At 35.6% G+C, this 112,465-nt stretch carries 98 protein-coding genes and 1 pseudogene (1 of these 99 running past the window's edge); 41 read left to right on the plus strand and 58 right to left on the minus strand.

Features of this window, described 5'->3' with window-relative positions; translation table 11 throughout:
- Window positions 1-390 carry the start of a hypothetical protein gene (locus VB248_RS12595; protein WP_323297141.1) on the minus strand. The gene continues 462 nt to the left of window position 1, outside the view, so the window shows 390 of its 852 coding nt (coding positions 1-390); the start codon lies at window positions 388-390; its stop codon lies off the left edge, out of view.
- A 188-nt stretch (window positions 391-578) separates the two neighbouring features.
- On the opposite strand from VB248_RS12595, the gene VB248_RS12600 reads away from it, so the two are divergent.
- Together VB248_RS12600 and cysM are read left to right on the plus strand one after the other, a co-directional pair.
- Window positions 579-1,376 (plus strand): serine O-acetyltransferase, encoded by a 798-nt coding sequence (locus tag VB248_RS12600; RefSeq protein ID WP_407652908.1) that lies wholly within the window; start codon window positions 579-581, stop codon window positions 1,374-1,376.
- A gap of 9 nt (window positions 1,377-1,385) precedes the next feature.
- Window positions 1,386-2,270, plus strand: a complete 885-nt coding sequence (gene cysM / locus VB248_RS12605) for a cysteine synthase CysM (protein ID WP_323297143.1) — start codon at window positions 1,386-1,388, stop codon at window positions 2,268-2,270.
- Window positions 2,271-2,340: 70 nt separating this feature from the next.
- On the opposite strand, the gene VB248_RS12610 is transcribed toward cysM, so the two are convergent.
- Complete coding sequence (locus VB248_RS12610; RefSeq protein WP_323297144.1) at window positions 2,341-2,706, minus strand: hypothetical protein; 366 nt, start codon at window positions 2,704-2,706, stop codon at window positions 2,341-2,343.
- A gap of 415 nt (window positions 2,707-3,121) precedes the next feature.
- Between VB248_RS12610 and VB248_RS12615 the strand changes: the two genes are divergently transcribed.
- A complete protein-coding gene (locus VB248_RS12615; RefSeq protein WP_323297145.1) occupies window positions 3,122-4,363 on the plus strand; it encodes an RsmB/NOP family class I SAM-dependent RNA methyltransferase in 1,242 nt (413 codons plus the stop codon).
- Window positions 4,364-4,591: 228 nt separating this feature from the next.
- Window positions 4,592-5,809, plus strand: a complete 1,218-nt coding sequence (locus VB248_RS12620) for a peroxiredoxin family protein (RefSeq protein WP_323297146.1) — start codon at window positions 4,592-4,594, stop codon at window positions 5,807-5,809.
- Between the two features lie 338 nt (window positions 5,810-6,147).
- Here VB248_RS12620 and nhaD read toward each other — a convergent pair whose 3' ends face one another.
- The gene (gene nhaD, locus VB248_RS12625; RefSeq protein ID WP_323297147.1) at window positions 6,148-7,443 is read right to left on the minus strand and encodes a sodium:proton antiporter NhaD; all 1,296 of its coding nucleotides are present in this window, start codon (window positions 7,441-7,443) and stop codon (window positions 6,148-6,150) included.
- 270 nt (window positions 7,444-7,713) lie between these two features.
- On the opposite strand from nhaD, the gene VB248_RS12630 reads away from it, so the two are divergent.
- The 8 genes from VB248_RS12630 (at window position 7,714) to VB248_RS12665 (ending at window position 16,289) form a co-directional block, all read left to right on the plus strand.
- Window positions 7,714-8,919, plus strand: a complete 1,206-nt coding sequence (locus VB248_RS12630; protein WP_323297148.1) for a pyridoxal phosphate-dependent aminotransferase — start codon at window positions 7,714-7,716, stop codon at window positions 8,917-8,919.
- A gap of 317 nt (window positions 8,920-9,236) precedes the next feature.
- The gene (locus VB248_RS12635) at window positions 9,237-10,283 is read left to right on the plus strand and encodes a sensor histidine kinase (protein WP_323297149.1); all 1,047 of its coding nucleotides are present in this window, start codon (window positions 9,237-9,239) and stop codon (window positions 10,281-10,283) included.
- Between the two features lie 288 nt (window positions 10,284-10,571).
- Window positions 10,572-11,306, plus strand: a complete 735-nt coding sequence (locus VB248_RS12640; protein WP_323297150.1) for a LytR/AlgR family response regulator transcription factor — start codon at window positions 10,572-10,574, stop codon at window positions 11,304-11,306.
- A 342-nt stretch (window positions 11,307-11,648) separates the two neighbouring features.
- Complete coding sequence (locus VB248_RS12645; protein ID WP_323297151.1) at window positions 11,649-12,380, plus strand: lysophospholipid acyltransferase family protein; 732 nt, start codon at window positions 11,649-11,651, stop codon at window positions 12,378-12,380.
- Between the two features lie 119 nt (window positions 12,381-12,499).
- The gene (locus tag VB248_RS12650; RefSeq protein ID WP_323297152.1) at window positions 12,500-13,279 is read left to right on the plus strand and encodes a TIGR00266 family protein; all 780 of its coding nucleotides are present in this window, start codon (window positions 12,500-12,502) and stop codon (window positions 13,277-13,279) included.
- 52 nt (window positions 13,280-13,331) lie between these two features.
- Window positions 13,332-13,955: a gliding motility lipoprotein GldD gene (gene gldD, locus VB248_RS12655; protein ID WP_323297153.1), complete on the plus strand. Its 624-nt coding sequence runs from the start codon at window positions 13,332-13,334 to the stop codon at window positions 13,953-13,955.
- 107 nt (window positions 13,956-14,062) lie between these two features.
- Entirely contained in the window at window positions 14,063-14,788 is a 726-nt protein-coding gene (locus tag VB248_RS12660; RefSeq protein ID WP_323297154.1) for a nitroreductase family protein, read from the plus strand.
- A 37-nt stretch (window positions 14,789-14,825) separates the two neighbouring features.
- Window positions 14,826-16,289, plus strand: a complete 1,464-nt coding sequence (locus tag VB248_RS12665; protein ID WP_323297155.1) for an amidohydrolase — start codon at window positions 14,826-14,828, stop codon at window positions 16,287-16,289.
- Between the two features lie 107 nt (window positions 16,290-16,396).
- On the opposite strand, the gene ffh is transcribed toward VB248_RS12665, so the two are convergent.
- Window positions 16,397-17,731 (minus strand): signal recognition particle protein, encoded by a 1,335-nt coding sequence (gene ffh / locus VB248_RS12670; protein ID WP_323297156.1) that lies wholly within the window; start codon window positions 17,729-17,731, stop codon window positions 16,397-16,399.
- The gene (locus tag VB248_RS12675; RefSeq protein ID WP_323297157.1) at window positions 17,724-18,248 is read right to left on the minus strand and encodes a hypothetical protein; all 525 of its coding nucleotides are present in this window, start codon (window positions 18,246-18,248) and stop codon (window positions 17,724-17,726) included. The genes ffh and VB248_RS12675 overlap by 8 nt, the downstream gene beginning before the upstream one ends.
- 459 nt (window positions 18,249-18,707) lie before the next feature.
- Between VB248_RS12675 and VB248_RS12680 the strand changes: the two are divergent.
- Both VB248_RS12680 and VB248_RS12685 read left to right on the plus strand, forming a co-directional pair.
- Window positions 18,708-19,700: pseudogene (locus tag VB248_RS12680) on the plus strand (DNA polymerase beta superfamily protein); the annotation flags it as partial.
- A 7-nt stretch (window positions 19,701-19,707) separates the two neighbouring features.
- Window positions 19,708-20,637: a phosphatase domain-containing protein gene (locus VB248_RS12685; RefSeq protein WP_323297158.1), complete on the plus strand. Its 930-nt coding sequence runs from the start codon at window positions 19,708-19,710 to the stop codon at window positions 20,635-20,637.
- 67 nt (window positions 20,638-20,704) lie between these two features.
- Here the strand turns inward: VB248_RS12685 and pheT are convergent, their stop codons facing one another.
- The 7 genes from pheT to VB248_RS12720 form a co-directional block, all read right to left on the minus strand.
- A complete protein-coding gene (pheT, locus tag VB248_RS12690; RefSeq protein WP_323297234.1) occupies window positions 20,705-23,131 on the minus strand; it encodes a phenylalanine--tRNA ligase subunit beta in 2,427 nt (808 codons plus the stop codon).
- A gap of 153 nt (window positions 23,132-23,284) precedes the next feature.
- On the minus strand, window positions 23,285-24,640 hold the full coding sequence (locus VB248_RS12695) for a S41 family peptidase (protein ID WP_323297159.1): 1,356 nt from the start codon (window positions 24,638-24,640) through the stop codon (window positions 23,285-23,287).
- A 356-nt stretch (window positions 24,641-24,996) separates the two neighbouring features.
- Window positions 24,997-27,075: a DUF3857 domain-containing protein gene (locus tag VB248_RS12700; protein ID WP_323297160.1), complete on the minus strand. Its 2,079-nt coding sequence runs from the start codon at window positions 27,073-27,075 to the stop codon at window positions 24,997-24,999.
- A 3-nt stretch (window positions 27,076-27,078) separates the two neighbouring features.
- Complete coding sequence (locus tag VB248_RS12705; RefSeq protein ID WP_323297161.1) at window positions 27,079-29,073, minus strand: DUF3857 domain-containing protein; 1,995 nt, start codon at window positions 29,071-29,073, stop codon at window positions 27,079-27,081.
- A gap of 19 nt (window positions 29,074-29,092) precedes the next feature.
- Window positions 29,093-31,090 (minus strand): DUF3857 domain-containing protein, encoded by a 1,998-nt coding sequence (locus VB248_RS12710; RefSeq protein WP_323297162.1) that lies wholly within the window; start codon window positions 31,088-31,090, stop codon window positions 29,093-29,095.
- A gap of 23 nt (window positions 31,091-31,113) precedes the next feature.
- Window positions 31,114-33,078, minus strand: a complete 1,965-nt coding sequence (locus VB248_RS12715) for a DUF3857 domain-containing protein (RefSeq protein WP_323297163.1) — start codon at window positions 33,076-33,078, stop codon at window positions 31,114-31,116.
- A 122-nt stretch (window positions 33,079-33,200) separates the two neighbouring features.
- Window positions 33,201-33,866: a LysE family translocator gene (locus VB248_RS12720; protein ID WP_323297164.1), complete on the minus strand. Its 666-nt coding sequence runs from the start codon at window positions 33,864-33,866 to the stop codon at window positions 33,201-33,203.
- A 189-nt stretch (window positions 33,867-34,055) separates the two neighbouring features.
- Between VB248_RS12720 and priA the strand changes: the two genes are divergently transcribed.
- Entirely contained in the window at window positions 34,056-36,566 is a 2,511-nt protein-coding gene (priA, locus tag VB248_RS12725; protein WP_323297165.1) for a replication restart helicase PriA, read from the plus strand.
- Between the two features lie 21 nt (window positions 36,567-36,587).
- Here priA and VB248_RS12730 read toward each other — a convergent pair whose 3' ends face one another.
- The 3 genes from VB248_RS12730 to VB248_RS12740 form a co-directional block, all read right to left on the minus strand.
- Entirely contained in the window at window positions 36,588-36,926 is a 339-nt protein-coding gene (locus tag VB248_RS12730) for a hypothetical protein (protein ID WP_323297166.1), read from the minus strand.
- Window positions 36,927-37,020: 94 nt separating this feature from the next.
- Window positions 37,021-37,380 (minus strand): hypothetical protein, encoded by a 360-nt coding sequence (locus tag VB248_RS12735; RefSeq protein WP_323297167.1) that lies wholly within the window; start codon window positions 37,378-37,380, stop codon window positions 37,021-37,023.
- Entirely contained in the window at window positions 37,370-37,894 is a 525-nt protein-coding gene (locus tag VB248_RS12740) for an ADP-ribosyltransferase (RefSeq protein ID WP_323297168.1), read from the minus strand. Before VB248_RS12740 ends, VB248_RS12735 begins: the two co-directional genes overlap by 11 nt.
- 96 nt (window positions 37,895-37,990) lie before the next feature.
- On the opposite strand from VB248_RS12740, the gene VB248_RS12745 reads away from it, so the two are divergent.
- On the plus strand, window positions 37,991-38,497 hold the full coding sequence (locus tag VB248_RS12745; protein ID WP_323297169.1) for a hypothetical protein: 507 nt from the start codon (window positions 37,991-37,993) through the stop codon (window positions 38,495-38,497).
- Window positions 38,498-38,561: 64 nt separating this feature from the next.
- Here the strand turns inward: VB248_RS12745 and VB248_RS12750 are convergent, their stop codons facing one another.
- The 3 genes from VB248_RS12750 to VB248_RS12760 form a co-directional block, all read right to left on the minus strand.
- The gene (locus tag VB248_RS12750; RefSeq protein ID WP_323297170.1) at window positions 38,562-39,032 is read right to left on the minus strand and encodes a hypothetical protein; all 471 of its coding nucleotides are present in this window, start codon (window positions 39,030-39,032) and stop codon (window positions 38,562-38,564) included.
- Window positions 39,033-39,043: 11 nt separating this feature from the next.
- Window positions 39,044-39,961 carry a hypothetical protein gene (locus VB248_RS12755; RefSeq protein WP_323297171.1) on the minus strand — a complete coding sequence of 306 codons (918 nt, stop codon included), beginning with the start codon at window positions 39,959-39,961 and terminating at the stop codon, window positions 39,044-39,046.
- 240 nt (window positions 39,962-40,201) lie between these two features.
- Window positions 40,202-40,978 carry a LuxR C-terminal-related transcriptional regulator gene (locus VB248_RS12760; RefSeq protein ID WP_323297172.1) on the minus strand — a complete coding sequence of 259 codons (777 nt, stop codon included), beginning with the start codon at window positions 40,976-40,978 and terminating at the stop codon, window positions 40,202-40,204.
- A gap of 484 nt (window positions 40,979-41,462) precedes the next feature.
- Between VB248_RS12760 and VB248_RS12765 the strand changes: the two genes are divergently transcribed.
- The gene (locus VB248_RS12765) at window positions 41,463-42,065 is read left to right on the plus strand and encodes an HPP family protein (RefSeq protein ID WP_323297173.1); all 603 of its coding nucleotides are present in this window, start codon (window positions 41,463-41,465) and stop codon (window positions 42,063-42,065) included.
- On the opposite strand, the gene VB248_RS22595 is transcribed toward VB248_RS12765, so the two are convergent.
- The 23 genes from VB248_RS22595 to VB248_RS12875 all read right to left on the minus strand — a co-directional run bounded on the left by VB248_RS22595 (window position 42,062) and on the right by VB248_RS12875 (window position 73,405).
- Window positions 42,062-42,253 (minus strand): ATP-binding protein, encoded by a 192-nt coding sequence (locus VB248_RS22595; RefSeq protein ID WP_407652909.1) that lies wholly within the window; start codon window positions 42,251-42,253, stop codon window positions 42,062-42,064. The genes VB248_RS12765 and VB248_RS22595 overlap by 4 nt on opposite strands.
- A 137-nt stretch (window positions 42,254-42,390) precedes the next feature.
- On the minus strand, window positions 42,391-44,256 hold the full coding sequence (locus VB248_RS12770) for a gamma-glutamyltransferase family protein (RefSeq protein ID WP_323297174.1): 1,866 nt from the start codon (window positions 44,254-44,256) through the stop codon (window positions 42,391-42,393).
- A gap of 127 nt (window positions 44,257-44,383) precedes the next feature.
- Window positions 44,384-45,592: a sensor histidine kinase gene (locus tag VB248_RS12775; protein WP_323297175.1), complete on the minus strand. Its 1,209-nt coding sequence runs from the start codon at window positions 45,590-45,592 to the stop codon at window positions 44,384-44,386.
- A 221-nt stretch (window positions 45,593-45,813) separates the two neighbouring features.
- The gene (locus tag VB248_RS12780; RefSeq protein ID WP_323297176.1) at window positions 45,814-47,187 is read right to left on the minus strand and encodes a sigma-54-dependent transcriptional regulator; all 1,374 of its coding nucleotides are present in this window, start codon (window positions 47,185-47,187) and stop codon (window positions 45,814-45,816) included.
- 104 nt (window positions 47,188-47,291) lie between these two features.
- Window positions 47,292-48,443, minus strand: a complete 1,152-nt coding sequence (locus tag VB248_RS12785) for an ABC transporter permease (RefSeq protein WP_323297177.1) — start codon at window positions 48,441-48,443, stop codon at window positions 47,292-47,294.
- A gap of 204 nt (window positions 48,444-48,647) precedes the next feature.
- Complete coding sequence (locus VB248_RS12790) at window positions 48,648-49,892, minus strand: ABC transporter permease (RefSeq protein ID WP_323297178.1); 1,245 nt, start codon at window positions 49,890-49,892, stop codon at window positions 48,648-48,650.
- Between the two features lie 24 nt (window positions 49,893-49,916).
- Entirely contained in the window at window positions 49,917-50,579 is a 663-nt protein-coding gene (locus VB248_RS12795; protein WP_323255990.1) for an ABC transporter ATP-binding protein, read from the minus strand.
- 2 nt (window positions 50,580-50,581) lie between these two features.
- The gene (locus VB248_RS12800) at window positions 50,582-52,027 is read right to left on the minus strand and encodes a TolC family protein (RefSeq protein ID WP_323297179.1); all 1,446 of its coding nucleotides are present in this window, start codon (window positions 52,025-52,027) and stop codon (window positions 50,582-50,584) included.
- Window positions 52,024-53,274 (minus strand): efflux RND transporter periplasmic adaptor subunit, encoded by a 1,251-nt coding sequence (locus tag VB248_RS12805; RefSeq protein ID WP_323297180.1) that lies wholly within the window; start codon window positions 53,272-53,274, stop codon window positions 52,024-52,026. Before VB248_RS12805 ends, VB248_RS12800 begins: the two co-directional genes overlap by 4 nt.
- Window positions 53,275-53,969: 695 nt before the next feature.
- Window positions 53,970-55,523, minus strand: coding sequence for an ATP-binding protein (locus VB248_RS12810; RefSeq protein ID WP_323297181.1), 1,554 nt, complete (start codon window positions 55,521-55,523; stop codon window positions 53,970-53,972).
- A 4-nt stretch (window positions 55,524-55,527) separates the two neighbouring features.
- Window positions 55,528-56,397, minus strand: coding sequence for a hypothetical protein (locus VB248_RS12815; RefSeq protein WP_323297182.1), 870 nt, complete (start codon window positions 56,395-56,397; stop codon window positions 55,528-55,530).
- 13 nt (window positions 56,398-56,410) lie between these two features.
- Window positions 56,411-57,403: a site-specific DNA-methyltransferase gene (locus VB248_RS12820; RefSeq protein WP_323297183.1), complete on the minus strand. Its 993-nt coding sequence runs from the start codon at window positions 57,401-57,403 to the stop codon at window positions 56,411-56,413.
- Between the two features lie 1,266 nt (window positions 57,404-58,669).
- Window positions 58,670-59,296 carry a DUF3137 domain-containing protein gene (locus tag VB248_RS12825; protein ID WP_323297184.1) on the minus strand — a complete coding sequence of 209 codons (627 nt, stop codon included), beginning with the start codon at window positions 59,294-59,296 and terminating at the stop codon, window positions 58,670-58,672.
- 356 nt (window positions 59,297-59,652) lie between these two features.
- Window positions 59,653-60,657 carry a Gfo/Idh/MocA family protein gene (locus tag VB248_RS12830; RefSeq protein ID WP_323297185.1) on the minus strand — a complete coding sequence of 335 codons (1,005 nt, stop codon included), beginning with the start codon at window positions 60,655-60,657 and terminating at the stop codon, window positions 59,653-59,655.
- 208 nt (window positions 60,658-60,865) lie between these two features.
- Window positions 60,866-61,945 carry an aminotransferase class V-fold PLP-dependent enzyme gene (locus tag VB248_RS12835; protein ID WP_323297186.1) on the minus strand — a complete coding sequence of 360 codons (1,080 nt, stop codon included), beginning with the start codon at window positions 61,943-61,945 and terminating at the stop codon, window positions 60,866-60,868.
- A complete protein-coding gene (locus VB248_RS12840) occupies window positions 61,938-62,591 on the minus strand; it encodes a DUF4276 family protein (RefSeq protein ID WP_323297187.1) in 654 nt (217 codons plus the stop codon). Before VB248_RS12840 ends, VB248_RS12835 begins: the two co-directional genes overlap by 8 nt.
- Window positions 62,585-63,688 carry an AAA family ATPase gene (locus VB248_RS12845; RefSeq protein ID WP_323297188.1) on the minus strand — a complete coding sequence of 368 codons (1,104 nt, stop codon included), beginning with the start codon at window positions 63,686-63,688 and terminating at the stop codon, window positions 62,585-62,587. Before VB248_RS12845 ends, VB248_RS12840 begins: the two co-directional genes overlap by 7 nt.
- Before the next feature lie 68 nt (window positions 63,689-63,756).
- Window positions 63,757-65,670, minus strand: coding sequence for a phosphoglycerate dehydrogenase (serA, locus tag VB248_RS12850; protein ID WP_323297189.1), 1,914 nt, complete (start codon window positions 65,668-65,670; stop codon window positions 63,757-63,759).
- A 49-nt stretch (window positions 65,671-65,719) separates the two neighbouring features.
- Window positions 65,720-66,691 (minus strand): YheT family hydrolase, encoded by a 972-nt coding sequence (locus tag VB248_RS12855; RefSeq protein ID WP_323297190.1) that lies wholly within the window; start codon window positions 66,689-66,691, stop codon window positions 65,720-65,722.
- A gap of 76 nt (window positions 66,692-66,767) precedes the next feature.
- The gene (locus tag VB248_RS12860) at window positions 66,768-67,883 is read right to left on the minus strand and encodes a pyridoxal phosphate-dependent aminotransferase (protein WP_323297191.1); all 1,116 of its coding nucleotides are present in this window, start codon (window positions 67,881-67,883) and stop codon (window positions 66,768-66,770) included.
- Between the two features lie 12 nt (window positions 67,884-67,895).
- A complete protein-coding gene (locus VB248_RS12865) occupies window positions 67,896-69,242 on the minus strand; it encodes a M28 family metallopeptidase (protein ID WP_323297192.1) in 1,347 nt (448 codons plus the stop codon).
- A gap of 386 nt (window positions 69,243-69,628) precedes the next feature.
- Complete coding sequence (locus VB248_RS12870) at window positions 69,629-70,378, minus strand: ABC transporter ATP-binding protein (protein WP_323297193.1); 750 nt, start codon at window positions 70,376-70,378, stop codon at window positions 69,629-69,631.
- 174 nt (window positions 70,379-70,552) lie between these two features.
- A complete protein-coding gene (locus tag VB248_RS12875; RefSeq protein ID WP_323297194.1) occupies window positions 70,553-73,405 on the minus strand; it encodes a T9SS type B sorting domain-containing protein in 2,853 nt (950 codons plus the stop codon).
- A 391-nt stretch (window positions 73,406-73,796) separates the two neighbouring features.
- On the opposite strand from VB248_RS12875, the gene VB248_RS12880 reads away from it, so the two are divergent.
- The 8 genes from VB248_RS12880 to VB248_RS12915 all read left to right on the plus strand — a co-directional run bounded on the left by VB248_RS12880 (window position 73,797) and on the right by VB248_RS12915 (window position 80,906).
- A complete protein-coding gene (locus tag VB248_RS12880) occupies window positions 73,797-74,468 on the plus strand; it encodes a succinate dehydrogenase cytochrome b subunit (RefSeq protein WP_323297195.1) in 672 nt (223 codons plus the stop codon).
- 102 nt (window positions 74,469-74,570) lie between these two features.
- Window positions 74,571-76,553 carry a fumarate reductase/succinate dehydrogenase flavoprotein subunit gene (locus VB248_RS12885; protein ID WP_323297196.1) on the plus strand — a complete coding sequence of 661 codons (1,983 nt, stop codon included), beginning with the start codon at window positions 74,571-74,573 and terminating at the stop codon, window positions 76,551-76,553.
- Window positions 76,554-76,721: 168 nt separating this feature from the next.
- Complete coding sequence (locus VB248_RS12890) at window positions 76,722-77,111, plus strand: four helix bundle protein (RefSeq protein ID WP_323297197.1); 390 nt, start codon at window positions 76,722-76,724, stop codon at window positions 77,109-77,111.
- Window positions 77,112-77,184: 73 nt separating this feature from the next.
- Window positions 77,185-77,931 (plus strand): succinate dehydrogenase/fumarate reductase iron-sulfur subunit, encoded by a 747-nt coding sequence (locus VB248_RS12895; protein WP_323297235.1) that lies wholly within the window; start codon window positions 77,185-77,187, stop codon window positions 77,929-77,931.
- Window positions 77,932-78,106: 175 nt separating this feature from the next.
- Complete coding sequence (locus VB248_RS12900; RefSeq protein ID WP_323297198.1) at window positions 78,107-78,484, plus strand: PH domain-containing protein; 378 nt, start codon at window positions 78,107-78,109, stop codon at window positions 78,482-78,484.
- Between the two features lie 127 nt (window positions 78,485-78,611).
- The gene (locus VB248_RS12905; protein ID WP_323297199.1) at window positions 78,612-79,154 is read left to right on the plus strand and encodes a DUF1599 domain-containing protein; all 543 of its coding nucleotides are present in this window, start codon (window positions 78,612-78,614) and stop codon (window positions 79,152-79,154) included.
- Window positions 79,155-79,246: 92 nt separating this feature from the next.
- Window positions 79,247-80,347, plus strand: coding sequence for a BT_3928 family protein (locus VB248_RS12910; RefSeq protein WP_323297200.1), 1,101 nt, complete (start codon window positions 79,247-79,249; stop codon window positions 80,345-80,347).
- Window positions 80,348-80,387: 40 nt separating this feature from the next.
- Window positions 80,388-80,906 carry a shikimate kinase gene (locus VB248_RS12915; protein ID WP_323297201.1) on the plus strand — a complete coding sequence of 173 codons (519 nt, stop codon included), beginning with the start codon at window positions 80,388-80,390 and terminating at the stop codon, window positions 80,904-80,906.
- A gap of 158 nt (window positions 80,907-81,064) precedes the next feature.
- Here VB248_RS12915 and VB248_RS12920 read toward each other — a convergent pair whose 3' ends face one another.
- From VB248_RS12920 to aat, 3 genes are all read right to left on the minus strand, one after another.
- Entirely contained in the window at window positions 81,065-81,469 is a 405-nt protein-coding gene (locus tag VB248_RS12920; protein ID WP_323297202.1) for a hypothetical protein, read from the minus strand.
- A 791-nt stretch (window positions 81,470-82,260) separates the two neighbouring features.
- A complete protein-coding gene (gene proB / locus VB248_RS12925; protein WP_323297203.1) occupies window positions 82,261-83,295 on the minus strand; it encodes a glutamate 5-kinase in 1,035 nt (344 codons plus the stop codon).
- Window positions 83,296-83,429: 134 nt separating this feature from the next.
- Window positions 83,430-84,071 carry a leucyl/phenylalanyl-tRNA--protein transferase gene (aat, locus tag VB248_RS12930; protein ID WP_323297204.1) on the minus strand — a complete coding sequence of 214 codons (642 nt, stop codon included), beginning with the start codon at window positions 84,069-84,071 and terminating at the stop codon, window positions 83,430-83,432.
- 602 nt (window positions 84,072-84,673) lie between these two features.
- Between aat and VB248_RS12935 the strand changes: the two genes are divergently transcribed.
- From VB248_RS12935 to VB248_RS12985, 11 genes are all read left to right on the plus strand, one after another.
- Window positions 84,674-85,429, plus strand: a complete 756-nt coding sequence (locus VB248_RS12935; protein WP_323297205.1) for a GNAT family N-acetyltransferase — start codon at window positions 84,674-84,676, stop codon at window positions 85,427-85,429.
- A 71-nt stretch (window positions 85,430-85,500) separates the two neighbouring features.
- Window positions 85,501-85,737, plus strand: a complete 237-nt coding sequence (locus VB248_RS12940; protein ID WP_323297206.1) for a hypothetical protein — start codon at window positions 85,501-85,503, stop codon at window positions 85,735-85,737.
- Entirely contained in the window at window positions 85,722-86,105 is a 384-nt protein-coding gene (locus VB248_RS12945) for a type II toxin-antitoxin system VapC family toxin (RefSeq protein ID WP_323297207.1), read from the plus strand. The genes VB248_RS12940 and VB248_RS12945 overlap by 16 nt, the downstream gene beginning before the upstream one ends.
- 47 nt (window positions 86,106-86,152) lie before the next feature.
- Window positions 86,153-87,349 carry an argininosuccinate synthase gene (gene argG, locus VB248_RS12950; protein WP_323297208.1) on the plus strand — a complete coding sequence of 399 codons (1,197 nt, stop codon included), beginning with the start codon at window positions 86,153-86,155 and terminating at the stop codon, window positions 87,347-87,349.
- A 237-nt stretch (window positions 87,350-87,586) separates the two neighbouring features.
- Complete coding sequence (locus VB248_RS12955) at window positions 87,587-87,805, plus strand: DUF2281 domain-containing protein (protein WP_323297209.1); 219 nt, start codon at window positions 87,587-87,589, stop codon at window positions 87,803-87,805.
- The gene (locus VB248_RS12960) at window positions 87,805-88,203 is read left to right on the plus strand and encodes a type II toxin-antitoxin system VapC family toxin (protein WP_323297210.1); all 399 of its coding nucleotides are present in this window, start codon (window positions 87,805-87,807) and stop codon (window positions 88,201-88,203) included. Before VB248_RS12955 ends, VB248_RS12960 begins: the two co-directional genes overlap by 1 nt.
- Before the next feature lie 13 nt (window positions 88,204-88,216).
- Entirely contained in the window at window positions 88,217-89,173 is a 957-nt protein-coding gene (gene argC, locus VB248_RS12965) for an N-acetyl-gamma-glutamyl-phosphate reductase (RefSeq protein ID WP_323297211.1), read from the plus strand.
- A gap of 45 nt (window positions 89,174-89,218) precedes the next feature.
- Window positions 89,219-90,094: a hypothetical protein gene (locus tag VB248_RS12970; protein WP_323297212.1), complete on the plus strand. Its 876-nt coding sequence runs from the start codon at window positions 89,219-89,221 to the stop codon at window positions 90,092-90,094.
- Between the two features lie 50 nt (window positions 90,095-90,144).
- Window positions 90,145-90,321 (plus strand): hypothetical protein, encoded by a 177-nt coding sequence (locus VB248_RS12975; RefSeq protein ID WP_323297213.1) that lies wholly within the window; start codon window positions 90,145-90,147, stop codon window positions 90,319-90,321.
- Between the two features lie 2 nt (window positions 90,322-90,323).
- Window positions 90,324-90,578 carry a type II toxin-antitoxin system RelE family toxin gene (locus VB248_RS12980; RefSeq protein WP_323297214.1) on the plus strand — a complete coding sequence of 85 codons (255 nt, stop codon included), beginning with the start codon at window positions 90,324-90,326 and terminating at the stop codon, window positions 90,576-90,578.
- A 26-nt stretch (window positions 90,579-90,604) separates the two neighbouring features.
- Window positions 90,605-91,735, plus strand: a complete 1,131-nt coding sequence (locus tag VB248_RS12985) for an aspartate aminotransferase family protein (RefSeq protein ID WP_323297215.1) — start codon at window positions 90,605-90,607, stop codon at window positions 91,733-91,735.
- A 76-nt stretch (window positions 91,736-91,811) separates the two neighbouring features.
- Here VB248_RS12985 and VB248_RS12990 read toward each other — a convergent pair whose 3' ends face one another.
- Both VB248_RS12990 and VB248_RS12995 read right to left on the minus strand, forming a co-directional pair.
- Window positions 91,812-93,998: a S9 family peptidase gene (locus VB248_RS12990; RefSeq protein WP_323297216.1), complete on the minus strand. Its 2,187-nt coding sequence runs from the start codon at window positions 93,996-93,998 to the stop codon at window positions 91,812-91,814.
- A gap of 201 nt (window positions 93,999-94,199) precedes the next feature.
- The gene (locus tag VB248_RS12995; protein ID WP_323297217.1) at window positions 94,200-94,742 is read right to left on the minus strand and encodes a hypothetical protein; all 543 of its coding nucleotides are present in this window, start codon (window positions 94,740-94,742) and stop codon (window positions 94,200-94,202) included.
- A 131-nt stretch (window positions 94,743-94,873) separates the two neighbouring features.
- On the opposite strand from VB248_RS12995, the gene VB248_RS13000 reads away from it, so the two are divergent.
- A complete protein-coding gene (locus VB248_RS13000; RefSeq protein WP_323297218.1) occupies window positions 94,874-95,884 on the plus strand; it encodes an acyl transferase in 1,011 nt (336 codons plus the stop codon).
- Here the strand turns inward: VB248_RS13000 and VB248_RS13005 are convergent, their stop codons facing one another.
- The 4 genes from VB248_RS13005 to VB248_RS13020 all read right to left on the minus strand — a co-directional run bounded on the left by VB248_RS13005 (window position 95,885) and on the right by VB248_RS13020 (window position 98,340).
- On the minus strand, window positions 95,885-96,295 hold the full coding sequence (locus VB248_RS13005) for a molybdenum cofactor biosynthesis protein MoaE (RefSeq protein WP_323297219.1): 411 nt from the start codon (window positions 96,293-96,295) through the stop codon (window positions 95,885-95,887).
- Window positions 96,296-96,399: 104 nt separating this feature from the next.
- Window positions 96,400-96,888, minus strand: coding sequence for a dihydrofolate reductase (locus tag VB248_RS13010; RefSeq protein ID WP_323297220.1), 489 nt, complete (start codon window positions 96,886-96,888; stop codon window positions 96,400-96,402).
- Between the two features lie 173 nt (window positions 96,889-97,061).
- Window positions 97,062-97,898 (minus strand): formyltetrahydrofolate deformylase, encoded by an 837-nt coding sequence (gene purU, locus VB248_RS13015; protein WP_323297221.1) that lies wholly within the window; start codon window positions 97,896-97,898, stop codon window positions 97,062-97,064.
- Between the two features lie 31 nt (window positions 97,899-97,929).
- Window positions 97,930-98,340, minus strand: a complete 411-nt coding sequence (locus tag VB248_RS13020; protein ID WP_323297222.1) for a GNAT family N-acetyltransferase — start codon at window positions 98,338-98,340, stop codon at window positions 97,930-97,932.
- A gap of 423 nt (window positions 98,341-98,763) precedes the next feature.
- On the opposite strand from VB248_RS13020, the gene VB248_RS13025 reads away from it, so the two are divergent.
- Window positions 98,764-99,996, plus strand: coding sequence for an isocitrate dehydrogenase (NADP(+)) (locus VB248_RS13025; protein WP_323297223.1), 1,233 nt, complete (start codon window positions 98,764-98,766; stop codon window positions 99,994-99,996).
- Between the two features lie 79 nt (window positions 99,997-100,075).
- Here the strand turns inward: VB248_RS13025 and VB248_RS13030 are convergent, their stop codons facing one another.
- Together VB248_RS13030 and VB248_RS13035 are read right to left on the minus strand one after the other, a co-directional pair.
- Window positions 100,076-101,743: a hypothetical protein gene (locus VB248_RS13030; protein ID WP_323297224.1), complete on the minus strand. Its 1,668-nt coding sequence runs from the start codon at window positions 101,741-101,743 to the stop codon at window positions 100,076-100,078.
- A 197-nt stretch (window positions 101,744-101,940) separates the two neighbouring features.
- Entirely contained in the window at window positions 101,941-103,041 is a 1,101-nt protein-coding gene (locus VB248_RS13035; RefSeq protein WP_323297225.1) for a hypothetical protein, read from the minus strand.
- Between the two features lie 321 nt (window positions 103,042-103,362).
- Between VB248_RS13035 and proS the strand changes: the two genes are divergently transcribed.
- Window positions 103,363-104,841, plus strand: coding sequence for a proline--tRNA ligase (proS, locus tag VB248_RS13040; RefSeq protein ID WP_323297226.1), 1,479 nt, complete (start codon window positions 103,363-103,365; stop codon window positions 104,839-104,841).
- Window positions 104,842-105,319: 478 nt separating this feature from the next.
- Here proS and VB248_RS13045 read toward each other — a convergent pair whose 3' ends face one another.
- A complete protein-coding gene (locus VB248_RS13045) occupies window positions 105,320-106,561 on the minus strand; it encodes a helix-turn-helix domain-containing protein (RefSeq protein ID WP_323297227.1) in 1,242 nt (413 codons plus the stop codon).
- Window positions 106,562-106,782: 221 nt separating this feature from the next.
- Between VB248_RS13045 and folP the strand changes: the two genes are divergently transcribed.
- Complete coding sequence (folP, locus tag VB248_RS13050) at window positions 106,783-107,604, plus strand: dihydropteroate synthase (protein ID WP_323297228.1); 822 nt, start codon at window positions 106,783-106,785, stop codon at window positions 107,602-107,604.
- Window positions 107,605-107,633: 29 nt separating this feature from the next.
- On the opposite strand, the gene VB248_RS13055 is transcribed toward folP, so the two are convergent.
- Window positions 107,634-108,368, minus strand: a complete 735-nt coding sequence (locus VB248_RS13055) for an MlaE family ABC transporter permease (protein ID WP_323297236.1) — start codon at window positions 108,366-108,368, stop codon at window positions 107,634-107,636.
- Between the two features lie 109 nt (window positions 108,369-108,477).
- On the opposite strand from VB248_RS13055, the gene VB248_RS13060 reads away from it, so the two are divergent.
- A complete protein-coding gene (locus VB248_RS13060; protein ID WP_323297229.1) occupies window positions 108,478-109,152 on the plus strand; it encodes an SDR family oxidoreductase in 675 nt (224 codons plus the stop codon).
- Between the two features lie 118 nt (window positions 109,153-109,270).
- Here VB248_RS13060 and VB248_RS13065 read toward each other — a convergent pair whose 3' ends face one another.
- The 4 genes from VB248_RS13065 to VB248_RS13080 all read right to left on the minus strand — a co-directional run bounded on the left by VB248_RS13065 (window position 109,271) and on the right by VB248_RS13080 (window position 112,326).
- Window positions 109,271-109,735 (minus strand): hypothetical protein, encoded by a 465-nt coding sequence (locus VB248_RS13065; RefSeq protein ID WP_323297230.1) that lies wholly within the window; start codon window positions 109,733-109,735, stop codon window positions 109,271-109,273.
- Between the two features lie 76 nt (window positions 109,736-109,811).
- Window positions 109,812-110,234, minus strand: a complete 423-nt coding sequence (locus tag VB248_RS13070) for a GNAT family N-acetyltransferase (protein WP_323297231.1) — start codon at window positions 110,232-110,234, stop codon at window positions 109,812-109,814.
- 149 nt (window positions 110,235-110,383) lie between these two features.
- Complete coding sequence (locus VB248_RS13075) at window positions 110,384-111,778, minus strand: hypothetical protein (protein WP_323297232.1); 1,395 nt, start codon at window positions 111,776-111,778, stop codon at window positions 110,384-110,386.
- Between the two features lie 35 nt (window positions 111,779-111,813).
- A complete protein-coding gene (locus VB248_RS13080; protein WP_323297233.1) occupies window positions 111,814-112,326 on the minus strand; it encodes a hypothetical protein in 513 nt (170 codons plus the stop codon).
- Window positions 112,327-112,465: the final 139 nt, after the last annotated feature.

A 112,465-nucleotide genomic window follows, 5' to 3' on the forward strand; every position in this document is an offset into this window, starting at 1 on the left:
ATTTACTTTCTGAATAATTAATTCTCTTCTTGTATTTTGATTATTTCCAAAATCGCCAATGTACAAATAGCCGTCTTTATCTCTGGTAATTTCTTCCCAATCTTCATTTTTGATTGTCGGAAATCGTAGTACCGACAGCAATTGTCCTGTCTTATCAACTTCATAAATTTCAGCTTTTCCCCCGCTATCATTGTGCGTCCAGAAAGTAGTATCTTTTGCCGTAGCTACCAAGCCCGAACTTTCATTTACTACTGGAGGCATCTGTGCAATTTTAGTGATTTTATAAAACTGCTTTCCTTTGACGAAGTTACTCTCTTTGATTTCAGAGTGACAGCCACAAATGATAAATTGCAAATTAAAAAACCACCAAAACAATTTTGAATGAATCATATAAATAGCGGATATTATTAGGCATTTTTTAACAAAAGTAGAATCAATTCAGGACATTTATCGTTATCATTGCGTGAAAAAACGATGAACTATTAATTCTTCAAGCTGAAATTTAAGCAGAATTCCTAACTTTCCAACGTTTGTAATCGTTTTTCAATAACCAAAAATTGATAAAATATAACGAAATGCTGCCCAATAGTTTTTTAGAAGCTCTTTCCCAAAAGCACTCAAAACCCAATACTTTTCCCTCGACAACTGCGGTGAAAGAATTGTTTATCGACATTTCGTTGGCATTATTTCCCGAACAAACACAACGTCACTTCGGCTGTGTGGATGAATTGCAAGAAGCTTTCGACCAAATCCAATTAAGACTTACCCGATTACTCCGTTCAATGCAACAACATCTTGAAGAAGATGCACGTACTTTGGCGGCTGAATATATTCAAAAACTTCCAGAAATTTACCGTGTTTTATTAACAGATGTACAGGCAATTATGATGGGTGACCCAGCCGCTCAGAGTGAATACGAAGTAATCAGAGCTTATCCCGGTTTTTATGCCATCACTTTTTATCGTCTGGCTCATGCTTTATTTGAAATGAATGTACCAATCGTTCCGAGAATCCTGACCGAGTACGCTCATTCAAAAACAGGCATTGACATTCACCCAGGAGCTTCTATTGACGAATACTTTATGATTGACCACGGTACTGGCGTAGTAATTGGCGAAACTACCAATATCGGCAAACACGTAAAAATTTATCAAGGCGTTACGCTCGGAGCATTATCAGTAAGTAAAGAAATGGCTTCATTAAAACGCCACCCGACGATTGAAGACCACGTAGTAATTTATGCAGGAGCAACAATTTTGGGCGGTGAAACAGTCGTTGGTGCGAACTCTATTATCGGAGGAAATGTTTGGCTCACTCGTAGCATTCCTTCTTTCACAAAAATATATCACCAAGAGCAGGTAAAAATATTGCAGTAATATAATTGAATGGCAACACTCTTAGACTTAGTTGGCAACACGCCAATTGTTGAATTAAACAGAATCAACCCGAATCCAAACGTAAAAATTTACGGAAAATTAGAAGGACACAATCCAGGTGGCTCGGTAAAAGACCGTGCAGCTTACGGAATGATTCGTGGGGCGGTAGAACGTGGAGAAATACAACCCGGCATGAAGCTCATCGAAGCTACTTCTGGTAATACAGGTATTGCTTTAGCGATGATTGCTCGTTTGTACGGACTTGATATTGAATTAGTAATGCCCGAAAACTCTACTCGTGAACGAGTATTGACGATGGAGGCTTTCGGTGCTACGGTTACGCTTACGCCAGCCAGCGTTGGCATCGAAGGTTCAAGAGATTATGCAGAAGCAAAGGTAAAAGAAGGAGGTTTCTTTATGTTAGACCAATTCTCGAACCCCGACAATTACATGGCTCATTATTACTCTACTGGTCCTGAAATTTGGAGAGATACCGACCAAAAAGTAACGCACTTCGTTAGCTCGATGGGAACTACTGGGACGATTATGGGTACTTCTAAATTTTTGAAAGAAGTAAATCCTGCTATTCAAATTGTAGGTTGTCAACCGACTGAGGGTTCAAAAATTCCGGGTATTCGTCGTTGGGAACAAGAATATTTACCCAAAATTTTTGATGCTTCAAGAGTAGATAGAATTATGGATATTTCAGAAAAAGAAGCTCGTGAAATGGCGAATACTTTAGCAAAAGTAGAAGGTGTTTTTGGTGGAATGAGTAGCGGTGGTGCGGCTTCGGCAGCGGTGCGTTTGGCTCAGGAGTTAGAATCAGGCGTAATTGTATGTATCATTTGCGACCGTGGTGATCGTTACCTTTCAAGTGATTTATTTGGAAGTTGATATAAGAACTGTAAAATCATTCAAATCCTGTTAGTATTGTAAGTCAAGACTAACAGGATTTGAACATACTTTACAGCTTATATTTCCAAATAATCATATCCTTCTTTAAACTATTTATGAAATTTTGATTTTCATCAAAATTCTTAAATTTCACATAACTTCCATCACATTCCCTCACTTGGCACAAAACACAATTGTCTGGAAAGTTTTCTACAATAAGAACATCTTTTGAATTATAGCTTTCTAAATACATTATACATTTGCTACAATCTCCATATTCTCCTTGCTGCATTTTCTCAGTAAACTCTTTTAACCAAGGAAGGTTAGCAGTAGGATTGCTAACTCCACATACACTTCTTTCTATCATTTCTTGCTTTGAGCATCCCAAAAGCAACAATATTAATAAGCTTAACGCTATTAACCCCTTAAATTTCATGGCTTGGCTTAGTTATTTTTGAACGAAAAATTTCCGAGTGTTCATCAATCATTGTTGGCATTCGAGTACCTCATAACACCTTTAAGTATTACTTGTAAATAGTGTAGAATGGTATTGGCTGAATCAGGTAATTAATCAAATCTATTGGATTTAATTACTATCAAAAAAGCATAAAAAAAGCCTTGCTGAGAAGCAGGACTTTTTTGTTTTATTTGCGATATGTAGGTAAAACGCCCGACAATATGGTTTTGTTTCACCATTGAAAAATTATTAAACTATTTTTCAAAATATCATCAAATATTTTCAAAATGCCGAATTATATGAGCCGATGCCACAAAAAAGAGTAAGTCTCAACAAATTTTCGGAACTTTGCATTAATTAGTATTTATTCAAAATTTGAAAATCCAAGATTAGAATGCGTCTTCATCGTCCATTAGTGATAGCAACCGTAAAGGCTCTGCAAGAAATATTTTTTGTAAAAAATCCTCGCCAAGCCGATAAAGTAATCGAGCAAACATTGAAATCAAACAAACAATGGGGAAGCCGTGACCGTGCCTTTATTGCTGAAACTACTTATGAAATTGTTCGCTATTGGCGATTGATTCTTTTCTCGAACAATCTTTATGAAGATAAATTAAAAGCTCCGTACTTCTGGCAAATTGTGGGTTCATGGTTGATTATCAAAAAACGCCTTTACCCGAATGCCGACAATATTGATTTATTACCCAAATGGGATGAATTTTCGCACATTCAGCCATCTAAGATTTTAGACCGCTTTGAAGAAGGAATGTTGATTCGCAAAATCCGTGAATCTGTTCCAGATTGGCTCGACCAATTATGTGCATCCGAATTGGGCGAAGAAAAATGGGGCGAAGAAATTATGGCGATGAACGAGCAAGCTCCAGTCGTGTTAAGAGCCAATACTCTAAAAACGAATCAAGATAAATTACAAGATTTATTGGATGCTATCGACATCGAAACCATCGTTCCTGAAGGTTTGCCTGATGCTTTGATTTTAAAACAACGTCAGAGTATTTTCAGAACTGATTATTTCAGACAAGGTTTTTTTGAAGTACAAGATGCAGGTTCGCAATTAATTGCTCCATTTTTGGATGTTCAACCGGGCATGAGAGTCATTGATGCTTGTGCGGGTGCAGGCGGAAAATCTTTGCACTTGGCAGCTTTGATGCAAAACAAAGGCAAAATTATTTCAATGGACATCGAAGAGTACAAATTGGTAGAATTGATGAAAAGAGCCAAAAGAAACGGAGTAGATAATATTGAAGTAAAGCTCATCGACCAAAATGTGCTAAAAAAACTTGAAAACAGTGCTGATAGATTGTTGCTGGATGTACCCTGTTCGGGCTTAGGTGTAATTCGTAGAAATCCTGATTCAAAATGGAAACTTACGCCTGCATTTATTGATAATTTAAAAGAAACCCAGTGGAAAATTCTTACTGAGTATTCGGCAATGTTGAAAAAAGGCGGCAAAATGGTTTTCGCTACTTGCAGTCTTTTACCTTCAGAAAGCGAAAATCATATCAGACGCTTCATGGCTGAATTTGGCGACCAATGGGAGTTTCTGGGCGAACGTCGTACTTCAATCGCTCAAGAAGGTTATGACGGTTTTTATATGGCTTGTTTACAGAAGAAATAATTATCAATTTGAAGATTTGATAATTTGAAAGGTTTTGGAATTTGAAGATTTGAAAAATTTGAGAATTTGAAGGTTTTGGAATTTGAAAGTTTGAAGATTTAGCCATTTTGAAATTTGTAGATTATCCTATGGAACAAATATATTAAGGCATTTTGTTTGAATTTCAAAGAATATACTCCATTTTCAAATCTTCAAATTAACCCATTGTCAAATTCTTTCTTTATCAACATGAAAAAAATACTCATATTACTACTATTTACACTGGTTTGGCAAAATGTAGAAGCACAAGTGGCTACTCGTTGGCGAGCAACTGTTCAAACCGATGGCGGTGCTTTACCTTTTGGACTTGAGATAAAATCGACCAAAAACAAAAATAAATTTGACGTTTTTGTGCTAAATGCTTCTGAAAGATTTAAAACTGATGAGGCTACATTAGTTGGAGATTCTTTAATTATACCGATTGCTTTATTTGATGCTGAAATTGTAGCAAAGAAAAATGCACAAACCTTAGTTGGTTTTTATCGTAAAAATAAAGGACGTGCTTCTTACGCTCAGTCACCATTCCAAGCTACTTTAGGTTATACGTTCAGATTCAGAACCAATAAAATGGCGATTTTGGGCAATACTTCTGGTAAATGGTCGGTGAATTTTATCAATGCCGAAACACAAAAAGCCAGTTTTGCCGTTGGTACTTTCCAACAAAAAGGAACAGTAGTAACGGGGTCGTTCCTAACAACCACAGGCGATTATCGCTACATGGACGGAAATATCGTGGGCGACAGTTTATTTCTTTCTACTTTCGACGGCTCGCACGCATTTTTGTTGAAAGCAAAAGTAGAAGGCGATAAAATCACAGGGAAATTTTACGGCGGAATCAAAGGCTTTAGAAATTTTGAGGCTAAACGTGATGAGAATGCAAGCTTGCCAGATTTAAGTAAAATCACTTATTTAAAAGATGGTTTCGACCGTTTTGATTTTACTTTTTTCAATGAAAAAGGCGAAAAAATTTCTCTTTCAGATGATGCTTACAAAGGCAAAGTAGTAGTTGTTCAAATTTTAGGTTCTTGGTGTCCAAACTGTATGGACGAAACGAATTATTTAGCTCCATTTTACCAGAAAAATAAAGCTCGTGGTTTTGAAGTCATTGGTTTAGCCTATGAAAAATCAACTGATACAGAATTTTTCAAACAAAAAATGGCTTTACTTCGCAAACGTTTTGCTATTGAATATCAATTACTCAATGCTGGTACAAACAGTTCAGAAAGTGCTTCAAAAAGTTTGCCTTCATTGAATCAAGTAATTGGTTTTCCGACGACGATTGTATTAGACAAAAAAGGTGAAATTCGTTTGACACACGCAGGATTTTCAGGGCCTGGTACTGGTAAATATTATACAGACTGGGTTCATGAATTTGAAAGTAAAATTGATGAATTGATTAAAGAGTAGAGATTCGTAAATAGTGATTGGTGATTAGACTTTCTAATTATCAGTTATTTACGACAAATAGAGGTATTAATTAAAGAACACTAAGTACTTAAACGTGGGTACTCCCGAAATTTCTTTTGAAAAAGTAAATTTTAAAAGATTTCAATGTTTTTTGGATTTGTTCTCGTCCTTACTTTTTGCCTTGATGCAAAAAGTAACAAAAAAATCAAGAATTCCTAAACTCGCTTCGCTCAAACAGTAGGAATTCATTGCCCTTCAATCATAAAAAAGCGGTCGAAAGTAGATTTTCGACCGCTTTTTTATGATTTTAAAATTCGGGATGACTCATGTTTGAATTTTTAATGTAATAAAGCAAAAATGGCTAAATAAGCCGCTACGCCAGCAAAATAGCCCAATAAAGCCGTAAAACTGATTTTTCGCATATACCAAATAAAATCTATTTTTTCCATTCCCATTACTGCTACGCCAGCAGCCGAACCGATAATTAATACACTTCCGCCCGTTCCTGCACAGTATGCCATAAATTCCCAAATTTTCGAGTCGGTCGGGAAAGATGATAAATCGTACATTCCCATCGAAGCCGCTACTAAAGGCACATTATCAATCACCGCCGAAGCCAAGCCTATCACAACCACAATAATATCCTGATTTCCAATAGATTTATCCATCCAAACCGCTAAATCCGACAGTAAGTGCGTAGATTCTAAAGCCGCAATCGCAATTAAAATCCCTAAGAAAAATAAAATACTTGAAGTATCAATTTTACTCAAAGCATGAGCTACCGTAAAAGGTTTCTTTTCTTCCTCATCTTTGCCCGAATGAAGTATTTCTGACACAATCCAAACAATGCCTAACCCAAGCAAAATTCCCATGTAAGGCGGTAAATGCGTAACAGTTTTAAAAATTGGAACAAACAATAAAGTACTTATACCCGTAAAAAACATAATGACAGAATTTTGAGCTTGAATAACAACTTGGCTTACATCCAAAGAAGCATCACTTCCCTCCTCTTTAGGCTTTTTTACAGAACCCTTTATTTTATACGTCATATAAATCAAAGGAATAATCAAAGAAATCAAACTTGGAATGAGTAACATTTTCATAATGTTTACAGGCGTAATTTGTCCGCCAATCCAAAGCATCGTAGTGGTTACGTCACCAATCGGCGACCAAGCACCGCCAGCATTGGCTGCGATAATTACAATTCCTGCAAAGAGTTTTCGAGATTCTGAATCTTTTATCAATTTCCGAATTACCGAAACCATCACAATTGCCGTAGTGAGGTTATCTAAAACCGCAGACAAAAAGAAAGTAATAAAAGCTACAATCCACAACAAAGTAACTTTGTTTTTACTGGTAATACGGTCGGTAATGAGTTTGAAACCCTGATGAGCATCCACCAATTCCACAATCGTCATTGCTCCCAGCAAAAAGAAAAGTATTTCAGAAACTGAACCTAAATGATGTGAAAGTTCCTCCAGTACAGTTTCTTTTTGTTCTGTAAAAACCACGTAGGTAGTCCAACATAAAACACCTGTTAATAAAGCCGTAGCGGTTTTATTGATTTTTATCGGATGTTCAAAAGCAATGGCCAAGTAACCAACAACGAATATTAGAATTAAGAGTATTTGCATATTTTAAATTGTTATGTGCGAGTAAAGATAAGGCAAAAAGCACTTGGAATAAAAAAATGGAAATCGGGAAAAGTAGAAAAAAGGCTCAAGATTTAGTAGAAAAAAAGCAATTTTGTCCACAACTACCAAAATAGTGCTTAAAAACCTCAATAAATTCCTTTTTTTCTTTCGCATCCCATAATACTCATCTAACTTTGTGGGATTTAATTTTTTCTTAGTGGAAAGCCATACAATCTAACTTTCCAATTTACATAAATAAATTTAGCAAAAATGAGTTCAATAGTATCGCTCGCAGACCGCATTAATGCACTGGAAGAGTCAGCAACGCTCGGGATGACAAAAAAAGCCCGTGAACTTGCCGCTCAGGGACACAAAGTAATCAGCCTTTCGGTAGGTGAACCAGATTTCAAAACCCCAAAGCATATTTGCGATGCCGCTAAAAAAGCCATTGATGATGGTTTTCATGGTTATTCGCCAGTAGCTGGTTATCCTGACCTTCGCAAAGCAATTGCTGATAAGCTTAAGCGTGATAATAATATTGATTGGAAACCTGAGAATATCGTGGTTTCAACAGGTGCTAAGCATTCTTTGGCCAATGTAATTTCTACTTTGATTAATCCGGGTGATGAAGTAATTATTTTTGCTCCTTACTGGGTTTCATATTCTGAAATGGTGAAATTGGCAGAAGGTACTTCTGTAATTGTTGACGGTGCTTTTGAAAATAATTTCAAAGTAACACCAGAACAATTTGAAGCGGCAATCACTCCGAAAACGAAATTAGTAATGTTTGCTTCGCCAAACAATCCTACTGGTTCTGTTTATACAGAAGCTGAATTAAGAGCTATCGGAGCTATCGTAGCGAAACATCCAAACATTTTTGTGATGGCTGATGAAATTTACGAATACATCAACTTTACTGAAGCTGGACATTTCTCTATCGGTTCAATTCCTGAAATCAAAGACCAAGTAATCACTGTAAACGGTGTTGCGAAAGGTCATGCAATGACAGGTTGGAGAATTGGTTTCATCGCTGCGGCAAAATGGATTGCTGATGGTGTTGAAAAATTACAAGGACAAGTAACTTCTGGAACGAACTCAATCGCACAGAAAGCAGCAACGGTTGCTTTCAACGGGCCTTTGGACGAAGCTTACAAAATGAAAGAAGCGTATCTTCGTCGTCGTGATTTAGTAGTTGGTCTTTTGCGTGAAATCGAAGGTTTCAAAGTAAATATGCCAGACGGAGCATTCTATGCTTTCCCAGATGTAAGTTACTATTTCGGAAAATCAGACGGAACTACTACTATCAAAGATTCTGATGATTTCTCGATGTGGCTTTTAGCCGAAGCATTTGTTGCTACGGTTGCAGGAACAAGTTTTGGAGCTCCTGATTGTGTTCGTATTTCAACGGCTGCTGCCGACGAGCAATTAGTTGAAGCTTGTGCAAGAATCAAAGCTGCTGTGGCAAAACTTAAATAATATTACTCTTCATAAAAGATACTCTGAACTAAATGCTTTAGAGTATCTTTTATGATACTTTATATCATCGTCATTCTTAGTTTTGTCTAAACTTCTACTCATTTTTTTTCTTTTTCTAAGATTTGCCTATATCTCTTCATTCTCAAGTAATTTAAAATTTTATTGATTTTTCGGCATAATATTTGGTAGTTTTATAAAAAAATCCATTAATTTCTTTTATAAACTAAATTTTGCACTTGAGGAATAGTATCTTAAAATATTTATTCTTTTGGTTACGAATTGATTAAATTGTATCAAGAATACTAAGACAGTTCAGAATGACCAGTAATAAATTATATTGGCCCATACAAATATCATGTTGGGGAATTTACATCACATACACAACATTTGAGCTAATTTATTTCAGATTAGAACCCAGCCATGCGTTGGCTTTGGGTTTCAGTAATTTTATTATTCTGATACTTGGCACTCATTTGTACCGTTGGTTTATCCTCAAAAACAAAATTGATACTTTAGAAGGAAGCCGCTTTTATATTTATCCAATCGCAGGGAATTTGATTATTGCACTCATTACCGAATTAATCAATATCAATATTTTTCACGCACACCTACCCTATTCAGACATTAAAGATGTGAGTATATACAATTACATTTTTAATTTTATAAAGACATTTAGATTCATTTTACCATGGTTTATTTGCTTTCATGGTATAAAATTTGCTAACAAAGCTAAACGAGAAGAAAGAGCCAAAACGGAGGCTGAAATTCATATCAAAGAGGCAGAGTTAATCAGTCTGAGAAGTCAGTTAAATCCTCATTTTCTTTTCAACTCACTCAATAGTATTCAAGCTCTTACACTTTCTGACCCCAAAATTGCCAGAGATGCCACCATCAAGCTTTCTGATTTATTAAGGGTTTCACTTTCTTATAATGACTTGAAAGACATTTCATTTCAAGAAGAATTAAATTTAGTAATCAACTATCTCGACCTTGAAAAAATTCGTTTTGATAGCCGTTTAAACTACAAGGTTGAAGTACCCAAAAGTGTTTTAGCTGCCAGAATTCCACCAATGTCTTTACAATTACTGGCCGAAAATGCCGTAAAACATGGTATTGGTAAGCTAAAAAAAGGAGGAGAAATTGTGGTTTTTGCCAGCAAAAAAGGAAATGTATTAACCTTTGGAATCAAAAATACAGGTACTCTAACGAGTAATCCGACAGAACCTAAAACCCGCAAGGGCATTGGAATAGAGAACCTCAACAAAAGGTTATTAATCAATTATGGCATTACCAATGGGTTTTCTATTACATCCGAGGATAATATTGTTACAGCTCAGGTAACTATCCCTTTTAAGATACAGTAAAAACAATGCCTCATTTTTTCCCCATATCTAAATAAAATTTCAACGTTAAACATAAAGTTTAATCGAAAAAATTGGAAAATAGACTTTAGAAAGTGTTTTAAAATAATTCAGAAACCACTATATTAGCGGAAAATAAGTAGATACGTCATATTACTACTACCTGAAAGGTTCACAGGAGTTGACCTATATAAATCAATAGAAAAATTAGTATGCGAGATGGCCAATAGAAAACCTTACTCCCCAAGAGCTGTTAACCGCCATGATCAAGACTTGTCAAATATAAAGCCCATGAGTAAGAAAATTAAGACTATCTTGGTGGATGACGAGAGATTATCTCGCCAAGAACTAAAGTACTTGTTGCAAGACTATCCAGATATTCAAATCATTGATGAAGCTGAAAATGTTGATGAGGCTATCGAAAAGATTCATCGTCTTCAACCTGATTTAATTTTTTTGGATATTGAAATGCCAGAAAAAAATGGCTTCGATTTATTAGATGAATTAGAGTTTATTCCGAAAATTGTTTTCGTTACAGCTTATAACCAATATGCTATTCAGGCTTTCGAATCTGAGGCAATGGATTATTTACTGAAACCAATGAAAGCTGAAAGACTTTCAAGAACAATTGAAAAACTTCGTGCAGAAATTCAACAAACCAGAATTTCTGAAGCTGTTTCAGAAGGAAGACTCCCTCCTGATAAAAGAATTTTCTTGAAAGATGGCGACAAGTGTTACTTTGTTAGATTAACCGAAATCTACATGATTGAGTCGGTTGGTAATTACTGTCGTTTCCATTTTGGCAATAACCGCCCAATGATTCACCGTTCTTTGAATAAAATTCAAGAACGCCTTGACCCAAATATCTTTTTCAGAGCAAACCGTCAACAAATTATCAATACTGAATACATTGCTGATATTGATTCTTATTACAAAGGCGGAATGAAAGTTGTGTTAAACAACGGTATCGAATTAGAAATATCAACCAGAAACTCGGTTGCATTTAAAGAGATGATGGGTATATAATCTGAATGATTTTACTTATACAAAAAAGTTCTCGGAAACATCTGAGAACTTTTTTGCTTTCTGCACTAAAGGGAATTTTCATCGTTTTTACACAGAAATTTCTTCTATTTAAAGCCAATATCCGTTTGTCAAATCTGATAAACGCTATTTATCATCACATTTCATCGAAGGTGTACTTTCTCTTGTAAAATTACTTATCTCAAAGTATTTTTAATCTATATTTTTACTTAGATGTAGAGCAAAAAAAGGTTTAACAGTGGCGGCTGATAAACCTTTTTTGTTTTTAAGCTACCATAACTTTTATCATTGAATGAGTGGCTGGTTTTTCCTATCTTTGCCATTATGTATATTCTAAGATTCTTTTACTCTGTCTGGGCTCTTTTCTGGTTTATTTTTCTTTTTTTATTACTATTTCCCTTCTTTTGGATTTTTTTACAAAAAGAAGAATGGAAACCTAAAGCACATTTTCTGAATAGATTATGGGGAAAATTATACTTTCCTATTATAGGAATGCCCGTGCGAATCCGATACGAAAGTACTTTAGATACTAACAAAACTTATGTGTTTTGTGCCAATCACTTTTCATATTTAGATATTGCCGTAATGGGCGTTGTGGTAAAAAACTATTTCGCTTTTGTTGGGAAAGCAGAAATCAAAAAAGTACCTCTTTTTGGTTATATGTTTCGCAAGCTTCATATCCAAGTAGATAGAAATGATAAAAATAGCCGTTCAAAGTCTTTAAATCGTTCTATCAAGGCTTTACAGAATGGCAGAAGCATTTGTATTTTCCCAGAAGGCGGTATCAAGTCTAAAAAATTACCACAAATGCACCTTCCTTTCAAAGATGGATGTTTTGTAATGGCGATTAAACAACAAGTACCAATAGTTCCTATTACTTTTTTGAATAATTATCAAGTAATGGAAGATAACCAATGGCTTCTTCGTCCTGCTCCACTTCAAGTAGTGGTACATCAACCTATCGAAACTTCGTCGATGACGCAAGATGATATTGAAGCTTTGAAAAAAAAATTTTATGACGTTGTACAAACAACCCTCAACAATCATTTAAACTAACCTTGAAACAGTCCAGTTAAAAGAAATACTTACCAGTTATAATAAATATTATAGCAATTAAACATCATAAGATTTACTTTGACGAACAATTATCAATCAAAATCTAAACGATATAACAAATGAAGGCTCACGAAATAGATTACAAAATCATAGGCGAAGACATCCAATTAGTAGAAGTAGAACTTGACCCCAACGAAACCGTTGTTGCAGAGGCTGGCTCGATGTGCTATATGGAAGATGGAATTGTATTTGAAACCAGAATGGGTGACGGCTCAAGTGCTGATAACTCATTGTTAGGTAAAATATTTCAGGCGGGTTCTCGTTTACTCACAGGTGAATCTTTGTTTATGACACACTTCACCAACCGTGGTTATGGCAAACGCAAAGTAGCTTTTGCTGCTCCTCATCCGGGAACAATTATTCCGATTAATTTATCCACTTTACCCGGCAATACTTTGATTGCCCAAAAAGACAGTTTCTTGTGTGCGGCTTTGGGTACTCAGATTTCAATTACTTTCAACCAGAAAATTGGTGCTGGTTTGTTTGGTGGCGAAGGTTTTATTTTAGAAAAACTACAAGGTGATGGTTTGGCTTTTGTTCACGCAGGTGGAACAATTGTAGAAAAATACTTAAATAACGAAACCTTGAGAATTGATACAGGTTGTATTGTGGCTTTTGAACAAACCCTCAGCTATGATATTCAAAAAGCAGGAAACCTAAAATCTATGATTTTTGGTGGTGAAGGAATGTTTTTAGCAACCATGCGTGGTACTGGTAGAGTTTGGATTCAATCAATGCCTTTATCAAAACTTATCCGCACGCTGTCGCCTTATGGCAATAATACAAACAAAGAAAATGGCTCAGTTTTGGGCGGATTAGGGTCATTATTTGAAGATTAGCAGACTTTTTTTCGTCATGTTATCGCTAATTGCTTCGCTTAATTTTTTATAGATGAATCATCAAAAAAAATATTTTTTTCAATTTAGTGCAAGTCTTCTGGCTTGCACTTTTCTTGTTTTGGGACTAAGTGCTTGTAGAAAAAGCAATGACGAAAATGATTATGTACCTAAACCCAAAGGGTACAACCGAATCGACTTACCAAAAGTAAAATATACACAATTACTTGAAAATCACCCTTATACTTTTCAGTATTCTACACAGGCAATTATCAAAAATGATACAGTACCTTGGGCAGAACCACATTGGATATATGTGTATTACCCTGCTTATGAAGCGATGATTCAGCTTACTTATAAGCCTTTGAATAACGACCCCACCAAGTTATCAAAACTTATCAACGATGCTTATAAATTGGCAGCCAAACACAATCAGAAAGCATATTCGATTCAAGACTTGGTGATGAAAACGCCTTCTGGTAAAACCGCCATGCTGATGGAACTTGAAGGAGAAGTACCTACTTATTTACAATTTTATACCACCGACTCTACCAAACATTACTTGCGTGGGGCTTTGTATTTCAATACTGCTCTAAAAAGTGATTCACTCGCTCCAGTGATTGATTACCTCAAAAAAGATGTTATTAAGATGATAAATACCCTTCAGTGGAAACCATAAAAGATATTGAGATACTATTTTCAGCAGGCCATTACGCAAGTAATGGCTTTTTATTTTGGGTATTTTCGAGTAAATTACGCTTATAAAACCAAACTAACCACTACCAAATGTACAATCAAATCTTTGAGAATATTATCCAAAAACGTCGTTCTGTAAGAATTTATGATACCAATGCCCCTTTTGATGAATCTGTTGTAAAAAGAGCTTTAGACCGTGCTGTACTTTCGCCTAATAGCAGTAATATGCAACTTTGGGAGTTTTATTGGGTGAAAAGCAAAGAAACAAAAGAAGCACTTGAAATGGCTTGTATGGGGCAATCTGCTGCCAAAACGGCTAATCAATTAGTTGTTTTTGTCACTCGTCAGGACAAATGGAAAGAAAGAGTACAATGGAATTTGGCTAATTTAAACAAGCAATTTGCAGGAAAAGAGCTTACAAAAAAAGACAAAAGGGCTTTGGAGTATTATCAGAAACTCATGCCTTTGGTGTATCGCAACGACCCTTTCGGTTTGAATACCATTCTTCGCAATATTATCGTTTTTTTTATGGGCTTCAACAAACCATTTCTTAGAATCAGTAACCATGCCGACCAAAGAGTAATGTGCCACAAATCCTGTGCTTTGGCGGCTCAGACTTTTATGTTGAGCCTTGCTGCCGAAGGTTATGATACTTGCCCCATGGAAGGCTTCGACAGTAATTTAGTAAAAAAGATTTTAAAACTTCCTGCGGCTGCCGAAATCAATATGATTGTGGCTTGTGGGATTGGTACTCCCGAAGGCATTTATTCTGAAAGGCTAAGAGTACCCAATGAAGAAGTAATTTTTGAAGTATAATATTTATCAATCAACAAACCAAAACAATTTATCCATTATGAAAAAAACATTCTTACTTGCTCTTACTTTGGTGAGTTTTTTGGGAAATGCCCAAAAGAAAAAAGCAACCGCTACACCAGTAGATACTGATAAACAGACAGTTATCAGCAATATTGATAAAAGATTCGACGAATACGCAGGTATTTCAAAGAAAATCTGGGATTTTGCTGAACTGGGATATATGGAAGAAAAAAGTTCTTTATTGTTACAAGAACAACTCAAGAAAGAAGGCTTTCAAGTACAAGCGGGTATAGCGGGAATTCCTACTGCATTTGTAGCTACTTATGGAGAAGGCAAACCTGTTATTGGAATTTTGGGCGAATACGACGCTCTGCCCGGTTTAGCACAAAAAGCTGTTCCAGAAGTAAGTCCAATTCCGAACCAAAAAGGCGGACATGGTTGCGGTCATAATTTATTTGGTACAGCTTCGGTAGCAGCGGCGGTTGAAGTAAAAAATTGGTTAGTTAAAACTGGTCAAAAAGGTACTATCAAAATTTATGGTTGCCCAGCAGAAGAAGGTGGTTCGGGTAAAGTGTATATGGTTCGTGAAGGATATTTCAATGATGTTGATGTAGTACTTCACTGGCATCCGGGAGCTCAGAACTCTGCTGATGCTGGTACTTCATTAGCCAACAAAAATGCAAAATTCCGTTTTAGAGGTATCGCTTCACACGCTGCGGCTTCTCCTGAACGTGGACGCTCGGCATTAGATGGCGTAGAAGCGATGGATATGATGGTAAATATGATGCGTGAACACATTCCACAAGATACTCGTATTCACTATGTGATTACAAAAGGCGGAGAAGCTCCTAACGTTGTACCAGCTTATGCAGAAGTATATTATTACGCTCGCCACAAAGACCGTGAAATTTTACAAAGTGTTTGGAAAAGAATTGAAAATGCAGCACAAGGTGCGGCTTTAGGAACAGGAACAAAAGTAGAATGGGAAATTTTAGGAGGCGTTTATAATTTACTTCCCAATGTTACACTCGCAACGGCTATGCACAACAATTTGGCAAAAGTAGGCGGTGTGGTATATAATGAAGAAGAAAAGAAATTTGCCATTACTTTAAGCGAAACATTGGGCGAACAAAAACAACCTATTGAAAATGCAGCTTTGGTAAAAGATTTCCGTGATGGTTCTGAAAGTGCTACCAGTGGTGGTTCGACAGATGTTGGAGATGTAAGTTGGACAGTGCCAACGGTTGGTTTACAAACTGCTACTTGGGTTCCTGGTTCGTCGGCACATAGTTGGCAATCTACTGCGGCGAGTGGTATGGGAATCGGACAAAAAGGAATGATTGTAGCCGCCAAAACTTTGGCTTGCACAGCTTTGGATTTATTCAAAGACCAAGCCTTAATCGACAAAGCTAAAGAAGAATGGTTGCAAAAACGTGGTGCGAACTTTAAATACGAAGCCCTTTTAGGCGATAGAAAACCAGCTTTAGATTATAGAAAATAAGTAAGTTGTATTGATTACTTATTTTTGAGTCTTTCATAAATTTTCAAAAACAAAAGAGGGTTAAATTTATCATTTAACCCTCTTTTGTTTTTGAAAAGCTAATACTTTTATCTACGCATCAAGTTTGCCATGTTAGGCATTTTCATTTTTCCGTCTTGAACATTGTTCATCATACGCATCATTTTACGCATTCCTTCAAATTGTTTCAAAAGGTTATTAATTTCAGTAACAGAAGTACCCGAACCAGCTGCAATACGTTTCTTGCGAGACATATCTAATAATTCTGGTTTTTGGCGTTCTTTCGGAGTCATAGACTGAATAATGGCTTCAATTGATTTGAAAGCATCGTCTGGAATATCAACATCTTTCACCGCTTGCGACATTCCCGGCACCATTCCCATCAAATCTTTCAAATTACCCATTTTCTTGATTTGCTGTAACTGCGAATAGAAATCTTCAAAACTAAACTGGTTTTGACGAATTTTCTTATTAATACGCTCAGATTCTTCTTCGTCAAATGCTTGTTGAGCTCTTTCTACCAACGAAAGTACGTCACCCATGCCCAAAATACGGCTTGCCATACGGTCGGGATAGAATTGGTCGAGTGCATCCATTTTCTCGCCTGTTGAGATAAACTTAATTGGTTTATCTACAATATGACGAATAGAAAGTGCAGCACCACCACGAGCATCACCATCCAATTTGGTTAATACAACGCCATCAAAATTCAAACGTTCGTTGAAAGTTTTAGCAGTATTTACAGCATCTTGCCCCGTCATCGAATCCACTACAAAAAGCGTTTCTGAAGGTTTAATGGCATTTTTAACCGCTGCAATTTCGTTCATCATTGCCTCATCTACTGCCAAACGACCAGCAGTATCGACAATGATTACTCTTTTACCCATTTTACGTCCGTAAGAAATCGCATTTTGTGCAATCTCAACAGCGTTTTTATTTTCAGGTTCAGCATAAACATCTACGCCTACTTGTTCACCCAAAACTTTCAATTGGTCGATAGCCGCAGGACGATAAATATCACAAGCAACCAACAACACATTTCTACCACTTTTTTTGAGGTATTGAGCTAATTTTCCAGAGAAAGTAGTTTTACCAGAACCTTGCAAACCTGCAATCAAAATAATCGCTGGGTCTGGTTTAAGGTTGATAGCTTGTACAGAAGAACCCATCAATTTTACAAGTTCTTCATGGACAATCTTCACCAACATTTGACCAGGGTCAACTGCAATAAGGATTTTTTGTCCCATTGCTTCTTCCTTGATGCGGTCAGTGATTTCTTTGGCAACTTTATAGTTTACGTCGGCATCCATCAAAGCCTTACGGATTTCCTTGACAGTACTTGCTACATTGACATCCGTGATACGTCCCTTACCTTTCAGGGTACGCATTGCGGTGGTTATTTTACTGCTTAAATTCTCAAACATTTTTATCTATTGCTTCTAATTTTTCTTGAATAATTTTTAATATTTCTGGACGATACTCAAATGAAATAAATTCATCACTTATCCATGTAAACCTATTGGGATTAAACTGCTCTTTGTTAGAAATAAAAAGCAGTTTTTTCACTTCTCCCACATAAACTGATGAGCCAACCTGACTCTTATACTTAATATCAGCTTTCAAAGACTGAATGGAAATAACTTCAAAATACTGTCTTTTTATTCTGGCAATTCCGCCCAAAGTATTTACCTCATTCCATTTTATCACTACTTCTCTAATCCAAGACTTATACTCAATACCTTCGTGAGTCAATTTTATTTCGGCAAAAACTAAATTTAATTGCCAAAAGAGTATTACCAATAAAGGAATTACCACAAACCAAGGAATATGAAAAATAAAAAATGCCGATACAAACCAGAATAAAATAAATACCAATCCAACAACTAACTCCCAATCTTTTATAATATTAACTTTAAAAGTAATGGGAAAATTTGTTTCCATCTCCTTAGTTTTAACAGTAAAATGATATTTAAAAAGCTATTCTCTCGAACAAATTTCTATAATTCAAAGCTTATCGCACAAAGGTACAAAATTCTTAATAAAACAGGAGGGATTGATTTATGTATGTTGAGTTTGCATTAGGTCTATCAAAAAGAAAATTTATTCATTTTTTGAAATTAATTACATCTACGTAAATACCTTGCGTAGGAATTAATCAACTTTGTACTGTTAAGAACTTGCAGTTAGGTAAAATCTTTTCCTCACAAAGGATAACAATTTATAGTAAAGCCAAAATTTCACCTATGACACTTTAATTCATTCAGTAATGTTACTTATTTTCCATGTGTGAAAATATTAGATCAATTAAAACAAATGTTTATTTCTGGGAAGAAATAAATACTTTATAGCCAATGAACACGACTACACTCTTCAAAACCATAGTCGGTAGCCAAAGCCTATGGTACTAATACTGTAAACTCTGATATTGATTATAAAGGTGTTTATGCCCAATCGACCAAAGACTTAATTGGGTTTAATTACCTTGAACAAATTGAGCTTAGTAAGGATGAATGTTATTATGAAGTTAGGCGATATTTACAATTACTCCAATCTGCCAACCCTACGATGTTAGAGTTATTGTTTATGCCCGAAGACTGTATCATTGAAAAACATCCTGCTTTCGATTTAATCATTCGTCAAAGACATAAATTCCTGACCAAAAAATGTTTACACTCTTTTGGTGGATACGCTATTGCCCAAATCAAAAAAGCTAAAGGACTACAAAAGAAGATGAATTGGGAACATGAGAAAGTAAAAAGAAAGTCTCCTTACGATTTTTGTTATGTGTATGAAAATGGAAAAACTATTCCACTCTTAACGTATTTGGCTATCAATCAACTTGATGAAAACCAATGTGGGTTGGTGGCTTTAAACCATTTTAAAGATTGTTTTTCATTGTATTATGATGCACTGAACTGTTTGGGCTATCATGGAATTGTGGCAGAAAAAAGCAATGCTTTGAAGCTTTCGAATATCCCGAAAGGAGAAAACCCATTGACTATTTTATATTACAATCAGGAAGGGTATTCAGCACATTGCCGAGAATACAAACAATATAACGAATGGTTGACTAAACGAAATACGCAAAGGTATGTTGATATAAATAATCATGGACAACAAATAGATGGCAAGAACCTATTGCATTGCCGAAGATTGTTGGACATTGCCCTTGAGATTGCTACGGAAGGAACTATTCATGTACGACGACCAAATGCTAAAGAACTTTTGAAAATAAGACATGGAGAAATTGATTTGGAGGCTTTTATAGAAAAGGCGGAGTATGAAATTGAGCAGCTGCACCAACTTTTCGATACCTGTACTTTGCCAAATGACATTGAAACACCATTTGTTAATTCGCTATTATTAGAAGTAAGAGAAGCAGTAAATTTATAGAGATTTTATGAAGGAAATATTAATATTAAGAGGCTTACCAGCCAGTGGAAAATCGACTTTTGCAAGAAAGTTGATTCAAGACAAAAAAGGTTCTTGGAAAAGACTTAATAAAGATGAGTTGAGAGAGATGTTAGACTGCTCTGAGTATTCACTGGAAAACGAAAAATTTGTCGATACTGTTCGCAATCTAATGCTAATGGAAGCCTTGAAAGAAGGCAAAAATGTGGTAATAGACGACACAAACCTTTCGGAAAAACCCATTGAGAGGATTCGTGAAGTAGCACAAAAATATGTAAAAGAAACTGGCAAAAAAGTAACCATAACATTTAAAGAATTTGATACTTCTTTAGAAGAATGTATTATTCGAGACGAAAGACGGGAGAAGAAAGTAGGTCGAGAAGTAATAATGAAATTCTATCATCAGTATATGTTGAAAAAAACTGATACAACTTCTGATACTATTAAGCCATCAAAATCAAGGACTAAAGAACGTGGACCATTTTATGAAGTACAAGACGAAACTTTACCGCCCGCTATTATTTGTGATTTAGATGGTACTTTAGCTATCATTCATGATAGAAGTCCTTATGATTCTAAAAGCTGTGAAACAGATTTACTGAATGAACCTATTGCTGCAATATTGAAAACCTATCATCAAAAAGGGTCAAAAATCATCTTGATTTCGGGTAGAGAAGATAACGCCAAAAGCCAAACGATTAATTGGCTACATTATAATCGCATTCAATATGATGCCCTATACATGCGAAAAACGGGTGATAGTCGTAAAGATGTTGAAATAAAGAAAGAGTTTTATGAGCAGTATATTAAAGATGTATTTTTCGTAGAATTCATTTTGGACGACCGTAATCAAATAGTTGACTTATGGAGAAACGAACTGGGTTTAGCTTGTTTGCAAGTAAATTACGGAAACTTTTAAGGGCTAAAAATTAAAGGTCACAAGAACAGTAATTCTTGTGACCTTTAATTTTTTTAATCAGATAAATCTATTTTCTAATCACCGCTCCGATTTCTTTTTCAAAAGCTGCCATTAGTTTTTCCATTGTTTTGTCGATTACTTTGTCCGTTAAGGTTTGTTCGTAATCTTGAAGAATGAAACTTACTGAGTAAGATTTTTTATCTGCTCCTAAGTTTTCACCTTGATACACATCAAAAACATTGATTTGACGCAACAAGTTTTTCTCATAATTACGTGCCAATTTCTGAATTTGGTCGAAAGTAACGGTTTTGTCAATCACCAAAGAAAGGTCACGACGTACTTCTGGGAATTTTGGTAATTCTACAAAAGTAGCTTTGTCGTTATATTGTTTGAACAAGTAATCCCAATCAAAATCAGCAAAGAAAACGTGCTGTTTTACTTCTGCTTTTTTCGCCACATTTGGTTTTACTAAACCTACTTTGGCTACTTCTTTTTTGTTTAAGACGTAGCTCAAACCGTATTCAAAAGTTGCCGTTCCTTCTAAAGGTTTTGTATCAAGATTTTTGAAACCTAAACTTCCCAATACTTTATTTACAGCACTTGCCAACGTATGGAAAGCTACTTTTTGTGATTTCAATTGCCACGTTTCATTTTCCGTATTTCCCGTAACATACAATGCTAAATGGCGTTTTTCAACGTATTTATCATTGATTTTGTGATAGGTTTTTCCGAAATCAAACATTTTCAAATCTTTCTGACGACGGTTGATATTGTGTGCCAATACTTCTAAACCAGAAAATACCATCGACTGACGCATTACGCCTAAATCTTCTGATAATTTATTTAAAATCTCAACGTCGTCGTTCGGCAAATCTGCTTTAATCAAAGCAGAATAAGCTGGTTTTGTTAGAGAATTGGTAATGATTTCATTGAAACCATTCGCCGCCAATACTTGCGAAATTCTTAATTGTAATTGTTCTCTGTCTTTTTGTGGGAAACCAGATAAAAATTCCGTTCCAAGATTTTCAGACAATTCTACATTTTCAAAACCATAAATTCTAAGTACTTCTTCAATTACATCGGCTTCACGAGTAACGTCCACACGGTAAGGCGGAACGATTGCTGTAAAACCATTTTCATCTTCGTTTTGAACCGTAATGTCTAAAGATTCAAGAATTGATTTTACTAAAGCCTTATCCAAAGTTTTACCAATCAAACGATTTACGTTTTTGTATAAAACTGGAATGCTGAAATCTGCTATCGGATTCGGATAAAAATCTGATACTTCCGAAGCAATTACGCCACCTGCTAATTCTTGAATCAACAAAGCTGCATATTTCAAAGCGTATAATTTCGCATTTGGGTCTGTTCCACGCTCAAAACGGAAAGAAGCATCCGTTTTCAAGCCATGACGTTGAGCCGTTTTTCTTACAGAAGCAGGGTCGAAATAGGCTACTTCTAAATAGACACGAGTCGTTTCTGGCTTGATTCCTGATTTAGTTCCACCAAAAATCCCAGCGATTCCCATCGGTTCTTCGCCATTACAAACCATCAAATCTGTTTCGCCTAAAGTACGTTCTACTTCGTCGAGCGTGGTAAATTTCGTACCTGCTGGTAAAGTTTTTACAATTACTTTTTGTCCTGAAATGGCATTCCAGTCGTAAGCGTGCATCGGTTGCCCTAAGCCATGACAGATATAATTGGTAATGTCAACAATATTATTAATTGAACGCAAACCAATGGTTTCCAAAGATTTACGTAACCATTCTGGCGATTCTTTCACTGTTACGCCGTCAACAGTTACACCACAGAAACGTGGACAAGCCGTAGCGTCTTCAACGATTAATTCAATCGGGAAGTTATTATTATCAACTTTGAAAGCTTCAACCGAAGGCAACGTAATAGCACGACCTGTTTTTGCCTTAACATCACGGGCTACTCCCCAATGCGAAGCAGCGTCTGCACGGTTGGGTGTTAATCCGATTTCGATTAATAAATCTGCCTCTAAATTAAAGTACTGAGCCGCAGGCGTTCCGTTTGGTAAATCGGTATCCAACACCATAATACCAGCGTGTGAAGTACCAATACCGATTTCATCTTCGGCACAAATCATTCCTTCCGAAAGATGTCCGTAAGTTTTTTTACTGGTGATTTTAAAAATCTCAACACCTTTTGCATGGTCGTAAAGCGTAGTTCCGACAGTAGCAACAATTACTTTTTGTCCGGCTTCAACGTTGGCAGCACCACAAACAATTTGTGAAGGCGTTTCTCCGCCCACATCAACAGTAGTTAAGCTCAACTGTTTTTCCTTGACCATAAATCGCTCACAAGTAAGTACTTCACCTACTACAAAACCTTGTAAACCGCCCAAAATTGCTTCGTGACGCTCGATGGATTCTACTTCTAAGCCCGTTCCAGTTAAGAGATGGTCTAATTCTTGAGCCGACTCTGTTATTTCTACAAATTGTTTAAGCCAATTAAGGGAGATTTTCATTCTAAATGCAATGTAAGATTTCGTGATTGAGAAATTCATTCTTTTTGAAATTTCTCGGAAATACAAAGTTAATCAAAAAAAAGAAGACAAAAATAAACCCCACAAGATTGCTTGCTTCTTGTAGGGTAAAGATTTTCATAAATCGTCTATTTATTAATTTTTTGGCAAATTATTTACCGTGATTTTCAAACGGTCTTTGCTGATTTTTGTATTATAATTTTCAATTTCAGCACTTACTCTGGCTGATTGAGTACCTCCTTGTAAAATGCCTGTGCTAAAATAGTTTAAGGCTGTGCTTAAACAGGCTTCGTTGGCATCGCCCAAATCGTGTGTTACGTCATCGGTTTGTACTCTATCAGGTGTAAATCCTTCGTAAAAATCGCCTGTTCCGTTGGCATTTACATTTCTAAATGCCACGGGGAAAGCATAATAATTCATGGTTGGCATGGCATAATAGCCCACAGGTTTACCGTGTGTGGTATTTCCGATGAGTTTTACATTCATGACAGCTTTCAAACCATTGATGAGTTCTTCACTTGCAGAAGCCGTTCCTTTGTTCACAATAATTACTACTCTACTTAAATTCAGTCCGTTAGCATTTTTCTGGAAATAATTGGTAGAGTTATATCTTGAATACAAGGAATTGTGTTCTGTTTTTGCAAATACTTTTCCGATAGCTGATGTCGGAGCAATTAAATTAGCTAAATAATTGGCTACCAAGCCATAACCTCCGCCATTATAACGTAAATCCAATACTAAATCTGTGACATTATTGGTTTTGAATTGAGCGAATACTTGGTCCAAAACATTCAAAGTGGACTGGGCAGTTTGTCCGTTGATAGATTCCCCTAAAAATGAATCGAAAGCAAAATAGCCAACGTTGTTGCCATTGACAGTAAATACTTTTGGATTCATTACATAGTCGGCAGTGTAGGCAGCGGGTGTGAGAACACTGGTTTGTTGCGTTCCGTCAGGTTTAGCAAAAACAATGGTTTGTGAAGTTTTGTTGAGTTCGGTATTCAATTGGTCGATATTGGCGACTGTGCCATCAACACCATTGATTTTCAATACTTTCCAACCTCTTTTGATACCTAACAAACCTGCTGGTGAAGCAGAATAAACCAGTTTTACTCTTAAATCAGTGCTACTGGCAAAGCTATATTCTATACCTGCATCTTGGCTACTTCCGTTTACGTAATTTTCCCAAGTGGTTTTGTCAATGGCAAAACTCCAACGGTCTTGGTATTTTCCGTTTACATAAGGGCTATAAGTTCTTACAACTCGCATAACAGAGTCGGCTGTTGGGTATGAAGTAGCTTTAAAATTGGCCGCACTTGGCAAGTTCGTATTCCAAAAGTACAATGACTGAGCGATGATATAAACACTGTCACGAACATCTGGAGTCGTACTTGTTGGTGTAAGGTTTTCTTCTGTTTTTTTGCAAGAAACAAACCAAACAAAAGTGAACAACAAACTAAAAATAGCAGTGTGTTTGATTTTTTTAAGCATAGTAATAATTGTTTTGGTTAGGTAATTTTAACGATTTACAAGTCAATATATTGAACATAGTCGCAACAAAGCTCTGTATTTCATCATAATTTAATAAAAAAAGCTCAAAGCTGATAGCTATGAGCTTTAAGCGATGAGCTTTGAGCTGCGAGTGATGAGCTTTGACTTTAAATAAAAACTCAAAGCTGATGGCTATGAGCTTTAAGCGATGAGCTTTGAGCTGCGAGTGATGAGCTGCGAGTGATGAGCTTTGACTTTAAATAAAAACTCAAAGCTGATGGCTCATTGCTCAAAGCTTATAATATAATAAAAACTCAAAGCTCATTGCTCAAGGCTCAAAGCTCATCGCTAATCAATTACAGCTTCAACACTACTTGTGTTCTATCTGCTTTACTGACTTTTTTATAAAAATCTATTAACTCTGAATAACTTTCGGCTGGAAAAGTACCGTGATTTCGGACAAACTTTCTGGTATAAAGTAAACTTCCGTCTTTTATCTGAAACTCTGACTGATAAGTACCAAACTTATTTTCAAACTTAATGTTTTCAGGTTTGAATTCTAAACTTGCATTTTTGGGTAGTTGGTACTCTACTACATCGCTTTCGATATAAGCTTTTTTCAGCACTACTTCTGTTTGTCGTGGTTTATCCAAAGCAGGAGGAATTACATTTATAGCCGACATCAAGTTAGGATTCAAAAACATTCTTGTTCCACTTCTTGAAGCACATTTACGCACATTCAGAGCTACTTTTACCGTAGCCGAAGGGATGCGTTTTTTCTCTTCTTGAATGGTAAAATCTGTTAAATCAAAACTGGGAATATTAATTGTTTTGTACAAAGATTTTTGCTGTGCTTCTCTACTTGGTAGATTTTTAATTTCTGAATAATCGTCCGATAACAGTCCTGTGTATTCTGTCAGAGCTTCTACTGTGGCGTTTCCATCTTCTGCCAAAGCTACTTTAATATTTCTATTTTGCTGGTTGTCTTTTGCTTTGTAAACTGGCGTATGGACTAACTTCCCTCCTTCTGGCGTTGATAAAAGTGCGTAGCGGTCACTGGTAAAATCTGATAAATACCCAAAGGCATTTTCCTGTGAAGTACATTCCAACCAAATAGTATCGTTTTTCATCGGTACGCACACAATTACGTGATTGAACTGCTGTGATGGAAAATCCACTTGTACATCTCGCTGATTACTTCCTCCATAAATGGTAGCATAATATGATTCAATACCAACGGTTTTCAATAAAGCAGTGGTGTAATTCGACAAAGCTTTACAATCGCCATAACCTTTTTCGGCAACATAGCTTGCTTCAAAAGGTTGCCAACCGCCAATACCCAATTGAATAGAAATGTATCGAGTTTTTGATTGTAAGTACTCATAGATTTTCTTTACTTTCAGGCTTGGGTCGGAAATATTAGCAACCAATTGCTTTACTTCATATTGTACATTTTCGGGTAACACATCTCTTCCTTTGTTGAGTGCATTATGAAAAAGCCCCATATCTTTCCACGTTTTCAAACTGCCTTTGTAGCCTTCTACTTCAAACTCGGTTGGGGCAGTAAGTACTCCTTTGCCATAGCTTGTCCACTTCGGAGCGTAAGGTTCGTTTTCATAAACTTTCATGCCTTTTACTTGCCAAGTGTAAGTTTTGGTTTCAGCTACGTTTTCAATCTTTGGTTCTGTCATGCCATTGATATTTTTATAACGCAATGGCATGTTGGCAGGCATGATAATTTTCAAAGAAGATTGCTCAACCGTAACGTTTTCTTCGTCTTCTTGCGGAAACCACATCGGGTAAAACAATAGATTTTTACTGGTAGTTTCGGTGGTAAATTCTACGGTAAACGGAAAATTAGCGTACTTGAATTTGGCATATTTATAACGGTCATCGCCAAAGAGTGTTGAATTATCCACGGCACTTCCATCGTAGATTTCCTCTTTTTTTAGCTTTCTTACTTTTTCGCCATTGGCATCATAGAGTATGCCCTCAATGTCATTCACTTTGTTTAGTTTGTCATAAATAAGTGTCATTGAAGCATAATCAAGCCCTTCTTCGTCTAATACGGTAAGGACAAGATGCTTTTTCTCAACGGCTTCTCCGATATTTTTTACCGTAAAAACTGTTTCGCTATTTCTAACCACAGCATGAGCTTTCTCTTTTAATTCTGCTGGAATGTTGGCTATATTCCAAGGGTTTTCAGCAAAAGGTTTTTTCTCAACAGTTTCTCCTGTTTTTTTCTCCGTAAAAGCTGTTTCGCTCTTTCTAACGTTATTGTAAGCTTGCTCCTTTAATTCTGCTGGTCTATTGGCAGCATTGCCAATGATGCCAGTGTTACCAATCATGTTCCTATTATTCACAATTACATTCTGAGCAAAAGGTTTTACGATAAAACTCAGTAACAATACGGTACTTAATAATAAAGTTTTCATAGATTATTGTGCTTTCTTTAAGACAATTTTTTCAGCGTGTTTTTGTACAATTTGATTGTAATAACTTTTCAATAACAAATATTCCTCGGCGAAATACATTGTTTTTTGAAATGATATTTTACTTGAAATCGTAATAACATCTCCAGTAGTCCCCGCCATAAAAGTAAATTTTCCGCCATTTTCTGGAAGACTTACCCTAACGCTTTTAGGTAATTCTTCTACTACATAACCTTTGGGAATCTGAAAAGTAGCGATAAAACTATCCTCAATCAGTGTTCCGAAATCAACAGGGTATTTTCTTTCTGCTGCCGTAAATGGGTTTTTCTCTTCACCTTCGCCCATCATCGGATTTAAGTAAATACGATCACCAGCCATTCCTACTTCTTCATTAATATTGAGTGCAAGGTGTACTTGAAGTGGATTGTACAAACTATCTACTTCTTCAAATTTAACTGAAGAAACTTCCCAATTGGGGTGTGTTTTTTTTAGATTCTCGATGTACTTTTCGTTCTTATCTTTTTTGAGTTCGAGACGGTTGCGATGTGCCGCATAGCCCAAATAATTGATTGACATTTGTCCTTTCAATTTTCCTTCTTCGGTGATTTCAAAACTGGAAATAACAGTTTGTCCATCTTTTTCATTGCTTTTCAAAGCAACCCAATAACCCACATTTTGGTGAATCAAACGTCCTTGTCCATTCAAACAACGAGTAGGTAATTGTCCTAAAGGCATCAAAGGTTCGGTGGCATCTAAGAGTAATAAATCACCTCCGACATTCACAGCCGCAATCACATAATTAAACTTACGTTCCAAAACGTAATAGTCTAATACTCGTCCGTTATCTCTTGTACTCAACACCACAGGGTCGGCATCAAGCCCTAATTCTTGCAAAAGAGCAACCAACATTAAGTTTATATCAGCAACATTACCTGTTCTACTTTCAAAAGATTTTTTCAAATTGCCACTTGCCAAGAAACTCGCCTGACCATTCCAAGTCATATTACTGGAAACAAAGTTATAGGCAGCGTAGATTTTTGAAAGTGTATCTAATTTGGCAGATTTTATTTTCTCAATAGTTTCTTTCAGAAAGCCCGTCTTGCTGAGTTGCCCTCCGAAGTTTTCGTAATTGGTTAAAGTTTTTGAGAAATCATCCCACGACAAAGAAAAGTATTTTGCCATTCTACCTTCAGGCAAATAAGCAGCAATTTCAAATTCTACTTGCGAACGGTAATCTTCGATGGTCGTAATAAAAGGTTCAACTTTTAAGGCTGGTACATCTTTTTGCACAAAACGATAGGATGTTCCTAAAATATTTCCAGCACTTGCACTCAAGTTGAGGTTTTCAGGATGATTTTCTGCAATATGAAAACGCTCGTATCCTTGCGTCAATACTTGGAATTTATAAAAATCTGGCACTCTTACTTGGTACTCACTCCAGACAACAGGAATACCTTTTTGAAATTCCCAAGCTCTGATTTCAGAAGTAAAATCTGATTCAATCCTATAAGTATATTCAATGATAGAACCTTCTTTCACATTCGGAAGAGTAAGCTTTTTCACTTTCTGTGTTTCAGAAACTTTCTCATCAAAAATGGACTCTTTTTCTAATTTTGTCGTGACAATTTTTCCATTTTCTTCATTATAAGTAGCTCCTTTTACCGACATTACATACTCTTTTTGTGTCATGTCTCTTGAAGTAAAAGTAGGAATCGAAAAAGTCGCCCAACTGTAACCAGATTTTTTCAGAATCTTAATTCTACGATGGCGTTCAAAAACAGCTTTGAAACTTTGTGAAGCATGATAAACGTAACTATGTGTTCCGAAGTCACACAAAACAACGGCTTCGGCAGAAGTATCTTTATCATAACTTTTCATTTGTAATTCGGCAAGGTCTATTTTACCGAATTTAATTGGACTATCTTGTCCGAAACTTAAATTGATGCAAATGAAACTTATCAGCAAAGTGATAAGTAATTTGCTAAAGCATCGATTATTCATAAATAATTAATTTGTATGGCTACTTTTTCTTTAAAACTATCTGTTCGGCGTGTTTGGCAACGATTTTATTGTAAAATTCACGGAGTGCCAAATATTCGTAATTGGTATAAATATTCTTTTTCAATACTCTTTTACTTTCAATTCTTACTTCGCCATTAAAAGTAAAAACTTTGAATTCAAAGCGACCGCCATCGTTCGGCAAATTCACCAATTCATTTTTAGGAGCTTCTTCTACCACATAATTAGCTGGTAACTTGAAAGTGATTGTATAATTTTCTTCTTGAGGCACACCAAAATCAACAGGATAAGTACGAGTAGACGATTGGAAAGGGTTCGCTTTTTCGCCCATACCCAACATGGCAGAAAGGTAAATTCTATCGCCAGCAATTGAATAAGCGTCACTGATTTGGGTTTGCACTTTTAGCTCTGGTGAAGCTTCCAAAGTATCAAGTTTTAATACTTCTATTTTACTTACTTGCTCGTTGGCTCTTGCTTTTTTGTATTCGCTGATAAAAGATTCTTTGCCTTTCGCCACTACTTTCGCTCTAAAATTGATGCTTTCGTAGCCTGAGTGAGTAATATGTATATCGCCTTTGAGTACTTGTTCTGGTAAAACTTCTAAGGTAGCCTCCAACACTTTTTTACTTACTTCTTTAGCAGGTATATCTATCCAACGACCTTCGCCTTTTACGATTAATCTTCCTTTTTCGTTGAGGCATTCAAAAGGTAATTGACCAACACTCGTGAGCTTGTTGGTGGCATCTAAAAACACATCTTTTCCGTTCAGATTCACATGGACAATCAATGAATTGAATTTTTTTAGTAAAACAAAATTTGAGGGAGCTCCATGTTCACGAGTACTAAGGAGAAACGGATTGGCATCAAAACCGCATTCACGAAGTAATCTTACCAACATTAAATTGATTTCTGCCGAATTACCCAAACGTTTCTCAGCTACTTTATTGAGATTCTGTTTTGATGTTGACCAACTTCTTTCGCCATCCCATTGCATTGAATTTTGAATATATTTATAAGCGGCCTTCAATAATGACAATGAATCTTTTGAAGTAGCTTTTAAAGTAGCAGCTATTTTTTCTGCCTGACTATATTTTTTCAATTGTTTCCCGAAATAATCACTATCAAGTAAAGTAGCATTTAAAGATTCCCACGTTTGGGTATAGTCTTGTTTTTGTTGTCCGGGAAATTGGGTTGCAGATAATTCAAAATCAAGTTTGGCTCTAAAATTTTCGATGGTTGTTAAGTAAGCTTCTTCTTTTAACGCTGGCACATCTGCCATCACAAATCTATACGCCAAAAAAGGGTCACGGATATTTCCACGAATGAAGTTTTGCTCCCCCTGTTTCATTTCTCGGATTTTCAAAGGTATTTGCGAACGGAGCGTCATGTTAAATTCAAAATATCCCGGAATTTCAGCTCTTAGTTCGCACCAAGCTTTAGGAATATCGTCTTGAAAATACCAAGTTCGCATATCAAACCAAACTCCTGATTCTATTTCATAGGTATATTCCAATACCGAACCTACCCTAACTTGGGGGAAAGTAAAGGTTTTGTAATAAATGTTGTCTGTTCCTTTATCATCAAACAAATCGCTACCGTCTAAGCTGTAACTGACTTGGTTGCCATTCTCAAGATTCCAAGTAGAAGCGTGAAAATTATCGACAGTCTCGGACTTATCAGGGTCTGAAACCATATAATAGGCAATTCGTCGATTAGCGAAGTTAAAGCCCGCTTGTTTAAGGATTTTTATACGAATATGTCGGCGATACACTACTTTAGGTATGCTTCCACCATCAATAAAATTGTAGAAATACTCGCCATAGTCACAGAGTACTACTGCCACAGCAGAAGTGTCTTTGGCATAAGTTTTCATTTGTAAATCAGCGAGGTCAACTTTTCCAAAGGTAATCGGACGAGGTAATTGCCCGAAAGAAAAAAAAGTAATCATTACACTCATCAGCGAAGTGAAGAGCAATTTGGTGAGGTATTGGTTTTTCATAGAATATTTAAATTTTTACGAGTTTACTTTTTCTTGAGAACTATCTGTTCTGTGTGTTTGGCTATGATTCTATTGAAGAACTCACGCAGGAATGGGTATTCATCGCTCATATAAACGACTTTCTTCAAATTGATTTTACTCTGAATTTTGATGAGATTATCCAACACTTCTACTCTGAAATCAAACCTTCCACCTTGCTTTGGCAAAGCGATAGCATCGTTTTTAGGCATTTCTTCGATAGCATAACCTTCTGGAATGATAAATTGAGCACTGTAAGTTTCTTCTTGCGGCACGGTGTAGTCGATAGGATATGCCCGTGTAAGTGATTTAAAAGGCTGTTCATCAATCGCCAAACCCAATGTTGGCGTAAAATAAATGCGGTCTCCGAGTTCTGAATAGGCTTCATTCAAGGTCGCTTTTACTTGTAACTGAGGCACATTATCAAGTGAATCTATATTCAAGAGACTGATACTTTCGATGTTGTGTTCACTATGGCTTTTTTTGTACTCTGAACTATAAGAAGCTTCGCCTTTGGTCAATACTTTTTTTCTAAAAGAGACAGCGTCGTGTCCGGCAAATGAAACATTGATTTCACCTTTCAACTGCTGGTTTGGCAAAATACTCATAGTGACCAAAGTAACTTTTCGACTGGTGATATTGGCAGGAATTTTTACCCAACGACTGTTTTTTCTTACCACTAAACGCCCTCTTTCGTTCATACAATTGAGTGGCAACAGACCCATTGGCATTAATTTACTGGTAGCATCCAGAAAAATATCTTTCCCATTTAATGCCACGTGGGCAATAGTATAATTAAATCTATTGAGCAGAACCAAGTCAGACAATTGACCGTTGTCACGAGTACTTAGGATAAAAGGATTGGCATCAAAACCGCATTCACGCAACAAACGAATGAGTATCAAGTTGATTTCAGCCGCATTTCCAGTACGTTTTTCGTAGGTTTTGTCCAAATTCGTAATGGTCGTAAATACGCCTTCTTGTTCATTCCACTGCATGGTACTTTGCACTAATTTATAAGCCGCTTTCAATAAAGCCAAGGTATCATTTTTGTACTGAGCTTTTAGATTAAGTGCCAGTTTCTCAGCTTCGTCAAACTTTTTAATTTGTTTTCCGAAATAGTCATTGGTCAATAAAGTTTCATTCAGCGACTCCCAAGTTTTAGAATAATCTACTCTGCTTTGGTCTGGGAAATTGGTTGCAGACAATTCAAAATCTAATTTTGAACGATAATCTTCTAAAGTAGTAATAAAAGGTTCAGTCTTTAGAGCAGGCAAATGTTCCATCGCAAAACGGTAACTCAAGTAAGGGTCACGAATGCTTCCTCTTAAAAAGTTATTTTCCCCATCCTTAGTTTCTTGTACCTTCAAAGGTATTGAGCTATGAAGCGTAATATTAAAAATAAAGTAGGCAGGAATTTCGGCACGGAGTTCACTCCAAATAGTTGGTATATCATTTTTTTGAAACTCCCAAGTTCTGAGTTCGTACCACATTCCAGAAGTTAGTTCATAGGTGTATTCTAATACCGAACCTTCTTGTACTTTAGGAAAAGTAAAGGTTTTGTAATAGACGTCTTTGCTTTCTTTATTCTCGAAAAAATCTTTTGGCGTCAAAGAGTACGAGACAATATCACCTTTTTCAAGATTCCAAGTCGTTGCCTCAATTTTATTGAAAGCCTCCGCTTTAGTATTGTCGTTGGGGAAGTAAAAAGGGATTTTAATATTAGCATATTTAAAACCTTCTTTTTTCAAGATTTTAATTCTGACGTGTCGCCGATAAATAGCCCTTGGCACATTATCTTGAAAATTGTAGAAATAATCACCGTAATCCGCCAAAACTACTGCCACAGCAGCAGTATCTTTTGAATACGAAGTCATTTCAAGGTCTTTCAAATCTACTTGTCCGAAAGTAATTGGAGCGGGCGTTTGAGCATTAGCTGTAAACACCAACAAGGCACAAGCTATTGACATAAAACACTTGTGCAGTGCAGACATAGGTGTCATGTAAAGTATTAATTTGTTTGAGTTTAATAAGTAGATGCAAATTAATAAAGTTGTATAAAATTCCAAACATTAAATTCAAATTTCTGCTTTTAAAACGCAAATAATTTAATTGCCTGTATGAGTGCAATGGCGATAAAAGTCCAACCCATGATGGTATCGAACATTTTTGGGGATAAATATTCAAAAATCAAACCTCTTTTACGGTTGGCAATATAGGCACAAAAATAGTTCAACAAAAAAGCTCCTGCACTTGCCCCAAATACAAATGCAATTTTATCTAAGGTATTTTCGATGTGTAAAACTTGATAATTCTGGTAATTAATGAGGATGATTAACCAAAATGGCAATAGTTGGGGATTGAGTAAGGAAAGTAAAAAACCTTTGAGTACATCACCAGTCAAAGACGTAATTTCAGCATTGGCACTCCTCTGATTTACTTCTAATATTTCATCTATTTGCTCTTTGGCTGGCTTGGGTTTTAGGTAATTCCAACCGACAAAAAGTAAAACTGGTAAAACTGACCATTGCATCATTTCAAAAACCAAGGGATACTGTTCAAAAAGTTTTAAACCTTCAACTGCCAAAATACCATAAATGATTTCAGGAATTACGCCACCGAAGGTCATCCACAATCCAGCAAAAAGGTTTTTCTTCAAAGTATTTTGAATCACCGACATATTCAATGGTCCGGGATGAAATGAACCCGCAAAACTGATAATGAATGTAATGGAGAAAATGAGGAGTAATTTTATCATGTTATTTAGTGCTTTTAATCAAAAGCGAGTATTAGCAACAAAACTACGAGATTTATCTATTTATGGCTTGTCGGCTGCATTACCAAAACATTATTTCCCGTAAATTGCGGTCATCTCAGCAATTTCGAGAAATAATATTAGTATTCGCTCAATTCATTTTCAAACTTTAGGAATACTTCAATCAAGCTAATGCAATCCTTAGAAATTAATCAAACAAGTTTATATACAGAAGAAATCACCCTTTTTGCCGATGTAATCGTACCTGTTGCTGTACCGAATACTTTTACGTATCGTGTGCCACGTGAGTACGCTGCCAGTATTACTACGGGTTTAAGAGTGATTGTACAATTCGGGAAAACCAAGGTGGTTACGGCTGTTATTGCACGCATTCACAACAAACCGCCAGAGAAATATCAAGCCAAATATATTTTAGAAGTATTAGACGACGCTCCTTTGGTGAACACCAAACAAATTGAGCTTTTCTATTGGATTGCCGATTATTATATGTGTACCGTCGGCGAAGTGCTAAACATTGCTTTGCCTTCGGGTTTAAAGATATCGAGTTTATCGAAAGTACAGTTTAATCCCGAATTCGACCAGCCTGCTTTATTGACAGAACGTGAAACGGAAATCATCGAAGAACTCAAAAAACATCAGTCTTTGAATTATGATGAACTCGCTCGTTTTGCCGAAGTAAAGAATGTTTATCATATCATTAAATCTTTAATTCAGAAAAAGGCTGTCATTGTTTTTGAAGAAGTACGTGAAAAATATACGCCCAAAATTCTTAAAAAAATTAGGCTAAATCCTTTTTACGAAGATGCACTTTACTTAACGACTTTGATTGGCGAATTAGAAAAATCGCCCAAACAATTGGACGTGATTTTGAATTATTTAAAGTTCGTTCCCGTCCTCCGCACGCCCGAATTGAATAAAAAAGGTTTAGAAAAAAGTGCTTTAACCAAAGCCAATGTTTCGGAAAGTTCGCTGAGTACTTTATTGAAAAATGGTATTATTGAACAATTTGAAGTAATCGTTAGCCGCTTTGAAGAAGACCTTGACTTTGTAGAAGCTCCAACGCCCGTACTTTCTTTATCTCAAGAAAAAGCTTTCTCTGAAATCATGCAAAGTTTTCAAACAAAAGACACTACGCTTTTGCATGGCATTACGGGCAGTGGCAAAACCGAAGTATATATCAAACTAATTGAACAAGTACTGGAAAGTGGTTCTCAAGTATTGTATTTATTGCCAGAAATTGCCTTGACGACCCAAATTGTGGTGCGATTACGCAAAGTTTTTGGCGATAAAATGGGTATTTATCATTCTCGATTTTCGGATAATGAACGGGTAGAAGTATGGAAAGGCGTTGTATCTGGCAAATTTCAATTTGTGGTGGGCGTGCGTTCTGCGGTGTTTTTGCCTTTTGATAATCTCGGACTCATCATTGTTGATGAAGAACACGAAACTTCTTATAAACAATTCGACCCAGCACCTCGCTATCATGCCAGAGATGTGGCAGTGGTGATTGCTCATAGACAAAAAGCAAAAGTATTGTTGGGTTCTGCTACGCCTTCTATCGAAAGTTTTTACAATGCCAAAACCGAAAGATATGGCTTTGTAGAAATGAAAGAACGTTTTGGTAATACGCAATTACCCGACATTGAACTTATCGACATCAAGGCGGCTCGAAAGCAAAAACTAACCAAAGGTGATTTTTCAAACTTGATGTTAGACACGATGGGCTTGAATCTGGAGAAAAAACAGCAGACAATTTTATTTCAAAATCGTCGGGGTTATTCGCCATATATTCAGTGCGAAGATTGTGATACTATTGCGGCTTGTCCAAATTGTGACGTGAGTCTTACTTATCATTACAGCAACCAAGAATTGCGTTGCCATTATTGCGGACACCACGAACCGATGTCAAAAACTTGTCAGGCATGCGGTTCTACCAAGTTGAAAACAAGAGGTTATGGCACAGAAAAACTGGAAGAAGAATTACAAATATTTTTGCCAAATGCCAAAATCGCCCGCATGGATTTGGATACTACCAGAACCAAAACGGCTTTCCAAACCTTGATTAATGAAGTAGAAAGTGGTGCGGTAGATATTTTGGTGGGAACGCAAATGGTTTCTAAAGGATTGGATTTTGAAAAAGTGAGTCTTGTCTGCATTTTTGATGCGGATAGAATGATTCATTTTCCAGATTTTCGTTCTTCGGAAAGAGCGTTTCAAATGCTGACACAAGTAGCAGGACGAGCAGGACGAAGAGGAACACAAGGAAAAGTATTGATTCAGACCAATAATCCGAAGCAAAAAATATTACAACAGATTATCGAAAATGATTATAAAGGTTTGTATCAAGACGAAATCAAGGAGCGAGAAGACTTTCAATATCCACCTTTTACCAGAATCATCAAGATTACTTTAAGACATATCGACCAACCCAATGCCGAAAAAGCAGCCATTGCTTTAGCCCAAAAGCTTATCGAAAAACTGGGAACACCAAGAGTATTAGGGCCAGAAAAACCATTGGTAGAAAGAGTACGCAATCAGTATTTATTTGAAATCATGATAAAACTCGAAAAAACCATCAACCTAAAAGGAGCAAAAGCCTTTATTGCTGAACAAGTACAAAACATAGCACTATCAAAAGACTTTAAAGGCGTTGGGATTGTTGTGGATGTGGATTGTGGGTAGTTTGAGGGGATTTGTTATTTTCTAATAATCCCCCTTACGAAAAGCATAAGCTTTAACTAAATCACATTTTGTTTTATAAATTTTATGGTTACCTATACATATCCATGTACCAGAATGTGTTTTTACAACGTCTCTACCCAAGTCAGGTAAAATCTTGTATCTTAATGAGTAAAGCGTATCTCGATTTATATCAACAAAATGATGTTTGATATATAAATATTGGAAAGTATCAGCTTTAGGATTCCATGAAGTTTTCGTTAAAGAATATTCTATCTTTCCACACTTTTCCCATCGTTCATTCTTCTTTGAAACGGTTGAAAATGTTAGTAAAAAAGAGCAAACAATGATACAATACTTCATTTTGTAGGGTTACGTAAATTTTTGTTTATTTATACGTACAATATTTTGTCCAAGTTACGCATTGCTTAATACTTGAAATAACGGTAGTATAAATTTACACTTTGGTTTCAAAACCTGATTGAGCTTTTTGATGTAAATGCCAAGCTGGATTTTCTTGAATGCTCTCAGGGATATTTGAGAACTTCTCAATTGGCTTTTCATTTAATTTTTCCTTTTTTAGGGTAAGTTTTCCAACTAAATCAATCAATTTAGAAATCGTCTCCTTTTGTAAAACAGAAGCACCCTCTACTAATTTTTGTTTGGCAAATGCCAATTCAGTTTCAATCCATTCTAACTCGAGTGCTTTATCCTTTTCGTGAAAAGAATAGTGAGCTTCCACCTCAAAAAAAGTAGGTGTATGAATTATTTCTATATCGTCTGAAATCTTTGCTACTGCTCCCATATTAAATTTCAATTAGTTGAATAAAATCAATATCTATTTTGACAACTCTAAAACGACTATTACATAAAAGAATTACTTCTTTTTCATCCGAGTATTTTGAAATACTTTCAACTCTTCTACCAGAAGTAGTAAATATTTCAAATCGAGTACTACCAAATCCATTGGCTATTAAAGGGCTTCTGCTTGTTGAAACAAAGGAATATTCTGTAATTGGTTCATCATTTATAAAAGCCCAATTATAACGTTCTTTTTCTTCGTTAGTTAGATTTACACCTCTATAAACATTACCTATAAATTTAGGCATTATATTAATACTTTCGTAAAGTAATTTCCCAAAAAGAGTGTCAACTTTGCCTTGACTAATCCGTAGATTTTCGTTTAAATCTTTATATCCATCATCAGTGTATTTGTAAACTATTGCTTTTTCATAAATACTTAATTCTGGTATAGCAGATATTATATCAGAATCTTGAATGATAGCTATTTCTTCTTTCAGATAAGTCTGTGCATATTCCTCTGCTGTCATTATATCTTGGTTTTTAAACAAATATCACAAATCTAAAAGCATTATAAATTTAAAACCTTTTTTCTAAATTGATTCTTCAACAATCTTCTTTTCATCATGAAAGCCAAATTCCTACTACTAATTTTCCTCTCCATCCAAGCAAATGCACAAGTATTACCTTCGTGGTTTACAAAAGTATTTATTGAAAAGGGTTTGGATAAAACTTATCTGATTAATCAAAAGCTAAAACCTGTTTTTCTGCAAGATGATTTTAATGCTGATAAAATTGAAGATGTGGCAGTTTTGGTGACGGATAAACGTCTTAAAAAGAAAGGTATTTTGCTAATTCATGGTAAAAGCAATGAGTATTATGTATTGGGTGCAGGCAACAAACTGGGAGATATTGATGATTTCAATTGGCTTGATAAATGGTCTGTTTACAAAGAAAAAACGGCACAGGAAACACAATTTGACAAAGAAACTGGAGATATAATTGGTGGCAAAGAAGTAAAACTGTCACATCACGGCATACTCCTTGAAGATTACGAAGATGGTGGCTTTTTATCGGGTGGAATTATTTATTGGAATGGCAAAAAGTATATTTGGATTCATCAGGGCGAGTAATATTTGATAAATTACCTCTTCTGTGGTCTATTTGCCAGAGAAGAGGTAATCATTTATATAATCTTTACAACTTTTGATAATTTCCTCTTGCAGTTGTTGCGGTTGATGCCGAAGTAGATGGGTCGTCAGTTACGGAGGTGGTCAGTGCAAAGGTTGTTGCACCTGTTTTGGTAAGTGTGCCGTTAATACTTGCTGTAATTCCAGAAGCATCTTTAACAGCTAAAACATAAAGTACACCACAATCAGTGGCAGAATTCCATCCATTTGAAATTGTATAAGTACCAGAAGTGTTGTCTGGCATATTATAGACAATCAGCGTATTGACCTTATTGTCTGATACAATCATTACATCGGTAGAGCCTGAACAAGAAGAGGAAGGCACTGCGAAACAACCACCCGAATATTTGGTACTTGCAAAAGCAAATTCACCCGTACCAACTGGCATGGTTGGTTCTACATCACTTTTTTTACAACTAAAAGTAATCAATGTAATTACTACAATGATAAAAAGTGATTTTAGTGCTACATTTTTCATAGTGTATGTGTTTATTTGGTAGTCTTAAACGAAATACCTGCAACCACTGAAGCCCCTCCTTCTCCTACATGAACCTCAGTAAAAGCTCCTAACTTTTTGGAAAAACTTATAAAACCACCAGCACGTGCAAATACACCAAAATTTCCTGCCGTAGTACTTGTTCCTGTAAAATCTTCTGAAGCAAAAGCAAAAGTATAAGCAAGTGCTGCTCCACCATATAATCCGCCTTTGTTTTTGTCTATCTTTAATACTTCGTTTAAGTAATAGGTTGGGCCTGCCATTACACCTATTGAAGAAGTCTTATAGTTATAACCTAATACTGATTCTTGGTTATAAGAAGCTGACATCCCTGTTGCGATAGCGATGTTGGGGGCAACAAAAATATCAGTAACAGAAGAAATCGTTGGGATGGTTAATTTACCAATCTGATCCACTGTTACACCTGTGAAGGCTACTCTATCGGCAAAGTTTGTATAGCTTTTAGGTTGGCTTTTATCTCTTGGAGTGAAAGTATATGGCGAACTACTGATTGGAGTTTCTGTATTACTCACCTTTGCAGTATTAGTGTTCGTAGTTTTTGTAGTAACCTTCGTTTCCGTTTTATTGTCTGCATTACTTGTAATAAATTCTCTCTTGCCATTTTGATAATTAATCATAAATACCTGAGTTCTTGAGATATTGTATATCGGGCCTGTTAGGTTATCCCAGTCATGGTATTTGATATAATCATCTGTAATTTCAACAACTTTTGCCTTTAATTCAGACTTATCATTTTTGATAATAATATCTTGTGCAAATAAAAATGAGGGCGAAATCAAGAATAAAAAAGCGACAAGCAATAGCTTGTTCTTTTGCAATTTTTCCCACACAAAAATATCTGTTGTTTTAGCAACAAACGATACCATAAAATTTGAATAAAAATGTTTCATACAGAAGTTGTTGTTTTAGTTAAGCAAATTAAAGCGAGCAAACTTAAGTAATTAGGGACGTGAGGGCAATACCTACTCTTAGGTATTTTTAGCGGGATTAGCATCCAAAAATGGCTTTCAAAAGATGGTTGCTTTTTGTTTATTGAGCTTTTGTTGACACAAAAAAGCACTTTCCCTTGAAGTCGATACTTCAAAGAAAAGTGCAAAGAGTAATTAATTATGCTTGATAAATCAGGAAACTTACATCCAGCCTTCTTGAAAAGCTTTACGCACCAGTTCAATTGGCGTTGAAACATTGGCTTTTCTTAATATATTTTTTCGATGGACATTTACGGTCAAAGGACTTATAAAAAGCTTTTCGGCAATTTCTTTAGTACTTTTATTCTCTACAATCATCTTCAAAATCACTCGTTCTCTTGGAGTAAACAAGTCTTGAGAAAGTGTAAGTGTGTTGGTTTCAGTGATGTTATAGTAAGAGGGTTCTCCTTCGAGTCCGATGATAGAAAAAGAAGGAACTCCATCTTTTTTGATGTGCGTAATGACCGTATCGACATCCAAAGTACGGTAATAATTGGTTTCATCAAAATCTATTTGTATCGCTTGATGCAATAATCGGACATAACGGTTATCCTTTGTACGCATTCTAAAATCGTACTGCATTTTATATTTTGGTATTTTCTCGAAAGGTAAATTCTTGAAAAAATCCGCTATTCGTTGCTCAAACTGCAAGAAATATGGTTTGTCTTCTGGATGCATTAGTTCCAAGAATTTATGAATATCCATCTCCTCGGGTAAATAACCCAAAACATTGGTAATACCAGGACTTACAAAGTCAAAGTCTGCCTCAAAAATATTAAATACATAATAGTAATAAGTACCAGGTTGAAAAAGATTGAGGAGTTGCTTGTGTAACTCTAATTGCAATTTCAACTCAAGAGGATTATTTGGTTCTTCTTTTACTACTGTTCCCCATATTTTTTTGGCTTTGAGGTAAAGTTGTGATTGTTGATTTGGCATAAATTAAAAACGATACAAATAATAACCAGAGTGATAAAATTATAAAAAATGAATTTTATCTTATCATGACTTGTAGATGCCTAAACTTCAACTATTCTGCAAGCATACAAAATGAAGTTTCCGAAAACGATTGAGTATATGCGAAGGGTAAAATCTTTACTCAGTATCAGACCTAAACTGAGCTTTTTGGGGTAAATGTCAAGCAGTAGTTACAAGCGTATTTATCAAATTCGTTTTAAAAACACGGTTTGAGTCTTTGAATATACATATCAAAAAATCATTGACCAAAACTTTTACGATACTTTCTATAATTTTCAATTAATTGAATTCAAAACAATACAGCCTAATACCCCCAAACTTTCTGTTATTCAACTCAATATCAGCACTTGGTATTATTCCTCGTTTTTAATAGTAATTTTGCTTTACTGAAACAAAACTTAAAACAATCCAAAGCTATCTTAAGCTAAAAATTAAGAGAAGTTCGATGGTCAAGAAAAAAATTAGAAGAGGGATAAGACTTTCTAAGTACATTATTTATAAGGAAACATTAATTGACTACAAAGAAAACTTTTGGTCTTTTGCAGGAGCATTTATTGGTATTGGGCTTATCTCTTATGCTCAGAGTTTTCAATTAGCACAACATGAAAACTTATTTTTGATAGGTTCTTTTGGAGCTTCAAGTGTATTGATTTTTGGTGCAATCCAAAGTCCTTTAGCTCAACCTCGTAATCTTATCGGTGGCCCATTTATTTCTGCTCTGATTGGCGTTACTATCTATAAATACCTTCCAGATATTGTTTGGCTAACAGCACCTTTGGCGGTTTCATTTTCTATTGTTGCGATGCAAATCACCAAAACACTTCATCCTCCCGGCGGTGCAACGGCTTTAATTGCCGTAATTGGTTCTGATAAAATTAAAAGTTTAGGCTATTTTTATGTGATTTCTCCAGTACTGATGGGTTCACTCATTCTCTTTGCTGTGGCTCTTATATTTAATAATATCACTCCCAACAGAAAATATCCTACTGATAAACGTTTTACTGATTCAATCAAAAAAGTATTTCGACTTAAAAAGTATCAAAACTAAAATAGTTGATTGAAAAAACCGTCCATCCAATCGCTAAAAAATGGCGTAAATGATTGCTGTTTAATAGCTTTTGGAATGGGTTTACCATTATTACTGATACGTATTTGAATATTGGTAACGCTTACGTGTATCGTTTTTGCTGTATTTCCATCATAAGCCTTAATGGCATTTTTCAGTACTTGTTCTATTCATAAATAGCAATAGTTCAACTCATTCTTTTCCATATTCTGTATGCGACATAACATGAAAAAGAATGAGTGAATGAGCAATTCAAAAAATTAAGAGATTTTGAAAATATATTACAAAACTATTTCTAATAAACTCACTACCATCCTATCCCATAATCTTCGCCATGATTGCTTGAGCCACCCCAAAAACTGCCGTGTTTCCAATCGAAATAAATGGCGTTGATTGGGCCACTGGTACGCTCTTGGTAATTGATTTTATAGCCCATTCTTCCAAGTTCTTTGCGTGTCCAATTGGGCGTAGCTTCGTTGAGCGTAAGACCGCCATTGATACGCTCGTGTTTGCCAAAGCTCGAATACATTTGCATCGTTTTAAAACTCGGTGCTTCGCAAGCTTCTTGTACAGTCATCTCAAATTCGACCATATTCAAGAAAAACTGCAAAAGCAGTTGGTCTTGCTCGTCGCCTGCTTGTTTGGCGAATGATAAAAACGGTTTACCATTTTTGAGGGCAAGACTTGGCGTAAGCGTTACACGTGGACGTTTGCCTGGCTCAACAACATTGAAGGGATTTTCTTTGGGATCGAGGACAAATGCTTGCATACGTTGGCTCATGCCTACGCCCGTATTGCCTGCAATACAAGCCGGTACCCAACCGCCACTTGGCGTAACCGATACCACCCATCCTTCGGCATCGGTGGCTTCTACCGAAGTTGTACCAGCCGTAAAACTTTCTTCAAATTGAACATCGAAAGTCGCATTGTTTTTGGGTGAAAACAAACTGGCACTGCTCCAATTTTTTAGTACATCTTGGAAAGGGTTAATTTTTCCTTCATAAGGATAAGGGTCGCCAGGGCCAATTTTAGGGTCGTTGGCATCTGGATTAATCAGTTTGCTGCGTTCTTTGGCGTATTCTTTCGATAAAAGTCCTTTCATAGGTTCTTCGGGAGCAAAAGCAGGGTCGCCATAATAAAAATCACGGTCGGCAAAAGCCAAGTTCATCGCCTGATACAAGGTATGAATGTAACGACTCGAATTGTAGCCCATGCTTTTGATGTCGAAGTTTTCCAAAATATTCAAGGTTTGTAGCATGGCTGGGCCTTGCGTCCACTGTTGCAATTTATACACCTCAATACCTTTGTAGGTAGTCATCATTGGCTCTTCTATTTTCACTTTCCAGTTTGCCAAATCTTGTTCCGTAATCAAGCCTCCTTGTTCTTGGCAACCTCGCACAAATTCTTTGGCTATTTCTCCTTTGTAAAACACATCATAAGCCGCATAAATGGCTTCTTTGCGTGATTTGCCTTTGGCAAGTGCTTGTTGCTCGGCATTGACCAATTTTTTGAGGGTTTCGAGTAAATCTTTTTGGACAAAAATTTCACCTGCTTCTGGGGCTTCATACTTTTCTCCCAAATGTGGTAAAAACACCTTTTTGGAATAAGGCCATTGTCTAATCAACTCTTTGCCTCGTTCGATTGAATTGGCGGTTTGGGCTTCGATAGGATAGCCTTCTGCCATTTGCATGGCTGGTGCTAAAACATCTTTCAGCGACATTGTACCATACTCCGCCAACATTGTCATCAATCCGCCAGGTGTGCCAGGTGTAACTGCTGCCAAAGGCCCATATTCTGGCGGATATTTAAAGCCTTTACTTTTGTAAAAATCGGCGGTAGCACCTGTTGGGGCAACACCAAGGGCATTGATGGCAATGACTTTTTTTGTTTTTGGATTATAAATCAAAGCTTGCGTTTCGCCTCCCCAGCTAAGTACATCCCACATGGTGCAAGTGGCCGCCAACATCGCACAGGCAGCGTCGATGGCGTTGCCTCCCTTGGTAAAGGTCATCGCACCAGCCGCCACAGCCAAGGGTTTGCCCGTAACAGCCATCCAATGCTTGCCATGCAAAGGGGGTTTTTGAGTCAAAACAGGTAAATTATTGAAAGATTGTGCATATACTTTTGTACAAAGTAAGCAAAAGACTACGCCAAAACGGAAGATATGTTTCATGGATAGTTAAGTTTTGTTGATTGTTTTCTAAAAATAAAAGCTCTCAGGCAAGAAGCCAAATAAATGGCTATTTTTACGCTGACCAAGAGCTATTCTTAGACCAAATGCTCATCGTTGCATAAAACCATTATGCAATAATAATCTCAAAAACCGTCCAGCCGTCAGCTTGTGTGGCTAAGGAAAACGTAAATCCATGATTATTTAAAATTTCTCTACAAAGCATTAAACCTATTCCTTGTCCTTCGGGTTTATCGCTAAAAAATGGCGTAAATAGTTGCTGTTCAATCGCTTTTGGAATGGGCTTACCATTGTTACTGATACATATTTGCGTATTGGTCACGCTTACTTGTATGATTTTTTCAACGTTTCCTTCACAAGCTTCTATGGCATTTTTCAAAATATTCACCAAAACTTGTTCTATTTGTCCAACATCAACGGCTACCTGTTTTGCACTTTCTTGATAGTCAGTTTGCAAAGAAATACCTTTTTGTTGCATCTGTAATCGCATCAGTTCAACGGCATTTTTGACGATAATACCCATACTTTTCATTTCTTTGTTGGGCAAAGGCAAACGCACAATATCGGCAAAACGTCGCATAAATAGGTTCAATCTATCATTCCTTTCAGTGGCTACGTTCAAGGCATTTTGTAAATCAGGTTCTTCGATATATTTTTTTGTAACCTCTACAATTGAATTGACTGCCCCAATCGAATTATTTACTTCATGTGCCATCATTCTGATTACTTTGCCATAGGCTTTCTTTTCGGTTGCCCAAATTTCATTGGTGAGTTCTTCAATTAGCAAAAACGGACGTTCAAAACCTCTGTCCATAAAAAATGAACGCTGGATTTTGTATGTCACCAAGCCGTTTAATTGCACCGTTTGGGCCTCTTTGTTGGCTAATAAAAGTAAATGTGGGATAACAGGATGTTGAATTTGGCTCAAAGGAAAAGCCGTAGTAAAGTGTTCGGGCAAGGTAAAAAGCGTTTGGGCTTTGGGATTGGCTTTGGTAATGTTTCCATCAAAATCTAAAATAATTATCGCAATCGGTGAAGCCTGAATCAGTTTTTCCAGAAAGAAATGCTGTTCCATTACTTGCAGGCGTTCGTTGCGAAGTTGGTCAATCATGGCATTATACACCGCAATCAATTCATCCATTTCGTACTTGCCCACAGGTTTGAACTTTACCGAAAAATCTTGGTCTTTTATCGCTTCTGCTCCCATGAGTAAAAATTTCAAGGGCTGAATAAAATCTTGATACAACTGTATGGCAATGATGATTGAGCCTAAAATTAATACTTCAGAAAGGACAAAATAGAGTTTATTCTCTTTCAAAAGCCGAAAAGTTAAAAAGATAATCACGGCATGAATGAGCGTAACGAAGAGGATATATTTGGCTTTTAGGGACAAGGGAATTAGTTGTGAATGAGTGAATTGTGAGTTAGTTAATTGTGAGTTGGCGAGTTTTGAGTTAGTGAGTTGTGAATGAGTGATTAATTGAAACCACTAACTCACTCATTCACAATTAACTAATTCAAAATTCACAACTAACTAACTCACAATTCCACAAAGGGTATATTAAACTTCTCCAACCGTCGATACAAGGCAAAGCGAGTGATGCCGAGGGAACGGGCTACTTTTGAAATTTTGTTTTGATGAAAAGCCATCGCTCGTTGAATCATCAATAATTCCATTTCATCTAAGGTCATCGTTCCTACTTCGGGCAAAGTATTTTTGTTGCTGGGCGAAGTATTGATAGAAATATTTTGTTGAAAATCTTCTATCGTCAATTCGTCTTTGGGCGTTAGTAAAATGGTTTTTTCTACCAAATTTTTCAGTTGCCTGATGTTTCCAGGCAAAGGTAAAGTTTTGAGCCACTGGATTGCTTTCGGTGAAATACTCAAATTCGGACGCTCGTAAATGGTTTTTAAATTATTGGCAAAGTAAATTGCCAAAGCTGCAATATCTTCTGGTCTTTCACGCAAAGCTGGTAATTTTACTGAGATAAGATTAATTCTATAAAACAAATCTTCTCTGAAAGTATTGTTCGCCACCATTTCTTCTAAATTACGGTTTGTTGCACAAATGACCCGTACATCCACCGTTTTACTTTTGCTACTGCCCAAGGGTTCAAAGGTTCTGTCTTGTAAAACCCTGAGTAATTTTACTTGGCTCGATAAGTCTAAATCGCCGATTTCATCCAAAAAGATAGTGCCTTTATTGGCCAATTCAAAACGCCCAATTCTATCCGATTTGGCATCGGTAAAAGCCCCACGAGTATGCCCGAACAATTCGCTTTCAAACAAAGTAGCCGAAACCCCACCCAAATTAACCTTGACAAAAGGCTTGTGTCGGCGTTTGCTATTTTGGTGAATGGCTTCAGCAATGAGTTCTTTTCCTGTGCCACTTTCGCCCGTAATCAACACAGGTGCGTCGGTCATGGCTACTCTGCCGATGGTTTCAAGAATGGTTAAAAGTTTTGGGTCGTTGCCGACGATGTGTTCAAATTGGTATTGTTGGTCTAATTTTTTACGATTGGGCGATTGTATTTTTTGTTGAGAAAGATTCAGAATCGTGTTGATAGACTGAATGATGTACTCGTTTTGCCAAGGTTTTGTCACAAAATCTTTTGCTCCTAATTTCATTCCTTCCACTGCCAAATTGATTGTTCCCCAACCTGTTAGCAAAATCACGGCAATGTTTGGGAAAGTATGACGAATGATTTTCAAGGCTTTCATCCCTTCATCGCCTGACGTTTCGATAGAAAAATTGAGGTCGAGTATAATCAATTGTGGTTGAAATGCTTCGATAACATCCATCGCCAACACAGGTGAAGAACAAGTCTTCACCTGAAAGCCTTCTTGCCGAAGCATCAACGAAAGGGATGTCTGCACAGCAAAATCGTCGTCTATGATAAGGAGTTTGTTCATTTTTTTAGCTGTGAGCTATGAGCTTTGAGTTGTGAGCATTGAGTTTTTTGTTTTTTGATGCAAGTTTTAAGCTCATAGCTCACTGCTCATAGCTAAAAGCTACCTCACTGTTCATGCAAAGCCATTGCTGGTTGAATGTTGGCGGCTTGTCTGCTTGGATGATAAGCACAAAGCGTTACGATGCCGTATAAAATTACAATAGAAAGCCCAATTGCCATCCAATAAATACTGCTTTCTACATTGAACATGTGCATTAAAGGAACTTGTACCGCAAATAAAATACCTAAAAGAACACCGAAAGTAGTAATTACCCACATTTCACCCACAAATTGAATTTTAATATTGCCTGCGGTTGCTCCCATTGCACGGCGTACACCAATTTCTTCTCGACGCTTGGCAATGTTCAAATTCAAAATACCAAATAAGCCCATTGCCACATTCACCAATAAAAATACGGTAATAATCAAGAAAATAATCACAGGCACTAAAGCTAAATTATGCTGATTTTGGCGTTGGTCTGTTAAATAACTTACTTCGGTTGTCCACTCTTTGGCAACAGAGGCAATTTCTTTCGTAAGCTTTGCTTCAAAATTGGCATCTGTGCCGGGTTTTACTTTTATCAGCACTTTATTGTAATCATATTTATCATCCGCAAGGTTAAAAATACAAGGGCTGTTATCCATAAATTCACCCTTTGCTTTGAAGTTTTCAATGACTCCTACTACTTTTTGATTGTCCCCAATCACTTTGCCTATTGGATTTACTTCGCCAAACAAAGCTTCTTGAGCTTTTTTATTAATCACCACTGGTTTGAATTTGGCTACTGCATCAGCCTTTTTAAACCAATTACCCAGCATTGTTTTCATGCCCAAAGTCTTTGTAAAATCTTCATCCGCAGTATAATAATCAGCAAGAACAGAATTCTTTTGATAACTAATATTTCCATTACTGTTAGTAAATGAAAAAGGTGAGTTATTAGACATTCTGGTGGCGACTTCTACCTCTGGATATGACCTAATTTTCTGAAAAACGGTATTCAATTTCTCAGCAATGGCTGTTGTATCTTGGTTTTTGTTCAAGTCCAAAGCCCAAACGTTTTCATATTCAAAACCAATAGGTTCTAAATAGTTTTTGAAGTTGTAACTTATCAGCGACATCACGCCAAAAAGTACCAGAAAGGAAAACCAAATCTCTACCATCAATAAAGTATGGTGTCGTCTTTTGTTCCAGATGAGTTTAAATAAATGAGATAACATATCAGTTGTGAATTGTGAATGAGTGATTTAGTGATTGTTTTAATTGTGAGTTTGTGAGCGGTCCGCCGCTGCGGTTGTGATTGAGTGATTGCTTCAATTGTGAATTAGTGAGTGAGTGATTATTTTTATTTGTACTAATCAAAAAAACTCAAAGCTCATAGCTTATAACTCACGGCTCATGGCTCATAGCTCACAGCTAAAAACCTACGAACTTTTCAAAGCATCAATTACTTTCATTTTTGACATTCTGAGGGCGGGAACTACGCCTGAAAGCAATCCAAAAATCAAACAAACCAATAAACTCACGCCAAATACACTAAAATTGATACTCAAATCGGCATGAAGAATGAGACCACTGTCATTGAAAATACTGATGATGATGAAAGTAAGTATTAAAGCAAACGAACCGCCAATCATCGTAATAAAAATATTTTCAATAATAAACTGCCAAGCTAAAGAACTGGAAGGTGCACCAAAAGCTTTACGAATCCCAATTTCAGAAGCCCTTTCCATGATTCTACTCACATTCAAATTCACTAAATTGATAGCAGGCAAACCCATCAACATCATTAGAATAAAGAAAATACCAACGTACAGAAAAATTTCTTGTCCTTCTCTTAATAAACCGTTCAAAAAAGTATCTGTATAAGTTTGTGCTTTGATGTCGATAATATCATACCTATTGCCCCAATTCATTATTGGCAAAGGAATTCTTCCGACCGAAGCGTCAAATTCATCTTGAATTGCTTTGAAATCACTTTTGTTTTTTGCCAAAATGATAGCTGTAAAATTACCTTGCAAGCCTTTGGATTGATAATTACTTTTGGGTAAATTGTAAGGAAAAAACACATCCGAAAAAGTCATGATACGAGTAACTGGAGCAGACTTTACTACGCCAATTACTTTGAATTTCTCGTTATCTACTTCTATACTTTTGCCAATAGCAGAAGCTGTTTCGTCTTCAAAATACTGTTTTTTCATGGCATCTGTAATAACCACTACGTGTTCGCCGTTGGCAATATTTTGTTCGTTAAAAGGCTTTCCTTCCAAAAATTCATAGTCTGCCACTTCCCAAAAAGTAGCATCACAATACTTGGTACTTACTTTAATTCTTCTTCCATTCAGATAAGAATTAGCCGAATTAATCATCGTTGAGAAACCTACTTTTTCAGGTGTCTTCAAGGTTTTTAAATGTTCCTTAATAAAATTATAAGAAACAGGCCCGCCATTCATAGAAGTTCTGGCTGAATCTCGCAAGGCGATGTTCATAATATACAGCGACCTATCTCTTTTGTATTCTGGATAGTGACTTCCTACCAAATGGTCGATAAAGGAAGTTATCACCATCAGCACCGTGAGCGTCAACGTAATGCCGAAGAGCGTAATAAAAGTATAGAATGGATGCCGAAGTAGGACTTTCCACGCTATTTTGATGTAATTGAATAACATGATTTATGTTGTTTAGAGCTTAAATTAAGATACTTGTGTGCCGTCAAAAAGGCGAATCAGACGATGGGTTTTCTTTGCCATGTTTTCATCGTGCGTTACCATCACAATGGTACTTCCTGCGGCATTGAGTTGTAAAAGAATGTTCAAAATTTCATTCCCCATCGCACTGTCCAAATTCCCTGTGGGTTCATCGGCTAAAATGATTTCTGGATTTCCCACAATGGCTCTGGCAATGGCAACACGTTGTTTTTGTCCACCCGAAAGTTGATTCGGAAAATGTTTCATTCTATTACTCAAGCCAACTTTTTCTAAGGCTTCTTTGGCGGCTTCTCTTCTACTTTTATTGGTTGAAGCACGATAAAGCAAGGGAATTTCTACATTATCCAAAATGGATAAATCATTAATCAAGTGGAAGCTTTGGAAAATAAAACCAATTTTTTGGTTTCTTAAATACGCCAAATCTTTATCCGTAAATTTCTCAACGGGCTTATTATCAATGGCAATTGTTCCCGTTGAAGGTTCATCCAAAAGCCCCATAATGTTCAAAAGCGTACTTTTGCCACAGCCCGAAGGCCCCATGATGGATACAAATTCTCCTTTTTTGATGTCGATATTGATATTGTTCAATGCCAATGTTTCAATATTGCTGGTCTGATAGACCTTCTCGATGTTGCTGAGTTTAATCATGATTATTTTCTAAGATTTAAAGATTCATTTAATTCAAAATCGTATAAAGTATAATATCGTAAAGTATAATACGCTCGCCAGTAATCTCTGAGGGCAACGATATAATCTCGTTTGGCTCGGTCTTTTTCTTGCAAAGCAATGCCCAAATCTGTAATACTCAAATCAGCTAAAATGTACCTGTCTTGTGCGATTTGATAACGTTTGGTGGCTATTTCATCTGTTTCTGCCGTGAGCTTTACTTGTTTTTGTAACATTTCAAAAAGTGTTACTTGTGTATAAATCTGTTGCTCGAATGTCAGCTTGTCTTGTTCTACACTTTGCTGAGTAAGTTGTAGATTCGCTTTCGCTGTTTCTGTTCGGGCTTTCGACCTTCCCCAATCCATGATGGGCAAAGTAAACTGAATCTCTACAAATTCACGGTCTTGGGCATTTTTGTAAATATCCAAAGGTTTTGTACCTCGATTCGACAAACCAAAAGCGACATTCAAATTGGCATTTAAACCATTTTCAGCTTTAGCTTTGTTTAAATCTCTTTCGGCTTCGAGGATTCTTCTTCTAAAAGCAATCGCATCCGAGCGACTTCCCAAAGCCGCTTGAATGGCTTTTTGAGCATCAATTTCAACGTTTTTTAGCTGAAAAGGAATCGCTAAATCAAACTTATTGGCTTCTCTGTAACCAATATAAGCTTTCAGTTGCAACATGGCTACTTCTGCTTGTTGCTTGGCAGAAGCTAAATCTTTTTGGGCATTTAGCACAGACAAACGCAATTGTAAAATATCATTTTCTGAAATTTTGCCCAATTCCAACCTTTTTGAAGCAATTTTATACAGCGTGTCGTTATTACTTCGGTTCTTTTCGGCAATCTGTAAATTCACCTGAGCAATCAATAAATCAAAGTAATAATCACTCACATTCAAAGAAACCTTTTCTAAAGATTCCAGAAAAACTTGCTGACTTTCTGAATACTTCAAAGGCTCAATTTGCTTGTCCCACTTCATTTGATTGTATCGAAAAAGCGGTTGGCTCAGTCCAAAAGCCACAGGTACGCCATTATACAAAGTGGAATTTCTTTCAAAATCATCAAAGCGTTGCAATTGCTTTTGAATAAAAATCGTTCCGCCAGTTTTGGCTATACTTTGGCTTAAAGCAAGCGTTAAAGTAGAGTTATTGTTGGAAACCGACTGAAAAGCCACCGTTCCATCAGGTTGCAATACTTGAATAAAAGAACGGGTAAAACTTGGCAAAGAACCGCTCAAACTCAACTGCGGTTTAAAATCGGCTTGGAAAGATTTGAATCGCCAAAAATCTGTTTCCTTTTGGGTAGAAGCCTGTTTCGCAGCGATAGATTTATCTTTTGCCATTTGTACTGCCTCCTCTAAACTTAATGCTGTTTGTTGTGCAAAGGAAATATTACTGATGAACAACAAAGCGAGTAAAATCTTTTTCATCGTCGTTCAATTTTAATTTCCTTCAAATGTTCGTATTGACTCAAATCCGAAATAATTACTTTTTCGCCTGCCTGAATGCCACTTTTGATTTCTACAAAATCAAAATTCGACAAACCGATTTCTACCTCTCTTCTTTTGGCAATGCCCTTTTCCAAGACAAACACTGATGTTTTTCTTTTGCCATTAAAAGCGGGACCATTGGCAACACGCACGGCATTGGCAATACGATTGGTGACGATAAACACTTCTACTTTCATGTTGGGGCGAAGCGAAGCGTGTTTGTTGTCGTCTAAAGCAATCGAAAATTGTACAATGCCATTGGCTACCGAAGGTTTGATTTGTACCACTATGCCACGCAAACTGATTTCATTGACTTTCACAATCACAGGAATGCCCACTTTCAATTGGTCGGAATAGGCATCAGAACAAGAGCCTTCAACCCGAAAACTGCCCAAATCAGCCAATTTTGCCAACATTTCACCTTCATTGACGGCAGAACCAATTTTATCATTCACCCAAGTAAGCACGCCAGCACGGTCGGCAACAATATCCGCCATCGTGATTTTATGTTGCAATTCTTTTAAATTCTTACTTTCAATTTCAGCATTCAATTCCGACTCACGCACATTTGCCCCCACCGATTTGCGATGATAATTCAATTCATTTTCTAATTGAGCCTTTTCTAATTCAGCAATTTTCAAGATGTTTTCGGCTTTGGTGACATCTTCTTGTGTGCGTCCTCCCACTTTTTGCAGACGTTTAGTATCTTCCAAATCGGCTCTCAGGCGATTGATAGTCAGCGATTTAATTTTATCACTGATGTCGGAATCATAGATTTTTTTATCCAAATCCATCTTTAGTTTTCCGATGCTGTTTTGTTTCAAAGCCAATTGGTCTTTGAGCTTTTCCAGTTCGATAAGCGTCAGCGATTTATCTAAATCCATAATCGGCTGACCAGCCTTTACAGCAGCACCCGTACTAAAAAACACCTTTTTGATACTGGCTTTTATCGGACTCGTAATGCTTTGTTCAAAAGCAGGAATCACTTCGCCCGAAGCCGTTAGCGTATTTTCGACACTACCGATTTCAGCCACCGCCGTTCTGATTTTAGAAGCCTCCAAAGACGATTGAAGCGAATTTCTAAAAAAATACAACAACACAAGCAAGGCAAACACAAGCGACAAACCGATAAACCATTTTTTAGATTTACGTTGATTAATAAGGTTTTGAGAGATTTCTTTGTCCATAATACTATAAGATTTGCTATTAGTATTCCAAACACAATGCCAAACAGCAAAACAGTGATTATCAGTAAATTAAACAAAATAACAAATACAATAAACGTGCGATTTAGCACAGTTTGTGCGAGAAAGAACAGGGAAGATTTAAGAAGAAAATTAGATGATAAACAGAGGAATATTGCAGGTTGAAGAAACTTCTCTGCAAGTCAACAAAGAAGTTTTGCAAGGATACTTTAAGATTTTGTTTGTTTACAAGGAAGCTTTGTAAGTCAGCAAAAAAGTTTTGCAAGGTTGCAGAGAAGTTTTGTTGGTTTACAAAGGTTTTTTGAAGCTTAAATCCGACGCTCAGAAGGCGACAAAAAGTCAAATTAAGCTTACAAAATACTTTTGTAAGGTTGCAAAACAATTTTGTAAGCTTGCAGAAAAGTTTTGTTTGTTTACAAAAAAGCTATGTAAACAAGCAAAATTCTTCCCTCAATCAGCATCAATTCAGCCTCAAGCAAAGGTAATTTTTAGCAAGCCAACACAGCAATTTTGTTGACTAACAAAGGGCTATTGTAAGGGTGGTTTACCGTTTAATAAGTTTTTGGGAAATTGTGGTTTGATAATTTGTGAAGTGTTGAGTGTTCCTTTCACGTCGTCCGTGGGTAAATTACCATGGAAGATTATGTCTGATGATAATTTAATTATCTCTTACCTATTTACTCGTCATCAGGAGGGAAAAACTTATTATTTAGGATTTCATAAGGTAATCTCATAAATGAGTCTTTAATGTGCCTAATAGTCTCAGGATTTAATCTGCTTGTTTTCCTTCTTGCTTTCCACTCAGATAGACCATCGTATACCGAATTTCTAATGTATGTTAAAAAGCCTTCAATCATTTTTATATCTAACCAATATGGATGTAAAGCATTTAGAATAATGATAATTTCATTTTGTATGTGAGTAGTTTCAATAACAACATAAGGCTCAAATTCTGAGCTTTTTCTAAAATATACTCTTACTGAAACAAAATCATCCTCATCTCCAACACTTACTATTAATGCAGGTTCTTCGGACGAAATGGTTGTTTCAACCATTCGTTTGAATGAAATCTCAAGGACTCTTTCATTGGGAATTTGTTCCAAGAAGAGTTTATCACGAAATTCATCTGATTTTAACTCAGATTCAAATAAAGCCAATGCCTCGCTTCTTACTCTTTCAAAATCTTCATTTGAATTATTCCCTTTACCTGCTCGAATATTTCGTGCAAGTGCTTTGGCATCAGCACAAATTTTACCAAGTTCCTCTTCTAATTCTTCTTCATAATCTTCCCAATCAATCTGATCTTTAGTATGACTAACTGCAAATCCATCTACAAATAACTCTCCAACAACTCGTTGATTAATTAAATCATTCGTGCCGTTTTCTTGAGTTCCAAAAACAGTTGAAGGTCGATAGGCTTTTGGACAACCTTGAATAACTCTATTATTCTGAATTACTGAAAATCCAGCTTTTTCTCGTCCACCATTACCAATAGCTAGAACTCCTACCCAGCCAGCAACTCTCTTTGATGAACTTCCAATACTAAATTCAAAAGGAATCTTATAAGGTTTGTTTTCGTGAGTAATGTAAAATTTTCCGTCAAAACCTTCCCAGTTTAATTTTTCATCTTGCCAGTTCAAGATTAAGCCATGCTTACTAAAGTCTATCCTGTAAATAGAACTAAGAAAGTCTTTAATTTTAATTAATGTATTACCATGTAGTTTTCGATTTAAATCTCTAATAGTTATTGTTGTATAATGGGTTTCTGAAGAGCAATGAAAAGGTTCATTTTCTAAATTTCCATTATTACTCGCAACTATCTGTGGTACGTTAATTGTAATCTTCGAGCCAATATTCTCTCCCAATTTAGATGTTTCAACAGTCCATAAATTGCCAAACCAACATGCTGCTGTTTTCATCCCGATACCATACTTTGACCTACCTGCATTTTCTTTAGGTAAACCAATCATGAGTGCACTTTTAAGTTCATCAACACTCATACCGATAGAATTATCTTTAATTGTTAAAGTATTATCTTTTTTACTGTAATTTATAGAAACAGTTAAGCTTTCACCAGTTTTTTTAAACTCTTCCTTTAATATCCTTTCATTATTGAAATACGATTGTGTTGAGTTATCAATAAATTCTGCTAATGCAAACCAAGGCTGGTAAGCAATACGCTTAAATGAATCAATATATTGTAATCCAACTTCTATGTTAAAATTATCCATGTTTTTAAAACTTTAATAAGTGAAACTGATTTTGTGCATTTCTGATGATTTTCCATCTGTCTTGAGTTAAATCAATATCCAAATAATCTTCGAGATAGATGATGAATTCTGCTTGCTCATCAAAAAGATACTCCCACTTAGAGGCTATACCTCTGTAGTATAAATCAATATTATCTCCAGATTTCAGTCCAAAGTTTCTAAAGAAACTAGGATTACTTATGTTAAATGTACTGTTAAATTTATCTAGTTTACATATGGTAAAATTTGAATATTCTTGTGGCCAATCACCATTAAAACGATATGTGAAATTTTCATGTTCATCACAATAGATTTGTATGCTCCCAAAAGTACAATTGTATTTCTTAAATTCCTTTTCCCATTCATATCTTACATGATCGGCAATAAGCATAATTTTTGGGCGTTTACTGCTAATCATATCAATGAACGGTAGTTTATCTATTTGTTTTTTTCCGTTAACATAGGCATAAATTGTTTCTACATCTCTATAATCGCCATGGTAAAACGTGGAAATTTGTTCCTCAACATGTTCTATGGAATGATTTTTTAATTCAACTTCTATTACATACCATTCTGTATAATCTTTTTTCCACATTAGAAAATCAGGCTTATTTTTATGTGTAATGTCTAATGTAGAAACAATAGTTTTGTTATAGTAAATAATGTTATAATTAGGTAAATGTTCTTGAATTTTTTTTGCAATTACACTTTGTAACTTTAATTCATCAAAATGTAGAGAAGACTTTAATTCGTAAAGCCAACTTGAAAATTTCACCTCTTTTTTAGGTAAAAATTGTAATAAAAAATTAGACACATTCACCTCTTTTTTATTATACTGATGATTAATAGATGCCATGGGTAAGACAAGATTAAATATTTTTCAATTTTATTAGATTTGTTTCAAAGTTGGGCTCTTGAAACCTAAAAATAGATTGTTCGATATATTCTTCCATAATTTCAATACTAAACCATCTTCTTTTAAGCTTTTCAGAAATATATCCTGTTGTATTACTTCCTCCAAAGGGGTCTAAAATTAAATCATTTTCGTCAGTTAGAAACTGAGTAAAAAAAGCTATTAAACCAGCTTGCATAGTGGCAGGATGTCTCTTGATTTCTAATTCCCTACACTTTTTAGAATAATAGTCTGATGAATTTGTATTTGCAATGCTTAATACATTGGAGGGTAATTCAGGATTGTCATTCAATCTTACAAATTCAGTAATATTATTTGGTAATCTATTTATTCTTTTAGATTCAATTGGTTCAAACTCCAATAGATTGTGGGCTATTCCACCTCCGTTATCTTTTAAAAAACTCTTCTCACCAATGCTATGTCCAGAAGGGCGTTTTCCTGTATTGTAACTTTGTCTTTTGATTAAGTTTAACATCCCTTGACTATATGGGCGTAAAACTTTTCTATTGTCTGCCTTGGGGAAATCAGATTTTGAAAGCCACCAAACATGTGTGTATGAATCCACAGCTCTTATTCTATTAACAGTAACCCAATTCGCAGGTGATGGAAGTCGAGATGGATTATAACAAATAAATTCCTGAATCAAATTTAAATTAGCAGCTTTCATAAAGGCTAATAAACTTTCAAGATGTAATACAGATTGAACAGGACGATGTGGTTCCCAAGAATTCCCAATTTCAATAACAATAGATCCATCTTCAGTTAGTAAATCACTATATAGAGGTGCTAAGTTGGCGAACCAATCTTTGTATTCTTCTCCTTTAAAATTTCCGTATTTCTTTTTGTAATTCAAGGGAAAAGGAGGAGAAGTAATAATTAGCTGGATTTTGTTTTTATATTCATTTAGAAGTTCTTCTCGAATTATTTGAGAAGAATCTCCGTGTAACATTTGTCCATAATTTGTCGTGTAATATGTTGAATTCATTATTCTTTATTAATAATTAGTAAGTGATTTAAAATTAGATTTCAGATTAATTTATAAGTATAAAATAATTTCATTCTAAATCATGATTGTTATAAACCTGAAAGTCAAGAGTTTATTTTCAAAACCCCTTCCAAATTTCAATTTTAACAAACTTGAGAGAAGGTTTTTTAAAAACGAGTTCTCTAAAATACTAATTATATGTAAGACTCTTTATATGTTAAAGTAATGATGTAAAGAATACTTTTGGGGAATTAACTCGTTAGTAAACCTATTTTCCTCAATATGGATACCAACTTTTAAATGTTACTTACCTTGAAAGTAATAGTTTTTCACTTTACATAGTTGCATCGAAACAAGAGAGTATTGTTAGATTGAGTCGAGTTACTTGTAATTTTAAATAACTATTATAATAATAAAAAATAAAGTAATTATTTTAGAGTAATTCTACGCTATGAAACAGGTATAAATCCCTAATAAGAAAAATAATAAGCCAAGTAATACTCTGCTGAAGTTTGTATCTCTACGAACTTCTTTTTTGATAAATAATTATAGTCAACAAAAAGTTATCCGTGAAGACACGGACAACGGCTGAAGGTTTAATTAAATGCTTACTAATACCTAAATAAAGATAATCCTTATGAAAGAAAACAGAAAATTCGAAGAATTGACCTTAGAAGAGCTAAAAGCGAAACAAAAAAAGTTTAAAGCTTTTGTGGGCATTCTCAGTATTATATTATAACGCTCATTGCAACATTTGGGCTAATATACTTTGCTATAAAAAGTAACAAGTATAATTTACTTATACTTTGTGGAAGCTTTTCTTTTGCTCTTTTTATCTGTTCTTATATCTTAAAGCAGATTGAAACAGAAATAAAATCACGAGGTTTAAAATAGGTTTTTTGGGAAAGGTTGTGTCTTTTTTGCCGAAGTTCGTGTCTCCACGAACTTCTTTTTTGATAGATAATTAAAGCAACAACATCACAGTAAACAAAAAGTCGTCCGTTACTCATGGCATGACTGACAATAGACTGGTTTTACTCAATATTATTTGATAAGTCATTCCATGAGTTTATGTTGCAAGCTTCTTTTTTGATAGATAATTAAAGTACTACCACCGTTAACAAATAGTTGTCCGTGAAGACACGGACAACGGCGAAGAAATGAATTTGAAAGTGTCTTTTGCAGAAGTTCATCTCTTTGCCAAAGTTCGTGTCTCCACGAACTTCTTCACTACTTCAAATTAATCTCTGGGCGAGTTTCGTAGGCTGAACCAATTTCGCAAAGTCTATCCATAATTTCTGCAAAAAGCTTAAACATGATTTTAAGTTTTTCTACATCTTTGATGATTCCTACTACTTCCAAATACAATTCATCAACGCCGTCTGGAAAGCTTTGTCCCCAAAATCCTTCATCATCCTGTACTTTCACTTGAAACTGTGATAAATTCGCCAATGCCAGAAAATCATTTTTGATGTTTTTATCTTTAAACAAAGCTCTGATTTTATCTGGATTTTTACTTTTTAGCACAAAAGTATCGTCAAAAATTTTATCTTCTATTTCAATATCCTGCATTCCAAAGTACTTAGCGAGGTCTGTAAAAAGTCCTTCTGGATAAATAGTAAACCTAAAATCATCTTTGTTGATATAGGCACAACGCATCCGAGTATAAGGCGTTGAACTCTTTCCCGTCGAACGATGAAAGACATCTAAAATGATTGTCCAATTTTTATGTTCAAGTACTACTTTTGAATCATCGAAAAAGTTCTTTTTCTTGATTAAAGTCGCATTAATTTCTTGTTCTAACTGTACCCAAATTTCTTCCTTACTTGGGCCAAAAATATTTCTTAACAATCCCATTGTTTATTGTATTTGGTGGAAATAAAAAGGTAACCTACAAACGATTTTCTACAAAGATTCATTGGTTAAAAACCGAGCGTCGGTCGCCTCACCCCTAACCCCTCTCCTGCTGAGAGGGGAACTTTTGGAGCTAAAAAAGCCCCTTCTCAACAGGAGAAGGGGTTGGGGATGAGGTTTTCACAAAATAAAGATATTGGGCTTATTTGTACTTTGCCTAAACTCGTGTCTCCACGAACTTCTTTTTGACAGATAATTAAAGCCCCACTACAGTCAACAAATAGTCGTCCGTGAAGACACGGACAACGGCTAAGAAATCCAAAATACATTCATAATTCATAATTAAAAACTCATAATTACTAAGCTTCCTGTGGATATTTTACACCAATCTGACTTCTGATTTCGCAAAGTAATTCCATCAATTCTAAGCTAAATTGTAATGGAAGGCGGTCGTTTTCGATTCTGCCTTCTGCCAAACAACGTTGAACGTCGATAGCTTCGTAGCTATATCCCCAGCCTTTGCGTTCGGTTTCAAAAAACTGTGGAGTTTCATCTGTTAGCTCTAAAGTAAAACCAAAGGTTTCATGGAAGCGACCAGCAATAAATATTTTTCCTTTTGTACCATAAATCGTACAAGTAGTATCAGTTTTAGCAGCAAAGGTAGAGAATAAAGAAGCCGTAGCACCATTTGGAAAAGCTAAGGACATCGAGCAATTCATGTCAACACCTGTGGGAGCTAAAGTTGCTACCGCCTTTACTTCCGAAGGTTTTCCGAGTAATAACTTACTGATAAACAAAGGATAAATACCAATATCATACAAAGAACCACCAGTAAGTGCTGGATTGAACAGACGAGCGTTTTCATCATAAGTAGCCAAGAAACCAAAATCTGCCACAATATGCTTAATCTCGCCGATAGTGCCAGCCTTGATAATTTCTTCGATTTGATTGATAGCAGGATGAAATCTTGTCCAGATAGCTTCCATCAAAAAGAGTTTCTTTTCTTGCGATTTGGCAATCATTTCTTTCACCATTTGTGTATTAATGGCAAATGCTTTTTCACACAAAACAGGTACTCCTATTTCTAAAGCCAACAAAGTATTTTCATGGTGTTGAGCATGCGGCGTAGCAATATAAACTACATCAATCAAACCACTTTTTAACATTTCTTCATAACTCCCAAAAGCATGAGGCGTATTATATTTTGCTCCGAAAGCTTTGGCTCTTTCTAAATCACGAGAAGCCACTGCGTGTAAAACAGCATTAGGTACATCAGCAACTAAATCGTCTGCAAATTTTTCGGCTATTTTTCCACAGCCAATAATTCCCCAGCGAGTTATTGAAGTTTGAAAAGTTGAATCCATTGACGTAAAGAATTTATGGGGTTTAAGTTGTGAGATTTTAGCTATGAGCTGTGAGCCTTGAGCTATGAGCTATGAGATTTGAGCCGTGAGCTTTGAGATTTAAGCCTTGAGCTATGAGTGTTATTGGTAAAAAAACTCACTGCTCACAGCTCAAAGCTTACGGCTGTTAGCTCATAGCTCATAGCTGTCAGCTAAAAGCTAAAAAAGCCTAACGCTTCATCGCTTCAATCAAAGCTTCTACTTGCTCGATATTCACTGCGGCGAAATTGGCAATGCGTAATTGAGAAGCTTTGAAGTCGCCATAACCTGAGCCTATGACTAAATTAGCATCTGCTTGTACTTGTTTGATAATATCTGCCGCCGACCTTCCAACAACATTTACTACCACAACGGTCTGCGAACGATGTTCTGGATTTTTTACGAAAATCTCCAAAAAGTCAGATTTCTCAGCAAAGTTGTATAATAGTTTTGCTTTTCTTTCAGTCTCTTTTCTAATCGTTTCGATACCGATTTTATTCATGTCTTCGGCTACTTTTCCTAAAACATAAATCGCCATAACGTTTGGTGTTTCAGGCGTTTCAAATTTCTCGAAATTTTTGAACAATGAAGGCAAACTATGATAAGTACCGATTTGATTTTCGTGCGTTTTCATACGATTTGCCTTTTCCAACATGGCAGGATTGGCAATCCAACAGCCCAAACCTGCTGGCATTCCAAACGATTTTTGTACAGAAAAGAAAGCAGTGTCAACCGTATTAAAATCTAAATCTGGATACGGAGCAGAAGAAACCATGTCAACCGCTACAAATTTATCCTTATTGGCACGTTTCAATTTATGAATTTCAGCAGGACGCATCTGTACTCCCGACGACGTTTCGTTGGCAGTAGTACAAATCAGTTCTGCATACTCTGGCACAGTAATTTCGGCATAATCAAAACCTTCGCCAAAAGGTTTTTCGTACTTATGAGCATACTTGTTGAGTTCTTTCGAGAAGTCGTAAAACTTCTTAGAAAAAGAACCATTGACCAAGTGAAAGCTTTCGTGTTCGACTGTATTTTGAATAATACGTTCCCAAATTTCAGTAGCAGAACCCGTAAAGAAAATACCATTTGATTCGGGAATGTCCATCAAAATACGCAATTGCTCAACTGTATGTTGATAAATACTACGAAACTGAGCAGAGCGGTGCGAAATTGAGCCTAATTGAAGCTCAAAAGCATTACGATAATGTTGTTCGACAGTAGGAAATAATTCGGCCGGGCCGGGGGTGAAGTATGTTTTACGCATGTATGGTTAAATCTTTAATCTTGTTCAGTAAATTATTGACATCAGCAAATTGCTTTTTCAACACATTAATATCAAGTTGCTCTATCAAAAGATAAGAGTTTTTCAATTTTCCGTATTTTACTTTTTTTATCTTCCCTCCTTTTTCATATTGAAAAAATTCCTGTAAGAGTGAATTCAGTACTTTATCTGGACTTTCAATACTCTCAGGTTTTACGTTTTGAATCAACGAAGACTCCGCCATTGGACTTTGGATAATTCTTTCGTATTGTTGAAAAGTACGTTCAATAGCCTCTGGTTGAGAAAGTATCCATCCTTCCATGGCTTGAATCATAAAAAATACAGATTCCTTATACTCATCCAATTCATATTGTTTGATTCGAGTATCTCTTTGGCTTTCTTCTCCATCCAAATCCAAAAGAGCTAAAGTATTTGTGCTTACTCTTTTTTCAGATTTGATTGCTTTTAAAACACTGGTATAAGAAGCCTTGGTATCAATTTCAATACTTATATTATCAGTATTGTCTAAACCTGCAGATAATAATTGATGAAAACTCTCACGAAGTTTTTCACTATTATCAAAAGTATCGACACTGGCATTACTATTAGGATGAACGCCACCTTCTAATAAAATGCTTACTTCTACCATCGTTTTCCTCCAATTTGACCTCTTAACCACATTTGTCCAGCTAAAAATTCACCTTCCCAATCTGGAAAATCTTCTTCTGAAACCTTCTTCACAATCGTTTCATTCGCTTCATTTTTCTCAAAAATCATCAAATCTTCTAATTCAAAAGCATTTAACAATAATGGCGAATGTGTAGCAATAATCATTTGTGTGCCGTTTTGAGCCGCATACTTAATGCCTCTGGCTATACCATTAATCATATCGGGGTGTAAACCCATTTCCGGTTCATCAAGACAAACTACGCTTCCTCTTTTAGGATTATAAAAAATAGAAAGCAATAATAAGTATCGTAACGTTCCATCAGAAATATGTTCAATGGTAATGGCTCTATCTAAATTTTTCTCTTTTAACGACATTAAACTTTTTCCTGCGACTGGTGTAGTAAAAACGATTTCTCTGAAATTTGGGTTTATATTTTTAAATTCTTCTACAAGTTTATCAAAAACCTTTATTGAATTTCCATTCAAATAGCTTAATAAAGTTGTCAGATTCTTGCCGTCACTTAAAAGATTCTCTTCTGAATAGTAAGGCGACAATTGACGGATAGGGCTTTCAAAAGATGTATCGAAATAGTCATAAACAGCAAGTTTCTTTACAATATGAAGAATGCTCAAGAAAATATCATAATCTTCATTATTAGACCATTTATCACCATCCTCTCGCTCCATTAAAATATGTTCATTTTCCAAAATACTTTCTTGGAAAATGCTATATCCACGAAATACTCTTCGAATATGTAGATTGTAGAAAATATCATCATTCGCATATCTAATAAATGCGTGCTTGTTTATTGATTCTTTGGAAAAAACATAAGTTATATTTATCTCATCTGCATAAGGGTCAATAAAATTTGCTACTCCATCAAATGCTCCCCATCTCTGCGAAAATAGTTTTTCAAAATCTCCTTCAATACTTGCCTTTAACAACCGTATCGCCTTAATGAAATTTGATTTTCCTGCTCCGTTAATTCCTACAAGAACATTGGTATCAGCATTCAATTCGATGGTTTGTTCAGTGCCAAAGCTAAAGAAATTTTGAATCGTTATTTTCTTAATCATGCTTTATTGATGGGTATAAATAGTTTGTGCCACTTTACGTGGCACAAATATAAGCTGTTTTCAGAATCTTAATACAACATTCTAAACTTAATCGTATTATCAATTCCTTTTAATTCTTGGATGATTTCGTCGGCATATTCTTTTGAAATATCTGTAATTACATAACCGATTTCGGTGGTTGTTTTCAAATATTGTCCTTGAATATTTACGTTGTATTTGGCAAAAATATTATTGATTTTCGCCAAAATTCCCGGTACGTTTTGGTGAATATGTAATAAACGGTGAGCGTTTTCTAAAGCTGGCAATTGCAATTCTGGGAAGTTTACAGAACCATAAGTACTACCGTTGTTCATAAACTGTAATAATTTACTTGGTACAAATTCACCGATATTTGCCTGAGCCTCTTCTGTTGAACCGCCTACGTGTGGCGTAAGAATTACTCTTGGCAAACCACGCAATTCGTTAATAAACTCTTCGTCGTTGGTTTTTGGTTCGTAAGGGAATACGTCCACGGCTGCACCCCATACTTTGCCAGATTTCAAGGCATTTACTAAAGCTTTGATGTCAACCACGTGTCCACGAGAAAGGTTTATGAAAATTACATTGTCTTTCATCATTTCAAATTCTTTCTCTCCGATGATATTGGTGTTGGTTTTACGACCGTCCACGTGCATCGAAATGAAATCTGAAATGCCCAAAAGCTCTTCTAAAGTCTTGCATTTTTTAGCATTTCCTAAGGCTAATTTATCAACCGCATCATAGAAATATACTTGCATACCCATTGCTTCGGCAATTACCGAAAGCTGAGTACCGATACTTCCATAACCTACCAAACCTAATTTTTTACCTCTGATTTCGTAAGAATTTTTAGCCGATTTATCCCAAACGCCTTCGTGCATTTTGTTTGATTTCGTAAGAATATCACGAGTAAGGATAATCATTTCGCCAATCGCCATTTCAACTACCGAACGAGTGTTTGAATACGGTGCGTTGAAAACCGCAATACCTCTTTTTTCGCATTCAGCTAAGTCGATTTGGTTTGTACCAATACAAAAAGCTCCAACGGTCATCAAACGACTGGCGTTTGGATGTTGTAATACTCTTTTTGTCAAGTTAGTTTTAGAACGTAACCCTAAAATTGAAACGCCTTTGATTTTCTCAATTAGTTCTTCTTCGTCTAAAGCACCTTTCAATAATTCAACTTGAAAACCTTCAATTTTGAATGCCTCCACAGCTTTCGGGTGAACGTTTTCTAATAAAAGTACTTTGATTTTAGATTTTGGATATGACTGCGAGCGAGTCAAGCCATTGATGTACAAAAATTCATCAAAAGAAGCTACTACTTCGTCGGCTTTGTCGGTTACTTTCTGGCGTTCTACGTTTTCGGTAAAAGCAAAAAACTTGGTTGCCAAGCCTGCTTCACGCATTTCGTAGTCGGTGTAGCCGTCGCCAATGGCATAAACTTCACCATCAAATTTCAAGGCTTCCAACAACTTTACTTTACCTTTATCTTGCGACAAAAGATTGGTAACATCATAGCCAGTAATATTTCCTTCGGTATCATAAGTGAAAGTATTAGCAAAAACATTTTCTGCTAAAATACCCATTCCTGTAGCCACTGGCACGATAAAATCTTTGAATCCAGACGAAACGATATAAATATTGGCGGCATTTTCACGAATAAACGCTTCGTTACGAGCGAATGAATCTGAAATTTTACCTTTTAAGAATTCAATTAGTGTCTCTACGTGTTCACGGTTAGCAGGTAAAAGATTCACTCTTGCTTTCAACGACTCCGCAAAACCAATTTCTCCAGCCATACCTTTGTCGGTAATTGCCTTAATTTCACCCACAATTTTATCGTGGTCTTTATGCCCTTTAAGAGCAATCGCAGCTAATTCGTCTAAACCTTCAACCTTTGTGAAAGTACTGTCAAAATCAATGACGTAGTTTATTTTTTGTTCGACTGTTTTGGTAATCATATTTGCAGTAACTGCCTTGTTCAGACAGTTTATAGTGATTGATTAAATCTTACTTATTCATTATCCATTCCAAAGCTCTTTTCTCAGACCATAAAACACCTTGATAATTATGTTGATAAAAACCACAATGTCCGCCATTTTCGGGAGCTTGAAAATATACTTTTTCCAAGAACTTAGCTTTTTCAAAAGGGTAACAATCCTTTGATAAAAAAGGGTCATTTTGGGCATTGATGATTAATGTTGGAATCTGAATTTTGTCCAAAAAGTATAAGGAACTATTACGTTCGTAATAGTCTTCTGCATCTTGGAAACCGTGGAGTTGTGAAGTGTAACAATCATCGAAATCTTTTAAAGTTTTGATTTTCGAGATGTTTGAAGTTTGTATTTGTTCTGGAAAAAGTTTTGCTTTTGCCAAGATTTTCTTTTTCAATGAGTCGTTGAATCGCTTGGTATAAAACCAACCAATTGTCTGGCTACTGCTTGAAAGGTGCAAAGGTACTGAAAATGTTACCGCTTTTTTGATTTTTGGAGAGAGTTTTTCAGATTGCTCGCCCAAATACTTGAGTGTAAGATTTCCGCCTAAGCTAAAACCTATCAAATTTATGGCTTCATAGCCTTTTGAAATAGCGTATTTTATCACTAAATCGAGGTCGTCGGTAGCTCCGCTGTGATAAAAACGAATGGTTTTGTTCAATTCTCCCGAACAACTTCTGAAATTCCAAGCCAAACAGTCGAACCCATGCTGATTGAAGTTTTGCACCATTCCTGTAATGTACTGACGATGCGAGTCGCCTTCTAAGCCATGCGAAAGAATCAGCAAAGGAGCTTTTTTAGTATGTCCGTTTTCTTGCTTGGCTTTCGACCAATCTACGTCTAAAAAATCATTATCGGGCGTGCTAATTCGTTCACGCAAGTACTTCACAGTTGTTATCTTGCGGAAAACTGAGGGAAAAATGGTCTGAGTGTGACCGTTTGGTAGCCAAAAAGGAGCTTGATAATCAGCGTGTTTGATAATTGGCATAAGTTTCAGAATTATCCTTTAAAATTACATTGAATCTTTGAAAGGTTTAATACTTATAGCAAAAATCATCACTTTTTCATGGAATTATTAAATTTTCAAAAAGTATATTTATATTATTTAAGCCTATGCTAAGTTCTTCTTGAGTGGGATAACCGAAACCAATTCGCATATAAGTCTTGTCTCGCTCGAACCAATGCCCCACTCCTACCACTGTTTGGTACTTCTGATGCAAAGTTTCATAAAACAATTCTATGTCAATTTTATAATCAGATTTAAGTCTCGGGAAACAGACTACTCCTGCTGATGGCTCGTTCCATTCTAAATAATTTTGTTGAGCAAACCATTGTTTCAATACTTCAAAATTCTGCCGAATATGTGCATGAGTTGCTGGAATTAATCGGTCTTTCTGCAGTAATGCCTGATAAGCAATTTCTTCGTCGATAACCGAATTACAAATAATCATTTGTTCTTTGGCTGCCAAAAATTGCTGCATTAAAGTAGTATCTCTACAAATAATCCAACCAATTCTGATACCCGGTAAGCCATAAGCTTTTGACAAAGAACAAACCGAAATTACTTGTTTGCTGTGTGCAGCAGAATAGGATTTTAACGTACTTTGGAAATTTAGCTCTCGGTAGGTTTCATCAACCAGTAAATAAAAATTATGCTTTTCGGCAAGTGAAATTAAGGCTTGAATAAGCTCTTCTGAAAATACTTTTCCCGTTGGATTATGAGGATTGGTAATACTTACTAATTTGGTATTAGGGCGAATTGCCGCTTCAATTTGTTGAATATCAAGGTCAAAATTATGCTCAAATGCCAAGTCAATAATAGACATTTGGCTACCGATAGCTCTGGGCGTTTCCAGATTTGTTCCATAATTTGGACGAATGACAATCAAGTGTTCGTCTGAACATAACAGCGTTGTATGAATAATAAAAAGAGCCATTGCGGCACTTTGACAAACCAATACGTCTTCTGTTTTTAAGTTTTCGTTTTTGTCGATAATTAATTCACGAAGTTCTTTTTTCCCTCGGTGTTCGCCATAAAACAAAACCAATTCGTCGAGATTTAGCCCCAAATCTTTTAGGGCTAAATCTCTGACTGAACTTTCTGCTAAATTGTATAAAATTGAGCCATAACCTTTTTCTTCGGGAGCTTCAATTTCAATGGGCATTCTTCTAAAATCCATTCTTAGCAAAATTTACATTCCAACTTTTGGCAATACAGGTAAACTTTCGTTGCCTTCCTCTCCTACTGCTTGTACGGCAAAAAAGTAATTATCTTTTGAATAAGGCAACACAATTCCATTTTTTGTTGTGAAGATTTTCTTCTGCCAGAAAGGTTGATACGTCTCACGAACCAATACATAATAGCCTTTTACTTTGCCAGATTTGGGAGCTTGCCAAAAAAGTGTTGTAGAATTTGTTAGATTTTTTGTATCAATCGTCAAGTTTTGAACCGTTGCAGGAGCTTTCGCCAAGTTGGCTAAAGTGGCTAAATTCATCGCAGTATTTTTTCGCAAGTATTCAAAATCCATAAATTCTGGATAATCTCCGTACTGAATACCTTTTTCAGTTCTTAAATCCTGATGTTGATGTTCGTAATTTTCGTTCATTTCGGTTACTCTTACGGCCGCAAAACCACGATTTACAAATGGCGTATGGTCGCCTCCACGTAAAAATCGGTCGTTTCTATACACCATCACTACTTCTAAATTATCAACATATCGTTCGCCTACTTCTTTTGCATAACGTGCCAACTGACGAGCTTTTCCGTCGTTTTCTTGTCCCATATTTCGGATACTTCCTGCTTTTTTATCAATTTCAAAGGCTGGTAAACCTTCGCTGAAAATTCTTACTTTGGTATTTTCAATGATGCGAGTTTCATTGCTATTGTTTGAACCCACAATATCATTGTTCATAATGGCTTCGATGTTCCATTTTTCATCAAAAGCTTTCTGAGCTAAATAATCAGCCCCTAACAATCCTTGTTCTTCACCACTTACTACTAAAAAAATCACCGTAGCTGAAAACTTTGCTTTAGACAAAACTCTTGCTAATTCTATCACCGTTGCCGTTCCTGAGCCATCATCATTCGCTCCGGGTGCGTCTGATTCACGATTCATCACGTTGGAAACACGGCTGTCGATGTGTCCAGAAACTAAGAAAATACGGTCGTCGTTGGGGTCAGTTCCTTTCAATATTCCCATTACATTGCCCATATCTTGGTCTTTATCCACACGTTTTCCGTCGGGTTTCAAAACCCATGAATCAATTTTGGCAGTCATTCTTCCTTCCGACTGCTTGGCAAATTCTTGGAAACGGCTTAAAACCCAATTTCTGGCTGCACCAATTCCTTTTTTGGAGTCGGTGGTTGTACTGAGTGTGTGACGAGTACCAAAACTGACCAATTTATTGATATGAGATTTTAGACTATCAGCATTAACTTCTGATACCAATTGTTCAATTACAGGGTCACGCTGAATAATTTTTTGAGCAGAAGTTTGAAAAGTAATGAAAGACAATGCAAGAAAGACAAGTTTTTTCATGTGAATAAATATTGGTTTGTATAGTTGATGAAAATTGATTTACACAATTTACTCGAAAAACACTTGAATGTTTAATTTTTGAAATAATACTTAAATATCAATGCTGAGTTGTGAATTGTAAATTATTTTTTAACATTTTAATTTTCAAGTATTTACACTTTATCTTAATTAAAATTAAATTGCAATATTCCTTAAAAGGAAAAGGCAAAACCTAAAAAGATTTTGCCTTTTCTCATTATTTAATGATTACTAAAAGTGATTGTCGATTAGTACTTATATTTCTAAAAATCAAAATTCACACAAATTCAAAGCATCGTTTAAACTGTGTTCATTTCATATTGTTCGTTTAGATTTCAATCTCAAAACTAAACATTCATAATTCATAATTACTTCATTCTTCCCTCTTGTAAAAGTTTATTAGCAAAAATAAACTCATTCAATTCAGATACACTCGAAGTTCTAATGTTTTGGCTGTCGCCTTCCCAGAGTTTTTTTCCTTTGTATAAAAACATAATTTTTTCACCTATACCAATTACAGAGTTCATATCGTGGGTGATGATAATCGTAGTAATGTTAAATTCATCGGTGATTTCTTTAATTAGTTCATCAATTTTTACAGAAGTGAGCGGGTCTAAACCTGAGTTTGGCTCATCGCAAAACAAGTACTTAGGGTTCATCACAATTGCTCTGGCAATTCCGACTCTTTTCTTCATTCCTCCAGATACTTCTGAAGGCATTCTTGAACCCGCATTTTCTAATTCTACACGCTTTAAACAAAGTTGAGCTCTATCTATTTTTTCTTCTTCCGACATATCCGTGAGCATATCCAAAGGAAATTTCACGTTTTCTAATACTGTTTTAGAATCAAACAAAGCTCCACCTTGAAACAAAACGCCCATTTCTCGACGAATGGTTTTTCTTACTTCTTCATGCGAATTATGAAAATCTCGACCATCATATAATATTTGTCCATGCTCAGGTTTTATAATCCCAATCATACATTTCAACAACACACTTTTTCCTGTACCACTTCCCCCAATAATCAACGACGTATCGCCGGGTTTAAATTCGCCATCAATTCCGAGCAAAATATCTCGTCCATCGAATGCCTTTCTAATGTCTTTTATTTCAATCATAGATTCAAATCTTTCCCGAATTTACAAAATTCGTGGCTATACGCTACATTTTTTCAATATCTCTTCAACAATTCGCTACTGATATTCAATTTTCATATCTACCAGCAGACAGTACTTTATCAACACAAAAAAGGCTTAAAGTATTAAAACCTCAAGCCTTTTTTATGTTAATTTTTATCTCACTAACTCTATCCAGCCTTTCAGATTTAAAGTTGGTTTAGGGTCGAGTGTTAAGAATTTCACTTCGCAATTATAGAAATAAGTACCTACGGCTACTTCTTTTCCGTTTGAGTCTGTACCATTCCAAGACAGTTGATTTCCACTGTATTCGTAGATTTTTTGTCCTGCACGATTATAAACTGTGAAGATAATACTTTGCACAAATCTTGGACATTTCATCGCTTGGAAAACATCGTTTTTGCCATCGCCATTTGGCGTAAAGATATTTGGCAATTCAAAACTCACACAGTTGTCTTTACAAACCGTATTACTTGGAGCACTCTCTGTTCCATACTTGTCGGTTGCCGTTACATAATAACAACCAATGTAAGAATCATTTTTGACGTGCGTAAAAGTTTGTGCTGGCGGTTTTGGACTATTGATTTCAGCAATTTTAGTGAAAGTAGCACCACTATTCGGAGCATAGTAAACAGTGTATTTCACAATGTCTTTGGTACAGTCGCCACCAGATGCTGATTTATCAGGATTTGTCCATGTTAATTTATTTTCAAAAGAAGTTAAATTACAATTAGCATTATCCTTGTTGTACTTATCGCAATCGAGTAAGTCGATACTTAATTGAGGCGGACAAGGTACGATGTCGCTCAAAGGAGTAGCACATATTACTTGCGAGAAGTTGTATAATAAATCAGGTTTTATTTTGGCATCATTGTACGTTCCTACGGTTTCTACTTTGTAACAATAAGTAGAATCCTGCGACATTTTTGCGATAGCTGTCCCGTCTGCGGTATAAGTATCTGCCCCTGTATCCGTAAATGTAAAAGTACTTGCACTTGTTACTGGCACATCAGCAATTCTATTGAATACTCCTGAGCCTGAGCGTGTTTCACGATAAACTCTGTGTACTTGATTTTCATTTTTCCAAGCAACATTTGCCTGCCAAGAAAGTACCACCGATTTGGTTTCGGCTTTTGCAGATAAACGAACACTACTCGAAGCATCAGTACTGTCTAATACTGTCAATCCTGTACTACTTGTATAGTAGAAAGCAAGGAAATAAGTATAAGCATTATCGGTGGTATTCAAGTTTTTATCTGTAAATACTGTATCTGCTTTGACAGACAAATCTGTATCAATATTAGGCGAAACCTGTGTAAACGAAGTACCATTCAAACCAGTAGCTCTGTACAAACGATATTGATATGGGCCTTTGAATGCTGTTTTATCCAAATTGATTGGGCGAGTCCAGCGAACGGTAATTTCACCAGTTGTCGTACTGGTTTTATCAACCGTAACGTTGGTCAAAACTGGCATTGGACTTGGTAATTTCTCACACACTTGGTCAGAAACAATACTTGAAGTAGAGTTTGTACCATTTGTAAATACCACTAATGCACGGTAACTATACTCAGTGTTACGTTTCAAATTTTTATCAACATAACTTGTTGCCGAAATAGGTAATCGAGCAATTTCTACATATCCCAAGCTTGCAGGCAATCCAGTAGTACATTTATCAGGCGTATAGGCTGTACAACCTACTTTTCTGTAAAGTACAATCTGAGCTCCCGTATTCTGACAAGTATAAGCATCCCATGATACAGTCATGGTTTTATTGCCTGCATCAGCGGCAATTTTCATGTTTTTTATTCTTGGAGCAACAATCCTGATTTTCCAAATCTTACTATCAACCAAGCTTGGAATACCTGCCCTCTGTGGAAAATCCTGTACTTTAAAGAGTACATCATAAGGCTCTTCTCGGATATGATTACAACCAGTTTGCCAAACAAATCTTCCAGAAGCAGGCGAAGGTTGATTTGCAGTAGCTGTAAAAGTAGCGTATTGTGGTCCGATAAAAGTAGTTCCGTCTGGCAATCTATACACCGCACCCGACGAAGTAATGGTCATATTATCCACCCTGCCAGAGTTGGTTGGCGTATCGGTAGCCGTAATGGTTTGGGTAATCAGCGTACCCGCTTCCACACAAATATCATCTGGTACTTTTATGACGGGCGGTTTATTGTCGGCATCTTTTACTTCTATTTGCATATCCCTTTCTGTAATAGAAATCAGTACGCCATTTCGCCATTCTTCTACATAAAAAGCACAGTTGTAAAGCCCAACTTCTTGGGGGACATCCCAAATCAAATCACCTGTGATAGGATTAATCGTAAATGAACTTGGTGTAGTAGCTACTTCATTTGGCTGACGAAAACCCGGTACTGAATCGCCTTTTCTATCGGCACAGTTATCTTGGTCACCTCTTCTACAAAAAGTAAGTCTGTACGCTAAACTATCACCATCAACATCAATGGCATTTGGATTATGAATAAATTTTTGACCTACTACGGCGGTTAAATCCACAGCAGGGTTCAATAAAATTGGCGTTGAATTTAAACCTAAACCGGGGTTTACTTTAAAAATAGTTTCTACGTAAAATTGCACAAAATCAGAAGCCCCAGCAATGTTACGAATATCTTGGTTTCGGTTTGAAATAGCCACCGTAACCTTGTAATCGGCAGCCGCTGAGTAGGTGTAAATGGCTTTATAAATCCCTTTACCGATGCTATTGCCAATATCTTCACCAGCACCATTTCCATTAATTCTTGGGGCTTTGATAAAACCAATGTTATCTCCGAAACAGAAATTAGCATCTCTTTGTTCGGTCCAAGCACGATAACCAGTATTCAAATCGCAATAAATCGTGAGTGTAAATTCATACGTAAATGAAGTAGTAGAAATTCTTCTTACTGAAATTTCACCGCCTCTCAAGTGTGTTGCAAAAGACTCCGTAGTGGATAAAAAAAGTACAAAGCCTAATACAAAAAGAAATAGTTTTTTAAATCTCATAAAATTTTGCATGTATAAGTCAGATGATTTGCTCACAAGTTATGTAATATTTTTTTTGCTTACTAACGAAACAAAAAAACAAACAATAGGTTAAGCCAACAGAAGTAAAATGAAGGCTCGTTGATTTTTTGAGTATTGAATAGAAACCTGCATTAGATACGGATTTATTGTATAAAAACGTAAAAACTTTATAAATAATTGCTAAAAAGTGATAGATAATTTGATAGACAAATGTTTGGGTCGTAGTTTTGGGGAGGATATTTAGTTTCATCTGAAAGGTTCATGATTATTCAAAAATTTCAAACTTTTTCGAGCTTGCATTGAATAAAACTTCATAAACGTTAAAGAAAAACTAATCTTCGTAATTACTGATAACTAAAACAATTAAAAGATGTCTTGGGTAACAAAAACACTAACGAGTTCACTGGGTAGAAAACTACTGATGGCCATCACGGGATTATCGTTGATCGCCTTTCTTGTTGTACACTGCGGAATTAATGCTTGTATTTTTTTAAATGATGGTGGGGAAACATTTAATGAAGCAGCGGAATTTATGGCTCATAACTGGCTAATCAGGTTATCTGAAGTTGGTTTGATGGCAGGTTTAATCATTCACATCGTGGATGGCTTAATGCTTTGGAAATCAAATTCTGAGAAACGTCCGGTAAAGTATGCAATCGTAAAAGGCGAAGCAAACTCTACTTGGTACTCACGTTCAATGGGCGTTTTAGGTTCATTGTTGTTGATTTTCTTGATTGTTCACCTTCGTCATTTCTGGGTTGTAAGCCGTTTTACCGACGAAATTACAAGTGGTCAGCAAACACTTTTCAATGAAATGAAAGAGGTTTTTGCCAACCCAATTCCAGTAGCATTATATGTTGTAGGTTGTATTTCATTGGCTTACCATTTATTACATGGTTTCCAAAGTGCTTTCCAAACAATGGGATGGAATCACCCAAAATACACACCTTTTGTAAAATCTTTTGGAGCAGGCTTTGCCATTATCGTTCCAATTATTTTTGCAGCAATGCCAATTGCAATGCATTTCGGATGGATTGCATAAGGAAAGAAACTGAATGTGATTGTCTATCAATATAATCTCATCAAACTCTTTTGAATCATTCCATCTTAATTATTAACAATTCATAATTCTTAATAAAAAATTATGTCAACTAAATTAGATGCTAAAATACCAGCAGGAGCATTACAAGAGAAATGGACAAAGTTCCGTTCTACTGTACCTTTGGTAAACCCCGCAAACAAGCGGAATATTGAAATCATTGTTGTAGGTACTGGTTTGGCTGGTGCTTCTGCGGCAGCTTCATTGGCAGAAATGGGATATAAAGTTAAGGCTTTCTGTTTCCAAGATTCTCCTCGCCGTGCTCACTCTATCGCTGCTCAAGGTGGTGTGAACGCTGCGAAAAACTACCAGAATGATGGTGACTCTATTTACCGTTTATTCTATGATACTATCAAAGGTGGTGACTACCGTGCAAGAGAAGCTAACGTTCACCGTTTGGCTGAAGTATCTGGTAATATCATCGACCAATGTGTGGCTCAGGGTGTACCTTTCGCTCGTGAGTACGGTGGTTTGTTATCTAACCGTTCTTTCGGTGGTACTCAAGTACAACGTACTTTCTATGCAGCAGGACAAACTGGTCAGCAATTATTATTAGGTGCTTATTCTGCTTTACAACGCCAAGTTGGTTTGGGTAACGTAGAAATGTTTACTCGCCACGAAATGATGGACGTTGTGATGGTAGAAGGCAAAGCCCGTGGTATCATCGCTCGTGATTTGATTTCTGGTAAATTAGAACGTCACTTTGGTCACGCTGTGTTGTTGTGTACTGGTGGATACGGTAACGTATTCTATTTGTCAACCAACGCTATGGGTTCAAACGTTACGGCGGCTTGGAAAGCTCATAAAAAAGGTGCTTTCTTCGGAAACCCTTGCTATACACAAATTCACCCAACTTGTATTCCTGTATCAGGCGACCACCAATCGAAATTGACTTTGATGTCTGAATCATTGCGTAACGATGGTCGTATTTGGGTGCCTAAAAAACAAAATGATAATCGTCCTGCCAACCAAATTCCAGAAGACGAACGTGACTATTACTTAGAGCGTCGTTATCCTGCGTTTGGTAACTTAGTACCTCGTGACATTGCTTCTCGTGCTGCTAAAGAGCGTTGCGATGCTGGTTATGGTGTAGGTGCTTCTAAAATGGCTGTTTACCTCGACTATGCTGCGGCTATCTTGCGTTATGGTCGTGTTGAAGCTACTAAGAAAGGTATGCACAATGCAACCACTGAGGAATTGCAAGTAATGGGTAAAGAAGTAGTGAAAGAGAAATACGGTAACTTGTTTGATATGTACAAACAAATTACTGGTGAAGACCCTTACGAAGTGCCAATGCGTATTTATCCTGCAGTTCACTATACAATGGGTGGGCTTTGGGTTGACTATAACTTGATGACTACCGTTCCAGGCCTTTATGCTTTGGGTGAAGCTAACTTCTCTGACCACGGTGCAAACCGTTTGGGTGCTTCTGCCTTGATGCAAGGTTTGGCTGATGGATACTTTGTAATTCCATACACTATCGGTTCATACTTGTCTGGTGATATTCGTACAAAAGCAATTCCAACAGACGCTCCAGAATTCGTTGCTGCTGAGAAAGCTGTACAAGATACTATCAATAAATTGATGGCTATCAAAGGCACAAAATCTGTTGATTATTTCCATAAGAAATTAGGAAAAATCATGTGGGATAAATGCGGTATGGCTCGTAACGAAAAAGGTTTGAAAGAAGCTATTGCTGAAATCCAAGAAATTAAAAAACAGTTCTGGTCGGATGTACGTATTCCGGGCGATGCAGATGAATTCAACCCTGAATTAGAAAAAGCAACTCGTGTAGCTGACTTTATCGAATTAGGTGAATTAATGTGTATTGATGCCTTGAATCGTAACGAATCATGTGGTGGTCACTTCCGTGAAGAGTATCAAACAGAAGAAGGCGAAGCACTTCGTGACGACGAAAACTATGCTTATGTAGCAGCTTGGGAATACAAAGGCGATTCTAAATTTGAATTACACAAAGAAGAATTGGTGTATGAAAATATTAAGATTGCCCAACGTTCTTATAAGTAATTAGTAAATAGTGATTGGTGATTAGTTTTTTATCAAGTAGTTAGTGAATAGTGATTGGTAATTAGTATTTTTAAAATAGTTATAAATATCTTATTTACTGAATAGTAATTAATATTAACAAATACCAATCACTATTCACCAGTCTCTAATCACTTAAACCACCAAGCAATGGAAAATCAAAAGATTTGTTCTTTTAAAGATTTGAAAATTTGGCAAAAATCAATGATATTGATTAACCAAATTTATACTTTATCTAAAGATTTTCCTGCGAACGAGAAATTTGGTTTAACATCACAAATTAATCGTGCATCTGTTTCAGTTGCCTCTAATATTGCAGAAGGTTGGGGAAGAGAAAGTAAAAAATCTTTTGTCCAGTTTTTAAAAATATCAAGAGGTTCTCTTTTCGAACTTGATACATTATTAATCGTTGCTGTTAATCAAAATTATTTAAAAGATTCCGACTACGACCAACTATTAATTCAGATTAATGAGATTGGCAAAATGATAAATAGTCTTATTTTTAGTATTGAAAAAAAGTTGATAAGTGATACTGAATAATTAGAACATCAAGATTGTAAATTCTAATTACCAATCACTAATCACTAATCTCTCAAACAAAATGGAAGGAAATATGAATTTGACGCTAAAGGTTTGGCGTCAGAAAAATGCAAATAGCGAAGGCAATTTTCAGCAATATGATGTGAAAGGCATCTCTGAAGATATGTCATTCTTAGAGATGTTCGACGTGTTAAACGAACGTCTTATCAATGAAGGCGAAACTCCAGTAGCTTTCGACCACGACTGCCGTGAAGGTATCTGTGGTATGTGTTCTATGTACATCAATGGCGAGCCACATGGCCCTAACAAAGGTGTAACTACTTGTCAGCTTCACATGAGAAGCTTCAAGAGTGGAGATACTATCACCGTAGAACCTTGGAGAGCAAAAGCATTCCCAATCGTAAAAGATTTAGCCGTAAACCGTTCTGCTTTCGACCGTATCATTGCAGCGGGTGGTTATATCTCTGTAAATACAGGTAATGCTCAAGATGCAAACTCTTTACCAATTCCAAAACCAGATGCAGACGAGGCTTTTGCAGCGGCAGCTTGTATCGGTTGTGGTGCTTGTGTTGCAGCTTGTAAAAATGCTTCAGCAATGTTGTTTACTTCAGCGAAAATTTCACAATTGTCTCTACTTCCTCAAGGACAAGCTGAACGTGCTATTCGTGCTGAAAACATGGTTGCTCAGATGGACATCGAAGGTTTCGGTGCTTGTACAAACACTGGTGCTTGCGAAGCTGAATGTCCAAAAGGTATTTCTTTAGAAAATATCGCACGCATGAACCGTGAATATTACGGAGCTGTACTTTCTTCAAAATAAGAAAAAAGCTTTTTTGATAAAAATCCCATTTACCGGTATTGGTGAATGGGATTTTTTATTTTATCAACACTTCATCTCAAATAAAAGGTATTTGTTTCTTTCTTTTTATCTGATAAGTACATGAGTTTTAGTTTTTTCCTTAGCTTTGAGTTCATATTATAAAAACTCTAAAACCATGGGAATCTTAAACGCATTAATGGGAAATTCTTCAGAAGTATCTTCTGAGAAAATTGCTCACGAATTTCAACCAATTTTGATTGAAGGAGAAGTAATCGTAAAATCATTCAAGCTTATCCGTGATATGTTTGTGTTTACTAACAAACGCCTGATTTTGGTGGACAAACAAGGTATTACTGGCTCTAAAATTGATTTTATGACCATCCCCTATCATTCAATTAATTATTTCACTAAACGCAGTGCCAGCTTGTTGGACCTCGACGCTGAGATTTTGATTTGGATAAAAGGAACTTCTGAACCCATCCAAAAAGAATTCAGAAAAGGTGAAAATATCAACGACGTCTATAAAACCCTAAGTACTTATGTATTAGGCTAAAGTGAAACTTCAATAACTTTTTCCCTCAAGGTTTTTAGTAAACCCTTGAGGGATTTGTCTTTAATAAAATATCATTTACCAACGAAAAGCAATAATTTTGTAAGATTAGCAAAATTTAAATCCTAAAATGAATCTAACTGAAACTCAATACAGAGAAATTATTGCCATTTGTAAAGCTCTTTTCCAGAAAAAAAATAAAGATTATGGTACTTCATGGCGAATTTTACGTTTACCAAGCCTAACCGACCAAATCTTTATTAAAGCCCAAAGAATTCGTTCAATACAAGAAAAAGGAGTACAAAAAATTGAAGATGGCATCGAAGGGGAATTCATCGGAATCATCAATTATTGTATCATTGCCTTGATTCAAAAAGAGTTAAATGATTCCACAAAAATGGAGTTTTCAGAACAAGAACTCAGCGATTTGTACGATGCACAAGTAGAAAAAACATTAGCATTACAAAAAAATAAAAACCACGATTACGGCGAAGCTTGGCGTGATATGCGAGTAAGTTCGATGACAGATTTGATTTTAATGAAAATCTTTAGAACAAAACAAATTGAAGATAACAAAGGCATTACTTTGGTATCTGAGGGTGTTGAAGCGAATTATCAAGATATGATGAATTATGCCATTTTTTGTATGATTCATTTGAAGTACGGAGCGTAAAAGAGCTGTCAGCTTTTAGCAACGAGCTTTCAGCATTGGGGTAATTTAGTTATCAATCACTAATTCACTCAATCACAAATCACAAAATATCAATGAAATTAATTGCACATTTTTCGAGGCTTTTTGTCGGCATTATATTTATTTTTTCGGGTCTTATCAAGCTTAATGACCCTGTTGGCACTCAAATTAAATTAGAAGAATACTTCGATGTATTCGCTACTGATTTTCCGTTTATGGCTGGCTTTTGGGAATTTTGGATTCCCTATGCCTTGTATGTGTCAATTTTCCTTTGTGCTTTAGAATTAGTGCTGGGCGTTTGTCTGTTGGTGCAGTATAAATTAAAAACAGCTTCATGGATTTTATTGGCAACGGTTATTTTCTTTGGTTTTCTTACTTTTTATTCTGCTTACTTCAATAAAGTAACCGATTGCGGCTGTTTTGGCGAAACGATTAAATTGAAACCCTGGACTTCGTTTATCAAAGACATGGTTTTGATGTTTTTTATCCTGATTATTTTATGGCAACGTAATATTTTTGCAGACAAAAAAACAGGCGTTTTGGTAGCGGCTTCGGTAGTTTTTTCATTGATTTTGGGTATTTATGCTGTTAGATACTTGCCTCCTTACGATGGCTTGCCGTATGCAGTCGGACAAGATATTCCTAAAAATATGCAACCTTCTGCTTCTTTAGAATTCAAATATATTTATGAAAAAGGAGGTGAAACGTTGGAATTAGACCAAATGCCTACGGATACTACTTATCATTTCAAAGAAATGATAACGCTGAATCAGGATGAAGCAAAAGCGAAAATTACCGACTACAATATTTGGAAAGATGGCGATTCTACCGACTATAAAGCAGAAAGTTTTGTAGGTAAAAAATTGATGATTGTTATTCCAGTTATCAAAAAAGCGAATACTTCAAATATTGATAAAATCCGTGAATTAGCTAAAAGTTTGGACGGAACAGACATCAAAGTTTGGTTGGTGAGTGCTTCAAGCGAAGAAGATGTAAATAATTTCAGACATGAGCATCAGTTGGCAATACCAAGTTTTAGCTCTGACACAAAAGTTTTGAAAACTATCGCACGAGCTAATCCAAGTATTTGGTTGCTAAAAGATGGAATTGTAAAAGGCAAATGGTCGCATAACAGTACGCCAGATAAAAATGAAGTAATAGAATCTCTAAAGTAATTAATATTGTGCAGGCCTTCTTGTGAAGGAAATTTTTATCATGAAAAACATTTTTCTTATTGGAATGCCCTCTTCGGGAAAAAGTACTCTGGGCAAACATCTTGCAAAACGTATCAATTATAAATTTGTTGATATGGACGAAATGATTGAAAAGCAAGAATTAATGACTGTCCAAGAAATTTTCAAACATAAAGGAGAAGATTATTTCAGAGTTATTGAAAGTAAAACGCTCAAAAGTATTGAAGCTAATCAAGCATTAGTGATTGCCACTGGTGGCGGAGTTCCTTGTTTTTTTGATAATATGGACTACATCAAGCAAAATGGAACAAGTGTCTTTTTGAACGTTCAGCCAGAAGATTTATTAAAAAGAATTTTAAAATCAGACATTAACAACCGTCCACTGATTAATAAAAATACCACAGAGGAAAGTTTATTGAAAAATCTTCAAGAAAGATGTGCTTATCGTTTACCTTTTTATCAGCAAGCGGATATTCAGATAGATGGGAATATTGATGTAGAACAACTTTTATGGATTCTGGACGAAATGAATGGACTGTAAACAAGTATGAGTGTTGAATTATGAATTTTGAATTAATAAAAAATAGTTAATTTCAGTCTATTAAAGTATTTGTAAATCTATAATAATTTTAAATGATTATTATCATACTAATACAAACGACAAGAGCTTGGAAAATTTCCAAGCTCTTGTCGTTTGTATTAGTATGATAATGATGAAGGTAATTGTGGTGTCATCACATCGTAATCATCATCAGATTTTGGCTTTTTGAACAAAGCTCTGAAAGTATTAGCCATGTAAAAAATATCTTCTACTTTACTTTTGGCCATTCTCATCAAATAATCATTCACTCCTGATTTCAAAATGCTGTCAAAAACATTTCTAAGAAGAACTAAATCGCCTTCGTGTTCGCAGAAATTTTTCACTACATACATCGTGAAGCCACTATCACGATTACTTGCGTTGTAGAGGACTAAATTAAAGTCCATTTCACTGATAAAAGAAACGACCTTATTCTTAGAAAAATCATAAAACATATTTTTTGAATCAACCAAAGAATCAAGGATTTCAACTTCGTTATTTGTAATATATAGGTTATCTGTCACCTTTGTTATTTGCTCTTGTACAATCATCGTTATAAGTATTTATACTGTTATTAATCGACTTTCAATTGAATTAATGGTTAAATTTTATGATTAAATATAACATTAGCAAGTAATTATACTTATTTTTTTTATGATGATTTTTTTGTATTAAAAACCCCAAAAGTGCCTTTTTAATAAAAATTGGCATTGTTTCAAAAACAGGTTTGTTTCTAAAATCAATAAAAAAAGTACAATTTTTAAAAACTGATTTCTACAAAGGTTGTTTTCTCAAAAAAAACATTTCTTATCCAAAAAGTAGGATAACAGAAATGCTGTTTTTCAAAAAAAACATTTTTTTCGGGTAAAAAATGTTTTTTTTGAAGCTAAATAGCTATGGTTTAATATTTTAAGGCTTTCAGCAAAAAAATGTAAGAATCGACAAAAGGAGGTTTAAAAATAACAATTAAGTTTTTCGTCTTTTTTTTTAACCTGTTCGTCTCATTCTCAAAAGTTTAAGATTAAACTAACTTAATTTTGAATCAGCTTCAGAAAATCAAAAAGATTTTTTGATTTGTACAGACAAAAACGCAAGAAAGAAATAAGTGAAATAGCGAAGTGAAAAGGAAATATTTCAAGCGTAAGAGATTGAAAGTATTGAAGAAAGAATAACAAGAGATATATCTTGAAAATATTCAATTCAAGTCATTGCGGTATTTGGCAATGCAAAAATATTAATTGAGAAGTTTAAAGAGGTTTCATAGTAAAGCCACCCCGATTTTCGGAGTGGCTTTCTCATTTTTTATGGTATATCATTACAGAATTACAATATCGTCGGCATTAGCTACTTCAAAATTCTGTGTTTTCAGATTCTCGGTAATTACTTTAGAAGACTCTCTGGCACGGGCAATAGCAATGACGTTTTTCTTTTCATCTAAAATTTCAAAAACTTCTGATTTTTCAAAAACACCAATTACTTTTTTGATACCAACAGCCAAAAGGCTTTTTCGATTTTCTAATGCTAAAACAGCCCCAGTATCTACTTGTACTTTTCCTGCAATTAGACTTCCAGAAGCCAACCATTTTTGACGGGCATTCAAAGCAACTTTCTGAGCAGCAAAGCTTGTTCCATTTTGATTATTGATGGCTTTCAACATTCCGTCGGCAGGTTTCATACCAAAAATCACTACTCTTGTTCCCATTCGTGTAGCCAAACGAGTATAAGTAAGTTTTGAAATCATACCGCCTAAGCCTAATGAAGATTTATCGTCATTAGCCAAACCCAATACCGAAGCATCAACTTTGGGAATAAAGGGAATGATATTTTTATCAGCATCCAACAGTCCACCTACAGAAGTACAAAGTAATAAAGTATCAGCCCCAAAACCCGTAGCGATTAACGTTGCCAATTCGTCATTATCCGAGAATTTCAACTCCAAATTACTTACTACGTCGTTTTCGTTGGCAATCGGAATAATACCATTATTCCAAAGTTCTTGATAGGTTTCTTTCAGTTGAAGAAATTGATTTCTATTGGCGAAGTGATGTCTTTCACAAAGGCTTTGAGCTACCGTAATGCCATACTTGGCGAAGTACTGAGTATATTTTGCCAAAAGTAAAGGGTTACCAATGGCAGCCGCCGCTTTTCTTTCAGCAATTGTTCCTTTGTAATGCTGAATATAGCCTCTGCCCGCTCCTACAGCTCCCGAAGAAACCATAACAATCTGGTAATCAGCACTTAATATCGAAACTTGTCGAGCAATTTCTTGTAATATTTCTTCATTTAATTCGCCCGACTTATGAGTAATGGAAGCCGTTCCGAATTTGATAACAACGATTGGTTTGGACATTTTGAAATGTAAACGGAATACCGCTTGTGCGAAAAAAGTAATATATCAATTGAGGTAATAACACGACAAAATTACAATATTCTAAATCTTTCGCAATTGAGGCTATGATATATCCTCGAAAATATCCAAAATTTCTATCCGTTCAATAATTCTTTTAGATTGATTTCTGTGAAAACACAACGCTTTTCCAAGGCTTTTTTCAGAGCTTTCACATAGTCTGCCCGTGGAATTTCGATTGCCCCATATCGGCGAACATTATCGTTGATAAACTGAGTATCCAACAATTCAAAACCTTGCATTTTCAGAATTTCCATAAGGTAGTGAAAAGCCACTTTCGAGCTTTCTGGTACTTTATAAAACATCGACTCACCAAAAAAAACAGCCCCAATACATACCCCATACAAGCCCCCCACCAAACTATCGTCAATATACGCTTCAACCGAATGAGCCAGCCCCATTTTATTCAAATCGCAGTAAGCTTCCACGATTTCGTCTGAAATCCAAGTATCCGCATCGCCTTTTCGTGGAGCAGCACAGTTACGCATCACAGCCTCAAAATTGGCATTGATACGAATTTCAAAAAGTTTTTTGTTAAGAATTGGTTTTAATGATTTCGGGGGTTTATAAGTATCAATTGGAATTATAGCACGTGGGTCAGGAGAATACCAATAAAGAGTGCCATCAGTATCAGCCATCGGAAAAATTCCGTTCATATAGCCATAAATTAAATCGTCGGCTGTAAGTTTATTCGTGTTGATTTTGGGAGAGATAGACATCTTCGCTTGTTATTTATAGATAAAACACTGTTTTTCAAAAGTTTAAGAATCTTACAGTTTCAAAAACAAAACTTTTTTACAGTACATCACTAATCAATTTTAGTGAAATATTATTAAAAAAACAAGTGTATTCAATGAAATAAACAGGCAAGTACTATCATTAAAAATACTTAAACCCAAACTTAAAGTATGTTCAATCAGGCATTTATCAACCGCCAAAAAAGCCTCAAAAAGACTTAAAAATGAGTATTTTTCATTAAGTTTTCATAAAATTGAAAAAATATATTGCATCTTAAATTTAGTTTTGGTAAACTTTGCACGATTATTCGTTTTCAGCTGTTTTAAACTCGAATAAGTTCTCAAGGAAAAATGATTTACGAAGTAAAATTCATATCATATTCATACTCGCCAATGCCTATTTTTAGGCGTTCATTCTTCCGCAGGGTCTGATGCCCTGACATATTTCTATTTGCCCATGTGGTAAATCATTTCGCCCCCTTTTACATTTTGTTATATTCAATAATCTGAGGCTCATTTTAGAGTCAGGGTTTATTATCATCTTGTTTTTCTAATTAAAAACAATTTTCAAGCTAAATCTTAAAGTGGAAAAATTATCAGCTTCTGAGGTTTTAACCAACGATTATACGGTTCAGGTTGCTACATCTGAACATTTGCATCTTGCTGAAGCAATTTGCCTTGAAATGGAAGAGTCTGCAAAAGCTCGTGGAACGGGTATTGCAAAACGTTCTCCACAATATCTACGTGACAAAATCAACGAAGGCAAAGCCATCATTGCTACCAATTCGGAAGGCGATTTTATAGGTTTTTGCTATGTTGAAACATGGGAACATGGAAAATTCGTAGCCAATTCGGGCTTAATTGTAAAGCCAGAATGGAGAAAATACGGCGTTGCCAAAGCTGTAAAGGCAAGAGCTTTTGAATTGTCGAGAACTCGTTATCCTGATGCAAAAATCATCGGTATTACTACTTCATTGGCAGTAATGAAAATCAACTCTGAGTTGGGATACGAACCAACCACTTTCAGTGAATTACCAGTAAATGATGCTTTCTGGAAAGGCTGTCAGTCGTGCGTAAATTACGATGTACTTACACGTACCGACCGTAAACATTGTTTGTGTACAGGAATGATTTTCGACCCAGAATGGGAACGCAAAAAAGCATTGAAAGAACAAGAAACTTCATCTGAAGAGAATGTAATGGCAGAAGAAAACGCACACGAGCCATGGAATTTCTTGAAAGACGTAAAAGTATTAGAACGCCTAAAAAGCATTAAAGAAAAAATGTTTTTGAAAATGGCTGAAAGAAGAGCTAATAAGTTGATTGCGAATAGAGATTAGCCATTATTCTCCCCGCTTTAAAAGTAGTTTTTTGTATCTTTATTAGTGGATATATAAAATTTATACTCAATATGATAAAGACTTCAGCAGTGCCATTGAATAGCAGTTATAATTTGACAATTCCGAACAATTACATTGGGAAAAAAATTGAAATTATAATTTATGCTCTTGATGAAGTAGAAGAGCAAACTACTTTACCAACCAAGACGAAGCTTTCAGAAAAATACAGAGGCATACTCAGTAAAGAACAAGGAGACAATTTAGATAGTCATATTTCTAAAATGCGTGGAGAATGGAACGGTATTTAATAGATACAAATATTGTTTCTGGATATTTTTCATCATCATTTTCTAAGACGGGACTTGACTGGATGGATAAAGTAATTGATGATGTTCCTAATATTTCTATTATTACACAAATTGAGCTTCTCTGCTGGCAAACTGATATAGTAACCGAAGCAAGTATAAAGGAGTTTATTGATGATAGTAAGATTTGGGATATTACACCGGAAGTGTTAAATCAATGTGTAAATATTCGCAGAAAAAAGAAAATTAAGACTCCTGATGCGATTATTGCAGCTACCGCCTTGATAAACGGTTTTATTATTATTACCAATAACGAAAAAGATTTTAGAAATATCAAAGGTTTGAAACTTATCAATCCTTTTCAATTATAAATTAAACGATTAGCATATCGCCAAAAGCGTATTGCTTAGAGCAAAAAATGAGTAAACCAAAAGTAATCTTAGCATTTAGTGGAGGGCTTGATACCTCTTTTTGTGTAAAATATTTAGCAGACGATTGTGGTTATGAAGTACATTCTGCCCTTGTTGATACAGGTGGATTTAGTGCTGAAGAGCTAAAAGACATTGAAACAAAAGCTTATGGACTCGGAGTGGCAAGTCACGTAACTTTAGATGTTGTAGAAAAATATTACAATGATTGTATCCGCTACATGGTATATGGTAATGTATTGAAAAACAATACGTATCCACTTTCTGTATCGGCTGAAAGAGTTTTCCAAGCAACGGCGGTGGCAGAGTATGCCAACAAAATCGGTGCAAAAGCGATTGCTCACGGAAGTACTGGTGCTGGAAATGACCAAGTGCGTTTTGATGTGGTTTTCCAAATCATGGTACCTGAGTGTAAAGTAATTACGCCGATTCGTGATATGAAATTATCTCGTGAAGCAGAAATTGAATACTTGAAAGAAAAAGGCGTTGTTCGTGACTGGACAAAATCTGCGTATTCTATCAACAAAGGATTGTGGGGTACTTCTGTCGGTGGACGTGAAACGCTTACTTCTTATGGTTATTTGCCCGAATCTGCTTGGCCAACACAAGTAACTGCTACTGGCGAAGAAACTGTAAAATTACATTTTGAAAAAGGTGAATTAGTAGGTATAAATGACGAAACATTAACGCCTGTTCAAGCTATCCGTAAGCTGACTGAAATCGCTGCTCCTTATGGCGTTGGTCGTGATATTCATGTGGGCGATACCATTATTGGTATTAAAGGAAGAGTTGGTTTTGAGGCAGCAGCTCCTTTATTAATCATCAAAGCACACCACCTTTTAGAAAAACATACGCTTACAAAACAACAGTTATACTGGAAACAAACTTTAGGAGAAACTTACGGAACGATGCTTCACGAAGGGCAATTCTTAGAGCCAGTAATGCGTAATTTCGAGACTTTCTTAGCTGATACTCAGGCAAATGTTTCTGGAACAGTACAAATTCATTTAGCTCCATATCGTTATCAATTGCTGGGTATTGAATCTAAATTTGATTTAATGTCGTCTATTTTTGGTTCTTATGGCGAAATGAATAATACTTGGACGGGCGATGATGTAAGAGGTTTCTCTAAAATTGTTTCTAATCAAACAATGATTCATAGAAAAGTTACTGAGGCAGGAGCGTAAGAGTTGTGAATTGTGAGTGAGGAGTTTTGAGTTGTTTGTCGATTTGGATTAAAATATTGATATACAAGACTTTAATTCTTTAGTATTTGGATATAAAACTTATTAATACTATGTAATCAGAATTGTTAAATGACAATATTTTGTAGCTTAACATTACTAAATAGTGTTTTAAAGAAATACGGTTAACAGATATACAATTAACTAATAACGTTTTTCAAACCTAAATCAAGAAACAATATGCTCACAGCCATCAAAGGAACGTATGAAAATGGGCAAATCACTTTAGCTGAAAAGCCCATTTCTAACCAGAAAATGAATGTTATCGTTACATTTTTGGAAGAAGATACTGGCAAAAAAAATCCTAATAAAAGTAGAAAAGCTGGAGGACTTAGTGGTAAAGTATGGATGTCAGAAGATTTCAATGAACCACTCGACGACTTAAAGGATTATATGTAATGCAGCTCTTGTTAGACACCCATACATTGATTTGGTTTTTGGAAGACAACCCACTTCTAAAAACCAAATCTAAACAACTAATTGAAGACGAAACAAATGACATCTTTGTTAGTGCCATTAGTTTTTATGAAATGAGTATAAAAATTTCAATTGGAAAACTTATACTTCCCGATTCCTTAGAATTTACAATTGAGAAAACAATTGAAAAAGATATTCAAATAATTGACTTGAACCGACATCACTCCATTCAATATCAGACCATTCCTCTGCTTCCAGAACATAGAGACCCATTTGATAGAATGCTAATCGCTGTTGCGGTTCATGAAGATTTAACTATCATCTCAGCAGATGAAAAATTTAAAAATTACGCTACAATAATTAACCTTATTGAAGCATAGACTCATAAATTTAATGAAAGTAGGCATAATTGGTGGTGCAGGATATACAGGAGGAGAATTATTGAGAATCCTGATTCATCACCCAGCAGTAGAAATTGTTTTTGTTAATTCAAAATCTCAGGCAGGAAAACCTGTTTATAGTACTCATACTGATTTATTAGGTGATACAGATTTACTCTTTTCAGACGACCTTCATACAGATATTGATGTTGCTTTCCTTTGTTCGGGACATGGCGAATCGAAGAAATTCTTGGAAGCAAATCCTTCTTTTAAAAGTATTAAAATCGTTGATTTAAGTACTGATTATCGTGACCAATCTGAAGGTTTTGTGTATGGTTTGGCAGAATTACAAAGAGAGAAAATCAAAACGGCTCAATACATTGCCAATCCGGGTTGTTTTGCTACTTCTATTGAATTAGCATTATTGCCTTTGGCAGAGGCTGGAATTTTAACTGATGATATTCATATTTCGGCAGTAACGGGTTCAACTGGTGCGGGGCAAAGTTTATCGGCTACCAGTCATTTTTCTTGGAGAAACAATAACATTTCCATTTATAAAGCCTTTACTCATCAGCATTTACAAGAAATTGGTATGGTGGTAAATACTTTACAGAGCGATTTCGACCAAAGTTTTAATTTTATTCCTTACCGTGGAAATTTCACTCGTGGTATCATGGCGAATGTTTATACAAGCTTTGATGGTACTTTGGAAGACGCTAAAAAATTGTACAAAAAATACTACGAAACACATCCGTTTACGCACATTAGCGATAAACCTGTGGACGTAAAACAAGTGGTAAATACGAATAAATGCCTTATTTCATTAGAAGTACACAATGGCAATTTATTGATTTCAAGTATTATTGATAACCTTACAAAAGGTGCGTCAGGACAGGCTGTTCAGAACATGAATTTAATGTTTGGTCTTGATGAAAAAACTGGTTTAGGTTTAAAATCGGTAGGTTTCTAAACCACCGATTTTTTATCATCATTTTTTATAATCCTTCATCAATCAATGTATAAAATCCTAACCTTTACTTTAATTAGTATTTCATTTATTTTTTCAAGTGCTGCACAAGAGATAAAACCATTAAGTAAAAAACCATATAGCCGAAAAGGTGAAAAGTTCTTTTTTTGGGGATATAATCGGTCGGAGTATGCGAAATCAGACATTACTTTTAGAGGTAAAGGTTACGATTTCACGCTCCATAATGCTACGGCTAAAGATTTACCGATTCCTTTTAGTGCAGACGTTTATTTCGATATTACACGTTTATCTGTTCCACAATATAATATCCGCTATGGTTACTTTTTTAGTGACCATTGGAGTATTTCTATTGGTTCTGACCACATGAAATATGTGATGGATGATAACCAAGTACTTGAAGTTTCTGGACATATTTCAGCTCAGGTTTCAGACCCAGCCATTACCGTGAACCCTGAATATGTTGGAGATTTCAATCATACGCCAAAATTGATTCGTCCAGAAGATTTTTTGCATTATGAACATACTGACGGCTTCAATTACTTGCATTTAGAACTTGACCGTTACGACCGTTTGTGGAAAGCAAAAAATAATATTCAAGGCATTGATTGGTTAGTGGGTGTAGGTGCAGGAACAATTATTCCGAGAACAGATTCACATTTGTTTACCATTGGACGAAACAACCACTTCAATTTTGCAGGCTATGGCGTTTCATTGAAAACAGGTTTACGATTCGACCTTTCACGAAGGTTCTTTTTACAAACGGATGTAAAAGGTGGTTTCACCAGATTAAATCACGTTCATACCACTGGCAGAGACAGTGACTATGCTCAACAAAGTATTTGGTTTGGAGAATTTTATGGTGTTTTGGGCTATAAGTTTGGAAAGAATAGAATCAATAAATAAGCTATAATTCATGAGTTCTTAGTATTTTTATACAGATAAATTTAAAACAAATGAAAGGTGTAAACTATATTACGAATGACAAAGGCGTAAAAACTGCCGTCGTTATCGACATGAAAATCCATCGTGAGCGTATCGAAGACTTACTTGATGGACTTTCTGCTGAAGCTAATCGCAACGAACCTACCATTTCTTTAAGAGAAGCTATTCAACAAAGGCGAAGGAAGTAGTTATGTATCATGTAGAAATTTCCAAATCTGCTTTCAAAGCTCTTAGTAAACTACCTAATTCAATCGCAGAAAAGATTGAAAATGCCCTTCTAACTTTGGAAGAAAATCCTCGTCCACCTCAATCTAAAAAATTGGTTGGCTTTAAAGATTTATACCGTTTAAGAATCGGTAATTACAGAGCTATTTATTCAATTAATGATGAAATAATCACAATAGTTGTCTTAGATATTGGTCATAGAAAAGAAATTTATGACTAACAGCTATTGACTTAATAACACAAGAAATGAATCTTTTTAATGTATATCCTCTTTACGACATCACGCCTGTAAAAGCAAAAGGCAGCTATTTATGGGATAAAAATGGTGTTGAGTATCTCGACCTTTACGGTGGTCATGCAGTAATTTCTATCGGACATTCGCATCCGTATTATGTTCAGAAATTAACTGAACAATTACAAAACATTGGCTTTTATTCAAACTCTGTGAACATTCCGATTCAAAGCGAATTAGCAGAGAAACTAGGAAAACTTTCAGGTTGCGAAGAGTACGATTTATTCCTTTGTAATTCTGGAGCAGAAGCCAACGAAAATGCGTTGAAAGTAGCTTCTTTTTTCAATGGTCGTAAAAAAGTAATTGCTTTCTCTAAAGCATTCCACGGAAGAACAGCTGGTGCAGTGGCAGTTACAGACAATAAAGCGATTGTTGCCCCCGTAAATTACGATGAACACGTTACTTTCCTCCCATTCAACGATGCTGAAACACTTACAGCTAATGTAACCGAAGAAACCTGTGCCGTAATTATCGAAGGCATTCAAGGGGTAGGTGGAATCAATGTGGCTTCGGATGAATTCTTGAAAGCCGCTCGTGAAGCTTGTGACAAAACGGGTGCAATCTTGATTTTGGATTCTGTACAGTGCGGGTATGGTCGTTCGGGAAAATTCTTCTCTCACCAATTCTCAGGCATCAAACCCGATTTGATTACCACTGCCAAAGGAATGGGCAATGGCTTCCCGATTGGTGGCGTATTTATTGCTCCAAAATTCAAAGCAAAACATGGTATGTTAGGCACAACTTTCGGTGGTAATCACTTGGCATGTGCAGCGGCTGTGGCAGTTTTGGATGTAATTAAAGAAGAAGCTTTGATAGAAAATGCCGCTAAAATGGGCGAGTATTTATTTGAAAAACTAAGCAAATTAGAAGGTATCAAAGAATTACGTGGACGTGGCTTGATGATTGGTATCGAGTTTGAACAACCAGTAGATAAAATCAGAGATACTTTACTTTTTGAACATCATATTTTCTGTGGCTATGCTGGCAAACATACTTTACGTTTGTTACCAAGTCTTGCCATTACACAAAAAGAATGTGATACTTTCTTACAAGCTTTAGAAGAAGTGATTTCGGTAACGGCTTAAAGTGTTTTCATTCTCATAAATTTTTATACAAAAACGGCTATTGTTTCATCACAATAGCCGTTTTTGTATTTACAATTTACAGATTTTTTTCTAAGAAGTTCGTCATTAAAGTATAAAGATGTAACCTCGTATTACCTCCATAAATTCCATGGTTTTTATTCGGATAATAAAAACTTTGAAACTGTTTATTATTCCGAATCAAGGCATCTTCTAAAGCAACAGAATTTTGGAAGTGAACGTTATCATCGCCCGTTCCATGAATTAACAAAAAATTTCCTCTTAAATTTTTAGCATAAGTAACTGGCGAATTTTCGTCATATCCTTTAGGATTTTCTTGTGGAGTTCTCAAGAATCTTTCAGTATAAATGGTGTCATAAAAACGCCAATTGGTTACTGGTGCTACCGCAATGGCAGCCTTGAAATAATCTGCTCCTTGCAACAAACAGTTTGAAGACATATAGCCTCCAAAACTCCACCCTTGAATACCTATTCTTGTTTTATCTACATAAGGCAAATTTCCCCAGAACTTTGCAGCTTCAATTTGGTCTTTTACTTCAAATTTTCCCAAATTCAAATAAGTGATTTTTTTAAATGCTGCTCCTCTTCCTCCTGTACCTCGGTTATCTACACAAGTAACGATATAGCCTTTTTGAGCCAAATGCTGATACCAAAAGAAATTATAGCTATCAAACTGATTCATTACTTGCTGGCTTCCCGGACCACCATAAAGGAACATCAATACTGGATATTTCTTTTGTGGATTGAAATTAGTAGGCTTTATCATCCAAGCATTTAATTCAACATTTTCTGACGTTTTAATAATCATAAATTCTTTTGGTGCTACATCAAAAGTTTCTATGGTTTGTCTTAATGCTAAATTATCTTCTAATATTTTGATAAGTTGCCCCGTTGGAGCTTTGTACAGAGAAAATTTCAATGGACTATTCGCTGAAGAATGTTTCAGAATGTAATACTTGAAATCGCCACTGAACTGTGCCGAATTTACGCCTTTTTCTGTGGACAATAGTTTTTTATACTTACCGTCCAAAGTAATACTAAAAAGTTGACGGTCAATACTCGAAACTTCGGTAGAAGTAAAGTAAAGTATGCCACTTTTTTCGTCAATACCATAAAAATCATCTACTTCCCAATTGCCACTTGTGATTTGTCTGATAGGCTGTCCATTAATATCGTACTGATACAAATGTTTAAAACCATCTTTTTCTGATGACATTATAAACGAACGACCATCTTCAAGATAAGTCAAATCATCTCCAAATTTTTCAATATCAATATAAGTACTACTTTCTTCTACCAACACAACCTTTGAAACGCCCGTATTAATATCAGAATGAAGAATTTCTAAACGATTTTGTAAACGATTCAATCTTTCGATTGATAGAAGAAATGGATTTTTTGTCCAGTGAATACGTGGAATGTAAATATCGGCTTCATTGCCAATTTGCATCGGAGTGATGCGTCCGTCATACAAATTGTAAACAGAAATAGATACTTTTGAATTGGCTTCACCAGCTTTTGGATACTTGTAGCGGTAATCTGTCGGGTAAAGTTTTCCCCAAGTTTGCATATTATACTCTGGTACTTTGGTTTCGTCGAAAGTATAAAAGGCTATTTTTTTGCTATCTGGCGACCACTGAAAAGCTTGAGCAAATGAAAATTCCTCTTCATAAACCCAATCGCAAGCTCCATTGATGATTTGATTCCAACGACCATCGACAGTAACTTTCTTTTCCATCATCGTTAGTAAATCCACTAAATAGATATTATTCTGGCGGACAAAAGCTACTTTCGTACCATCAGGCGAGAAAGTAGCAAACATTTGCTTGCCACCATTTGACAACTGTGTGAGCTTTTTAGTGCGTAAATCATACACATAGTTCTCTTTTTTTGAACTACGACGATAAATAAGCTCTGTTTCGGTACTGATTAAGATTTTTTGTTCATCTGCCGACAAAGCGTAATCGTCGATAGTAATTTTTTTGCCAAGGTTTTCTACACTGATAATTTCGTTGAATAATACTTCTACGGCAGTGCCATCACTTACTCGATATTTGGTAATTTTCCCAGCATCTAAAGCTGTGTAAAATGCACCATCTTTCATCCAATTTATATTTTGGATTTGTTTTTGGGCAAAAGTATATTTTGACCAAATGTCTTCAAGACTTATACTTTTTTTAAACTGAGCCAGCGAAGCTTGGGTGGAAGTAATAACTAAAATGACAGCGATAAATAATTTTTTCACGGATGTATGATTTTCTGATTGAAACTTACTACGTCTTAACAATGGAAATGTTAAGAAAGGGCTTTATACATTAAGAATTGATTGTATTTCAAAGATAAAAAAAATAGCATACAAAATGCTCTTGATTTACCATGAGATAAATAAAAACAAAAAAAGGCATGACCAAAGCCATGCCTAAAATTAAAATCTTGACAAAAAGATTTATTGTTTATACACTACAAATTCATTTGTTTCAATTTTATTACTAACGTTCAAAGCTCTGTCTTTAATCGTTACAGCAAACTTCAACGTATCGTTTTTGCCCGTCATGTATGGAATTCCCTGATATAGTCCGTATTCAAAATTGACAGAGTAATCTAAAACGCCTTCAATAGGACCACTTTTTGAGCCTTCTTTTAAGTGAAATAAAACATCTCCACCAAATTTTTCTTTAGGTTTACTTTCCAAAAACTTACCATTTTTTTTCACAAACACATCAATAACGTATGTCTTGAGGCTGTCGCCATATATTTTCTTGAATACTGCTAATTCATCGGCTGTAAATCCCAAGTCACCATCTCCATCTTGAAAATTGATAGAAACCACCACTGAATCTTTCTTTGTAATATTAAGTAATCCAGGTTCTTCTTTTGTAATAACACGTACATTATTATAAGAGATAAGGGGAATATTGCTAAATTCTGGAACTCCTGTACAAGCACATACAAGACCAAGCATTCCGAAAACGTATAAAATCTTTCTCATAAAGTTTAAAAATCAGTTTACGAATATAACGATTCTTATTTGTTCCTTGTTGTTTCTTTGTTCTCTAATTTAATGATTTGATTAATTTTGCAGAACGAAAATGAATGATTTTGATGAAAAAATCCTAAACAATGACAGAAGCCACACAATTAAAAGCAAGAGTTTTAAACCTAAGTCCAGAAAATTTTGAGGCTTTAGCAATGGATATTTTCAGATTTCAAGCTCAGAACAACCCCGTTTATGCAGCTTATTTAGCTAATCTTCGTGTTGAAATACAAGCAATAAAGACTTTAAAAGAAATTCCATTTTTACCAATAGAGTTTTTCAAAACCCAAAGTATTATCACTGGCGATATTGAACCTAAAGTTATCTTTGAAAGTAGCGGAACGACCGGACAAAATACTTCAAGACATTTAGTAGCCGACCCTGATTTTTACTTACAGATTGCGGAACAAATCTTTGAAAAGTTTTATGGAAAGCTTTCGGATTTTACCATTTTGGCTTTACTTCCCTCCTATCTTGAACGCAATAATTCTTCTTTGGTTTATATGGTTCAGCATTTTATTCAACAAAGTAAATCGCCTGACTCTGGCTTTTACTTGAATAATTATCAAGAATTAGGAGCAACGATGAAACGTATTTCGGCTGAAAAACCTGATAAGAAAATCCTTTTGATAGGCGTTACTTTTGGTTTGTTAGATTTTGCCGAAGCAGGTTTGGATTTATCTTTTTTACAAGATTTCAACAACTTAATCGTGATGGAAACGGGCGGAATGAAAGGGAGAAGAAAGGAATTATTGCGAGAAGAAGTACACGAAATTTTAACGAAAGCTTTTGCTGTCGATAAAATTCATTCTGAATACGGCATGACGGAATTACTTTCGCAAGGCTACTCTTTTGGCGAAGGTATTTTTGATTTACCTGTTTCGATGAAGATTTTATTACGTGATGTAAACGACCCTTTTAATGTTGAAAATCAACACAGAGGAGGCATCAATGTCGTTGACTTAGCCAATGTTGATTCCTGTTCATTTATCGAAACGAAAGATTTGGGGTCTTTTGTCACAGGAAATCAACAATTTAGAGTATTGGGCAGATTCGACAATTCGGATATTCGTGGCTGCAATTTGATGATTATGTAACTACGGATGAGCTTCCAACCATTCTTCGCCATCTTGGTAAACTTCTCTTTTCCAGATAGGGACTACTTGTTTTAAAGTATCAATCAACCACTGGCAAGCCTCAAATGATGCTTTACGATGTGGCGTAGAAACGGCAATTACTACGGCTACATCACCGATTTCTAATACTCCTTTGCGGTGAACCATCACTACTTTTTCAATTTCCCATTTTTCACAAGCTTGGTCGGCAAGTTCTTGCATTTTCTTGATTGCCATCGAATCGTAGGTTTCAAAAATGAGTCGCACTACTTCTTTTTGTTTATTATGATTTCTGACTGTTCCGATAAATACATCCACCGCCCCAGCACGGTCAGACTGTGCGGCATCAATGCAAGCTTGAATATCAATGGCTTTGTCGGCTATTTGTATCATTTTAATTGTGAATTGTGAATGATGAATTGCGAATCATAAGTTTAAATTAAAGGAAACAACCATTTAAAATAATTTTCAAATCAGCACACCTTCAAATTTTCAAATCATTTCTCCAATTCAACAAAAGAATATTTGTATAAATGCTTTTCGTCAATATCGTGGTCGGTTCGATTTACTTCTTCCCAAAGTTCTTTGTCAATTGCTGGAAAAAAAGTGTCACCTTCAAAAGTATGATGTACTTCTGTTAAGTAAATCGTATCGGCAAAAGGTAAAGCCAAACGGTAAATTTCTGCTCCGCCAATGATAAAGGCTTCGTTTTCTTCTATTTCGTTGGCAGTTTCGATGGCTTCTTCCAATGAATGAACCGTAATACAACCTTCAATTTGAAACTCAGGATTTTTAGTAATGATAATAGAAGTACGGTTCGGTAAAGGCTTTCCGATAGATTCAAAAGTTTTGCGACCCATAATAATCGGATGCCCCGAAGTAAGTCTTTTAAACATTTTTAAATCTTCTGGCAAATGCCAAATCAACTGATTATTATGTCCGATAACGCCATTTTCCGCAACGGCAACGATGATTGATAATTTCATTTTGAGTTTGGAATTTAGAGTTTCGAGTGAGGAGTTTTTTGAGTATGGAGTTTTGAGTGCTGAATGAGGAATGAATTTTAAAGTATTGATTAAGGCATAAAAATATTATTACTCCTCATTCGCAACTCAAAATTCATCATTCAAAGGACTCCTCATTCAACACTCACAATTCATCACTCAAAAATAATCGTCTTATTTCCATGAATAAACACTCTATCTTCAAAGACTAATTTTAAGGCTTTTGCCAATACGATTTTCTCTACGTCACGTCCTGCCTGAGCCATTTCTAAAGCATTTTTAGTATGATTGACACGAGTAATATCTTGGAAAATAATTGGACCTTCGTCCAAATCATCCGTTACAAAATGTGCCGTAGCTCCAATAATTTTCACGCCTCGCTGATAAGCCTGTTTGTATGGATTTGCTCCAATAAAAGCTGGTAAAAACGAGTGATGAATATTGACTACTTTCTTACTAAACTTCTCGGTAAATTCTGGAGTAAGAATTCTCATAAATTTCGCCAATATCAAATAATCAGGCGAATAACTTTTCACTAACTCTTCTATTTTCTTTTCATGCTCTACACGAGTGATGCCTTCGGCAGGAATATAATGAAAAGGAATATTGAACTTTTCAGTAAGTGGACGCAGTACTTCGTGATTACCGATAACCGCCAAAATATTGAAAGGCAAATCTTTGAATTCGTTACGAATCAATAAATCAGACAAACAATGATGCTCTTTTGTTACCAATACCACAACGTCTTTTACTTGCTTTGTCGTAAGGTCGATGTTGGCAGTACTTGGCAGAATGCCTCTTAAACCATCTTCAATTCTTTCTGGGTCGCAGTCGCCCGAAAAAGCTACTCGCATGAAAAATAGATTATTGTCTATATCTACAAATTCGTCGGTACGTTCAATATTGAGATTGTTGAAAAAAAGTACTCCAGTAATTTTATGGACAAGTCCTTTTTCGTCAGGACAATCAATTCTTAATATATAATCAGTCATTTTTTAAAATATTAAACTCAGTTGTATCCAATCACTTTGTGATGGTTTTGCTCATTTTCACAAACTCGACACCGTCTTTTATCCAAGTATCCGAGACGATTTCAAAGCCAAATTTTTGATAAAAAGGATAAGCACTTGTTCTGGCATTGCACCAAAGATTTTTAATCTGTTTTTTTTCACATTCTTGAATCAGAAAATTAAGTAAAGCCGAACCATGTCCTTTGCCTTGGTGAATTAATTGAGTCGCAAATTTTCTGAATTGTGCATTTTCATTTTCTATAAATAAAGAAACGATTGAAAGTAATTCGTCATTTTCGAAAACTCCAAAATGTAAACCATTATTATCTTCTTCCAATTGCACATAAGCAATGGGTTTGTCGGGCCACATTACGCTGTGTCGGATTGACCAAGTATCTTCAGGACTTATCTTTTTGATTTCCACAAAAAAAATTGATTAAAATCATTTTTGAATTTTTACCTAAAAGCTAACGATGAAATAGAAGAATTAGTCAATTTCATCTTGAAACAAAATACAAAGTAAGTAGATTAATTCTTATTATTTTCAAAGGATTTAGGAGTATTTTGATAAAATGCGATTTCTAAAGTGATTTCTTTCAATGATTTGCTAATTTTTAGGCTAAAAGTTGTTTTAATCCACAAAAGCATATTTTTAAAAATTCACAATTAAAGACCTAAAATTTATGTTTTTTTCAATGCTCGACCAATCTAAATAGAATTTAGATAAACAAAACACATTCCGTATTAATTCATTGATTACCTTTGCCCCAAAATCATTCTTTAATAAAAGAAATTTGAATTAATTCAATCAATTAAAATTCAAAATTCCCAATTAGCATATTTCACAATGGAAAAAATTAAAGTTGCGAACCCTGTCGTTGAATTAGATGGCGACGAAATGACTCGAATTATCTGGAAATTCATCAAGGATAAATTGATTACTCCTTACTTAGATGTAGATATTAAATACTACGATTTAGGAATGGAATACCGTGACGAAACTAACGACCAAGTAACAATTGATGCTGCAAATGCTATCAAACAATACGGCGTTGGTATCAAATGTGCTACAATCACGCCAGACGAACAACGTGTTGAGGAGTTCGGCTTGAAACAAATGTGGAAATCGCCAAACGGAACAATCCGTAACATCTTGGATGGTACTGTTTTCCGTGAACCAATCGTTTGTTCTAACGTTCCAAGATTAGTACCAAACTGGACTGCACCAATCATGATTGGTCGTCACGCATTTGGTGACCAATACCGTGCTACTGACTTCGTTACAAAAGGAAAAGGTAAATTAACAGTTACTTTTACGCCAGAAGATGGTTCAGAAGCTCAAACTTTTGAAGTATTCAATTTCAAAAGCGACGGTGTTGCTTTAACAATGTACAACACTGACGAGTCTATCCGTGGATTTGCTCACTCATGTTTCAACATGGCTCTAAGCAAAGGATGGCCTTTATATTTATCAACTAAAAACACCATCTTGAAAAAATACGATGGTCGTTTCAAAGATATTTTTGAAGAAATCTATCAAGCAGATTACAAAGCGAAATTCGTAGAAGCAGGTATTGTTTACGAACACCGTTTGATTGATGACATGGTGGCTTCTGCTTTGAAATGGAATGGTAATTTCGTTTGGGCTTGTAAAAACTACGATGGCGACGTTCAGTCTGATACTGTTGCTCAAGGTTTCGGTTCTTTAGGTTTGATGACTTCTGTATTGGTTACTCCAGACGGAAAAACAATGGAAGCTGAAGCTGCACACGGAACGGTTACTCGTCACTACCGTGAACACCAAAAAGGAAGACCAACTTCGACTAACCCAATCGCTTCTATTTTCGCTTGGACTCGTGGTTTAGAATTCCGTGGTAAATTAGACGACAACCAAGAGTTAATCAATTTCTGCCAAACTTTAGAAAAAGTTTGTATTGAAACGGTTGAGTCTGGTAAAATGACTAAAGATTTAGCTGTTTGTATTTACGGAAACAAAGTAAATCATGGCGAACACTATTTATATACTGAAGAGTTCTTAGCTGCATTAGATGAAAATCTTAAAGCTGCTTTGTCGAAATAATTTTCGTTCAGTAATAAAACAAAAAAGAAGCTGGCTCTTAGAGTTCAGCTTCTTTTTTGTTTATAGGCAAATTGTAGCTTTAGAAGAAAATCCCAAAGCTAACTACTCCTTTCACGTAGCTATTATCAATTTTAGCAGAAGGATAAAGCTCTCTATTATTTAAAACATAAGGACTATAAGCTTGTGAAGTTGTAGCATAAAGCCCCGTTACATCAATATAAAAATCATTCGTTCTGAAACCGACACCCGATGAGTACGCAAGCGTTGAACGATTAATGGTAGATGAACCTTGGTCAAAATTAAACGAATAAGGGTCTGGTTGATAATTTACTCCTGCTCTTAAACTTATCGCATTAATTCTGTACTCCCCTCCTACTTTAATATTGAAAACATTTTTGAGGGTTTGTCTTACTCGCCCAGTATAATAATCTAAATCAGCAGCTAAATACTGGTCGTTTGCGGTAGTACTTAGTTTCATACCTGTATAAGCCAAGTATTCAACATCTGCCGAAAGGAATCCTTTTTTGGCAAAGAAAACCGCCATACCAATATTTGCCTTGAAAGGAGTTCTTAATTGATAATTATCACTAAAAGCATTGCTATTCAACAAAGGAACGCCTGATAAAAACCTTTCGCCATTTCTCTCTACAATTCCGTAGCCTGCATTTTTCATACGATTAATAATATTAACCGTTCCAGCATCAGTAGCATTGGGCAACACAATACCTGCATTGGCTTTACCGATGTTATCAGTATTTACATTGGCTTGAAGATTCGAGCTGATGGTTTCGTCAATATCATACCAAGTTGGCGTAGAAATCGACGCACCAAAACGAATCATATCATTTGGCTTGATAATAGCTCCGAAAGTCAGGTTGATACCACTACCACTGGTTGTATAGAATTTAGACTGTGTAAGTCCATTAAAAGCGGTATTGTTGATGTATTTTTCACTGTACTGCGAGCGAGTCTCGTATCTGAAACTTGGAATCCCAAGCGAGAAACCAATAAATGTTTTTTCGTTGGGTGTACCGCCCCAAGCAATTGACCATTGGCTCGAACGCCCAGTAGATTCAAAAGTATATTTTTGGTCAGAAACTAAAGAACCCTCTGTGGCAAGAAAAGAAAGATTGTTTTGAGAGTCCACTACTGGCGTAACTAAGAATGACCAGTAATACAAGTGACGAGTCAAGTCAAAATTAGGAGCTTGGCTTGCGGCATTAGCAAAATCATTTTGTCCGAGATTGTAATCACCAACTTCACGGTTTACTTGTTCTGCAAAAGCGTCTGCAATTGAACTTACATTATTTCGTCCACCAAATTGAATATTATTATAATATGAATTTTGGCGTGAGTAATTGATAGACCACGAACCACGCCATTCTTCTTTGTACTGTGGTTGTGTTCCACCGAAAACGACACCAATATTGGCAATATTAAAGTTGCCGACATTAGAGTTCATGTTTGTTCCTAAGTACGATGAAGAATTACTGGTGTTTTGAAACGATGGCGTAAAATTAAATTCTGAACGAGTATAAAAACCAAGTCCTGCTGGATTACCTGCCGCCGAGCTAATATCTGCTCCTAAAGCTGCGTGGTTTCCTCCGAGTGCTTGAAAACGAGCCGAACCAGACGGTGCAGTTTGTCCAAAAAGTTTTGCTAAAGCATCAAAATTATTGTCCTGAGCTTTGGCAGAAAATAAGCTTAATACAGAAAATGTGGCAATTAGACGAAGGGAGATTTTCATATCTAATAAAATTAAGAATGTTATTGCAATCAGGAGAAACACAAATTTAATAGCTGTTTCAAACTACAACCTTATGACAGCTATGTTTTCTTATTCCCTCATATCACGATTGCAATCTTTTCAAGAAAACGTTAATAAGCCCCACAAAGGTATCTCTGTGAGGCTTATCTAAATAAATAATAAAAATATTTTAAGTCTTAACGTGGACCACGTGAGCCACCAGAACTGCTTCCGCCGCCTCCGCCGCTGCCACTACTTGAACCACCCGAAGAACCTCCCCATGATGAAGTACTGGTACGGTTGCTACTGTTTGAAGAAGAATTATTATTCGACCAGTTCCAAGAACTGTTATTGCTTCTGTTGGTATTTGTCGTTGAGTTATAAGACGACGAAGAGTTGTTATTACTATAACCACTCGCTCTTTGTGGACGAGAATAATAAGTATTGTTCGAGCTTGAATTTCCGTTTGAGTAATAATCAGAACTGCTTCTTGCTCCTCTTTGTCCGTTGTTATAACTATTTCTATTATCGAAGCTTCCGTTATAAGCCGATTGCGAGTAAGGCTCACGAGTACGTTTTACTGGTGCTGAATAACCTCCATTGTTTGAATAATTACTGTTTGCACCTGTTACTATCGAGCCATAGTTATTGTAAATATAAGTATTGCCTCTACCGTAATAAGAATTGTAATTATACACCCAAGGGTCATAGTAATAAGGATTATAAGCATAGGCATTATATCCCCAAGGACTATACCCAAAAGAATTCCAACCAAATGAACTCCAGCCTAAACCAAAGCTTGAACCATAAGCCCAACGACTTGAACCCCAACCCCATGGGTCGTTCCAATAAGGAGTTGCGAGTGAGTTATAACCATAAGGACTCCAATAGCCATAACCTAAGCCAAATGAAATACTTGGGTTATTGTACCAGTTATAAAGTCCGTAGTTATTGTTATAATACGAACTATTATTATTGTAATAATTTGAATTCGATTGATTTTGGTAGTAAGTCCGAGAGTTCAACCAATTTTTTGAATAATATTCATCTGTTCCCTGATTAGTATTATTATTGGTTCTATATTCCGGATTACGAGCATATTCCTCCTCATTTTCAGCAGCATACAAGCTTTCACGAGTGACTAAATTCGCTGGGCGAGTTTGGCTTGCTGAGGCGTAGAGGTCATCATAAACACCAGCAGAGGACGAATTGGCTACTTGTTTTGAGGAGCTACATCCCCAAACGGTACTCATCAACGCAAAGGCTGAAAGGAGTTTGATGGATTTTAGAATGTTCATGGCTTTGTCATTTAAGATTCTTGTGAATGTTTTAGGTAGATGTTTTTGGTTTAAGTATAAAAAAACGACCCAGAAACTAAAAACCAGAAACAATGAACTTAATTTTGTGTCAAACTTACAACAAAAACTTATCTTTGCAAGAAGTTATATTCATCATTAACAAAATTATTTCTTGGAAAGTTTCAATTTAAGGAATTGATAATGAGATTGTAAACCTATAAACTTGCCGTTTTTATGAAGACAATCTTTTAGGAACTTCCCCCTATCTTCCAATACAAATAATCACTTAAAGTTTTCAATTTTCAATTACCCAATATACTAATGAGCAAAAGCCTACCAAAACGTAGCGAAAATTATTCTGAGTGGTACAACGAACTCGTGAAAAGGGCTGATTTAGCCGAAAACTCTGCCGTGCGTGGTTGCATGGTTATTAAACCTTATGGCTATTCAATCTGGGAAAAAATGCAACGTGCTTTAGACGATATGTTTAAAGAAACAGGGCATACCAATGCTTATTTCCCTTTATTCGTTCCAAAAAGTTTATTTGAAGCTGAAGAGAAAAACGCCGAAGGATTTGCTAAAGAATGTGCCGTTGTTACGCACTATCGCCTCAAAAATAATCCAGAAAAACCGGGCAAATTAATGGTTGACCCTGAAGCTAAATTAGAAGAAGAATTAATCGTTCGCCCGACGAGTGAAGCTATTATCTGGAGTACTTATAAAAACTGGATTCAGTCTTATCGTGACTTACCTTTACTCATCAATCAATGGGCAAACGTAGTGCGTTGGGAAATGCGTACTCGTTTGTTTTTACGTACCGCTGAATTTCTTTGGCAAGAAGGACACACAGCTCATGCTACTCGTGAAGAAGCCATCGCTGAAACAGAACAAATGTTGCACGTTTACGCCACCTTCGCAGAAGAGTTTATGGCTGTACCCGTAATCCGTGGAAAGAAAACTGCTAACGAGCGTTTTGCTGGTGCAGAAGATACTTATTGTATCGAAGCCATGATGCAAGACGGTAAAGCTTTACAAGCTGGTACTTCACACTTTTTGGGTCAAAATTTTGCAAAAGCATTTGATGTAAAATTCATGACCAAAGAAAACAAACAAGATTTTGTTTGGGGAACTTCATGGGGCGTTTCTACTCGTTTGATGGGTGCATTAATCATGGCCCATTCTGATGACGAAGGTTTGATTCTTCCTCCGAAATTAGCTCCTATTCAAGTAGTAATTGTGCCTATTTTCAAAGGACAAGAACAATTGGAACTCATTTCAAATACCATTCTGCCAATCGTTAAAGAATTAAAGAAAAGAGGTATTTCTGTGAAATTTGACAACTCAGATAAACAGTCGCCTGGTTTTAAATTTGCAGAGTATGAATTGAAAGGTGTTCCTGTTCGTTTAGCCATCGGAGCAAGAGATTTAGGCAATGGAACAGTAGAAGTAGCCAGAAGAGATACAAAGGAGAAAAAAACGTATCCTATTGAAGGCATCGTTGATACAATTAGTACTTTGCTCGACGACATCCAAGTAAATATTTATCAAAGAGCTTTCAATTTCAGAACAGAAAATACTTATAAAGTTGATACTTGGGAAGAGTTCACAAAAATCTTGGAAGAAACACCGGGCTTCATCGCAGCACACTGGGATGGTACTTCGGAAACAGAAGAGAAAATAAAAGAACTAACCAAAGCTACCATTCGCTGTATTCCTTTGGATGCCGTGGAAGAAGAAGGAAAATGTATTCTTACAGGTCAGCCATCAAGTAAGCGAGTAATTTTTGCTAAGTCTTATTAAGATTCGATTTACTCCAAAATAGCGACAGCCTCAATTTTCATCGAGGCTGTCTTTTTTTAGGCGGATTGTAGGTAATGACGTTAAAGGAATCTATTCAAAAAAATGCTTTCCAAGAATAAAACAATTAAACAAAACTTTGTCACCCCCTACTAAAGATGGTTAAGTTTTCAGTAACTGTACTATTCAATAATTTTAAACTGTATCAAAAGCTTAAAGAGTGGTATGTTAGTGAGCATTGAAGAATATAAACTATATGGCTATTTCAGACTGATGTACGAATTAACAAAGGATAATATTTTGATGGTACAAATTTGGCAAATAGATTCTGCAAATTTCTAAAAAAACCCCTAATATTAGTAGTATTTTAGAAAAAAGAACTAAAAACATTACATATATTACTGATTTTTAATATTTTTTCATGCTTTTATCAATTTTTTGGAGGGCGTGCATTGAAACAAAATTTTCAACGTTGGGAGTATTATTTGTTATTGGACTTGGCGAGGTCTTCAATAAATTCGATGGGAGTCATTCCTGTGTGGTTGCGGAATACTCGATAAAAGTTACTTTTGGTAGAAAAACCTGCTTCCTGATAAAGCTGTTCAATAGTGTATTTCTTTAAGATTCCATCTTTCAGTAATTGTATTGCATAATTGATTCTCCATTCATTTTTATAGTCGGAAAATTTTTTTTCTAAACAAGAATTAAAAAAATAACTAAGATGATGAATGGGTATGTTTAAAGCTTCTGACAATTTATTTAAAGTAAAGGAATCATCAAGATAAGGTTTTTGCTCTTCAAAATATGTGCTAATAAGTTTTTTAATTTCCATCAATCTGGCTTCTTCAAGTTTAAAGACAGATTTATTATTTTCTTCTTTCTCGTTCACAACCGCTTCTTCTACCGATTCAACTGATACTTCTTCTTTTACGATTTCTTCTTCAAACTCAATTCCGTATAAAATCTTAGGAAATAAGAAGGCTGCAATCAATAAGCAGAAATATAAAAAATTAGCCAAATTCAGCGGAAATATCAAATAACTACTTCCATAAGGAAAATTTGGCGTATTGATTTTAAGAATGATAGAAATGAATGACAAAACTAAAGTCAAGGTAAAGCTCAAAGATGAAAATATCCATAGCCAATTGTAAGTAGCTCTGAATTTAACTTTATCCAAAGGATTTGCCTGAAAGTACTTGTAAAGCATTTGCATTTCAAGCAATGAAAGTACTGTTCCGAAAATTGGTCTGAAAATAAAATGAAATTCAGGTTTTGAGTAATAAGTAATAGGATGAACAAAGATATTATTGAAGTCTTGAATGATTAACTCTGCCAACGAAACTTTATAACTAAAGGGAGTAATCAAATAAGGAATTACGTCTATGAAGTATAAAATACAGGGCAATAAAAGTAAAAAATCCGATTTGGAAAAGGTGACTTTTTTACTGAGCATCGACCTTACATACCAATAAGAAAGAGGACGAACCAAATAAACTAATGGAGCGACAAATCCAAAAAGAGCAGCAACGATATACTTGTCGCCACGACGAAATACATTGAAATGTAGCAAAGCATACACTCCTGAGATTAGGAAAAAGAGAGATAAAAATAAATTGGATTTATTTTTCTTTTTTAAGTAAGGATATGTGATAATAGCGACAATTATGCCGATAAAGCTCAGAACTCTTCCTAATTCATTATTTAGATATTTAATAAAATACATACATAATTGCCACCTTGTTTGATAAGTAAATAGATGCGTTTAGAGCATTCGCTATCAAAGGCGAGTGCTAATATATCTAAAAACCATAGACTGTACAAGATAATCTTTTTAGTTTTGTTGATAATTCTTTAAGTACTTAGTCTAATATAAATTGAACGATTAACAGCTAATTAAGTTTAACTTTATAGCTTTGTTTTATAATAACATTATATTCAGATTTTATGATTATCAACTGTAAAGGAAAACTTATAGACTTATCAAACCCAAAAATAATGGGTATTTTGAATATTACACCTGACTCTTTTTTTGACCGAAGTCGCTATGATGATGTTTCTAAAGTACTTGTTCAAGTAGAAAAAATGCTATCGTCTGGGGCAACTTTTTTAGATATTGGTGGACACTCCACACGCCCAGGAGCAATGCCTGTGAGCGAAGATGAAGAAACACGAAGAGTACTGCCAGTGGTTGAAGCCATCATCCAACGTTTTCCAGAAGCTTTAATTTCAATTGATACTTTTAGAGCAAAAGTAGCCACAGATTGTATCGCTGCGGGTGCGGTAATGATTAATGATGTTTCGGGAGGAATTTTAGATGATTCCATGTTCGATACTGTGACAAAACTAAATGTACCTTATGTACTTATGCACAGCCGTGGTACTCCAGAAACGATGCAACAAATGACTCATTACGACAACTTGGTAGTAGATGTACTGGATGATTTACAAACTAAAGTTGCAACATTAAGACAGTTGGGAGTAAAAGACATTATCATAGATTTGGGATTCGGCTTTGCAAAAACGGCTGACCAAAACTATGTCCTTTTGAATCATTTAAGAGATTTTGAAGTAATTAATTGTCCGATGTTGGTAGGAGTATCTCGAAAATCTATGATTTGGCGAAAATTAAATATTTCTGCCAACGAAGCTCTAAACGGTACTACTGTACTAAATACAGTCGCTTTGATGAAAGGAGCTAATATCTTGAGGGTTCACGATGTTCATGAAGCGATGGAAACAGTTAAGCTATTAAGTTTTCTTGCATAAATAATGAGAGAGTTTAGGCTCTCTCATTATTAAGCACTTACTAATAACTGAGCCAAAAGGTAATCGGCAATTAAAACTGCAATACAACTATTGGTAACCGCCGCAGTACTTGCACGACCTACTTCTAATGCACCTCCGCTGGTAAAGTAGCCTTTGAATGCAGAGATAGACACAATAAGAATCGCAAACACAACAGACTTAATCAAAGCAAAAGGAACATTAAAAGCATTAAATTCATATTGAATCCCCTGTATGTACTCTTGTGGTGAAATTGCTCCTGTTAGCCAACCAGCCAAATATCCACCATAAATAGATAAAAAGGCAGCTAAAGTTACTAACATTGGGAATACTACAATAGAAGCTACTACTTTAGGTAAAACCAAATATGATGTTGAATTGATACCCATTACTTCTAAAGCATCTATTTGCTCGGTAATTCGCATCGTTCCTAACTCACCAGCGATATTTGAGCCTACTTTACCAGCCAAAACAACCCCTGTAATGGTAGGAGCAAATTCTAAAATGGTGGAATCTCGAACGATAAAACTGATGATATAATGAGGTACAAAAGGGTTGTTGAGATTGGCGGCTGTTTGTACACAAGTAACTGCTCCGAGAAAAAATGATACAATTGAAACAATTAATAACGAACCAATGCCTATCTGAACGGCTTCTTCAAAACTGAGCTTGACATAAACTCTAAACTTTTCTCTGTTTGAAAAAAGCTTTGCCAAGAAAATAAGATATTTACCTAATATTGACATCATGATGATAGGGTTTAGTAATAGTGTTGAATTGAAAACGACTCTTTACTATCACAAATGAATAGTATCAAAATACATTAAAACAAATTATAGATAATTAACAAAGATAATGAACAAAACGATAGTAGTAACAGGCGGAACAAAAGGTATTGGCAGAGCCATCGTTGATAAATTTGCAAAAGAAGGTTTTACCGTAATTACTTGTGCCAGAAAAAATGAAGAAGTACTTCCAGAAAATGTAATTTTCTTCAAAGCAGATTTGTCGAAAAAAGAAGAAGTATTAGCCTTTGCTGATTTTGTAAAAAACACAGTTGACAAAGTAGATGTACTCGTAAATAATACAGGTTTCTTTTTGCCCGGACAAATTCATAATGAAGAGGAAGGTACTTTGGAAGCCATGATTGAAACCAATTTATATTCTGCATATCATCTAACAAGAGCTTTAGTCGGTGATATGATTGACCGCCGTGCAGGTTATATTTTCAATATTTGTTCTACGGCAAGTATCACAGCCTATACAAATGGTGGCTCGTATTGCATTTCAAAATTTGCTCTTTTGGGAATGAGTAAAGTACTGAGAGAAGAATTAAAACCTTTTGCAATTCGTGTTACCAGTATTCTTCCGGGGGCAACTTTTACCAATTCTTGGGCAGGCGTTGAATTACCTACCGAAAGATTTATGGCATCTGATGACATTGCAGAAGTAATCTGGACGGCCTATTGCTTGCCAACGACAACTGTTTTAGAAGAGATAGTAATGCGTCCACAATTAGGAGATATATAATTAAGTACTGTACGAAAGTTTTAATACAATTGCTGATTTCAGAATTTTGATTAAATGAATTATTTGTTCAAAAACTAAAATCAGCAATTTTCGTACAGTACTTATTTCTTAATCTAAATTATTGTGCTGGCGTCATTTTGATTGTAGCCTCAATATCGGATATGCCCAAGTCGGGAAAAGAGGCTTTACTTGTAAAATCAAAATTCTTTTCAGTAAGCTGAATGACTGTTAATGTTCCAGATGTGAATCCTCCAAAACTAATATTTGAAAGCTCGATAGTTCCTTCGCTATTAGTAAATTTCCAAGAACCGCTACTTGACGAATTACCATTGTTATCAATAGCACTGGCTGTTCCGTCGGCTTTGAAAGTAAGTCTTACTTTAGACAAATCGTAACCATTGTTTGCGAGGTCTCGTGAATACACTACGGCTAAACCGCCTGAAGCTGAAGCCGATTGTACTTGCCAAGTAGTACTTGTTAGTATTTGTGTTTTAGTTTTTACTGCGGCAACTTCGTCTTCTTTGCAAGAAATAATGGAGAATAATAAAAAAAATGAAAGTAAGGTTGTTTTTAAGTAACTCATTTTAGCTTTGATTTTGTGAATATATTTTAGATAACGAAAAAACAAACAAAAGATTTCAAACACAAAATAAATATGATTAATCTAATTTTTTCACAAAATGGTGGCTACTAATTTGGAAGCCTTTATTCAGATATAAACGATGAGCAGTGTGGCGTGTTGGCCCCGAATCAAGCGTTACACAATCGTAATTATTAGCTTTTGCCAACTCAATTACATAATCTAACAAAGTTGTTCCGTGGCCTTTTCCTCTTGCTTTATCTGAGGTTGTTAGGTCATCAATATAAAATTGTTTTCCGTTGTAAAGCATTTGTAAATATCTAAAACCAACGGCTGAAACTACTTCTCCTTCCTCCTCAATATAGGCTAATTGATAGCCTTCATTCAACATTTCCATCACGGTTTTTACAAATACTTCTTCTGTTAAATGCGGACGAAGTAAGCTGAACACATACCAGCATTTTTGTACTTCTGCTTCGGTTTTAGCAATTTTTACGGTCATTTATTGAGTGAGTTAGTGAATTGTGAGTTAGTGATTGAGTGAATTATGAGATTTGAATTCAATCCATTTTTAATAAGATTTTCCAATCTTCAAATTTCCTAATAAACAAGTCCTCACATTTTTCAAATTTTCAAATCTTCAAATTAAAATCATTCTCCTTGAAAATCCTCAGAAATCAATTTTCTTAATTGTTGATGCGGACGAAGATTTGGGCGTTTTGAAAACACAGCTTTGTCTCCCGAAGATGCCTTTGCTTTACTTGCCAAAGTAGCGGTGTCGAAGTAATTTTCTCTGACAAATTGGTTTACTTCGTCATCACTGATTACTTCTCTAACCATTGTCCCTTTTTCAAAACCATCGTTGAAAGCCCCAATTCTTGCATCTGTTTCAGCCAAACGTGTTTTTTCTTCAATATCTCTGATTTCTTCCATCAATCCTTTTCGTTGAAATTCTAAGGATTCGAAAGTAGGAAGCAAGGCTAAATCGTTTTCATAAATGTTTTTATGGATAATTTGCTCTGCCAAATCTTTCTCAACGTCTTGTAAATCAGCCCTTAATTGATTTTTTTCTTTCTTGAGTTTTTTCAAACGTGGGTCAATTTGTAGCCAACGCATCCAATAGCATTGTAATACTGGAAAGGAAATTCCCAAACAAATCGCACCAGCTAAAGCAAATAAAATTCCTGTTAAAACAAAGGATGTCAAAGCCCAAGGACTATTTACTAAATTGGCATTGAGTAAATCATAGGTTTTAAGCTTTTCATCAATTTGTCTTGTAATATTGGCAGGAAGTGGTGCCGTAGGATTCAGTGGGTCAAAAGCTTGGTTTTGTAATTGTTTGATAGATTTATTTACATTCTCCTTCATTTTATCGGTTTTGTAGGCTTCGTACCTGAACCAACCAAGTATAAACAAAGTAGCAACTGCAAACACAACCGTAATACCTTTGAACCAAACATAAACTTTTTTAGATTGCTGCGAAACAGCCTCAGAATACGGCGTTTCTATCAATCTTTCATAAGCAGGTTTTAATAAAATTGACAACATCGCCAAACCAATCGCAAAAGCCCAAGCTTCTGAATCGTTGCGAATATTCAAGGCATAGGCAACAATTTCGTGGGAAATAATTAAATCTCCTGCCACAAAAGAAATACCTGCCAAGAAGTAAATAATTCCTGCAAAAAGCGAATACTTATGAGCAACCGCCTTGCGTCGTTCCATCAAAACGTCTGTTTGCTCTTTGTTTTCTGCTAATTGTAAATCAATTTTTTCTTTGTTTTTACTGGCTAAACTGATTTTCAACAATCTATCTTGTAAAGCATCAAAAGCTTGTTTGAAACGACTTTTCACCTCAGCAATCTGTTCATCAACGGCTGAAAGTTCATTTTTCTTTTCAGACAATTGACGATTTGCCCACTCAAAACTTACTTGTGACGACAAGTAACCTTCATAACTGTTTTTATCAACAGCCTCTAAACCACCATGATAACCATGTTGAAAATCGTACTTATCGGTATGGCTCTGTTCTTTATTTTCGTTGTTCATTGTAGTAAGTATTGGCTTTTAGCAACTAACTATTTTTAAGTCATGATAAATACATTCATTCCATCTTTTTGATAGGTATGAAGTCTATCAAATATTTTAGAGAATTTACTTTTATTTTCAACATGGAATTGATATTCATATTCTTTCCCTTCCAATGTAATGATTGTAATTTTGTTATATAGATTGGTACTATTTAAACCTCGCCCACGACTTGGAGTATAATCCCAAATATCAACAATTATTTTTTTTGTATTAATGATAGAATAATTAATTCCCTCAGCTTTGATATAATCTTCTTCAAATATAATTACTCCTTTTTGTAGGTAACTTCTGATATCGTTGGTGTCAAGCATGCTACTTATTAGTAAGACTAAAAATAGACTGCTAATAGCAATGGTTATTAATATTACAGAAAAAGCATAATTGTCTAATAACCATGAAAGTATAAATAAGAGCAATGTTAACGTTATCAAAATATATTGATAATTTCTATTACGCTTATACTTTTCTGTAAAACCACCAATTATTATACATGAAAATTCATTCATTTAATAAAATAGCTTTTGTAGACACTATCCCATATTTTGTGTAAGTTGTTTTTTGAATTTCAATTGTTTTTGATTCTTTGGTCAAAAATAAGGTAAAATTGGTTGATAATAATTCCCCAGTTCTGGATTGGTTTTGTCC

It is taken from the genome of Arcicella rigui (assembly GCF_034929435.1).
Lineage (GTDB): Bacteria > Bacteroidota > Bacteroidia > Cytophagales > Spirosomataceae > Arcicella > Arcicella rigui.

What these genes read in the sequence shown, in the direction of transcription:
- VB248_RS12695 (WP_323297159.1), bottom strand. Translation starts at nt 24,640, where the DNA reads ATGCTTAAAAAAATCAAACACACTGCTATTTTTAGTTTGTTGTTCACT.
- ffh (WP_323297156.1), bottom strand. Translation starts at nt 17,731, where the DNA reads ATGTTTGAGAATTTAAGCAGTAAAATAACCACCGCAATGCGTACCCTG.
- VB248_RS13080 (WP_323297233.1), bottom strand. Translation starts at nt 112,326, where the DNA reads ATGAATGAATTTTCATGTATAATAATTGGTGGTTTTACAGAAAAGTAT.
- VB248_RS12865 (WP_323297192.1), bottom strand. Translation starts at nt 69,242, where the DNA reads ATGAAAAAACTTGTCTTTCTTGCATTGTCTTTCATTACTTTTCAAACT.
- VB248_RS12885 (WP_323297196.1), top strand. Translation starts at nt 74,571, where the DNA reads ATGTCAACTAAATTAGATGCTAAAATACCAGCAGGAGCATTACAAGAG.
- VB248_RS12870 (WP_323297193.1), bottom strand. Translation starts at nt 70,378, where the DNA reads ATGATTGAAATAAAAGACATTAGAAAGGCATTCGATGGACGAGATATT.
- proB (WP_323297203.1), bottom strand. Translation starts at nt 83,295, where the DNA reads ATGTCCAAACCAATCGTTGTTATCAAATTCGGAACGGCTTCCATTACT.
- VB248_RS12880 (WP_323297195.1), top strand. Translation starts at nt 73,797, where the DNA reads ATGTCTTGGGTAACAAAAACACTAACGAGTTCACTGGGTAGAAAACTA.
- pheT (WP_323297234.1), bottom strand. Translation starts at nt 23,131, where the DNA reads ATGAAAATCTCCCTTAATTGGCTTAAACAATTTGTAGAAATAACAGAG.
- VB248_RS12755 (WP_323297171.1), bottom strand. Translation starts at nt 39,961, where the DNA reads ATGAAACATTTTTATTCAAATTTTATGGTATCGTTTGTTGCTAAAACA.
- VB248_RS12765 (WP_323297173.1), top strand. Translation starts at nt 41,463, where the DNA reads ATGGTCAAGAAAAAAATTAGAAGAGGGATAAGACTTTCTAAGTACATT.
- serA (WP_323297189.1), bottom strand. Translation starts at nt 65,670, where the DNA reads ATGATTACCAAAACAGTCGAACAAAAAATAAACTACGTCATTGATTTT.
- VB248_RS12800 (WP_323297179.1), bottom strand. Translation starts at nt 52,027, where the DNA reads ATGAAAAAGATTTTACTCGCTTTGTTGTTCATCAGTAATATTTCCTTT.
- VB248_RS12650 (WP_323297152.1), top strand. Translation starts at nt 12,500, where the DNA reads ATGAAGGCTCACGAAATAGATTACAAAATCATAGGCGAAGACATCCAA.
- VB248_RS12980 (WP_323297214.1), top strand. Translation starts at nt 90,324, where the DNA reads ATGTATCATGTAGAAATTTCCAAATCTGCTTTCAAAGCTCTTAGTAAA.
- VB248_RS13055 (WP_323297236.1), bottom strand. Translation starts at nt 108,368, where the DNA reads ATGTCAATATTAGGTAAATATCTTATTTTCTTGGCAAAGCTTTTTTCA.
- VB248_RS12750 (WP_323297170.1), bottom strand. Translation starts at nt 39,032, where the DNA reads ATGAAAAATGTAGCACTAAAATCACTTTTTATCATTGTAGTAATTACA.
- VB248_RS12630 (WP_323297148.1), top strand. Translation starts at nt 7,714, where the DNA reads ATGAGTTCAATAGTATCGCTCGCAGACCGCATTAATGCACTGGAAGAG.
- VB248_RS13025 (WP_323297223.1), top strand. Translation starts at nt 98,764, where the DNA reads ATGGAAAAAATTAAAGTTGCGAACCCTGTCGTTGAATTAGATGGCGAC.
- purU (WP_323297221.1), bottom strand. Translation starts at nt 97,898, where the DNA reads ATGACTGATTATATATTAAGAATTGATTGTCCTGACGAAAAAGGACTT.
- VB248_RS12995 (WP_323297217.1), bottom strand. Translation starts at nt 94,742, where the DNA reads ATGAGAAAGATTTTATACGTTTTCGGAATGCTTGGTCTTGTATGTGCT.
- gldD (WP_323297153.1), top strand. Translation starts at nt 13,332, where the DNA reads ATGAATCATCAAAAAAAATATTTTTTTCAATTTAGTGCAAGTCTTCTG.
- aat (WP_323297204.1), bottom strand. Translation starts at nt 84,071, where the DNA reads ATGTCTATCTCTCCCAAAATCAACACGAATAAACTTACAGCCGACGAT.
- VB248_RS13035 (WP_323297225.1), bottom strand. Translation starts at nt 103,041, where the DNA reads ATGAACATTCTAAAATCCATCAAACTCCTTTCAGCCTTTGCGTTGATG.
- VB248_RS12795 (WP_323255990.1), bottom strand. Translation starts at nt 50,579, where the DNA reads ATGATTAAACTCAGCAACATCGAGAAGGTCTATCAGACCAGCAATATT.
- VB248_RS12620 (WP_323297146.1), top strand. Translation starts at nt 4,592, where the DNA reads ATGAAAAAAATACTCATATTACTACTATTTACACTGGTTTGGCAAAAT.
- VB248_RS12975 (WP_323297213.1), top strand. Translation starts at nt 90,145, where the DNA reads ATGAAAGGTGTAAACTATATTACGAATGACAAAGGCGTAAAAACTGCC.
- VB248_RS12905 (WP_323297199.1), top strand. Translation starts at nt 78,612, where the DNA reads ATGAATCTAACTGAAACTCAATACAGAGAAATTATTGCCATTTGTAAA.
- VB248_RS12785 (WP_323297177.1), bottom strand. Translation starts at nt 48,443, where the DNA reads ATGTTATCTCATTTATTTAAACTCATCTGGAACAAAAGACGACACCAT.
- VB248_RS12805 (WP_323297180.1), bottom strand. Translation starts at nt 53,274, where the DNA reads ATGGACAAAGAAATCTCTCAAAACCTTATTAATCAACGTAAATCTAAA.
- VB248_RS13030 (WP_323297224.1), bottom strand. Translation starts at nt 101,743, where the DNA reads ATGAAAATCTCCCTTCGTCTAATTGCCACATTTTCTGTATTAAGCTTA.
- proS (WP_323297226.1), top strand. Translation starts at nt 103,363, where the DNA reads ATGAGCAAAAGCCTACCAAAACGTAGCGAAAATTATTCTGAGTGGTAC.
- VB248_RS12855 (WP_323297190.1), bottom strand. Translation starts at nt 66,691, where the DNA reads ATGCCAATTATCAAACACGCTGATTATCAAGCTCCTTTTTGGCTACCA.
- VB248_RS12910 (WP_323297200.1), top strand. Translation starts at nt 79,247, where the DNA reads ATGAAATTAATTGCACATTTTTCGAGGCTTTTTGTCGGCATTATATTT.
- VB248_RS12645 (WP_323297151.1), top strand. Translation starts at nt 11,649, where the DNA reads ATGTATATTCTAAGATTCTTTTACTCTGTCTGGGCTCTTTTCTGGTTT.
- VB248_RS12615 (WP_323297145.1), top strand. Translation starts at nt 3,122, where the DNA reads ATGCGTCTTCATCGTCCATTAGTGATAGCAACCGTAAAGGCTCTGCAA.
- argG (WP_323297208.1), top strand. Translation starts at nt 86,153, where the DNA reads ATGAGTAAACCAAAAGTAATCTTAGCATTTAGTGGAGGGCTTGATACC.
- VB248_RS13005 (WP_323297219.1), bottom strand. Translation starts at nt 96,295, where the DNA reads ATGATACAAATAGCCGACAAAGCCATTGATATTCAAGCTTGCATTGAT.
- VB248_RS13045 (WP_323297227.1), bottom strand. Translation starts at nt 106,561, where the DNA reads ATGTATTTTATTAAATATCTAAATAATGAATTAGGAAGAGTTCTGAGC.
- VB248_RS12845 (WP_323297188.1), bottom strand. Translation starts at nt 63,688, where the DNA reads ATGATTAAGAAAATAACGATTCAAAATTTCTTTAGCTTTGGCACTGAA.
- VB248_RS12740 (WP_323297168.1), bottom strand. Translation starts at nt 37,894, where the DNA reads ATGACAGCAGAGGAATATGCACAGACTTATCTGAAAGAAGAAATAGCT.
- VB248_RS12710 (WP_323297162.1), bottom strand. Translation starts at nt 31,090, where the DNA reads ATGAAAAACCAATACCTCACCAAATTGCTCTTCACTTCGCTGATGAGT.
- VB248_RS12770 (WP_323297174.1), bottom strand. Translation starts at nt 44,256, where the DNA reads ATGAAACATATCTTCCGTTTTGGCGTAGTCTTTTGCTTACTTTGTACA.
- VB248_RS13010 (WP_323297220.1), bottom strand. Translation starts at nt 96,888, where the DNA reads ATGAAATTATCAATCATCGTTGCCGTTGCGGAAAATGGCGTTATCGGA.
- VB248_RS12985 (WP_323297215.1), top strand. Translation starts at nt 90,605, where the DNA reads ATGAATCTTTTTAATGTATATCCTCTTTACGACATCACGCCTGTAAAA.
- VB248_RS12715 (WP_323297163.1), bottom strand. Translation starts at nt 33,078, where the DNA reads ATGTCAATAGCTTGTGCCTTGTTGGTGTTTACAGCTAATGCTCAAACG.
- priA (WP_323297165.1), top strand. Translation starts at nt 34,056, where the DNA reads ATGCAATCCTTAGAAATTAATCAAACAAGTTTATATACAGAAGAAATC.
- VB248_RS12675 (WP_323297157.1), bottom strand. Translation starts at nt 18,248, where the DNA reads ATGGAAACAAATTTTCCCATTACTTTTAAAGTTAATATTATAAAAGAT.
- nhaD (WP_323297147.1), bottom strand. Translation starts at nt 7,443, where the DNA reads ATGCAAATACTCTTAATTCTAATATTCGTTGTTGGTTACTTGGCCATT.
- VB248_RS12660 (WP_323297154.1), top strand. Translation starts at nt 14,063, where the DNA reads ATGTACAATCAAATCTTTGAGAATATTATCCAAAAACGTCGTTCTGTA.
- VB248_RS12875 (WP_323297194.1), bottom strand. Translation starts at nt 73,405, where the DNA reads ATGAGATTTAAAAAACTATTTCTTTTTGTATTAGGCTTTGTACTTTTT.
- folP (WP_323297228.1), top strand. Translation starts at nt 106,783, where the DNA reads ATGATTATCAACTGTAAAGGAAAACTTATAGACTTATCAAACCCAAAA.
- VB248_RS12940 (WP_323297206.1), top strand. Translation starts at nt 85,501, where the DNA reads ATGATAAAGACTTCAGCAGTGCCATTGAATAGCAGTTATAATTTGACA.
- VB248_RS12635 (WP_323297149.1), top strand. Translation starts at nt 9,237, where the DNA reads ATGACCAGTAATAAATTATATTGGCCCATACAAATATCATGTTGGGGA.
- VB248_RS12760 (WP_323297172.1), bottom strand. Translation starts at nt 40,978, where the DNA reads ATGCCAAATCAACAATCACAACTTTACCTCAAAGCCAAAAAAATATGG.
- VB248_RS12890 (WP_323297197.1), top strand. Translation starts at nt 76,722, where the DNA reads ATGGAAAATCAAAAGATTTGTTCTTTTAAAGATTTGAAAATTTGGCAA.
- VB248_RS12610 (WP_323297144.1), bottom strand. Translation starts at nt 2,706, where the DNA reads ATGAAATTTAAGGGGTTAATAGCGTTAAGCTTATTAATATTGTTGCTT.
- VB248_RS12745 (WP_323297169.1), top strand. Translation starts at nt 37,991, where the DNA reads ATGAAAGCCAAATTCCTACTACTAATTTTCCTCTCCATCCAAGCAAAT.
- VB248_RS12700 (WP_323297160.1), bottom strand. Translation starts at nt 27,075, where the DNA reads ATGAAAACTTTATTATTAAGTACCGTATTGTTACTGAGTTTTATCGTA.
- VB248_RS12665 (WP_323297155.1), top strand. Translation starts at nt 14,826, where the DNA reads ATGAAAAAAACATTCTTACTTGCTCTTACTTTGGTGAGTTTTTTGGGA.
- VB248_RS12640 (WP_323297150.1), top strand. Translation starts at nt 10,572, where the DNA reads ATGAGTAAGAAAATTAAGACTATCTTGGTGGATGACGAGAGATTATCT.
- VB248_RS12820 (WP_323297183.1), bottom strand. Translation starts at nt 57,403, where the DNA reads ATGTTACACGGAGATTCTTCTCAAATAATTCGAGAAGAACTTCTAAAT.
- VB248_RS12840 (WP_323297187.1), bottom strand. Translation starts at nt 62,591, where the DNA reads ATGGTAGAAGTAAGCATTTTATTAGAAGGTGGCGTTCATCCTAATAGT.
- VB248_RS12945 (WP_323297207.1), top strand. Translation starts at nt 85,722, where the DNA reads ATGGAACGGTATTTAATAGATACAAATATTGTTTCTGGATATTTTTCA.
- VB248_RS12780 (WP_323297176.1), bottom strand. Translation starts at nt 47,187, where the DNA reads ATGAACAAACTCCTTATCATAGACGACGATTTTGCTGTGCAGACATCC.
- VB248_RS13075 (WP_323297232.1), bottom strand. Translation starts at nt 111,778, where the DNA reads ATGAACAACGAAAATAAAGAACAGAGCCATACCGATAAGTACGATTTT.
- VB248_RS12705 (WP_323297161.1), bottom strand. Translation starts at nt 29,073, where the DNA reads ATGAATAATCGATGCTTTAGCAAATTACTTATCACTTTGCTGATAAGT.
- VB248_RS12810 (WP_323297181.1), bottom strand. Translation starts at nt 55,523, where the DNA reads ATGGATAATTTTAACATAGAAGTTGGATTACAATATATTGATTCATTT.
- VB248_RS13060 (WP_323297229.1), top strand. Translation starts at nt 108,478, where the DNA reads ATGAACAAAACGATAGTAGTAACAGGCGGAACAAAAGGTATTGGCAGA.
- VB248_RS12730 (WP_323297166.1), bottom strand. Translation starts at nt 36,926, where the DNA reads ATGAAGTATTGTATCATTGTTTGCTCTTTTTTACTAACATTTTCAACC.
- cysM (WP_323297143.1), top strand. Translation starts at nt 1,386, where the DNA reads ATGGCAACACTCTTAGACTTAGTTGGCAACACGCCAATTGTTGAATTA.
- VB248_RS12970 (WP_323297212.1), top strand. Translation starts at nt 89,219, where the DNA reads ATGTATAAAATCCTAACCTTTACTTTAATTAGTATTTCATTTATTTTT.
- VB248_RS12955 (WP_323297209.1), top strand. Translation starts at nt 87,587, where the DNA reads ATGCTCACAGCCATCAAAGGAACGTATGAAAATGGGCAAATCACTTTA.
- VB248_RS12685 (WP_323297158.1), top strand. Translation starts at nt 19,708, where the DNA reads ATGAAGGAAATATTAATATTAAGAGGCTTACCAGCCAGTGGAAAATCG.
- VB248_RS12835 (WP_323297186.1), bottom strand. Translation starts at nt 61,945, where the DNA reads ATGCGTAAAACATACTTCACCCCCGGCCCGGCCGAATTATTTCCTACT.
- VB248_RS12830 (WP_323297185.1), bottom strand. Translation starts at nt 60,657, where the DNA reads ATGGATTCAACTTTTCAAACTTCAATAACTCGCTGGGGAATTATTGGC.
- VB248_RS12960 (WP_323297210.1), top strand. Translation starts at nt 87,805, where the DNA reads ATGCAGCTCTTGTTAGACACCCATACATTGATTTGGTTTTTGGAAGAC.
- VB248_RS12860 (WP_323297191.1), bottom strand. Translation starts at nt 67,883, where the DNA reads ATGGATTTTAGAAGAATGCCCATTGAAATTGAAGCTCCCGAAGAAAAA.
- VB248_RS12720 (WP_323297164.1), bottom strand. Translation starts at nt 33,866, where the DNA reads ATGATAAAATTACTCCTCATTTTCTCCATTACATTCATTATCAGTTTT.
- VB248_RS12915 (WP_323297201.1), top strand. Translation starts at nt 80,388, where the DNA reads ATGAAAAACATTTTTCTTATTGGAATGCCCTCTTCGGGAAAAAGTACT.
- VB248_RS12790 (WP_323297178.1), bottom strand. Translation starts at nt 49,892, where the DNA reads ATGTTATTCAATTACATCAAAATAGCGTGGAAAGTCCTACTTCGGCAT.
- VB248_RS13000 (WP_323297218.1), top strand. Translation starts at nt 94,874, where the DNA reads ATGACAGAAGCCACACAATTAAAAGCAAGAGTTTTAAACCTAAGTCCA.
- VB248_RS13065 (WP_323297230.1), bottom strand. Translation starts at nt 109,735, where the DNA reads ATGAGTTACTTAAAAACAACCTTACTTTCATTTTTTTTATTATTCTCC.
- VB248_RS13070 (WP_323297231.1), bottom strand. Translation starts at nt 110,234, where the DNA reads ATGACCGTAAAAATTGCTAAAACCGAAGCAGAAGTACAAAAATGCTGG.
- VB248_RS12895 (WP_323297235.1), top strand. Translation starts at nt 77,185, where the DNA reads ATGAATTTGACGCTAAAGGTTTGGCGTCAGAAAAATGCAAATAGCGAA.
- argC (WP_323297211.1), top strand. Translation starts at nt 88,217, where the DNA reads ATGAAAGTAGGCATAATTGGTGGTGCAGGATATACAGGAGGAGAATTA.
- VB248_RS12825 (WP_323297184.1), bottom strand. Translation starts at nt 59,296, where the DNA reads ATGGGATTGTTAAGAAATATTTTTGGCCCAAGTAAGGAAGAAATTTGG.
- VB248_RS12900 (WP_323297198.1), top strand. Translation starts at nt 78,107, where the DNA reads ATGGGAATCTTAAACGCATTAATGGGAAATTCTTCAGAAGTATCTTCT.
- VB248_RS12815 (WP_323297182.1), bottom strand. Translation starts at nt 56,397, where the DNA reads ATGGCATCTATTAATCATCAGTATAATAAAAAAGAGGTGAATGTGTCT.